The organism is Nocardioides pacificus, from assembly GCF_054775955.1.
Window position 1 is genome coordinate 108,874 of sequence record NZ_BAAHCI010000005.1, and the last position, 111,867, is coordinate 220,740.

General features: G+C 72.8%; 106 protein-coding genes and 1 tRNA gene (1 of these 107 only partly in view). 56 read left to right on the plus strand and 51 right to left on the minus strand.

Features of this window, described 5'->3' with window-relative positions; genetic code table 11:
* On the minus strand, positions 1-503 hold a 503-nt coding region (locus ACYU7L_RS03075; RefSeq protein WP_460793732.1), incomplete at its 3' end, for a MarR family winged helix-turn-helix transcriptional regulator.
* Positions 504-543: 40 nt separating this feature from the next.
* Here ACYU7L_RS03075 and ACYU7L_RS03080 point away from each other — a divergent pair.
* Positions 544-1,440 carry an EamA family transporter gene (locus tag ACYU7L_RS03080; protein WP_460793733.1) on the plus strand — a complete coding sequence of 299 codons (897 nt, stop codon included), beginning with the start codon at positions 544-546 and terminating at the stop codon, positions 1,438-1,440.
* On the opposite strand, the gene ACYU7L_RS03085 is transcribed toward ACYU7L_RS03080, so the two are convergent.
* The 3 genes from ACYU7L_RS03085 to ACYU7L_RS03095 all read right to left on the minus strand — a co-directional run bounded on the left by ACYU7L_RS03085 (position 1,427) and on the right by ACYU7L_RS03095 (position 3,027).
* Positions 1,427-1,990, minus strand: coding sequence for a hypothetical protein (locus tag ACYU7L_RS03085; protein WP_460793734.1), 564 nt, complete (start codon positions 1,988-1,990; stop codon positions 1,427-1,429). The two genes, ACYU7L_RS03080 and ACYU7L_RS03085, sit on opposite strands and share 14 nt — an antisense overlap.
* A gap of 129 nt (positions 1,991-2,119) precedes the next feature.
* Positions 2,120-2,599, minus strand: coding sequence for a nitroreductase family deazaflavin-dependent oxidoreductase (locus tag ACYU7L_RS03090; protein WP_460793735.1), 480 nt, complete (start codon positions 2,597-2,599; stop codon positions 2,120-2,122).
* The gene (locus tag ACYU7L_RS03095; protein ID WP_460793736.1) at positions 2,599-3,027 is read right to left on the minus strand and encodes a nuclear transport factor 2 family protein; all 429 of its coding nucleotides are present in this window, start codon (positions 3,025-3,027) and stop codon (positions 2,599-2,601) included. Before ACYU7L_RS03095 ends, ACYU7L_RS03090 begins: the two co-directional genes overlap by 1 nt.
* 97 nt (positions 3,028-3,124) lie before the next feature.
* Between ACYU7L_RS03095 and ACYU7L_RS03100 the strand changes: the two genes are divergently transcribed.
* The 8 genes from ACYU7L_RS03100 (at position 3,125) to ACYU7L_RS03135 (ending at position 10,038) form a co-directional block, all read left to right on the plus strand.
* A complete protein-coding gene (locus tag ACYU7L_RS03100) occupies positions 3,125-3,997 on the plus strand; it encodes a TIGR03619 family F420-dependent LLM class oxidoreductase (RefSeq protein ID WP_460793737.1) in 873 nt (290 codons plus the stop codon).
* Positions 3,997-5,226 carry a hypothetical protein gene (locus ACYU7L_RS03105; protein WP_460793739.1) on the plus strand — a complete coding sequence of 410 codons (1,230 nt, stop codon included), beginning with the start codon at positions 3,997-3,999 and terminating at the stop codon, positions 5,224-5,226. The genes ACYU7L_RS03100 and ACYU7L_RS03105 overlap by 1 nt, the downstream gene beginning before the upstream one ends.
* Positions 5,223-6,032, plus strand: a complete 810-nt coding sequence (locus ACYU7L_RS03110; protein ID WP_460793740.1) for an SDR family oxidoreductase — start codon at positions 5,223-5,225, stop codon at positions 6,030-6,032. The genes ACYU7L_RS03105 and ACYU7L_RS03110 overlap by 4 nt, the downstream gene beginning before the upstream one ends.
* A gap of 69 nt (positions 6,033-6,101) precedes the next feature.
* Positions 6,102-7,244, plus strand: coding sequence for a sulfotransferase family protein (locus tag ACYU7L_RS03115; protein WP_460793741.1), 1,143 nt, complete (start codon positions 6,102-6,104; stop codon positions 7,242-7,244).
* A 93-nt stretch (positions 7,245-7,337) separates the two neighbouring features.
* Positions 7,338-7,742, plus strand: a complete 405-nt coding sequence (locus ACYU7L_RS03120; RefSeq protein ID WP_460793742.1) for a hypothetical protein — start codon at positions 7,338-7,340, stop codon at positions 7,740-7,742.
* Positions 7,739-8,755: a hypothetical protein gene (locus ACYU7L_RS03125; protein ID WP_460793743.1), complete on the plus strand. Its 1,017-nt coding sequence runs from the start codon at positions 7,739-7,741 to the stop codon at positions 8,753-8,755. Before ACYU7L_RS03120 ends, ACYU7L_RS03125 begins: the two co-directional genes overlap by 4 nt.
* A gap of 148 nt (positions 8,756-8,903) precedes the next feature.
* A complete protein-coding gene (locus ACYU7L_RS03130) occupies positions 8,904-9,233 on the plus strand; it encodes a hypothetical protein (RefSeq protein ID WP_460793744.1) in 330 nt (109 codons plus the stop codon).
* A 70-nt stretch (positions 9,234-9,303) separates the two neighbouring features.
* Positions 9,304-10,038 carry a hypothetical protein gene (locus ACYU7L_RS03135; protein ID WP_460793745.1) on the plus strand — a complete coding sequence of 245 codons (735 nt, stop codon included), beginning with the start codon at positions 9,304-9,306 and terminating at the stop codon, positions 10,036-10,038.
* A gap of 4 nt (positions 10,039-10,042) precedes the next feature.
* On the opposite strand, the gene ACYU7L_RS03140 is transcribed toward ACYU7L_RS03135, so the two are convergent.
* The 18 genes from ACYU7L_RS03140 to ACYU7L_RS03225 form a co-directional block, all read right to left on the minus strand.
* Positions 10,043-11,419 (minus strand): cytochrome P450, encoded by a 1,377-nt coding sequence (locus ACYU7L_RS03140; RefSeq protein ID WP_460793746.1) that lies wholly within the window; start codon positions 11,417-11,419, stop codon positions 10,043-10,045.
* Between the two features lie 95 nt (positions 11,420-11,514).
* Positions 11,515-12,537, minus strand: coding sequence for an NAD(P)/FAD-dependent oxidoreductase (locus ACYU7L_RS03145; RefSeq protein ID WP_460793747.1), 1,023 nt, complete (start codon positions 12,535-12,537; stop codon positions 11,515-11,517).
* A 6-nt stretch (positions 12,538-12,543) separates the two neighbouring features.
* Positions 12,544-13,080 carry an isoprenylcysteine carboxyl methyltransferase family protein gene (locus ACYU7L_RS03150; RefSeq protein ID WP_460793748.1) on the minus strand — a complete coding sequence of 179 codons (537 nt, stop codon included), beginning with the start codon at positions 13,078-13,080 and terminating at the stop codon, positions 12,544-12,546.
* Positions 13,077-14,150, minus strand: coding sequence for a type III polyketide synthase (locus ACYU7L_RS03155; RefSeq protein WP_460793750.1), 1,074 nt, complete (start codon positions 14,148-14,150; stop codon positions 13,077-13,079). The genes ACYU7L_RS03150 and ACYU7L_RS03155 overlap by 4 nt, the downstream gene beginning before the upstream one ends.
* An 11-nt stretch (positions 14,151-14,161) precedes the next feature.
* The gene (locus ACYU7L_RS03160) at positions 14,162-15,343 is read right to left on the minus strand and encodes an NAD(P)/FAD-dependent oxidoreductase (RefSeq protein ID WP_460793751.1); all 1,182 of its coding nucleotides are present in this window, start codon (positions 15,341-15,343) and stop codon (positions 14,162-14,164) included.
* Positions 15,340-16,155, minus strand: a complete 816-nt coding sequence (locus ACYU7L_RS03165) for a UbiA family prenyltransferase (protein ID WP_460793752.1) — start codon at positions 16,153-16,155, stop codon at positions 15,340-15,342. The genes ACYU7L_RS03160 and ACYU7L_RS03165 overlap by 4 nt, the downstream gene beginning before the upstream one ends.
* Positions 16,156-16,162: 7 nt before the next feature.
* Positions 16,163-17,083, minus strand: coding sequence for a sucrase ferredoxin (locus ACYU7L_RS03170; protein ID WP_460793753.1), 921 nt, complete (start codon positions 17,081-17,083; stop codon positions 16,163-16,165).
* Positions 17,080-18,159 (minus strand): cupin domain-containing protein, encoded by a 1,080-nt coding sequence (locus ACYU7L_RS03175; protein WP_460793755.1) that lies wholly within the window; start codon positions 18,157-18,159, stop codon positions 17,080-17,082. The genes ACYU7L_RS03170 and ACYU7L_RS03175 overlap by 4 nt, the downstream gene beginning before the upstream one ends.
* A gap of 62 nt (positions 18,160-18,221) precedes the next feature.
* Positions 18,222-18,536, minus strand: a complete 315-nt coding sequence (locus ACYU7L_RS03180) for a hypothetical protein (RefSeq protein WP_460793756.1) — start codon at positions 18,534-18,536, stop codon at positions 18,222-18,224.
* A gap of 367 nt (positions 18,537-18,903) precedes the next feature.
* Positions 18,904-20,352: an HNH endonuclease signature motif containing protein gene (locus ACYU7L_RS03185; RefSeq protein WP_460793757.1), complete on the minus strand. Its 1,449-nt coding sequence runs from the start codon at positions 20,350-20,352 to the stop codon at positions 18,904-18,906.
* Between the two features lie 230 nt (positions 20,353-20,582).
* Positions 20,583-21,179: a DinB family protein gene (locus tag ACYU7L_RS03190; RefSeq protein WP_460793758.1), complete on the minus strand. Its 597-nt coding sequence runs from the start codon at positions 21,177-21,179 to the stop codon at positions 20,583-20,585.
* A gap of 39 nt (positions 21,180-21,218) precedes the next feature.
* Positions 21,219-22,103, minus strand: coding sequence for a hypothetical protein (locus tag ACYU7L_RS03195; RefSeq protein ID WP_460793760.1), 885 nt, complete (start codon positions 22,101-22,103; stop codon positions 21,219-21,221).
* Positions 22,100-23,080, minus strand: a complete 981-nt coding sequence (locus ACYU7L_RS03200) for a sucrase ferredoxin (RefSeq protein ID WP_460793761.1) — start codon at positions 23,078-23,080, stop codon at positions 22,100-22,102. The genes ACYU7L_RS03195 and ACYU7L_RS03200 overlap by 4 nt, the downstream gene beginning before the upstream one ends.
* A gap of 44 nt (positions 23,081-23,124) precedes the next feature.
* Entirely contained in the window at positions 23,125-26,070 is a 2,946-nt protein-coding gene (locus ACYU7L_RS03205) for a helix-turn-helix transcriptional regulator (RefSeq protein WP_460796559.1), read from the minus strand.
* Between the two features lie 68 nt (positions 26,071-26,138).
* Positions 26,139-26,309 (minus strand): hypothetical protein, encoded by a 171-nt coding sequence (locus tag ACYU7L_RS03210; RefSeq protein ID WP_460793762.1) that lies wholly within the window; start codon positions 26,307-26,309, stop codon positions 26,139-26,141.
* Between the two features lie 91 nt (positions 26,310-26,400).
* Positions 26,401-27,615, minus strand: a complete 1,215-nt coding sequence (gene hutI, locus ACYU7L_RS03215) for an imidazolonepropionase (protein WP_460793763.1) — start codon at positions 27,613-27,615, stop codon at positions 26,401-26,403.
* A complete protein-coding gene (locus ACYU7L_RS03220; RefSeq protein WP_460793764.1) occupies positions 27,612-29,021 on the minus strand; it encodes a formimidoylglutamate deiminase in 1,410 nt (469 codons plus the stop codon). The genes hutI and ACYU7L_RS03220 overlap by 4 nt, the downstream gene beginning before the upstream one ends.
* The gene (locus ACYU7L_RS03225; RefSeq protein ID WP_460793765.1) at positions 29,018-30,268 is read right to left on the minus strand and encodes an allantoate amidohydrolase; all 1,251 of its coding nucleotides are present in this window, start codon (positions 30,266-30,268) and stop codon (positions 29,018-29,020) included. Before ACYU7L_RS03225 ends, ACYU7L_RS03220 begins: the two co-directional genes overlap by 4 nt.
* On the opposite strand from ACYU7L_RS03225, the gene ACYU7L_RS03230 reads away from it, so the two are divergent.
* The 6 genes from ACYU7L_RS03230 to ACYU7L_RS03255 all read left to right on the plus strand — a co-directional run bounded on the left by ACYU7L_RS03230 (position 30,267) and on the right by ACYU7L_RS03255 (position 36,978).
* Positions 30,267-30,893 (plus strand): nitroreductase family protein, encoded by a 627-nt coding sequence (locus ACYU7L_RS03230; RefSeq protein WP_460793767.1) that lies wholly within the window; start codon positions 30,267-30,269, stop codon positions 30,891-30,893. The two genes, ACYU7L_RS03225 and ACYU7L_RS03230, sit on opposite strands and share 2 nt — an antisense overlap.
* Positions 30,894-31,205: 312 nt before the next feature.
* On the plus strand, positions 31,206-32,558 hold the full coding sequence (locus ACYU7L_RS03235) for a M20/M25/M40 family metallo-hydrolase (RefSeq protein ID WP_460793768.1): 1,353 nt from the start codon (positions 31,206-31,208) through the stop codon (positions 32,556-32,558).
* Positions 32,555-34,051, plus strand: a complete 1,497-nt coding sequence (locus ACYU7L_RS03240; protein ID WP_460793769.1) for an MFS transporter — start codon at positions 32,555-32,557, stop codon at positions 34,049-34,051. Before ACYU7L_RS03235 ends, ACYU7L_RS03240 begins: the two co-directional genes overlap by 4 nt.
* Before the next feature lie 162 nt (positions 34,052-34,213).
* On the plus strand, positions 34,214-34,828 hold the full coding sequence (locus tag ACYU7L_RS03245; protein ID WP_460793770.1) for a DnaJ family domain-containing protein: 615 nt from the start codon (positions 34,214-34,216) through the stop codon (positions 34,826-34,828).
* Positions 34,829-35,013: 185 nt separating this feature from the next.
* Complete coding sequence (locus ACYU7L_RS03250) at positions 35,014-36,093, plus strand: HpcH/HpaI aldolase/citrate lyase family protein (protein WP_460793772.1); 1,080 nt, start codon at positions 35,014-35,016, stop codon at positions 36,091-36,093.
* Between the two features lie 3 nt (positions 36,094-36,096).
* Positions 36,097-36,978, plus strand: coding sequence for an HpcH/HpaI aldolase/citrate lyase family protein (locus ACYU7L_RS03255; RefSeq protein WP_460793773.1), 882 nt, complete (start codon positions 36,097-36,099; stop codon positions 36,976-36,978).
* Between the two features lie 45 nt (positions 36,979-37,023).
* Here the strand turns inward: ACYU7L_RS03255 and ACYU7L_RS03260 are convergent, their stop codons facing one another.
* Positions 37,024-37,350 carry a hypothetical protein gene (locus ACYU7L_RS03260; RefSeq protein ID WP_460793774.1) on the minus strand — a complete coding sequence of 109 codons (327 nt, stop codon included), beginning with the start codon at positions 37,348-37,350 and terminating at the stop codon, positions 37,024-37,026.
* 204 nt (positions 37,351-37,554) lie between these two features.
* Here ACYU7L_RS03260 and ACYU7L_RS03265 point away from each other — a divergent pair, with 204 nt between their 5' ends.
* A complete protein-coding gene (locus tag ACYU7L_RS03265) occupies positions 37,555-37,707 on the plus strand; it encodes a hypothetical protein (protein WP_460793775.1) in 153 nt (50 codons plus the stop codon).
* A gap of 125 nt (positions 37,708-37,832) precedes the next feature.
* Here ACYU7L_RS03265 and hutH read toward each other — a convergent pair whose 3' ends face one another.
* Complete coding sequence (hutH, locus tag ACYU7L_RS03270) at positions 37,833-39,410, minus strand: histidine ammonia-lyase (protein WP_460793776.1); 1,578 nt, start codon at positions 39,408-39,410, stop codon at positions 37,833-37,835.
* 137 nt (positions 39,411-39,547) lie between these two features.
* Here hutH and ACYU7L_RS03275 point away from each other — a divergent pair, with 137 nt between their 5' ends.
* Together ACYU7L_RS03275 and ACYU7L_RS03280 are read left to right on the plus strand one after the other, a co-directional pair.
* Positions 39,548-39,976, plus strand: a complete 429-nt coding sequence (locus ACYU7L_RS03275; RefSeq protein ID WP_460793777.1) for an Hsp20/alpha crystallin family protein — start codon at positions 39,548-39,550, stop codon at positions 39,974-39,976.
* Positions 39,977-40,082: 106 nt separating this feature from the next.
* Positions 40,083-41,303, plus strand: coding sequence for an MFS transporter (locus ACYU7L_RS03280; protein ID WP_460793778.1), 1,221 nt, complete (start codon positions 40,083-40,085; stop codon positions 41,301-41,303).
* 18 nt (positions 41,304-41,321) lie between these two features.
* Here ACYU7L_RS03280 and ACYU7L_RS03285 read toward each other — a convergent pair whose 3' ends face one another.
* Positions 41,322-42,161 (minus strand): PhzF family phenazine biosynthesis protein, encoded by an 840-nt coding sequence (locus tag ACYU7L_RS03285; RefSeq protein WP_460793781.1) that lies wholly within the window; start codon positions 42,159-42,161, stop codon positions 41,322-41,324.
* A 9-nt stretch (positions 42,162-42,170) separates the two neighbouring features.
* Positions 42,171-43,262: a GDSL-type esterase/lipase family protein gene (locus ACYU7L_RS03290; RefSeq protein ID WP_460793782.1), complete on the minus strand. Its 1,092-nt coding sequence runs from the start codon at positions 43,260-43,262 to the stop codon at positions 42,171-42,173.
* Between the two features lie 125 nt (positions 43,263-43,387).
* On the opposite strand from ACYU7L_RS03290, the gene ACYU7L_RS03295 reads away from it, so the two are divergent.
* From ACYU7L_RS03295 to ACYU7L_RS03315, 5 genes are all read left to right on the plus strand, one after another.
* Complete coding sequence (locus ACYU7L_RS03295) at positions 43,388-46,018, plus strand: hypothetical protein (protein ID WP_460793783.1); 2,631 nt, start codon at positions 43,388-43,390, stop codon at positions 46,016-46,018.
* Positions 46,019-46,155: 137 nt separating this feature from the next.
* Complete coding sequence (locus ACYU7L_RS03300) at positions 46,156-49,896, plus strand: heterodisulfide reductase-related iron-sulfur binding cluster (protein ID WP_460793784.1); 3,741 nt, start codon at positions 46,156-46,158, stop codon at positions 49,894-49,896.
* 199 nt (positions 49,897-50,095) lie between these two features.
* Entirely contained in the window at positions 50,096-50,638 is a 543-nt protein-coding gene (locus ACYU7L_RS03305; protein ID WP_460793785.1) for a toxin-antitoxin system HicB family antitoxin, read from the plus strand.
* Positions 50,639-50,677: 39 nt separating this feature from the next.
* On the plus strand, positions 50,678-51,532 hold the full coding sequence (locus tag ACYU7L_RS03310; RefSeq protein ID WP_460793786.1) for a DUF4097 family beta strand repeat-containing protein: 855 nt from the start codon (positions 50,678-50,680) through the stop codon (positions 51,530-51,532).
* Positions 51,533-51,593: 61 nt separating this feature from the next.
* The gene (locus ACYU7L_RS03315; protein ID WP_460793788.1) at positions 51,594-53,825 is read left to right on the plus strand and encodes a CocE/NonD family hydrolase; all 2,232 of its coding nucleotides are present in this window, start codon (positions 51,594-51,596) and stop codon (positions 53,823-53,825) included.
* Here the strand turns inward: ACYU7L_RS03315 and ACYU7L_RS03320 are convergent.
* From ACYU7L_RS03320 to dcd, 3 genes are all read right to left on the minus strand, one after another.
* Entirely contained in the window at positions 53,803-54,369 is a 567-nt protein-coding gene (locus tag ACYU7L_RS03320) for a sugar O-acetyltransferase (protein WP_460793789.1), read from the minus strand. The two genes, ACYU7L_RS03315 and ACYU7L_RS03320, sit on opposite strands and share 23 nt — an antisense overlap.
* A gap of 31 nt (positions 54,370-54,400) precedes the next feature.
* Positions 54,401-55,360 (minus strand): siderophore-interacting protein, encoded by a 960-nt coding sequence (locus tag ACYU7L_RS03325; RefSeq protein WP_460793790.1) that lies wholly within the window; start codon positions 55,358-55,360, stop codon positions 54,401-54,403.
* A gap of 99 nt (positions 55,361-55,459) precedes the next feature.
* Positions 55,460-56,035 (minus strand): dCTP deaminase, encoded by a 576-nt coding sequence (dcd, locus tag ACYU7L_RS03330; RefSeq protein ID WP_460793791.1) that lies wholly within the window; start codon positions 56,033-56,035, stop codon positions 55,460-55,462.
* 55 nt (positions 56,036-56,090) lie between these two features.
* On the opposite strand from dcd, the gene ACYU7L_RS03335 reads away from it, so the two are divergent.
* From ACYU7L_RS03335 to ACYU7L_RS03355, 5 genes are all read left to right on the plus strand, one after another.
* A complete protein-coding gene (locus ACYU7L_RS03335; protein ID WP_460793792.1) occupies positions 56,091-56,927 on the plus strand; it encodes an SGNH/GDSL hydrolase family protein in 837 nt (278 codons plus the stop codon).
* A gap of 34 nt (positions 56,928-56,961) precedes the next feature.
* Positions 56,962-57,037: transfer RNA gene (locus tag ACYU7L_RS03340), tRNA-Gly, on the plus strand.
* A 225-nt stretch (positions 57,038-57,262) separates the two neighbouring features.
* On the plus strand, positions 57,263-58,528 hold the full coding sequence (locus ACYU7L_RS03345; protein ID WP_460793793.1) for a C39 family peptidase: 1,266 nt from the start codon (positions 57,263-57,265) through the stop codon (positions 58,526-58,528).
* A complete protein-coding gene (locus tag ACYU7L_RS03350) occupies positions 58,528-59,733 on the plus strand; it encodes a hypothetical protein (protein WP_460793794.1) in 1,206 nt (401 codons plus the stop codon). Before ACYU7L_RS03345 ends, ACYU7L_RS03350 begins: the two co-directional genes overlap by 1 nt.
* 20 nt (positions 59,734-59,753) lie before the next feature.
* Entirely contained in the window at positions 59,754-60,386 is a 633-nt protein-coding gene (locus ACYU7L_RS03355; protein ID WP_460793795.1) for a DUF2461 domain-containing protein, read from the plus strand.
* Between the two features lie 3 nt (positions 60,387-60,389).
* Here ACYU7L_RS03355 and ACYU7L_RS03360 read toward each other — a convergent pair whose 3' ends face one another.
* A complete protein-coding gene (locus ACYU7L_RS03360) occupies positions 60,390-60,839 on the minus strand; it encodes a nuclear transport factor 2 family protein (protein ID WP_460793797.1) in 450 nt (149 codons plus the stop codon).
* A 127-nt stretch (positions 60,840-60,966) separates the two neighbouring features.
* Between ACYU7L_RS03360 and ACYU7L_RS03365 the strand changes: the two genes are divergently transcribed.
* Positions 60,967-62,004, plus strand: coding sequence for a hypothetical protein (locus ACYU7L_RS03365; RefSeq protein ID WP_460793798.1), 1,038 nt, complete (start codon positions 60,967-60,969; stop codon positions 62,002-62,004).
* Positions 62,005-62,016: 12 nt separating this feature from the next.
* On the opposite strand, the gene ACYU7L_RS03370 is transcribed toward ACYU7L_RS03365, so the two are convergent.
* Both ACYU7L_RS03370 and ACYU7L_RS03375 read right to left on the minus strand, forming a co-directional pair.
* Positions 62,017-62,475 (minus strand): RrF2 family transcriptional regulator, encoded by a 459-nt coding sequence (locus ACYU7L_RS03370; RefSeq protein WP_460793799.1) that lies wholly within the window; start codon positions 62,473-62,475, stop codon positions 62,017-62,019.
* 62 nt (positions 62,476-62,537) lie between these two features.
* Entirely contained in the window at positions 62,538-63,434 is an 897-nt protein-coding gene (locus ACYU7L_RS03375; protein WP_460793800.1) for a sulfite exporter TauE/SafE family protein, read from the minus strand.
* 199 nt (positions 63,435-63,633) lie between these two features.
* Between ACYU7L_RS03375 and ACYU7L_RS03380 the strand changes: the two genes are divergently transcribed.
* The 8 genes from ACYU7L_RS03380 (at position 63,634) to ACYU7L_RS03415 (ending at position 72,481) form a co-directional block, all read left to right on the plus strand.
* Positions 63,634-66,534 carry a Na+/H+ antiporter subunit A gene (locus ACYU7L_RS03380; RefSeq protein ID WP_460793801.1) on the plus strand — a complete coding sequence of 967 codons (2,901 nt, stop codon included), beginning with the start codon at positions 63,634-63,636 and terminating at the stop codon, positions 66,532-66,534.
* Positions 66,534-66,968, plus strand: a complete 435-nt coding sequence (locus tag ACYU7L_RS03385; RefSeq protein WP_460793802.1) for a Na(+)/H(+) antiporter subunit C — start codon at positions 66,534-66,536, stop codon at positions 66,966-66,968. Before ACYU7L_RS03380 ends, ACYU7L_RS03385 begins: the two co-directional genes overlap by 1 nt.
* Positions 66,965-68,704, plus strand: a complete 1,740-nt coding sequence (locus ACYU7L_RS03390; protein WP_460793803.1) for a Na+/H+ antiporter subunit D — start codon at positions 66,965-66,967, stop codon at positions 68,702-68,704. The genes ACYU7L_RS03385 and ACYU7L_RS03390 overlap by 4 nt, the downstream gene beginning before the upstream one ends.
* Positions 68,701-69,279 carry a Na+/H+ antiporter subunit E gene (locus ACYU7L_RS03395; protein ID WP_460793804.1) on the plus strand — a complete coding sequence of 193 codons (579 nt, stop codon included), beginning with the start codon at positions 68,701-68,703 and terminating at the stop codon, positions 69,277-69,279. The genes ACYU7L_RS03390 and ACYU7L_RS03395 overlap by 4 nt, the downstream gene beginning before the upstream one ends.
* Positions 69,276-69,569, plus strand: coding sequence for a monovalent cation/H+ antiporter complex subunit F (locus tag ACYU7L_RS03400; RefSeq protein WP_460793805.1), 294 nt, complete (start codon positions 69,276-69,278; stop codon positions 69,567-69,569). Before ACYU7L_RS03395 ends, ACYU7L_RS03400 begins: the two co-directional genes overlap by 4 nt.
* A complete protein-coding gene (gene mnhG, locus ACYU7L_RS03405) occupies positions 69,566-69,940 on the plus strand; it encodes a monovalent cation/H(+) antiporter subunit G (protein ID WP_460793807.1) in 375 nt (124 codons plus the stop codon). The genes ACYU7L_RS03400 and mnhG overlap by 4 nt, the downstream gene beginning before the upstream one ends.
* A 260-nt stretch (positions 69,941-70,200) precedes the next feature.
* The gene (locus ACYU7L_RS03410; protein WP_460793808.1) at positions 70,201-72,075 is read left to right on the plus strand and encodes an acyl-CoA dehydrogenase; all 1,875 of its coding nucleotides are present in this window, start codon (positions 70,201-70,203) and stop codon (positions 72,073-72,075) included.
* A 199-nt stretch (positions 72,076-72,274) separates the two neighbouring features.
* Entirely contained in the window at positions 72,275-72,481 is a 207-nt protein-coding gene (locus ACYU7L_RS03415) for a DUF6458 family protein (protein WP_460793811.1), read from the plus strand.
* A 166-nt stretch (positions 72,482-72,647) separates the two neighbouring features.
* On the opposite strand, the gene ACYU7L_RS03420 is transcribed toward ACYU7L_RS03415, so the two are convergent.
* From ACYU7L_RS03420 to ACYU7L_RS03435, 4 genes are all read right to left on the minus strand, one after another.
* On the minus strand, positions 72,648-74,054 hold the full coding sequence (locus ACYU7L_RS03420; protein WP_460793813.1) for a DEAD/DEAH box helicase: 1,407 nt from the start codon (positions 74,052-74,054) through the stop codon (positions 72,648-72,650).
* A 338-nt stretch (positions 74,055-74,392) separates the two neighbouring features.
* The gene (locus ACYU7L_RS03425) at positions 74,393-76,183 is read right to left on the minus strand and encodes an NHL domain-containing thioredoxin family protein (RefSeq protein WP_460793814.1); all 1,791 of its coding nucleotides are present in this window, start codon (positions 76,181-76,183) and stop codon (positions 74,393-74,395) included.
* A 5-nt stretch (positions 76,184-76,188) separates the two neighbouring features.
* Complete coding sequence (locus ACYU7L_RS03430) at positions 76,189-77,016, minus strand: potassium channel family protein (protein WP_460793816.1); 828 nt, start codon at positions 77,014-77,016, stop codon at positions 76,189-76,191.
* Complete coding sequence (locus ACYU7L_RS03435) at positions 77,013-77,432, minus strand: DUF1622 domain-containing protein (RefSeq protein WP_460793818.1); 420 nt, start codon at positions 77,430-77,432, stop codon at positions 77,013-77,015. Before ACYU7L_RS03435 ends, ACYU7L_RS03430 begins: the two co-directional genes overlap by 4 nt.
* 142 nt (positions 77,433-77,574) lie before the next feature.
* Here ACYU7L_RS03435 and ACYU7L_RS03440 point away from each other — a divergent pair, with 142 nt between their 5' ends.
* From ACYU7L_RS03440 to ACYU7L_RS03450, 3 genes are all read left to right on the plus strand, one after another.
* Complete coding sequence (locus ACYU7L_RS03440) at positions 77,575-78,411, plus strand: maleylpyruvate isomerase family mycothiol-dependent enzyme (RefSeq protein WP_460793820.1); 837 nt, start codon at positions 77,575-77,577, stop codon at positions 78,409-78,411.
* The gene (locus ACYU7L_RS03445; RefSeq protein WP_460793821.1) at positions 78,408-79,343 is read left to right on the plus strand and encodes an oxidoreductase; all 936 of its coding nucleotides are present in this window, start codon (positions 78,408-78,410) and stop codon (positions 79,341-79,343) included. Before ACYU7L_RS03440 ends, ACYU7L_RS03445 begins: the two co-directional genes overlap by 4 nt.
* A gap of 86 nt (positions 79,344-79,429) precedes the next feature.
* Positions 79,430-80,242: a hypothetical protein gene (locus tag ACYU7L_RS03450; protein WP_460793823.1), complete on the plus strand. Its 813-nt coding sequence runs from the start codon at positions 79,430-79,432 to the stop codon at positions 80,240-80,242.
* A gap of 7 nt (positions 80,243-80,249) precedes the next feature.
* Here ACYU7L_RS03450 and ACYU7L_RS03455 read toward each other — a convergent pair whose 3' ends face one another.
* Entirely contained in the window at positions 80,250-80,624 is a 375-nt protein-coding gene (locus ACYU7L_RS03455) for a winged helix-turn-helix transcriptional regulator (RefSeq protein ID WP_460793824.1), read from the minus strand.
* 114 nt (positions 80,625-80,738) lie between these two features.
* Here ACYU7L_RS03455 and ACYU7L_RS03460 point away from each other — a divergent pair, with 114 nt between their 5' ends.
* On the plus strand, positions 80,739-81,605 hold the full coding sequence (locus ACYU7L_RS03460) for an SDR family oxidoreductase (protein ID WP_460793825.1): 867 nt from the start codon (positions 80,739-80,741) through the stop codon (positions 81,603-81,605).
* Positions 81,606-81,687: 82 nt separating this feature from the next.
* On the opposite strand, the gene ACYU7L_RS03465 is transcribed toward ACYU7L_RS03460, so the two are convergent.
* Together ACYU7L_RS03465 and ACYU7L_RS03470 are read right to left on the minus strand one after the other, a co-directional pair.
* Complete coding sequence (locus ACYU7L_RS03465; protein ID WP_460793827.1) at positions 81,688-82,929, minus strand: fatty acid desaturase family protein; 1,242 nt, start codon at positions 82,927-82,929, stop codon at positions 81,688-81,690.
* 43 nt (positions 82,930-82,972) lie between these two features.
* On the minus strand, positions 82,973-84,127 hold the full coding sequence (locus ACYU7L_RS03470; RefSeq protein ID WP_460793828.1) for a ferredoxin reductase: 1,155 nt from the start codon (positions 84,125-84,127) through the stop codon (positions 82,973-82,975).
* A gap of 108 nt (positions 84,128-84,235) precedes the next feature.
* Between ACYU7L_RS03470 and ACYU7L_RS03475 the strand changes: the two genes are divergently transcribed.
* Both ACYU7L_RS03475 and ACYU7L_RS03480 read left to right on the plus strand, forming a co-directional pair.
* A complete protein-coding gene (locus tag ACYU7L_RS03475) occupies positions 84,236-85,432 on the plus strand; it encodes a PucR family transcriptional regulator (RefSeq protein ID WP_460793830.1) in 1,197 nt (398 codons plus the stop codon).
* A gap of 43 nt (positions 85,433-85,475) precedes the next feature.
* A complete protein-coding gene (locus tag ACYU7L_RS03480) occupies positions 85,476-86,378 on the plus strand; it encodes an SGNH/GDSL hydrolase family protein (RefSeq protein ID WP_460793831.1) in 903 nt (300 codons plus the stop codon).
* A 155-nt stretch (positions 86,379-86,533) separates the two neighbouring features.
* Here ACYU7L_RS03480 and ACYU7L_RS03485 read toward each other — a convergent pair whose 3' ends face one another.
* Entirely contained in the window at positions 86,534-88,054 is a 1,521-nt protein-coding gene (locus tag ACYU7L_RS03485; protein WP_460793833.1) for an amidohydrolase, read from the minus strand.
* A gap of 82 nt (positions 88,055-88,136) precedes the next feature.
* On the opposite strand from ACYU7L_RS03485, the gene ACYU7L_RS03490 reads away from it, so the two are divergent.
* Positions 88,137-88,787, plus strand: coding sequence for a hypothetical protein (locus ACYU7L_RS03490; RefSeq protein ID WP_460793834.1), 651 nt, complete (start codon positions 88,137-88,139; stop codon positions 88,785-88,787).
* 21 nt (positions 88,788-88,808) lie between these two features.
* Here ACYU7L_RS03490 and ACYU7L_RS03495 read toward each other — a convergent pair whose 3' ends face one another.
* On the minus strand, positions 88,809-90,296 hold the full coding sequence (locus ACYU7L_RS03495) for a serine/threonine-protein kinase (protein WP_460796561.1): 1,488 nt from the start codon (positions 90,294-90,296) through the stop codon (positions 88,809-88,811).
* A 58-nt stretch (positions 90,297-90,354) separates the two neighbouring features.
* On the opposite strand from ACYU7L_RS03495, the gene ACYU7L_RS03500 reads away from it, so the two are divergent.
* From ACYU7L_RS03500 to ACYU7L_RS03520, 5 genes are all read left to right on the plus strand, one after another.
* A complete protein-coding gene (locus ACYU7L_RS03500) occupies positions 90,355-90,990 on the plus strand; it encodes an RNA polymerase sigma factor (RefSeq protein WP_460793835.1) in 636 nt (211 codons plus the stop codon).
* Complete coding sequence (locus ACYU7L_RS03505; RefSeq protein ID WP_460793836.1) at positions 90,983-91,474, plus strand: GNAT family N-acetyltransferase; 492 nt, start codon at positions 90,983-90,985, stop codon at positions 91,472-91,474. The genes ACYU7L_RS03500 and ACYU7L_RS03505 overlap by 8 nt, the downstream gene beginning before the upstream one ends.
* Positions 91,471-92,958 (plus strand): M1 family metallopeptidase, encoded by a 1,488-nt coding sequence (locus tag ACYU7L_RS03510; RefSeq protein WP_460793837.1) that lies wholly within the window; start codon positions 91,471-91,473, stop codon positions 92,956-92,958. The genes ACYU7L_RS03505 and ACYU7L_RS03510 overlap by 4 nt, the downstream gene beginning before the upstream one ends.
* 75 nt (positions 92,959-93,033) lie before the next feature.
* Positions 93,034-94,035, plus strand: a complete 1,002-nt coding sequence (locus ACYU7L_RS03515; RefSeq protein WP_460793838.1) for a Rossmann-fold NAD(P)-binding domain-containing protein — start codon at positions 93,034-93,036, stop codon at positions 94,033-94,035.
* Between the two features lie 84 nt (positions 94,036-94,119).
* The gene (locus ACYU7L_RS03520; RefSeq protein ID WP_460793839.1) at positions 94,120-95,649 is read left to right on the plus strand and encodes a carboxyl transferase domain-containing protein; all 1,530 of its coding nucleotides are present in this window, start codon (positions 94,120-94,122) and stop codon (positions 95,647-95,649) included.
* A gap of 16 nt (positions 95,650-95,665) precedes the next feature.
* On the opposite strand, the gene ACYU7L_RS03525 is transcribed toward ACYU7L_RS03520, so the two are convergent.
* Genes ACYU7L_RS03525 through pdhA form a run of 4 tightly spaced genes read right to left on the minus strand, consistent with a single transcriptional unit; the run spans position 95,666 to position 100,325 of the window.
* Positions 95,666-96,667 carry a DUF2804 domain-containing protein gene (locus ACYU7L_RS03525; RefSeq protein ID WP_460793840.1) on the minus strand — a complete coding sequence of 334 codons (1,002 nt, stop codon included), beginning with the start codon at positions 96,665-96,667 and terminating at the stop codon, positions 95,666-95,668.
* 44 nt (positions 96,668-96,711) lie between these two features.
* Positions 96,712-98,181: a dihydrolipoamide acetyltransferase family protein gene (locus tag ACYU7L_RS03530; RefSeq protein WP_460793841.1), complete on the minus strand. Its 1,470-nt coding sequence runs from the start codon at positions 98,179-98,181 to the stop codon at positions 96,712-96,714.
* Positions 98,182-98,196: 15 nt separating this feature from the next.
* Positions 98,197-99,186: an alpha-ketoacid dehydrogenase subunit beta gene (locus ACYU7L_RS03535; protein ID WP_460793842.1), complete on the minus strand. Its 990-nt coding sequence runs from the start codon at positions 99,184-99,186 to the stop codon at positions 98,197-98,199.
* The gene (gene pdhA / locus ACYU7L_RS03540; protein ID WP_460796564.1) at positions 99,183-100,325 is read right to left on the minus strand and encodes a pyruvate dehydrogenase (acetyl-transferring) E1 component subunit alpha; all 1,143 of its coding nucleotides are present in this window, start codon (positions 100,323-100,325) and stop codon (positions 99,183-99,185) included. The genes ACYU7L_RS03535 and pdhA overlap by 4 nt, the downstream gene beginning before the upstream one ends.
* 237 nt (positions 100,326-100,562) lie before the next feature.
* Between pdhA and ACYU7L_RS03545 the strand changes: the two genes are divergently transcribed.
* Positions 100,563-101,015 carry an SRPBCC family protein gene (locus ACYU7L_RS03545; protein ID WP_460793843.1) on the plus strand — a complete coding sequence of 151 codons (453 nt, stop codon included), beginning with the start codon at positions 100,563-100,565 and terminating at the stop codon, positions 101,013-101,015.
* A gap of 34 nt (positions 101,016-101,049) precedes the next feature.
* Here ACYU7L_RS03545 and ACYU7L_RS03550 read toward each other — a convergent pair whose 3' ends face one another.
* Both ACYU7L_RS03550 and ACYU7L_RS03555 read right to left on the minus strand, forming a co-directional pair.
* Positions 101,050-101,988 (minus strand): cation diffusion facilitator family transporter, encoded by a 939-nt coding sequence (locus tag ACYU7L_RS03550; protein WP_460793844.1) that lies wholly within the window; start codon positions 101,986-101,988, stop codon positions 101,050-101,052.
* 4 nt (positions 101,989-101,992) lie between these two features.
* Positions 101,993-102,934, minus strand: a complete 942-nt coding sequence (locus ACYU7L_RS03555) for a glutathione S-transferase family protein (protein WP_460793845.1) — start codon at positions 102,932-102,934, stop codon at positions 101,993-101,995.
* 81 nt (positions 102,935-103,015) lie between these two features.
* On the opposite strand from ACYU7L_RS03555, the gene ACYU7L_RS03560 reads away from it, so the two are divergent.
* The gene (locus ACYU7L_RS03560) at positions 103,016-103,624 is read left to right on the plus strand and encodes an ArsR/SmtB family transcription factor (RefSeq protein ID WP_460793846.1); all 609 of its coding nucleotides are present in this window, start codon (positions 103,016-103,018) and stop codon (positions 103,622-103,624) included.
* Positions 103,621-104,910, plus strand: a complete 1,290-nt coding sequence (locus tag ACYU7L_RS03565) for an MFS transporter (protein ID WP_460793847.1) — start codon at positions 103,621-103,623, stop codon at positions 104,908-104,910. Before ACYU7L_RS03560 ends, ACYU7L_RS03565 begins: the two co-directional genes overlap by 4 nt.
* 20 nt (positions 104,911-104,930) lie before the next feature.
* On the opposite strand, the gene hisC is transcribed toward ACYU7L_RS03565, so the two are convergent.
* Genes hisC through ACYU7L_RS03580 form a run of 3 tightly spaced genes read right to left on the minus strand, consistent with a single transcriptional unit; the run spans position 104,931 to position 107,602 of the window.
* Positions 104,931-106,010 carry a histidinol-phosphate transaminase gene (hisC, locus tag ACYU7L_RS03570; protein WP_460793848.1) on the minus strand — a complete coding sequence of 360 codons (1,080 nt, stop codon included), beginning with the start codon at positions 106,008-106,010 and terminating at the stop codon, positions 104,931-104,933.
* A gap of 24 nt (positions 106,011-106,034) precedes the next feature.
* Positions 106,035-106,625: a VanZ family protein gene (locus tag ACYU7L_RS03575; RefSeq protein WP_460793849.1), complete on the minus strand. Its 591-nt coding sequence runs from the start codon at positions 106,623-106,625 to the stop codon at positions 106,035-106,037.
* 47 nt (positions 106,626-106,672) lie between these two features.
* Positions 106,673-107,602 carry a dimethylarginine dimethylaminohydrolase family protein gene (locus ACYU7L_RS03580; RefSeq protein WP_460793850.1) on the minus strand — a complete coding sequence of 310 codons (930 nt, stop codon included), beginning with the start codon at positions 107,600-107,602 and terminating at the stop codon, positions 106,673-106,675.
* 144 nt (positions 107,603-107,746) lie between these two features.
* Here ACYU7L_RS03580 and ACYU7L_RS03585 point away from each other — a divergent pair, with 144 nt between their 5' ends.
* From ACYU7L_RS03585 to ACYU7L_RS03600, 4 genes are read left to right on the plus strand one after another with little or no spacing between them, the layout of a single operon-like run.
* On the plus strand, positions 107,747-108,433 hold the full coding sequence (locus tag ACYU7L_RS03585) for a GntR family transcriptional regulator (protein ID WP_460793851.1): 687 nt from the start codon (positions 107,747-107,749) through the stop codon (positions 108,431-108,433).
* The gene (locus tag ACYU7L_RS03590; RefSeq protein ID WP_460793853.1) at positions 108,430-108,819 is read left to right on the plus strand and encodes a phage holin family protein; all 390 of its coding nucleotides are present in this window, start codon (positions 108,430-108,432) and stop codon (positions 108,817-108,819) included. Before ACYU7L_RS03585 ends, ACYU7L_RS03590 begins: the two co-directional genes overlap by 4 nt.
* A gap of 4 nt (positions 108,820-108,823) precedes the next feature.
* Positions 108,824-109,366 (plus strand): low molecular weight protein-tyrosine-phosphatase, encoded by a 543-nt coding sequence (locus ACYU7L_RS03595; protein ID WP_460793854.1) that lies wholly within the window; start codon positions 108,824-108,826, stop codon positions 109,364-109,366.
* A complete protein-coding gene (locus tag ACYU7L_RS03600) occupies positions 109,363-110,232 on the plus strand; it encodes a fructosamine kinase family protein (RefSeq protein WP_460793855.1) in 870 nt (289 codons plus the stop codon). The genes ACYU7L_RS03595 and ACYU7L_RS03600 overlap by 4 nt, the downstream gene beginning before the upstream one ends.
* A gap of 38 nt (positions 110,233-110,270) precedes the next feature.
* On the opposite strand, the gene ACYU7L_RS03605 is transcribed toward ACYU7L_RS03600, so the two are convergent.
* Positions 110,271-111,867: the 3' portion of a SulP family inorganic anion transporter gene (locus ACYU7L_RS03605; protein WP_460793856.1), read on the minus strand. Its footprint extends 137 nt past the window's final position; only the last 1,597 of its 1,734 coding nucleotides appear in the window; its start codon lies off the right edge, out of view — the gene reads right to left on this strand; the stop codon is at positions 110,271-110,273.

Here is a 111,867-nt window from a genome sequence, read left to right on the forward strand (position 1 = left end):
CCCAGCTCGCGGCCCCACCTCTCCAGGAGGGCCGCGAGCTGGTCGCGTTCTGCGGCAGTGAGGCCGGAGACCAGTCGGCGCTCGTTGGCGAAGTGCGCCTCGGCGAGGCGGTCGACCAGCTCCCTGCCCTCGGGGGTCAGACCGACGGTGCGACCGCGGGCGTCAGCGTCGGAGACCCGCCGATGCACGAGTCCGGCGCCCTCAAGCCGGTCGACGCGCTTGGTGACCGCCCCGGAGGTCACCATCGTGGAGGCGCCGATGGCACCGGCCGTCAGCTCGTACGGCGCGCCGGCGCGGCGCAGCGTGGCGAGCACGTCGAAGTCGCCGTCGCTGAGCCCGGCGCGGGCGAAGACCGGCCGCAGCTCGGCGTGGAGCACGTCGGCGAGGCGGTGGAGACGGCCGATGATCGCCATTGGGCTGACGTCGAGCTCGGGGCGCTCGCGACCCCACTGCTCCATGATCCGTCCGACGTGGTCGGGGTCCGGCGCGCGCTCGTCACTCATGAAGGGGAATATATCTTCCCCGGAAGACTATTTGTCTTCCATGGAAGATAAAACCCTCACTCCCCTGATCACCGCGATCGCGCCGCTCGCCTGGGGCTCGACGTACTTCGTCACCGATACGTTCCTGCCGCCCGACCGCCCTCTCTTCTCCGCGACCGTGCGCGCGCTGCCCGTCGGCCTGCTGCTGCTCGCCGTACGACGCCAGCTGCCGCACGGCGCCTGGTGGTGGCGGGCGGCCGTGCTCGGCACGCTCAACATCGGTGGGTTCTTCGCGCTGCTCTTCGTGGCGGCCTACCGCCTCCCGGGCGGACTGGCGGCCACGCTCACCGCCGCCAGCCCGCTCGTGGTGATGATGCTGGCGTGGGCCCTGGTGGCCGAGCGGCCGCGCGCTCTCTCCCTGCTCGGCGCAGCGGTCGGGGTCGGCGGGGTGTCACTGCTCGTGCTGCGCGCGGAGGTCGTCGTGGACCCCATCGGAGTGCTGGCCGCGGCCGGCGCGGTCCTCAGCTCGGGGGTCGGCTTCGTGCTCATCAAGCGCTGGCAGAGCCCGGTCGACCTGCTGACGCTGACCTCGTGGCAGCTGGTCGCCGGCGGACTGGTGCTGCTGCCCCTCGCGGCGATCGTGGAGGGCGCCCCGCCCACCCTCGACTCCCGGGCCGTCGGCGGCTACCTCTACCTCGGGCTGGTCGGCACCGCCCTGGCGTACGTCGTGTGGTTCCGCGGCCTGCGACTGATGCAGGCCGGCGCGGTGGCGCTGGTCGGGCTGTTGAACCCGGTCGTCGGCACCGGACTGGGCGTCGCCTTCGCCGGCGAGCCGTTCGGGCCGGTGCAGCTGGCCGGAGTGGCGCTCGTGCTCGCCGGGGTCCTGGCCGGTCAGCCGAGCGTCCACGCCTGGCTGCGACGCCGAGTCGCGCCGGCGCGGACCGTCACTGCACCGTGACGCGGACCTCGTTGGAGGCAAGGTCGGTGTCGGTGTCGACCATCCGAAAGCGGTTCTCCCCCACGCGACCGGTCTCCACGTAGGTCGAGAAGATCCCGCCGCTGACCGACGCGGTGACGCCGAAGTCGGACCAGCCGGTCTCCTCGAAGCGCTGCACCTTGAGGATCGCGCCCTCACCCTTGGGATAGACACCCGAGAGGTCGATCTGCGACATCGGGCCCACCGACGTCTGGCCGGACTGGAGGGTGATCTCCTTCTTGGGCGCCTCCGACTTGGAGGGCTCGTCGGAGGGCTCGCCGCCCGACTCGGACTCCTCGTCACCGGGCGCCAGGGTGATCAGCGGCCCCGATGCCTGCTCGGTCGCCCGAGGCTCGGGCAGGTACAGGGTCTCGCCCGCCGTGGTGCCGGTGGACGCGGCGGCGTCGCCGTTGACACCGAGCATCCGGGTGCCGACGAGCACGGCGAGGCCGGCCACGAGACCGACGACCAGGCCGACCGCGACCAGCGCGACCAGGCCGGCCAGGACGGGACGGTCATCATCGGATCGCACGCGCAGGACACCCCCAGGAGGAACACCGACGGCGCCCTGGCCGTCGCTACCCCACCATTGTCGGGCACGGGACAAGGATGGCCAACCGGCGCCTCCACCCGGCGGCCCCTCCAACGCCCGCAGAGCAGCTCAGCGCGGCGAGCAGACCACCACCGGGATCTCCCGCTCGGTCCACGACTGATAGGACTCGAAGTCGGCGTAGAGGTCCACCAGCCGGGGCCACAGCCGCTGGCGCTCCTCGGCGTCGGCGGTCCGGGCCCGGATCTCGCGCACCTGCGGGCCGATCTGGATCCGGGCGTCGGGCGCGGCCATCAGATTGCGATACCACTGCGGGTGCTTGGGCAGCCCGCCCTGCGAGGCGACCACCACGACGTCCGGGCCGTCGAGGAGGTAGAGCAGCGGGCTCGTGTACGTCGTGCCCGACGTCCGTCCGACGTGCTCGAGCAGGCAGATCGGCACGGGACGACGCAGAGCGGACCCGATCCGCCACTTCCCGCCGATCCGCCCCCCGGTGCGCCGGTAGACCGCGACGTGCGCCCTGCCCACGTGCTTCATCACCTTCGGGACCACCGGCGAGTCGAGCCCGCCGGGGCGCTTCTTCAGCGCCATCACATGCCCCGCTTCCAGACGAGCTCCTCGTGGAGGCGGCGACTGCGCCAGCCGTCGGCGGTGCGCACCATCTCGTGGTGGTAGATCCCGCCGAACTCGACCAGCAGGTCGCTCCCGTCAGGCTGCGGCAGCGTCATCGGGTTGTGGAAGTACGCCGCGACCCGGGCCACATCGCCCCCCTCGCCGAAGGTGACCTCGCTCTGTCCGAGCGTGTGCATCCGACGCGGGAAGATCGGCAGGTTCTCCGCCAGCCAGGCCTTCACCACCGGAAAGGCGTCGGCGATCCCGCCGCTCTCGGTGTAGTCGATCGCGGCGTCGGCGGTGAAGACCGTGTCGAGCCGGTCCCACTCGCCGGTGTCGATCGCGCGGGTGTAGCGCACCAGCACCTGCTGGATCTCCAGTCGGTCGCCGATCTCCTGCAGCTCCATGTGGCTCCTCGCCTCGATCGATCCGGGTCTCCGGGGTGCCTCCCGGCCATCGGGAGAACTATGGCAGTGAACTGGAACACGTTCTAGGGTGCGGGGCATGCGATTCACCTACGCCGAGGCGATGACCCGCGTCGAGAACTATGTGCCCCTGGCCCAGGCGGCCGAGGCCGCCGGCTACACGTCGATGACGGTCGCGGACAGCCTGATCTACCCGCGCGAGTCGGACTCGACCTACCCCTACACCGACACCGGCGACCGCGAGTTCCTCGAGGACAAGTCGTTCATCGAGACGATGACGCTGGTGACCCACCTGGCCGCACTGACCAGCACGCTGCGCTACACGCCGTTCGTGCTGAAGCTCCCGGTGCGTCCCCCAGTGCTGGTCGCCAAGCAGGCCTCCTCGATCGCCTGCCTGTCCGGCAACCGCCTCACCCTCGGGGTCGGCCTCTCGCCGTGGCCCGAGGACTTCATCGCGATGGGCGTCGGTTGGGCGCGCCGAGGCAAGCGGATGGACGAGTGCATGGACATCCTGCGCGGCCTGACCAGCGGCGACTACTTCGGCTACGACGGCGAGTTCTTCTCCTTCCCCGAGCTCAAGCAGACCCCGGCCCCCACCGAGCCGATCCCGCTGCTCGTCGGCGGCCACAGCGACGCCGCGCTGCGCCGCGCCGTACTCAAGGGGGACGGCTGGATGCACGCCGGCGGCGACGGCGAGGAGCTGGACCGGCTGCTGGGCCGCCTGGCCGAGATCCGCAGGGCCGAGGGCGACAGCCGCGACGACTTCCAGGTGCACGCGATCTCCTACGACGCCTACACCCTCGACGGCGTCCGCCGCCTCGAGGACAAGGGCGTGACCGACGCGATCGTCGGCTTCCGGGTGCCCTACATCAAGGGCCAGGACGACGAGCCGGTGAGCAAGAAGGTCGCCGACCTGGAGAAGTACGCCGACCAGATCATCCGGAAGCTCTGATGGCTGTCCCCGACCCCGCTGGCGCCCTCCACGGCTTCGACGATCCCGGCATCACCAAGCCCTTCGCCGACGCCGTCGCGCAGGCCGAGGAGCTGATCCGCTCGGCCGACTTCATCCGCACCGAGCAGGACCTGCTGGAGGGCTACGACTACCTCGCGGGCCGGATCCGGATGTCGATCCAGGCTGCGTTCAGCCACGACCCGGGGCGCACGCTCTTCGTCAACGGCACCCACCAGTTCTCCCGCCAGGGCCTCGACAACCCCGACGCGCTCTACTTCCACGCGACGATCAACGACTCCGCGACGTACGTCGTGCGCGGGCGCCGCGGGACGACCGCGGACCTGTCGTTCCAGGTGATGGCCGGCCACTACACCGCCGACGACACCCCGGCCGCGCTGGCGGCGTTCGACGAGCGCGAGATCGAGCTCGACGACGGCGGCACGTTCGAGCTGACCTTCGGCCCCGAGCTGCCCGAGGGGGAGGCGAGGCCGCGCAACTACTTCGTCTCCGGTCCGGGCGCCTCGTCGCTGATCGTGCGCGAGGTCTACAACGACTGGGACACCGAGGAGCGCGGCACGCTCTGGATCGAGCGGACCGACCAGCTCGGGGTGCCGGCGCCGCCGCTGACCCGGGCGCGGCTCGCGAAGAAGTACGAGATCGCCGCGCGCACGCTCACCGGGACCATCCAGACCTGGTTCATGTTCCCGCAGTTCTTCCAGTACAAGGAGCCGGTCAACACCCTCACCCCGCCCCGATCGACGCCGGGAGGGCTGACCTCGCAGCGCTCCTCGATCGGGCACTACGAGCTCGCCGACGACGAGGCGCTGGTGGTGAGCGTGCCGGAGTGCGCGGACTGCACCTATCAGGCGATCCAGATCGGGTCGGACTGGTATGTCTCCACCGACTACGAGACCCACCAGACGTCGCTGACCAAGGCTCAGGCGCAGACCGACCCCGACGGCGTGATGCGCTTCGTGATCAGCGAGCGCGACCCCGGCGTCGCCAACTGGCTCGAGGCGCTGGGCCACCGCACCGGCGCGATCATGCTGCGCTGGCAGCAGCTCTCCCGCGACCTCGGCCCCGAGGACGGGCCGGTCGTCGAGAAGGTCCGCTTCGACGACCTCGCGAGCGTGCTGCCGCACCACGATTCCAACCGGGTGACGGCGCAGGAGTACGCCGCCCGGATCACCGCCCGCCAGCGGGCCGTCGCCCGGAGGATGCTGTCGTGACCGCTCAACCGACCCACGTCGGAGCAGGACTGCTGCAGGACAAGGTCGTCGTGCTGTCCGGGGTCGGCCCCGGGCTCGGCCGCGCGCTGGGCGAGGAGGCCGCCAAGATGGGGGCCGACCTGGTCCTGGTCAGCCGCACCGAGAAGCGACTCGAGAAGATGGCCACCCGGGTGCGCGAGCTGGGCCGCCGGGCGCTCGTCGTACCCACCGACATCACCGACGAGGGCGCCCGCGCCGCGCTAGTCGACGCCGCGCTGAGCGAGTTCGGGCGGGTCGACTGCCTGATCAACAACGCCTTCGCGATCCCGCCGATGGACCCGCTCACCACCCTCGACGTCGAGGCGCTGCGTGCGGCGCAGGAGACCAACGTCTACGCGCCACTGCGGCTCTCCGCGCTCTTCGCGGACGCGCTCGCCGAGACCCGGGGCTCGATCGTGATGGTCAACTCCGCGGTGCTCTACCAGTCGCAGCCGGAGTTCGCGGGCTACAAGCTCTCCAAGGGCCAGCTCGCCCACCTCGCCTCGGCGCTCGCCACCGAGCTCGGCCCGCGCGGGATCCGGGTCAACTCGGTCGCGCCGTCCTACATCTACGAGGACGTCAACAAGGCCTACTTCGACTGGATCGCCTCCGAGACCGGGCGCACCCACGAGGAGGTGTACGCCGAGAAGGCGGCACCCACCGACCTGAAGCGACTGGCCACCCCCGACGAGATCGCGCGGACCGCGCTCTTCTATGCCAGCGACCTCGCCAGCGCCGTCACCGGCACCGTGCTCAACGTCGACTGCGGCGAGTTCCACGACCACTAGGCAGACCCCCGCCCCGACTCGCCCCGCCCCAACTCGCCCAGCCCCACCCCACGCTCACCCGGAGGAGACATGGCACGCGAACGCGCCGACGTCGGCAGCTTCGAGGACATCGCGGCGGCCGCCGTCCGCTCGACCGGACTCGAGGACTTCGGCGGCACCGAGCACGAGGAGGGGCTGCGGATCCTCGTCGACGACCTCAACTCCCCCGTCGCGGGGCTGACCGGGGTCGGCAACTTCATGATGCGCGCGCAGGTGAAGGGCGCGCTGGTGGCCCGGCTGCTGTCGCAGTCCGGCTTCACCGAGCACCGGTCGTACGCCGACGTCGCGATCGAGCGGCCGATCTTCGTGCTCGGCCTTCCCCGCACCGGCACGACCGCGATGCACCGCCTGCTGACCGCGGATCCCTCGCACCAGGGGATCGAGCTGTGGCTCTCGGAGTTCCCCCAGCCGCGCCCGCCGCGCGAGACGTGGGACGACAACCCGGTCTACGCAGCGATCAACGCCGGCTACGCCGCCCACAACGCGGAGAACCCCGAGCTGATGGGCATCCACTACATGGACGCCTCCACGGTCGAGGAGTGCTGGAAGATCCTGCGCCAGAGCGGCAAGTCGATCGGCTACGAGTCGGTCGCGCTGGTGCCGACGTACGCCGGGTGGCTGGCCAAGCAGGACTGGACCGACGCCTACGAGCGGCACAAGGCCAACCTGCAGCTGATCGGGCTCAACGACGCCGACCGCCGCTGGGTGCTGAAGAACCCCTCCCACCTGGTCGCCCTGGACGCGCTGATGGCGGTCTATCCGGACGCGCTCATCGTGCAGATGCACCGCGACCCGGTGACCTCGGTCGCTAGCGCCTGCTCGCTGTCGGCGACGTCCGCGGGCGGCTGGTCCACGACGTTCACCGGCGACGTCATCGGGGCGACCCAGCTCGACCTGCTCACCCGCGAGTTCCACGCCTTCCACGAGGCGCGGCCGGCCTACGGCCCCCAGCAGTTCGTCGACATCGACTACCGCGACTTCGTGGCCGACCCGACAGCGACGGTGCAGGGGATCTACGAGGCGTTCGGTCTGGACTGGACGCCCGGGGTGGCCGACGCCGTCCGGGCCGTCGACGCGGCGTCGCGCGAGGGCGACCGCAAGCCGACGCACGCCTACACGCTGGCCGACTACGGGCTGAGCGAGGAGCAGGTGCGCGCCGCCTTCGCGGGCTGAGCCGTCCGCTCGGCGCACCCGCCGCAGGCGGTTGTCCACAGGCCGACGAAGTGGGGGTTGGCGGCGAGGCCGTTGCTTCCTAGCGTCGTGTCCATGCTGATCGACTACGGACGGATGCAGGGCGCGGCCCGCCGCCTGTCCTCCCACCGGGAGGCGGTGCTCGACGAGCTCCCCCTGCACCACCCCGACACGGGAGCCTCGTCCGCCGAGACCTCCACCGGGCTGGACACCGTCGCCAGGGCCTGTCGCCAGCTCGAGCGAGACCTGGCGCGGATCGCCACCGGCGTGGTCGACACCTGCGACGACTTCTGGCGCACCGACGACGCCCAGATCCGCCCCGGCTTCCAGTGCCTGCCCTGGGAGGACCCTCTGTCCGACGGTGCTGAGTCCGGCGGGGCTGAGTCCGGCGGTGCTGAGTCCGGCGGTGCTGAGTCCGGCGGTGCTGAGTCCGGCGGTGCTGAGTCCGGCGGTGCTGAGTCTGATGGGTCCGGGGGATGAGCATCTCCCTGCGCGTCGACGGCCGGGCGGGCCCCTGCCGCCGTACGGCCCGCCAGCTGACGCGCACCAGCCAGGCCATCGCCGACGCGGCCGACTGTCTCGTCCGGGAGCGACACCGCTCGGTCGACGGCCTCGACGGAGGCGCGGGGCTGGCCTACCGCGAGCGGGTCACGACCTCGGCGAACGACGCCGAGATGCTGTCGCGGTGCGTCGCCAGGCTCGGTCGCGGCCTCGACGAGCTGGCCGGCGCCATCGAGGACGTCAGGGACCGGATGGACCGGGCACGCGACCTCGTCGAGCCCTACGACCTCCTGCGCGGCGACCGGATCCGGGAGCCGGTCGACGAGGACGGCGACGACCCCCACCTCGTCCGTGCGCGCCGACTGGCCTATCGCGACGCCGCGGATCTGGTGCGTCAGGCCCGCAAGGACGAGAAGGAGGCGCAGGACGAGTGGCGCGCGACGCTCGCCTCCTATGCCATCGAGCTGGGCGAGGACATGGTCCCCGGCATCCCGTCGGGGCTGTTCCTTCCGCCGGTCGAGGATGCCCCGACGCAGCCCCAGCCCCAGCCACCGACTCAGCCGCAGCCCCGACCCCGTGTGCCCGACGCCGACGTGCCGGGCAGCACGGACAGCACGGGCGCGCCTCCATCCGGCGACCAGCAGAGAGCCACGCACGCGCAGCCCGCCCCTCCGCCCGAGCCGGACGCCAGGGATCACCGGCCGCCCGCGGGGCCCCCGGGTGGGACCAGCCGCTGGACGCTCGCCGGGGTCACCCTCGGTGGCCCGGCGCTGGGTGGTCACGTGCTGGGTGATCCCGTGCTGGGTGGTCACGTGCTGGGTGGTCACGTGCTGGACGAGGGCCGCCCGAACGCGCAACTCGCTGAGTCCCACCCCCTCGATCCCGCTCCCACCGAACTCGTTGCCCCCGCCGAATCCGCTGACCAGGGCGACGAGCCCGGCTGCCCACCCCACCTGGAGGTCCTCCATGCCCCGCGCCATCCCCCCTTCTGACCAGAACTCCGATCTGCCTCTCGTGCTTCCACCTGGATGGACGCACGGCGCACGACAGGAAGCAGGAATCCTGCTGGCCGCGTCTCCCCGTGAGCCGGGCCCCAGTGGGGTCCGCCCCGGCCTGAACCTGGTCGCCGAGCCCGTCGCGATGTCGCTCGAAGACTGGGTGGAGACGACGCTGCGGGACCTGGCGCCGGGCCTGGCCCACTTCGACCTCGAGGACGAGGACGACTACGACGACGGCCACCCGGTGGCCTACCGCCGGTTCTCCTACTCGCACGGCGGGCACGACCTGGTCTGCGACCTGTGGGCCTGGGTGGTGGAGGGCACGGGCCTGATGCTGACCGGGACAGTCGTGCGTGGGGACTACCTCGACTACTGCGACCTCTTCGAGGAGGTCGCCGCCGGGTTCGACCCCGAGGAGGTCCTGACCGCACTACCACCCGCGGATGCGCATCCCCGGGCCCGCGCCTCCTAGGGCACCGGGTGGCCCCGAGGGCGACCGAGCTGCCCGCCCACCCGTAGGGGAGCAGTGCTACAACCGAGCCGTGAGCAACTCCACCGCAGTCCGACAGGCCCGCGAGGACGAGTTCGAGGACGGGGTGCGACTGGGGTCGCTCGAGTGGCAGCTTGCCTACGACACTCCCTCGCTCCGGACTGCCATGCGGGCTCTCACCCTCGCCGTGCTCGCCAAGGGGATCGCCCTGGTCGCGCCGCTGGGGGGCCTGCTGGCGCCGATAGGCAGCTCCGGGGCCGACGTCTTCTCAGGCACCGACACGATGAGTCCGGACCTGGCTCGAACGGTCACGGTGATCTGCTTCTGGATCGCGGCGATAGGTCAGGCATGGGCGCTCGCGGATTGGTGGCGCCTCGGCCGCCCGAGGGACGGCTACGGGATCGCCGCGGCGTTCTTGGCAGTGACGGCGGCGCCCTTGACGATGTGGGTCTACCTCTCGCTTCCGGAACCGGCGACACTGCCGATGCCCGTGCCTGTCGCCGCCACGGGCCTGCTGGGTGCCGTGGCGCTGGTCGCGCACCTGGTCGGATCGCAGGACGGCACCCTGCGTGGGGCCCGGCATCGTGCGCTCGGCGAGCGCATCCGTTCGCTCCCCGAGGCGGAGCAGCAGGCGCTGCTCGATGAGCGGCGTGAAGTCCTGGACACGCTGTCCGAGCGCCGCCTGGTCGATCGTGGCCTCGCCCAGCGCGCCGCCGCAGCACGGCTCGGTGACTGGTGGCTCCTCGACGAGGCCACGGCCGACGGCCCGGGTGGGCCTCGGTCCTAGCCGCTCAGCGTCGCCGGACCCTGATCGGCGCTCCTCGCCGCGGGACGCTGGTGATGTTGCGGACCTTGGGACGGTCCTCGCCGACGGCCTCCACGTCGTACGTCGTCAGCACCGCACGCAGCACCGCGACGCCCTCCATCAGCGAGAAGCCGGCGCCGATGCAGCGTCGTACACCTCCGCCGAACGGGATCCAGGTGTTGGTGGCCGGGCTCTGGCCGAGAAAGCGCTCGGGCCGGAAGGCCTCCGGGTCCGGGTAGTTGTCCTCGCGGGCGTGGGTCAGCAGGATCGAAGGGCCCACGGTCACCCCCGCGGGCAGGTCCCAGTCACCGACCCGCGCCGGCGCCATCAGGTGACGCACGACCATCGGGATGACCGGGTGCAGCCGCATCGACTCCTTGAGCACGGCGTCCAGGTAGTCGTGCTCGCCCGCGTCGGCCGCGGCCTGGGCGCGCGCCAGCTGACGGGAGTCGCGGCCGAGCTCGTAGAGCGCCCACGACAACGCCGTGGCGGTGGTCTCGTGGCCGGCGAGCAGCAGGGTCACCAGCTGGTCGCGCAACTCGGCGTCGCTGAGCGAGTCGCCCTCGTCCTCGCCGACCTGGATCAGTCGCGAGAGCACGTCCGAGCGGCCCTCGAGATCGTGGAGGCGGCGCTCGCCGATCTCGGCGTACATCAGCCGGTCGAGCTCACGCTGGTTGTCGACCGTCGCCTTCCACGGCCCGATCCCCTGCAGCCGCGGGACCGACCACCCGAAGAGGATCGCCGGGCTGATGTCCACGGTGCGGTTGACGCGGGGGCGCATCTGACGCAGCCGCTCCTCGTCGGTGACGCCGAAGACCACGCGCAGGATCACCTCGAGCGTGAGCGCGTTCATCCGGTCGAGCGAGCGGAACTCCTCCCCCGATGTCCACGACTCGACCTCGGTGCGGGCCAGCTCGGCGATCAGCGACTCGTAGCCGCGCAGCGCCTGGCCGTTGAAGGCCGGCATCAGCAGTTTGCGCGCCCGCTTGTGCTCGGCGCCGTCCTGCAGCAGCAGCGAGTGCTGCCCCATGACCGGGCCGAGCACCGCGTTGCCCTTGCCCGCGTGGAAGACCTCGGGGTCGCCCGCGAATATCTCCTTGGTGTGCTCGGGACGGGTGAACAGCACCAGCGGTTGCCCGCCCGGCAGCAGCCGCACCGTGAACGTGTCGCCGTAGCGGCGGTGCATCGCGGGGACGAACTGGTGACGGAAGCGCAGCAGCCCGACGGTCTGCAGCAGGGACGGCCAGCCCGGCCCCGGGGGCAGCGCGGACCGCGGGATCCTGCCCCGAGCGCCCGACGGCGGCCGGGCGGCGCGGAAGCGCGCGTCGGTGAGCTCGTCCATCTCCTGCTGGGTCATCACCATGGCGCGTCTCCTCCCGGACCCCGAGACGGTGGCCCGCGTCACATACTAGGAGTACGGCGGGCGCGGACGGTAGCGACCCGGGCGGCGGCTCGGCGTCAGACCGGGCGTGCCAGCTGGTCGACCGCCGCGGAGAAGACGCCGGGCCAGGCGGCGGCGAGCGGCACGATCCGCTCGCGGACCATCCGGTGCCGGGTGGCGCCCAGCAGGGACCGGGTCAGCAGGTCGTGCCGGCGACCGAGCCGCCGCCAGGCCTGCTCGTAGTCGCTCGGCCGCCCCGCCGCGATCGCAGCCACGGCCGCCCGGGCCTGCGCCAGCCCCAGCGAGATGCCCTCACCGGTAAGGGCGTCGACATAGCCGGCCGCGTCCCCCACCAACAGCACCCGCCCGGCGACCCGGCTGCGCGCCCGCTGGCGCAGCGGCCCGGCGCCACGGGTGCGGGTCAGCTCCGCGCCGGAGAGTCGCTCGGCCAGCTCGGGGAACTCTCGCAACGACTCCTCCAGCCGCCGCCCACGCCCGCCCAGCACGGCGATCCCCACCAGGCGCTCACCCACCGGCGTCACGTAGGCCTCGGCGGTGTGCGACCAGTGCACCTCGACGAACGAGCTCCACGGCGCCGCGTCGGCGTGGCAGCGCAGGCCGTAGCGGCGCACGCCCGGCACCGGCGCGTCCAGCCCCAGCATCCGTCGTACCGGTGAGTGCAGCCCATCGGCCGCGACCAGGTGGCGAGCCGGGTCCCCGTCCACGACGACGTGGTCCCCCAGCTGGCGGACCTCGCGGACCGCCTCCGACTCGATGGCGACGCCGGCCGCGAGCGCCGCGTCGCGCAGTGCCGCGTGCAGGACGGTACGGCGGACGCCGCGCCCGGGCCCGTGCCGGAACGACGCCTCGGCCCGGCGGGTCCCGTCGAGGTAGCGGATCCCGTCGATCGGACGCCCCGCGGGGTCCACGCCGAGCTCGGCCAGCGCCGCCACCGCTCCCGGCATCAACCCCTCGCCGCAGGCCTTGTCGATCACGCCCTCGCGCGGCTCGCGGACGACGACGTCGAGGCCTGAGCGCGCGGCGTACAGCGCGGTCGCGAGGCCGATGGGTCCCCCGCCGGCGACGATCAGGTCACGCACAGCCACTCACCCGTGAGCGGCAGGCTGGGGCAGCGTGGCCAGCGCGGCGTTCTCCACCCGGATCCGCACGGTCAGCAGCACCGCGTTGAGCACCGTGAACACCAGCGCGGTGATCCAGGCGCCGTGCACGAGCGGCAGCGCGGCGCCCTCGACGACCACGGCGACGTAGTTGGGGTGCGGGATCCGCCGATAGGGCCCGCCGGTCACCGGGGGGAGCCCGGGGACCACGATCACGCGGGTGTTCCAGCGCCGGCCCAGCGTGGTGATGCACCACCAGCGCAGCGCCTGCGACGCGACGACCAGCGCGAGCATCGACCACGCCAGGACCGGCGCGACCTCGGGCCGGCGGATCCAGGCCTCGGCCAGCGCACCGACGAGCAGGCCGGTGTGCAGCACGACCATCACCGGGTAGTGCCCCTGCCCGGTCTCGCGCCCGCCGCGCTCCAGGCTCCAGGCCGCGTTGCGCTTGCTCACCACGAGCTCGGCGACGCGCTCCAGGCCGACGAGCGCGACGATGACCGTGAAGGCGGTGAGGGTGGTCATGCCGGGGCCTCCGGGGCGCGGAGCAGCACCAGCTCGGAGCAGAAGCCGGGGCCCATCGCGAGCAGCACGCCGTACGACCCGGGGGCGGGTGGGCGCTCGCGGAGGGTGTCCTCGAGGACGTGCAGCACCGAGGCCGAGGAGAGGTTGCCGATCCGCGCGAGGGAGTCCCAGGTCAGCTGGACGGCGTCACGGGGCACCTCGAGCGCGCCCTCGAGCGCCTCGATGACCTTCGGGCCGCCGGGGTGGCAGACCCACCAGCCGATGTCGGCGCGGGTCAGGCCGTGCTCGGCGAGGAAGCCGTCGACGTCCTCGCGCAGGTAGTGCCCGACCACGTCCGGCACCGACGAGTCCAGCACGATCCGCAGGCCGCCCGACGTCACGTCGAAGCCCATCGTCCGCTCGGAGTCGGGGTAGAGCCGGCTGCGGCTGGCGAGCACCTGCACGGGACCCCGCGACTCGCGCCCGCGCCCGCCCCGCGCGACGACGGCCGAGGCGCCGTCGCCGAACAGGCCGCTCGCGACCAGGTTGGGCACCGAGACGTCGTCACGCTGCACGGTCAGCGAGCACAGCTCCACCGCGACGAGCACCGCCACCTCGTCGGGATGGCCGACGAGGTAGTCGTGCAGCCGGGCGATGCCGGCGGCCCCCGCGACGCAGCCGAGCCCGACCAGCGGGAGCCGCTTCACGTCGGGACGCAGACCGATGGCGGAGGCGATGCGCGCCTCGAGGCTGGGGACGGCGAGCCCGGTCACGGTCGCCGAGACGACCAGGTCGACGTCGGTGGGCGTGAGCCCGGCGGCCTTGAGGGCGTCGGTGAGCGCGCGGGACCCGAGCTCCACGGCGGTCTCGATGAAGAGGTCGTTGGAGTGCCCGAAGTCGCCGAGCTCGGCATAGCGCTCGAGGGGGAGCGCGAGGCTGCGGTGCTCGACGCCGGCGTTGGCGTGGAAGCGGCGCAGCAGCCGCTCGTCGAGGCCGCCGCCCTGCGCGATGACCCCGGCGAAGGCGTCGGTGATCTCCTGCTGGGGATAGCGGTGCGGGGGCAGGGCCCCGCGGACCGAGAGGATCTCCATGTGCTGCTCCTTCAACCGGTGCGACCCGCGAGCGGCGCCCGCGTGCGAGGGACGAGGCCCGCGAGCAGTCCGCCCGCGAGCCGAGGGGTGATCCGGCCGTCTCCGAGACCGATCTCGACGAGGTCGTCGAAGACGTATTCGTTGCGGGCGGCCGCACGGATGCCTGCGTCGACGACGGCCGGCACCGTCGACAGCCGCGAGGCGACCCAGGTATGGCGCAGGTGGGTGCCGAGCAGCGCCCGGACCCGGCGCCGGTGGTCCGCGCCGGCCTGCTCGGGTGCTCCCGTCCCCCGGGCCCGTGCGGCCGCGCGGCCCGCCGCGATGCCGGTGGCGACGGCGTAGTAGATGCCCTCTCCGGTCATCGGGTTGATCAGGCCCGCAGCGTCGCCGGCGAGCAGCACCCTGCCGTCGGGCTGCGGCCAGCGCCAGCCGGAGAGGGGGAGGTGGTGGCCCCGCCAGCGGGTGCCGCCCGCCACCGTGCCGGGCAGCAGGCGCTCGAGCTCGTCGAGGAGCAGCGCCCGCGAGGGCGGGTCGCCCGCGCCGATCAGCTCGCCGTACCCGACGTTGGAGAGGCCGTCGCCGCGGTCGAACGCCCAGGCGTACGACGGCTGCCGGCGATCGCCGTACCGGATCACCTGGGTGCCGCGTCGCTCCGGCGGCGTGGGCGCATAGCCCCGCAGGGCCAGGGCACGACGCCCGACGGCCGGGACGCCCGCGGCCGCGCGGACCAGCGAGTGCGCGCCGTCGGCGCCGATGACGACGGGGGCGCTGAACTCGTCGACGTCCACGCGGTCGGGCCAGGGGGTCACGTGCGAGACGCGGTGGCGGCGCAGCACGGCGCCCTCGGCCACGGCCCGCTCGACGAGGCGGGCGTCGAAGACCTCGCGCGGGATCACCCAGACCGGTCGCGCGAGCCGGCCGGCGACGTGGGACTCGCCGCGGGCCAGCTCCAGGGTCCGCAGCGGCGTCCAGCCCTCGACCACGTCGCCCGCACCGACCTGGCTCAGCGCGTCGACGACGTGCGGCGCGATGCCGTCGCCGCAGCACTTGTCGCGGGGGAAGTCGGCGCGGTCGAGCAGCAGCACCCGCATCTTCGGGTCCTGGGCCAGGGCGGCCAGGGCGGCCGCGGACCCGGCCGGTCCGGCGCCGACCACGATCAGGTCCCAGGCCTCCTGGGGATGGGGGGCGCTCATCGGGCCCACCCGAACATCACCACGTCCACGAGCGCGATGCCGACCGCCGCCCGGAAGGGGGCCCGGCCGTCGCCCACCAGCGCCAGCACGGCGAGCGCGGCCACGAGGCCCAGGGCCGTGACGGCCACCGGCCAGGAGTCGACCGGCGCGCCGACCACGATCACCACCGAGGCAAGGGCGAGCACGGCGACGGCGACCGGAGCCGTCCAGCGGGCTCCGATCCGGTGCGGCAGCCCGCGGACTCCCGTGGCGGCGTCGTCCTCGAGGTCGGGGAGCACGTTGACCAGATGGGCGCCGACGCCGAGCAGCGCACCGGCCAGCGGCATCCAGCCGGGCGGTACGACGTCGTCGACGGCCAGGGAGACGAAGACCGGCAGCGCGGCGAACGCGACGGCGTAGGGCAGCCACGAGAGGACCGTCGACTTGAGGCCGAGGTTGTAGGCCCACCCGGCGGCGATCGTGACCAGGTGCACCGAGCCCGCCGCCAGACCGCAGGCGAACGAGAGCGGGAGGGCGGCCAGCAGGGACAGCGCACAGGCCGCGCGCACCAGACGCTCGTCGAGCTCGCCGGTGGCGATCGGCTTGTCGGTCCGCCCCACCCGGCGATCGCGCGCGGCGTCGATCAGGTCGTTGGACCAGCCGATGGAGAGCTGGCCGGCGAGGACCGCGGCGACGACGAGAGCCACCCGGCCCGGGGACGCGCCGGCGGCGGCCGCGAGCAGGCCGCCCAGCGCGGTGACCGCTACCGCCGGCCCGGGGTGGGCCGCGCGCAGGAGGGCGACACCGCCGGCCCCGCCCCTGTCCCGACTCATGACCGGCTCATGACCGGCTCGTGACCGTGAGGACGTCGTGGCGCGGCACCGGGTTGTCGCGCGTGGCGCCGCAGGTGAGGCGGCGCGGCTTGTCTCCCGGAGTGGTCCGCACCTCCACGGTCCACTCGCCTCCGGCGAGGGCGAAGTCGGCCGTCGTCACCTGGTCGGTACGACGCGAGCGGAGCCGGCGGACGTCCGCGTCGCGGGTCACGCCGAGCCGACGGCGCAGGGCGATCTCGGCGGCCTGCACCGGCATCGGGAGCCCGGAGCGTCCGCGCAGGTGGTCTAGGTCCAGCTCGCCGGCGAGGTGCCCGCCGGCGATCGCGAGGGCGGAGCGCTCGTCGAGCCGGCCGTAGTAGAGCCCGTGCGGGAGCACCACCATGTTGGCGGCGAACCGGTCGCCCCCGATGTGGGAGACCTCCCAGGTCTCCTCGGGGTGAGCCTGGGCCAGCGCAGCGGCGACCGGCCGCCCCCGCTCGGCACAGCAGACGTCGTGGCGCCCGTGGGTGCACACGGCGAGCACGCTCGCGTCGTACGGCGTGAGGCCGGGCGAGCGGCCGGCGGCGAGGGCGTCGAGGTCGAGGGTCAGCAGCTCCGCCGGATCGCCGACGACGGTCGTCTCGATCCACGGGTCGACCGCGTCGGCGTGGACGGCGAAGACGCGGTGGCCGGACGTCGGGGCGGGCCGTCCCGGTCGCCGGATCAGCAGGACGCGCACCCCGGCCCCGCCGGCCCGGCGCCCGAGTCCGGTGCGCACGTCCTCCGGCAGCCTGCAGTCGCGCAGCGCGTCGACTCCCCACGGGCCGGGGACCTCCACGAGGAGGAAGGCGCGGACCGTCGAGGCGGTGCCCGCCAGGTCCTCGTCGCGCAGCAGACTGGTCGCCGCGCAGCGGAAGGCGGCGTCGCGGAGCGCGGGCTCACGTCTCACCCGACGACCTCGAGCAGCCCCTCCCGGACCAGGCGCCGACACAGCACCGACCGACCGGGCTCGTCGAGATGGGCGGCCAGGTCGACGGGCCGCAGCTCGGTGCGAGCGCGGACCTCCTTGAGCGCCGGACGGATCCGGGCGGGCAGGTCGAGATAGCGGTCGCCCAGCAGCACCCGGACCCTCTCGTCGCGGGTGTCGGGGTCCGCGGGGGCGTCGACGAACACGTAGGGGTGTGCGGCCCGGCGGCGCAGCAGCGTGGTGTCGCTCAGCTCACGCGCGGCGAGCACGTCCTTGAGTCCGCCAGGCACGCGCGGGCTGCGACCGGTGAGGAAGCGCTGCACCTCGCTCTCGACCGCGGCGCCGGCGTCGGCGCGCCGTACCTGCTCGGCGAGCTGCTCAAGGCGCTCGGCCAGCTGGTCGCGCAGCGACTCGGGGTGCTCGAGGTAGCCCGCGGGAAGATGCTCGTCGGGCACCGCGTCCAGCAGCGGCCGCACCGTGCGCCCGACCAGGCCGCGCCAGGTGAGCTGGTTGATGCCGAGCGTGACGTGCAGCGAGACGGTGTCCTGGGCGCGGGCGGCGTGGGGAGTGCCGGTGGGGAGGTACATGCTCAACCCGGGCTCGAGCAGCACGTCCTCGACGCCGTCGTCGGTGTGGACCTCCCAGCGCTTGGCGCCGTGGGTCTGGAACACGAAGACGTCGTGGCTGTCGGAGTGGACGGCGAAGCCCTGGGAGCCGGGCGGGGTGAGATAGGCGTTGGCCTGGCAGGGGTGGCCCAGCTCGTTCTCGAGCTCGGCGACCAGCTCGGTCAGCGGCGCCCAGTAGCGGTGCAGCCCCTGCAGCACGATCGTGGCGCCCTCGTCGAAGAGCCGCAGGACCTTGCGCGGGTCGACCAGCCCGGTCAGCGGCCGCCCGGCGAGCGTGGCGCCACGGGTGAACTCGGACTCGGGCAGCACCTTGCCGTCGCGCGCGAGACGTACGGCGGGCGTGCGGATCGCGGTCTCGGTGAGCAGGTGGTCGACGTCGTCGAACGACAGCAGCCCCACCAGCCGCTCGGGGTCGGTGCGGTGCAGGTGCACGCGGGACGCCCAGACCTTGGTAAGGAAGGTCTGGGCGTCACCGCTCAGCAGGTCGAGCGCGCTCAGGAGTCGGTCCCGTCGGAGTCGGTCGTGTCCCCGTCGGTTGTGTCCTTGGCGTCGCCGTCGGTGCCGTCGGAGTCCGTGCCGTCGGAGTCGCCCCCGTCGGTGCCGTCGGAGTCGGTGGTGTCGCCGTCGGTCGTGTCGGTGGCGTCGCCATCGGTGCCGTCGGAGTCCGTGCCGTCGGAGTCGCCCCCGTCGGTCCCGTCCGCGTCGGCGCGGTCCTGACCGTCCGCGTCGGCCGGGCTCGGCATCGACGTCGCCTGCGGGGTACCGACGGTGCCGGTGGTGATCTCGTCGTCGCTCAGTGAACCTGTCATGCGTCCTCCTCTGCTCGCGGCGGAGGTTCCGCCGTGCTCATGCTTCGTCGTACGGCGAGGGCCCGGGCGGCGACCGGCTTGGTCGCGTCCCCGGGCCGACCTCAGCCATTTACCCAGCCCCAGCAGAATCACGCCAGCCCCAGGGGAGGACCGTGGGTGAAGAATCGCCGCGGCCCCGTCCGAGTCGGGGGTCGAGCAGGTGGCGCACCCCCACCCGCTGGTCGAGCAGGGCGCCCCCCGTCCGCTGGCCGAGCACCCCCGTTCGGTGGTCGAGCAGGTTGCGCAGCAACCGACGTCGAGACCCCACCCGTAGACGCGCCGAAGCCCCCGCCGGATGCTGCCTACGACGGGGTCCGGGGCGGTGCAGCTACTGGTCGGGCGGAGGTACGGCGCGGGCCCGGTCGCGGGTCACGTCGAGCGTCCCGGTGTGATCGCGCAGGTACTGATACCCCTGCGGGCTGGTCCACAGGAACGTGCCGGGGTCGATGACGGTGTAGGACCACGGGCTGTGGGTCTTGTGCCGGTGATGCCGCCGGCATAGCGGGGCGACATTGCACGAACACGTATCTCCGCCGGCCGAGTGTTCTCGAACGTGGTCGCAATCCGCACGATGCCCATCAGGCTTGAGCTTGCGGGCTGGTCGGGTGCACCACGGGAACACACAGTTGTGGTTGATCAACCCGATGCGTTCGACGAGGCGGTCGGGGACCTCGTAGGCGCCGACGTGGACGTGGTCCTCGAGATCGATGACCGGCTTCACGGTGATCTGGGTGTCGGGGTTGGCGCACCAGTCGCGGACCTGATCGACGGACACGAAGGAGCGGGTGTTCTCCACCCGGGCGAGGCGGACGCCGTCGTCATCGAGGCTCCGGGCGCGCAGGGCGTCGTGGGAGAGGTGGACGTAGAGCACCACCTGACGCGGACGGCGAGCCGGGGAGCGCGGTTGATCCGGAGCACTGGGTGAGTCGGGTCCACCGCGATGACCCGGTGTCGCGTCGTCGTCGGCGGTGGTGGGCTCGCGCTGGTTGTCGCTGTCGGTGGATTCGTCGGAGGTGTCGTTGAGGTCGAACGCGAGCTGCCGGCGGGCGAGGTCCGCGACCGCCTTCGCCCGACGCGCATCGAGGGGCTCCTCCGAGCCCAGGGCACGCTGGGCTTCGGCACCTGCGGTGACAGCGGCGTCGAGGTCCATCGCGTCCGCGATATCCAGCTCGCCACGGACCTGCATGGTGCCCTCGTAGGACACCTGGTCGGTGTCCACATCGAAGCACCGGCCGTCAGCCGCGTTGCGGCGGCGTTGCTCGGCGTCCTCGGGCTGAAACTGGACCCGGGCCTCCTCGATCAACCGGTCCAGCGCGGCGATGCCGATCTTGTGAGCCACCGAGGCGACGTGACGGTCCACGAACGCCGCACCCTCGGGGACGAGACTCATGGTGGCGTCGGCGATGCGGCGGGCCTTCCACGCCACCAAGTCACCAGAGCAGACCCGCGCCCACACCTTCGGGAGGCGATACCTGAGCTCCACGGCCTGGCCGACGTACCGGCCACCGGCGTCGGTGGACATGCCCACGGCCAGGGCGAACTCGGTGATCGCGAACTCCGCCACCAACGGGGCACCCTCGCCAGCGATGGGGAGGCCTCGGTCGCCGTAGCCGTCGTGGGCCAGCGCGGCGTCGGCGAGGGAGTCGACCGAGTGCATCGCGGCCCAGTCCACGGCGGCTTGCAGCTGCTCTGCCTCCGCACGGTCAGCCATCGCGCGACGGACGCGCGCGACCTCCAGCACCGCGGCGGCGGTGTCGGGGGTGGCTGTCTGGGTCATGGATCTATTGCAGCAGCGACCACCGACAGTCCCAGGGATAGAAGCGGCGCGACGCGCTAACTGTGGAGAACTTTGTTCACGGGTGGGTCTCGACGTCGGTTGCTACGCAACCTGCTCGACCAACAAACCCGGCGGCGCAACCTGCTCGACCACCGAGGGGCTGCGCAACCTGCTCGACCAACGAGCGGGGCTACGCAACCTGCTCGACCACCGAACCGGCTGCGCGCGCCTCAGGCTCCAGCCTGGTCCGCCTGCTTCGCCGCCTGTTCCAACCGCTCCCGATAGGTCTCCCACGTCTCCCCCTCGGGGATCCCCAGGTTGTCGTTCTCGGGGCGCACCCCCGCGGCGCCGTCGATGAGCTCGCGGACGATGTCGGCGTGCCCGGCGTGACGGTGGGTCTCGGCGATCATGTGCACGAGGACGAGGTGCAGGCTGACCTCGTTGCGCCCCTCTCCCCACCAGGGGACCCGGCCGAGCGAGTCGAGGTCGAGCGCGTCGATGGTCGCGTCCGCGTGCGCCCAGGCGCGGCGATAGAGACCGAGGACGTCCTCGCGGGACTCCTCCGCAGTGGCCCACATGTCGGCGTTGGGCTCGGCGTCGTCCTCCAGCCAGGGCAGCGGCTCGCCGGAGGGCCGGCCGAAGGTCTCCCCGAAGTACCCGAGCTCCACCGATGCCACGTGCTTCACCAGCCCCAGCAGATTGGTCCCCGTGGGTGTGAGCGGCCGGCGCGCGTCGTACTCCGACAGCCCGTCGAGCTTCCACACGAGCGCGTCGCGCGCCTGTTGAAGATAGCGGTGCAGATCGGTCTTGACGTCCACGTCCGGCATGCCCCCAGCCTGACCTCGTGAGGTCGGACGGTCAACCGGCTATCGCGACCGGCGCCGGGTCCGGCCGAAGGTCCGCAGCCGGGCCAGCGCCTGCTCCCCGGCGAGCTCTCCCCGCGCCGCCGGCGTGGCGAGGTAGTACTGAGCGGCCTCGAGCACGACGTGCGGGTCCATCGCCAGGTCCTCCACCGCCACCGAGGGGCTGGGGCTCCCCGACAGCAACGCCAGCTGGTCGCGGCGGGCGTGGGCGGCAGACAGAGGAGTGCGCTCGAAGGTGAGCCAGTTGCGGATCTGGTCGTCCGGCATCGGCGGCCAGACCCGTGCGAGGCGGGTCCAGTGCGCCCGCACCGCGGCGATCTCGTCCCAGCCCAGGAGCTCGGGGTCGGTGCGGGTCCGCAGCAGCACGCCGTCGGGCAGCAGCACCACCCCCTTGTCCGGCGTACGACGCGAGCGCAGGCCGCCGATGGTCCCGGCGGCGAAGAGCAGGCCCACGCCGCCGAGCAGGAGGATCCCGACCAGGAGCACCCACTCCCGTCCCCGGACCAGCTCCGCGGCCATCCACCCGGCCATCGCGAGGGAGACCACGGCGAGGACCCCGATCACCGCCAGCACCGTCGCCTTCATCGGCTGCACCGGCAGCAGCAGCCCGGTGCGGTGCTCACCCTTCCGGGCCACCCCGACGGGCCCCGTCCACAGCCGAGGCTCCAGCGGCCTGCGCCGGTCGGCGTACGGGATGACACCGAAGGCGAACGCCAGCCCGCCCAGCACGACCGCACCCATCACCCGTCCCGCCAGCAGAGCCAGCAGCGCGGCGCTCCCGAACAGCACCGCGGCAACGACCCCGAGCCCACGGAAGACCCTGTCCCGCAACGGCCGCAGGTGCCATCCCTCACCGGCCTGGTTGAAGGCCAGCCGGGTGCGTCTCATCCGAGGTCCGCCGGCTGGCAGGAGACCACGTCGTACGTCGCGGCCGGCTTGGTCTTCAGGTCCGCGCAGGACTGGCGCTGCGCCGCACCTACACCGGTGCGCACGACCACGCGCCACGGCTCGCCGGCCACCTCCACCGTCACGGCCGACTCCGCCTCGCGACCTGTCGCGGCGACGTCCACGACCCGCACCGCCCCCAGCGCGCTCACCCCGAGCTGCTCGCGCACGTGCACCTCGGCCACCTGGGCGGCGCCCGACACTCCAGCCCGCCCTCGCGACCACGCCCCAGGATGCTCACCGTCGGCCAGCTCGGCACACGCCTCCACCGCCGACACCGGATCGAGCCGGCCCAGCGCGACGCCCGAGGGAAGGGCGAGCAGCGTCGCGGCGAACCGGTGTCCGCCCAGGTGCGAGGTCTCCCAGGTCTGCTCCGGCCAGCGCTCGCACAGCACCGCCGTCACCGGCCGGCCGAGGTCGGCGCAGCACAGGTCGCGGCGGCCGTTGGTGCAGACCAGCCACAGCCCCTCGTCGTACGGCGCGAAGCCGGCGGCCGCCCCCGGCAGCCGTCCCGCGGCGAGCCCCGCCACGTCGAGGTCCAGCAGCCGGGACACGTCGTCGAGCAGCGCGGTCTCCACCTGCGCCCCCTCGGGCCCGAGGACCCCAGCGAACACCCGGACCCCGGACGACACGGCGCCCGCGTGCCGGCGGATCAGCTGCACCCGCACGTCCGCGAGCCCGCCCAGGAACGCCCGGACCTCCGCGGGGAGCCGGCTCTCCGCGACCGCCTGGCGCCCCCACGGCCCCGCGTGCTCGACCAGCAGCCAGGCGGTGTCGGTGGGCGCGGTCCCCGCCAGTGGCTCGGCGTCCCCGGCGCTCGCGGCCGAGCACCGGAACGCGGAGGGCGCGGGATCGGCGGAAGCCGGGCCGACAGAAACTGGGCCGCCAGAAGTTGGGCCGGCAGGGGTCAGGTCACTCATCGGCCCCGATTGTGCCCCGGGCGGGAGCGCTCAGGACAGGAGGCTCACCCGAGCAGCCCGGTACGACGCGCGATCGCGGCCGCCTCGGTCCGTCCGGCCGCGCCGAGCTTGCCCAGGATGTTGGACACGTGGACCGACACCGTCTTGGTGCTGATGAAGAGCTGCTTGCCGATCTCGCCGTTGGTGCGGCCCTCGGCAACCAGGGCGAGGATCTCCCCCTCGCGGGCCGTCAGCTCCCCGACCGTCGCGACGGGCCGCGCCGCCGACCCCATCGAGGTCAGCTCGTCGAGCAGCGGTCGCGCCCCCAGGTCGCGCGCGGCCGATCGCGCCAGGTCGGCCGCCTCCCGCGCGGTGACGGCGTCGCCGGTGGCCCGCATGATCTCGGCCAGCCGGGTGCGCACCTTCGCCAGCTCGAGCACGTCGCCGTACTCCGCGAAGTGCCGCTCCACGTCGCGCCAGCCCGCGAGCACCTCCTCGCCCGTCGGCGGGTCGACCTGGGCCACCCACCGCCAGCGCAGCGCCTCGGCGTTGAGCCGGGAGTGCCACGCCCAGGTCTCGGGCCCGAAGGTGATGCCGGACTCCCGCTGATAGGCGAAGACACGCCGTCCGTCCTCCAGCAGCCGCTCCGCGTCGAGGGCCCTCGTCCGGCGCTCCTCAGCACTCAGCCGGGGCGCGGCGGCGGCCAGCACCCCGAGCGCCGTCGCCGACAGCCGCAGCCGGGCCTGGAAGCTCTGGCCCCACATCCCCGCCAGCAGCTCGCACGCCTCGTCATAGACGGCGAGCGCCGCCCCGTGGTCGCCGCGCCGCTCGTGCACCTCGAGCTCGGCGCTGCTGCCGGTGATGGCGACGAGCCCCTCCGCGGACCAGAACGGCCGGGCCGTGCGCGCCAGCTCGAGCGCCGTGTCGTCGCCTCGGGCCGCCAGCACCGTCGCCCGCAGCGCGGCCAGCATCGCCTCGTAGAGCGGCGGCGGGGCCTGGTCGGCGACGCCGGTCAGCTCGAGGACCTCGTCCCACCGCCCGGCGGCGCGCAGCACCGAGCCGAGCATGAAGCGGGACTCGAACGCGTACGGCGCCCACGGCGTCCCCGCGTCGGCTCCCCGCCGGGCCGCGCGCTGGAAGACGAGCCGGGCCTCGTCGAACTCCCCGCGGTCCTGGTGCAGCCGCCCGAGCAGGTAGAGCCCGCGCAGCTCCGCGTTGACGGCACCGGCAGCGTGCGCGCGCCCGATGACCTCCTCGAAGGCGTCGCGCACCTGGTCGACCGGACCGTGCTTGTCGATGCCGATCAGGGTGGTCCGCACGTCCGAGCCGAGCCGGGGCATGGCGAGCTTCTCGGTCAGCGCGAGCGCCTCCAGCGCGACCTGCCGGGCCTCCTCGCGGTGCCGGTATCCCTCGAGGATCCGGGCGTGGTTGCCCAGCACCCGCGCCCGCGACTTGTCGGCGGTGCCGGCCACCAGCTCGACGGCCCGGCGCGAGATCTCGAGCGGATCGTCGTCGTCGCCGTCGGTGATCAGCAGCCCGAACGACAGCGCGGCCATCATCTCCGCACGCGGTCCCGGGCCCGCCTCGGGAGGCAGCCGGTCGAGCTGCTCGCGGATGACGTTGATGGCGCGCGCGACGTGCCCGGCGGCCATCAGCGCGTCCGAGGTCTGGCGCACCAGCCCCGCGACGTCCCGCGCCCCGTCCTCGCCGATCCCGGGATCGGTGAGCAGCACCAGCGCCTGCTGGAAGTGCTGGGCCGCCTCCTCGGGACCGCCGACGCTCATCGCCTCCTCCCCGGCCCGGATGCTCGCCGTGAGCGCCGTACGCACATCCTGGCCGAGCCGGGCGTGCCGGGCCAGCTCGGCGGCGCTGCCGGAGGCCCGCTGCTCGCACAGCGCGGCGGCGTACGCCGCGTGCAGGCGCACCCGCTCCCCCGGCAGCAGGTCGTCATAGACGGCCTCGCCCAGCAGCGCGTGGCGGAACGCGTAGGCGTCGCCGGAGACCGCCACGAGCACGTTCATCTCGACCGCGGCACGCAGCGCCTCCTCGAGCGCGCTCGGCGGCAGCCCGGACGCCTCGGCGAGCAGCTCGTGGGAGACCCGTCGACCGGCGACAGACGCGGTGCGCACCACCGTCCGGGCCCCGTCCTCGAGCCGGTCGAGGCGCACCAGCAGCACGTCGACGAGGTCCTCGGGCAGCCCCCCGCCGCCACTGGCCCAGGTGGCCCCGACGAGCTCCTCGACGAAGAACGCGTTGCCCTCCGAGCGGGCCACGATGTCGGCGACGTCGGCCTCGCGCAGCGGGTCGGGGTGCAGCTCGTGCACCAGCCGGCGTACGTCGCGTGCGGCGAGCGCCTCGAGCTGGATCCGCTCCACGCCCGCCATCCGCGACCACTCGGCGACCTGGCGGCGCAGGGGGTGGCGGCGGTGCAGATCGTCGGAGCGGTACGACGCGACCAGGCCGACCGTGCTCCCCGGCCGCCCCAGCCCGCGAGCGAACAGGAAGCTGAGCAGGTCGCGCGTCGAGCGGTCGGCCCAGTGCGCGTCCTCGACCACCAGCAGGAGCGGCGCCTCGGCCGCGGCCTCCTCGAGCAGGGTGTGCACCGCCGGGAACAGGTCGCCGCGCTCCAGCAGCGCGCCGTCCTCGCCGTCGGAGACGTTGAGCATCCGACGCCCGGGCTGGAGCCGGGCCAGCGCCGGGTGCTCGGCGACCACCCGCTCGACGACGGCGGGCAGCTCGTCGTGGAGCCGGCCGAGGATCTCGGAGAACGGCAGGTAGGGCAGCGCGGAGTCGGCGAAGTCCAGGCAGTGGCCGGCCACGACCTGCCAGCCCTCCCCGACGGCCCGGTCGCGCAGCTCGGTCAGCAGGCGGGTCTTGCCGACGCCGGCGTCCCCACCCAGCAGCACGGCCCCCACCGGGACGCGCCCGACGCGTCCGGACGCACGGATGCCGAGCGTGGAGCTCAACAGCTCCAGCTCGGCATCTCGTCCCACCAGCCTCGAGCTCCGCATCGCCACGGGGCCCATGATGTCGTGCGCGGGCGGGTGCGCGCCTCCTTGTTTACGCGGCATCTGCCGCGTCAGCCGATCGTGTCTCGATCCCGCTCCGGCGCTCGCGGTGCCCGTGGGCCGCCGAGCTGCGGGTCGCGCCCGGCGCGCCGGCGGCGTCGTACCGGCTTCCAGGTCTCGGCGATCCGCTGGGTGCGGTAGTCGATCTCGGCGTTGAGGTAGAGGTCGGATCCGTTGTACATGCGCTGCTCCCGGTGTGCTCACGGCCCCGGGTCGTCGGGGCGTGAGACGAGACTCGCGCGCTGAGGTAGACCCGCACATCGGACGGCTGCCCTATCCCGGGCACCACCCCGGCCGGCCGACTACCTCAGAGGGGCCGGCTACCTCAGTGCGCCCGCGGCTCCACACCCCGGAGACCAGCGGCACGCCCGGTCGGTAGGCCAGGTGCACGTGGCTGGGCGCGTCGAGCAGCACCAGGTCGGCCGGTGCCCCGACCCGCAGCACGCCGACGTCGTCGCGCCCCAGCGCCGCGGCGCCCCCGGCCGTCGCGGCGTGCACCGCCTCGGCGCAGGTCATCCCCATCTCCCGTACGGCGAGCGCGATGCAGAACGGCATCGACGTCGTGTACGACGAGCCCGGGTTGCAGTCGGTCGCCAGCGCGACGCGCACCCCTGCGTCGAGCAGCCGGCGCGCGTCCGGCCAGGGCTGCCGGGTCGAGAACTCCGCCCCCGGCAGCAGCGTCGCGACCGTCTGGGAGTCGCGCAGCGCGTCGACGTCGGCGTCGTCGAGGAACGTGCAGTGGTCGACGGCGGTCAGCCCCAGCTCCGCGGCGAGCCGGACCCCCGGCCCGGGCCCGAGCTGGTTGGCGTGCAGCCGCCCCCGCAGCCCCGCGGCCGCGCCGGCGACGAGCACCGCCCGCGCCTGGCCGGCGTCGAAGGCCCCCTCCTCGCAGAACGCGTCGATCCAGCGGGCGTGCGGCGCGCAGGCCTCGAGCATCGGCCCGGTCACGAGCGCGACGTAGTCGGCGGGATCGGCCCCCTCGGGCACGACGTGGGCGCCGAGGAACGTCGTCTCCTCGGTGAACTGGCGCGCCACCGCCAGGCTGCGGGCCTCGTCGCGCACGGTCAGCCCGTAGCCGCTCTTGGTCTCGAAGGTCGTCGTCCCCTGCCGGCGCATCTCCTGCACCAGCCGGGCGGTGCGCGCGGTCAGCTGCTCGTCACTGGCCGCCCGGGTCGCGGCGACGGTGTCGCGGATCCCGCCCGCGGCGTAGGGCTCGCCGGCCATTCGCGCGGCGAACTCGTCGGCCCGGTCACCGGCGAAGACGAGGTGGCTGTGGCTGTCGACGAAGCCGGGCAGCACGGCGCGCCCGCCCGCGTCGTACGCCGTGTCGACGGGCGGCGCCGCGGCCACGGGGCCCACCCAGGCGACCCGGCCGCCCTCGATGACGAGGGCAGCGTCCTCGACGATGCCGAGAAGCCCGCCCCGCCCGGTGGCGTCGGGGTCGTTGGTGACCAGCTCGCGGATGCCGGTGAGCAGCGTCGCGGTCATGCCCACACCTGACCGACCGCCGCCGCCAGCTCGCGGCCGATCTCCTCCTCGTCGCCGGCACGGAAGACGACGCGACCGTCGGCGACGACGTGGCGCACGTCGGCGGCGGAGGCCGCGAAGACCACGGTCTGCTCGTCGTCCCCGGTCCCGGCGGTGCGGATCGAGGTGGTGTCGACGGTGACCAAGTCGGCCCGCTCACCGGCCTCGATCCGGCCGGCGTCGGAGAAGCCGAGCCCGAAGTGGCCGCGGGCAGCGGCGAACGGCAGCAGGTCCTCGGCGCAGAAGTGGCCGCGCGCGCCGGTGGCGAGCCGCTCGTGCATCTCCAGGGCGCGCATCTCCTCGAAGAGGTCGATCACCGCGTGGCTGTCCGAGCCCAGGGTCAGCGCGCAGCCGCGCTCGTGCAGCCGCAGCGCGGGACCGATGCCATCGCCCAGGTCGCGCTCGGTGGTCGGGCACACGCAGATCCGGGTGGCGGAGTCGCCGAGCAGGTGGACGTCCCCCTCGGTGAGGTGGGTGGCGTGCACCGCGGTCGTGTGCGGGCCGAGCACCCCGGCGTCCGCCAGCAGCGCGGTCGGGGTCCGCCCGTAGGCGGCCAGGCAGGCGGCGTTCTCGGCCGGCTGCTCGGACAGGTGGACGTGCAGCGGTCGGTGCCGCGCGGCGTCGACGACGGTGGCCAGCTGGTCGCGCGGGACGGCGCGCACCGAGTGGATCGCGGCGCCCACCACGTGGTCCTCCCCGTCCGGCAGGTCGGCCACCCGCTGCGCCCAGGTGCCCGCGTGGCCGTCGCTGAACCGGACCTGCACGCCCTCGGCCGGCCGGTGGCCCCGGGGCCCGAACCCGGCCGCCAGATAGCAGGTGTCGAGCAGCGCGATCCGCAGCCCGGCCTCGCGGGCCGCCGCCAGGAGGGCCAGACCCATCGCGTTGGGCTCGTCGTACGGCGTGCCGTCGGGCTGGTGGTGGAGGTAGTGGAACTCGCCCACCGCGGTGATCCCGGAGGCGACCATCTCCCGATAGGTGGCGCGGGCGAGCGCGAAGTAGGTGTCGGGGTCGAGCCGGTGCGCCACGTCGTACATCCGGGCCCGCCAGGTCCAGAACGACCCGTGGCCGCTGCGGCCGCGACCGGCCTCGCTGCGGCCGCGCAGGGCACGGTGGAACGCGTGGGAGTGGCTGTTGGCCAGGCCCGGCACGGTGACCCCGGGCAGCCGGACCACGCCGGGCCACGACGAGACCGCCTCGACGGCCGCCGGCGGGGCGTCCGGCAGCACCCGGCTGAACCGGCCCCCGGCGATCTCGACCAGCACCTCGTCGCGCATCTCGCCGGCGACCCAGCCGCGCTCGAGCAGGTAGGCCGCCTCGACCTCGGCCCCCAGCGGGCCCCCGCTCCCCGGACGGCGCTCCCGACTCATGGCGCGCGCCCGGCGAGCCGCTCGAGGACGTCGGCCAGCACCGAGACCCCGACCAGGCAGTCGGCGACGCTCGCGTGCTCGGCGGGCGAGTGGGAGACGCCGGTGGGGTTGCGCACGAAGAGCATCGAGGTGGGGATGCCGGCGCTCGACAGCACCCCGGCGTCGTGGCCCGCGGCCGTCGCCAGCACCGGCAGGTCGCCCGACTCGTGCTCGGCGCCGACCCGGGCGGCCAGGTCGGGGTCGAAGACGACGGCCCCCGAGACCGACTCGGCGCTCACCGCCAGCGAGGTGCCGTCACGGTCCGCGCGGTCGCTCGCCTGGGTCGAGATCGTGGCGACCAGCTCGGCGAGCGCGGTCTCGTCGGGGCAGCGGGCGTCGAGCCAGGCGGTGACCCGCGAGGGGATCGCGTTGGTGCCGTTGGGCGCCACCTCCACCCGGCCGAAGGTGGCCCGGTGTCCCGTCAGCCGCGCCCGCTTGTTGGCCGCGAGCGCCGTCATCGCATAGGTCAGCATCGGGTCCTGGCGGTCCTCCATCCGCGTCGTCCCGGCGTGGTCGGCGGTGCCGGCGAAGTCGTAGCGCCACCGCCCGTGCGGCCAGATCCCGCTCGCCACGCCCACCGGCGCGAGGAGGTCCACGAGCTCGCGGCCCTGCTCGACGTGCAGCTCGACGAAGGTGCCGACGCGGTCCAGCCAGCCTGCCTGCCCTCCTCCCGGGCCCGTCCCTCCCGGCTCGAGCCCGACGGCGGCCATCGCGTCGGGGAGGCGCACGCCGTCGCGGTCGCTCAGCTCGCGGGCGTCGGCCCACGCCAGCGCCCCGGTGGCGAGCCGCGAGCCCAGGCACGGCACCCCGAAGCGCGAGCCCTCCTCCTCCACGAAGACCGCGACGCCGATCGGACGGGCCGGCACGCAGCCGCGCTCGCGGAGCAGGTCGATCGCGGCGAGCGCGGACACGACGCCGAGGGGTCCGTCGTACGCGCCGCCGTCGAGGACCGAGTCGAGGTGCGAGCCGGTGAGCACCGCGTCTGCGAGCAGGTTGTCGGTCGCACCGGCCGGGCGCCACCACGCGACCGTGTTGCCCCAGCCGTCGACCTCGACCTCGAGTCCCCGGGAGACGGCCTGCTCGACGAACCACGCGTGCAGCTCGCGCTCGGCGGCGAGGAACGGCTGGCGGAAGTAGCCCCCGCTCGGCACCTGTCCGACCGGGGCGAGGTCGCGCCACATCTGCTCGAACGTCAAAATCGCCTCCATGGAGTTCAGTGACGTGGTGCGTCGGCGCCGGATGGTCCGACGGTACGACGAGAGCCGACCGGTCGACCCGCGGATCATCGACCGGATGCTCGATCATGCCCGACGCGCGCCGAGTGCGGGGTTCAGCCAGGGGTGGGCGTTCCTGCGGCTGGACACCCCCGAGGACGTCGGCCGCTTCTGGCGCTCCACCAGCCCCGACCCGGCGGCGAGCAACGCGTGGCTCGACGGGATGCGGACGGCGCCGGTGGTGATCGTGGCGCTGGCCAACCGGGAGGCCTACCTGCGCCGCTACGCCGAGGACGACAAGGGGTGGGCGCCCGGCAGGGGCGACGACACCGACGGCCGCTGGCCGGTGCCCTACTGGGACGTCGACACAGGGATGGCCTCGCTGCTGATCCTGCTCACCGCCGTCGACGAGGGGCTCGGCGCGTGCTTCTTCGGGGTGCCGCCGGAGCGGGTCGACGCCTTCCGCGCGGAGTTCGGCGTGCCCGACGACCACCGCCCGGTCGGCGCGATCACCGTCGGCCACCGGCTGCCCGACACCGGCGCGCCCGGCTCGGCCGCGCGACGTACCCGCAAGCCGGTCGAGGACGTCGTGCACCGCGGGCACTGGCGCACCCCCTAAGCCGAGTCGACGCAACTTCACCGCCGAGTCGGCGCAACTTCACGGGGCGTTCGTCGTACGGCGGTGGGCATGGAGGTCACCGATTGGTCAGAGACGACATGCCCCAGACCGAAATGCACGCCGTTGGGGACCAAACGGCAACCCGCTCTTCGCCTCTCCCAGTCCACGCCCCTCAGCGCCCCGGCAGGCTCACCCCGCCGACGCCGCCCGCGATCCCGGGGACGAAACGGCCCCGCACGCCGTACCGTCCTCCCTGTTCCGGGCCCCGGCGCCCGGACGGTCCGTTCTCGAGAGAGCCCGCAGGAGGAGCCCGTGCCCGAGCACGACGAGCAGGAGAGGCCGGACACCGCAGCGATCGCGAAGCTGCAGGCGCTGGTGCGGATCCCGACCGTGTCGTACGCCGACCCCGAGAAGGTCGACGCGGCCACGTTCGACGCGTTCCTGGCCGAGCTGGCCCGGCAGTTCCCGCTGGTGCACGAGCGGCTCGAGCTGACCCGGATCCACACCCACGCGCTGCTCTTCCGCTGGGCGGGCGCATCGGCCGAGCGGCCCATCGTGCTGATGGCGCACCTCGACGTGGTGCCGGTCGTCGAGAGCGACCCGTGGACGCATCCGCCGTTCGCCGGCGTGATCGAGGACGGGATCCTCTGGGGCCGCGGCACGCTCGACGACAAGGGCAGCGTGGTCGCGATCTGTGAGGCGGTCGAGCGGCTGCTCGCGCGCGACGTCACGCCGGCGCAGGACGTGTGGCTGTCGTTCGGGTGCGACGAGGAGGTCTTCGGCGTCGCGGCACCGATGGCCGTCGACGAGCTCGCGGGCCGGGGCGTCGCGCCGTGGTTCGTGCTCGACGAGGGCGGGGCGGTCGCGGCCGGGGCGTTCCCCGGGATCAAGGCGCCGCTGGCGGTGATCGGGGTGACCGAGAAGGGCACCACCTCCCTGGAGCTGCGCGTCGAGGGCCGCGGCGGGCACGCCTCCACGCCGGCCCGGATGGGGCCGACCTCGCGGCTGGCCCGGGCGATCATGCGCCTGGAGAAGGCGCCGTTCTCCTCCTCCCTGCCGGCCCCCACGCTCGAGCTGCTGCGCCGGCTGGCCCCGCACGCCCCGCTGCCGCTGCGCCCGCTGCTGGCCAACGCCGAGCGGCTGCGCCCGGCCCTGGTCCGCGCGCTCGTCGCCGCCGGCCCCGAGTCGGCCGCGATGACCCGGACCACGCTGGCGGTCACCACGCTGTCCGGCTCCCCCGCGATCAACGTCATCGCCGCCACCGCCAAGGCCGGCGTCAACCTGCGGATCATGGTCGGCGAGTCCGTCGCCTCGGCCGTGGAGCACGTGCGCCGTGCGGTCAACGACGACCGGGTCGAGATCGACGTGCTGGAGTCGGGCGAGCCGAGCCCGCTCTCGCCGTACGACGACGAGGCGTTCGCGCTGCTCGAGTCGACGATCGGCGAGGTCTTCCCCGACGCCGTGCCCACGCCCTACGTGATGATGGCGGCCACCGACTCGCGCCACTTCGTCCGGATCAGCGAGCGGGTCTACCGCTATGCGCCGTTCCGGATGTCGAAGGCGCAGCGCGAGTCGATCCACTCCTACGACGAGCACATCGGCGTCGACGCGTTCGTCGACGGCGTGCGCTGGTACCAGCGACTGATCGAGAGGCTTCCCGCATGAGTGGTGTCGGCCAGGTCCCCCTAGGCAAGGGAGCCCCCGCTGGTAGCGGTCCCGGCTCCACCGCCGTCCCCGGACTCGCGGCGATCGTCGGGCTGCTGGTCTGCGTGGAGATCGCCAGCGGGGTGCTCCAGGGCTACTACACGCCGATCTTCTCCGACATCGCCGACCACCTCTCGATCGCGGACGCCGACGTCAACTGGTTCGAGGCGGCGCAGCTGATCGTGTCCGCGCTCGTCGTACCCCTGCTCGCCCGGATGGGCGACCTGATCGGGCACAAGAAGGTGCTGCTGATCTCGACGGCCGTCACCGCGCTCGGCTCGTGGGTGATCGCGTTCGCGCCGTCGTTCACGACCTTCCTCATCGGCTGGGCGCTGCAGGGCGCGTACGTCGTGTGGCTGCCGCTGGAGGTCGCGATCATCTATCGCCGCACCGCCGGGACCGGCCACCAGGCGCGGCTGACCCGGCGCTCCGCGGCCATCCTGGTCTTCGCGCTCGAGGCGTCGGTGATCGTGGGCGCGCTGACGTCGGGGGCGCTGGTCGAGGCCACCTCGATGACCGTGCTGCTGGCCCTGCCCGCGGTCGTCGTGACGCTGTGCCTGTTCGTCATCTGGATCGGCATCGAGGACGCCCCGGGCACCGCCACCGGCGGCATCGACCTGCCGGGGCTCGGCCTGATCACGCTGGTGCTCGGCCTGGTGATGGGCGGGCTGGTGCTGGTGCGCCTCGAGGGCGTCGCCAGCCTCGCGCCGTGGCTGCTGATCGCGCTCGGCCTCGCGGTGATGGTGCCGTTCGTTCGCTACTCGCTGTCGGTCGCCGACCCGCTCGTCGACATCCGGGTCTTCGCCGCGCCGGGGCAGTGGCCGGTGCAGCTGACGGCGTTCCTGTTCGGCATGTCGGTGCTCGGGGCGCAGATCCCGCTGTCGACCTTCGCCCGGACCGACCCGGCGGAGGTCGGCTACGGGCTCGGGGCGGACGCGGGCTTCGTGTCCACGCTGATCGGGGTCTACGTCCTGTCGCTCGCGATCGGCGCGCTCACGCTGCCGCTCACCACCCGGCTCTTCGGCGCCCGCAACGCCCTCGTCGTCGCGTCGCTGCTGGTGGCGCTCGGCTATGCGCTGTGGCTGCCCTTCCACGACACCAGCGCCCAGGCGCTGCTCAACATGGCGGTCGCCGGCTTCGGCTCAGGTGCCCTGGTGGCCGCACTGCCGGCCGCCGCGGCCGCCGCCGCGCCCGCCGACCGGACCGGCTTCGTCACCGGCATGACCAACGCGACCAAGACCGTCGGCGGCGCCATCGCCTCCTCGATCTTCGCGATCGCGCTGGCCGCCACCGGCTCACTGGAAGGGCCCGAGGCGGGCCACGCCCCCCTGAGCGGCTACCTCACCGTGTGGTCGGTGTGCGCCGGCGCCGCCCTGCTAGCGGCGGCCTCGCTGCTCGTCGTACCCCGCGGCGCGTTCTCCGACGCCGCGGAGGAGCCGGTCGCGCCCCTCTGACGCCGCGGCCCCACCGCCGCCCCCACCGCATGTAACGCGGGGTTATGTCGTCCACCACAGCGCTACAACGCTGTGGTAGTTCGGATAACCCCGCGTTACATGGGGGTGGGACGAGCGGACGCGGGCGGCCGGTGGAACGTGGTCGGTACCGTGGACGCCCTGATGGAGGGGCACCCCGACGAGCGCGACGACCGGCCCGCCGACGAGGCGACCGGCCCGCATGAGCATGCGCGCCCTTCCTCGACGGAGCGGGCTCGCGACCAGCGGACCGGCGGCGACGCGGCCGCAGCCCGGATCCAGCACCAGTCGCGCTGGGTGGAGCTGCAGATCCAGCAGGCGATGGAGCGCGGCGACTTCGACGACCTGCCCGGCTACGGCAAGCCGATCAAGGGACTGGGCGCCCAGCACGACCCCGACTGGTGGCTCAAGCGCCTGGTCGAGCGCGAGCAGATCAGCGTGCTGCCGCCCGCGCTGCAGATCCGCAAGGACGACGCCGAGCTCGACGCCCGCCTCGACCGGATCACCACCGCGGCCGAGGTACGCCGCGAGGTCGAGGACTTCAACGCCCGCGTCCGCTCGGCGCGCATCCAGCCCCTGGGCGGGCCGCCGATGATCACCAAGGAGCGCGAGGTCGAGGCCGAGGTCGACGCCTGGGCGACGCGCCGCGAGGCTCGTCGTACGGCGCAGCGCGAGGCCCTGGCCCGTGCCGAGCAGGAGACACGCGACGAGCGCGCCGCACGCCGCCGTCGGCCGACGTGGCGCCGCCGCACCGACTGACCCCGCGGTGACGAGGTCCGCGGCGCCGAGCTGCGCCGTACCCCCGCCGATTGGGCAGAAACGACATGCCCCAGCCCGAAATCGATGCCGTTGGGGACCAAACGGCAGGCCCGCCGGCGTCCCACCACCCCGCCGAGACCTGCGTCATACCCGCAGGTAACCCCACGCTGCTAGCGTCCGGACCCATGCGTAGCGCCAAGGACTTCTTCGCCCCTCTCGCCGTCGGAGCCCCGGCCCCGGTCCGCGAGATTCCCGCCCGCCCGTCGAGGGCCATCCACTTCTTCGACCCGAGCAACGCCAAGATGGCGGCCAAGATCCCGGCCATGGTCGGGACCGTCGACGTGCTGCTCGGCAACCTCGAGGACGCCATCAAGGCCGACAACAAGGTCGCCGCCCGCGAGGGCCTGGTGAAGATCGCCCAGGAGACGGATTTCGGGCCCACCCAGCTGTGGACCCGGATCAACGCCCTCGACTCCCCCTGGGTCCTCGACGACCTGACCACGCTCGTGCCCGCCATCGGCGAGAAGCTCGACGTGATCATGGTCCCGAAGGTGCAGGGCGCCGAGGACATCCACTACATCGACCGGATCCTCGCCCAGCTCGAAGCCAAGGCCGGCATCACCAAGCCGATCCTGGTCCACGCGATCCTCGAGACCGCGCGCGGTGTGGCCAACATCGAGGAGATCTGCGGCGCCTCGCCGCGCATGCAGGGCCTCTCCCTCGGCCCGGCCGACCTCGCCGCCGACCGCCGGATGAAGACCACCCGTGTGGGCGGCGGCCACCCCGGCTACCTCGTCCGTCAGGACCCGCCCCGCGGCGCCGACGGCACCGCCCAGATCGACGCCGAGCGCACGACATACCAGCAGGACCTGTGGCACTACACGATCGCCCGGATGGTCGACGCCTGCGCGATGCACGGCATCTACCCCTACTACGGCCCGTTCGGCGACATCGCCGACGTGGTGGCGTGCGAGGACCAGTTCCGCAACGCGTTCCTGCTCGGCTGCGTCGGCACCTGGTCGCTGCACCCCAAGCAGATCGCGATCGCCAACCGCGTCTTCAGCCCCAGCGTCGAGGACATCCAGCACGCCCGCCGCGTGGTCGCCGCGATGGGCGACGGCACCGGCGCGGTGATGATCGACGGCAAGATGGAGGACGACGCCTCCCTCAAGCAGTGCCTGGTGATGGTCAGGCTGGCCGAGGAGCTGGCCGCGATCGACCCCGAGCTGAAGAAGCAGTACGACGCGATCGAGCAGGAGGCCTGAGCCATGACCGACACGACCTTCCGCCCCCGCCGCTCCGTGCTCTACATGCCCTCGTCCAACGAGCGCGCCCTGGAGAAGGCAAAGACGCTCCCCGTCGATGCGCTGATCCTCGACCTCGAGGACGCCGTCGCGCCCGACGCCAAGCCCGCCGCGCGCGAGGCGGCCTGCGCGGCCGTCCGCTCCGGTGAGTACGGCCGGCGCGAGCTCACCATCCGGATCAACGGCATGGACACCGAGTGGCACGCCGACGACATCGCCGCCGCGTCCGCCGCCGGTCCCGACGCGATCGTCGTCCCCAAGGTCAACTCCGCCGACGAGGTCCGCACGCTCGTCGCCTCGATGGAGGCGGCCGGGGCGCCCGAGCACACGAAGCTCTGGGCGATGGTCGAGACGCCCGTCGCGATGCTGCACGCCGAGGAGATCGCCGGTGCCTCCGACCGGCTCACCGTGCTGGTGATGGGCACCAACGACCTCGCCAAGGAGCTGTACGCCGAGCACGTCCCCGGCCGCCACCCGCTCCTCACCGGCCTCTCGCTGGCGCTGCTCGCGGCGCGGGCGACCGGCAAGGCGATCGTCGACGGCGTCTACAACGACGTGAAGAACACCGAGGGCTTCCTGGCCGAGTGCCAGCAGGGCCGCGAGATGGGCTTCGACGGCAAGACCCTGATCCACCCGGGTCAGGTCGCCGGCGCCAACGAGGCCTTCGCGCCCTCGGAGAAGGCCGTCGAGGACGCCCGCGGGATCCTGCAGGCCTGGGAGGACGGCAAGGGCTCCGGCGTCGTCACCTACAACGGCAAGATGGTGGAGAACCTGCACGTCGAGTCCGCCCAGCGCACGCTGTCGATCCACGAGGCGATCACCGCCCTGGAGTCTGACAACGGCTGAGTCCGACAGCGGCTGAGTCCACCGCCGAGTCCTCCCTCCGGCCCGTCACCCTCCCCGGGTGGCGGGCCGGTGGCGTTCCCCCGACTCGCCCGCCGGCTCGCCCGCCGCCCCACCCGCCGGCTCCACGACCAGCCCCCGCAGGAACCGCACCACCTTGTCGGCCGGCATCTCGCACGGCCGGAAGAGCTCACGCCCCTCCACGCGGTAGAGGTTCGCGCTCACGAAGTCCGTGCCGCCCAGCTCCTCGGCGTACACCTTCAGGCTGCGCCCACCCAGATGGATCGTCGTGGTGACGCCCCACCGGCGTCCGTCGTACTCCCCGGTGCAGTAGCCCTCGGGGAGCCGTTCGAGCAGCTCGGCGACGTCGTCCATGGCTCGATCGTGGCCCAGGCCGGGGGCGCCCGACCAGCCCGGGGGGCGTCCGCTATGCGGCGGTTCTCGTGCCCGATTCGCAATTAATCAGGGCGGTAAGGGTTTGTCCCTCGAGGGACAGGGGCACAGGAGGTGTCCCCGAGGGCGCTTCCCCCCGGGCCCTGCCTCCCGGCAGGGTCATGGAGCGCTCCGCACGAAAGGAACGTGGTCACCGTGGTCGTACTCGGCCTGATCCTGCTCATCATCGGCCTCGTCGCCAGCATCAGCATCCTCACGACGATCGGCGCGATCCTCCTGGTCGTCGGCCTGATCCTCAACTTCGTCCCGATCGGTGGCTCCAGCCGCCGGGTCTTCTGATCCCGCCAGGTCGCCGAACCGTTCAGGACAGCGACCTGGCCCAGCACAGACAAGACCAGCACGACCCGCAGCATCTCGGCGGCCCGGCTCACGCAGCCGGGCCGCCGCGGCACGTCCGGCGCGACTCACTCCAGGTCACCCACCGCCTCTCGCGCAGCGGCGAGCACGGCACCGGACCCGACCAGTCCGACGCAGGCCTCGATCTCGGGCGAGAGCCACCGGTCGGGACCGGGGCCGGCCACGCCGCCAGCCCGCAGCAGACCCACCACTGCCTCGGTCCCCGCCGCCGGCTCCAGCGGCCGCCGCAGGTCCAGCGCCCGCGCCGCGGTCATCACCTCGACGGCCACCACCCGGGTCAGCCCGTCCACGGAACGGCGCAGCTTGCGAGCCGCGGACCAGCCCATCGAGACGTGGTCCTCCTGCATCGCACTCGAGGGGATCGAGTCGACCGACGCCGGGGCCGCGAGCCGCTTGAGCTCCGAGACGATCGCGGCCTGCGTGTACTGCGCGATCATCAGCCCGCTGTCCACCCCCGGGTCGTCGGCCAGGAACGGCGGCAGCCCGTGGTTGCGGGCCTTGTCGAGGAACCGGTCGGTACGACGCTCGCTGATCGACGCGACGTCCGCGGCCACGATCGCCAGGAAGTCCAGCGCATGCGCGATAGGCGCCCCGTGGAAGTTGCCGTTGGACTCCACCCGCTCGTCCACGACGACGGGGTTGTCGATCGCGCTGGCGAGCTCGCGCCCGGCCACGCTCGCGGCGTACTCCACCGCGTCGCGCGCAGCCCCGTGCACCTGCGGCGAGCAGCGCAGCGAGTAGGCGTCCTGCACCCGGTGGCAGTCGGGTCCGCGGTGTGACGCGACGACGCCGGAGCCGGCCAGCAGCCGGGTCAGGTTGGCCGCCGACGCGGCCTGGCCGGGGTGCGGACGCAGCGCCTGCAGCTCGGCGGCGAAGACCCGGTCGGTGCCCAGCTGGGCCTCCACGGACATCGCCGCGGCGACGTCTGCTGTGCGAAGCAGCATCCTCAGGTCGTGCAGGGCCAGCACCAGCATGCCGAGCATCCCGTCGGTGCCGTTGACCAGCGCCAGCCCCTCCTTGGCCACCAGCTCCACCGGCGCCAGCCCCGCCTTCGCCAGCGCCTCCCCGGCCGGCATCAGGGTCCCCGCGGCGTCACGGACCTCGCCCTCCCCCATCAGCGCGAGCGCGCAGTGCGCCAGCGGCGCGAGGTCGCCGGAGCACCCCAGCGATCCGTGCTCGCGCACGACCGGCGTGACGCCGTGGCTCAGCAGCGCGGCGAGAAGCTGCGCGGTCTCGACGCGCACGCCGGTGTGCCCGGTGGCCAGCGTCGAGAGTCGCAGCAGCATCATCGCCCGGACGACCTCGCGCTCGACCTCCGGACCGGAGCCCGCGGCGTGCGAGCGGACGAGCGAGCGCTGCAGCTGGGCGCGGCTCTCCACCGGGATGTGACGGGTCGCGAGGGCACCGAACCCGGTCGAGACGCCGTACGCGGGGGTGGGCGCGGCCGCCAGCCGGTCCACGACCGCGCGGACGTCCGCGATCGCCCTGACCGCCTCGTCCGAGAGCACCACCCCGGCGCCGTGGCGGGCCACCGCCACCACGTCCTCAGGCCGGACCGGTCCCACCCCCACCTCGACACGGACGGGTACGACGGGTGCGGGCGGCGTGGAGGCAGGTGTGGTCACCGAGCCATCCAACTGCGCCTGGACCGTCCGGGCCAGCCTCGGGACCAGAGCCTCTGGTGGCCGCTGAGTCCGAGGAGCACGCTTGAGGGTGGAGGAGTCCGCAAGGGACCCACCGGAGACGAGAGGAGAGCAAGGCCATGAGCACCGTGGCAACGCGTGCCGGCAGTCGGTTCGCCGACATGCTCGATTGGCTGGAGAGCGGCAGCAGCCTGGCCGTCCCGTTCGGCGTGAAGGACGCGGGGTTCGTCCGCGTGGAGGATTTCCGCGACGGCGACACCTACGTCGTCCGCGCCGAGCTGCCGGGCGTCGACCCCGACAAGGACATCGACATCCATGTCGAGGGCGACCTGCTGACCATCCACGGCGAACGCCGCGAGGAGAAGCGGGAGAAGGGCCACAGCGAGTTCCACTACGGCTCGTTCTCACGCAGCATCACGATGCCGCACGGCACCGACCCCGAGGCGATCACCGCGACCTACACCGACGGCCTGCTCGAGGTGCGGATGCCAGTCGCGCCGGCGGAGACCAGCCCGACGAAGATCAGCGTCACCCGTCCCGAGAGCTGATCTCGCTCGTCCGATGAGGCCGCCCCGCCCCTGACGGCGCGCCACTCACAGGGTCGGTCCGCAAGACGGTGCCCGGCCCGGGTCGGGCACCGCGTTGACTGTCCTGGTGACAGACAGCGCGACCGCCCACCGAGTGGCGGCCAGGCAGGCGGCGGTGGCCGCCTCACCGGCCCGTCGCTGGCTGATGCTGCTGGCCAGCACCTTGGCGCAGGCTGCTGCGGCGGTGATGATCCACGGCCCGGCCTTCCTGATCCCCGTGCTCCACGACACCCGCGGCATGAGCCTGGCCCAGGCCGGGCTCGTCGCCGCCGCGCCGACGGTCGGCGTGATGCTGACGCTCGTCCTGTGGGGCCTGGTCACCGACCGCCGCGGCGAGCGCTTCGTGCTGCTCACCGGTCTGGTCGCGACGGCCGTCGCCGGCGTGTTCGCCACGCTCTCCGAGAGCACCTGGCTGCTCGGTGCCACCCTCCTCCTGGCGGGCGCCGCCGCCGCGAGCACCGGGTCGGCCAGCGGCCGCGTGGTGGTGGGCTGGTTCCCCCCGCACCGGCGCGGCCTCGCGATGGGCGTGCGGCAGATGGCGCAGCCCGTCGGTGTGGCGATCGGTGCGGTGAGCATCGCCGTGCTCGCCGAGCGGTACGGCGTGGGGACGGCGCTGTGGGTGCCCGTCGCCGCCGCCGCGCTCGCCGCGGTGATCGTGGCCGCCGTGGTCGTCGACCCCCCTCGACCCGACCGCAGCGCCGTCCAGGCACCCAACCCCTACCGCCAGGACTCCTACCTCGCCCGCATCCACGGCGTCTCGGTGCTGCTGGTGGTGCCGCAGTTCCTGGTGTGGACCTTCGCCCTCGTCTGGCTGGTGCAGGACCGTGGCTGGTCGGCGGCCGCCGCCGGCTCCCTCGTCGCCGCCAACCAGGTGCTCGGGGCCCTGGGGCGGATCGCAGCCGGCCAGCTCTCCGACATGGTGTCGAGCAGGCTGCGGCCGCTGCGCTGGGTCGCGATGGCCGCCGCCGCCTCGATGGCGCTGCTCGGTCTCACGGCCGGGCTGGAGTGGGGGCTGGCCGTCGCGCTGATGGTGCTGGCCACGGTCATCACGGTGGCCGACAACGGCCTGGCCTTCACCGCGGTCGCCGAGCGCTCGGGGCCGTTCTGGTCCGGCCGAGCCTTGGGCGTGCAGAACACCGCGCAGTACCTCACCGCCTCCGCCGTCCCCCCGATCGCCGGCCTGGCCGTCACCTACTGGGGCTATCCGGCGGCCTTCGCGCTCGGCGCGCTGTTCCCGCTCATCGCGATCCCGCTCGTCCCCGTCCGCGAGGAGCGTCCGCTCTCCTGATCGCCGAGGCGACCGCCCTCAGAGCGTGAGCGTCCCCGAGACCAGCGTCCGGCTCTCCCCGCCGACCCAGATCCGGCCGTCCTCGTCGCTGCTGACCACCACCCGCCCGTCACGACCCAGTGCGGTGCCCTGCCGCACGACGTACGACGGGGGCAGCAGGCCGGCGCGGATCAGCCAGACCGCGAATCCGGCGTTCAGGGAGCCGGTGACCGGGTCCTCCGGGACGCCGATGCCCGGCACGAACGCGCGCACCTCGTGGTCGGCCGGCCCGCCGGGGGCGTGGGCCCCGATCACGCCGACGTCGAGGTCGCCCATCGCGGCCATGTCCGGGCGCAGCGCGAGCACGTCGTCGGCCGAGGCGAGCACCAGGCCCAGCCAGCCCGGCCCGTTGTCCACCCAGGCCGAGGCGACCACCGTCGCCGGGTCCACGCCGAGCGCGCCGACCGCCTGCTCCAGCGTCACCGCGTCCAGCGGCCCCGAGCGCAGCAGCTCGGGTGCCGCGAAGGCCAGCCCGGCGTCACCGCGGCGCAGCTCGACCAGCCCGATCCCGCACTCCTGCACGACCTTGCCCGGCTCGTGCGGGACGCCACCGGCCTCCAGCCAGGCGTGCGCACTGCCCAGCGTCGGGTGGCCGGCGAACGGCAGCTCGCCGCCGGGCGTGAAGATGCGCAGCCGATAGTCGGCGTCCGCCACCGTCGGCGGCAGCAGGAAGGTCGTCTCGGAGAGGTTCGTCCAGCGCGCGAACGCCGCCATCTGCTCGTCGCTCAAGCCCTCGGCCGCGTGCACGACCGCCACCGGGTTGCCCGTCAGCGGGGCGGGAGCGAACACATCGACCTGGGAGAACTCGTACGTCGTCACCCGGGCAGGCTAGCGAGGTCCGCCGACACCGGCTCCCACCCGGACGACGACAGGCCGCGTGGGCACGCCCGTCATCCGGTCGCGACGCGGCACCAGCTCCACGGCGTACCGCCCGCGCGGGAGCAGCACGCGGTAGTGCGTCCGCACCAGCCAGCGCGAGCGGACCCGCAGCGGGCCGTCGAGGCGGCGCACCCGCACCTGGGCGCTGCTCAGCCCCGCACGCTCGGCATCGCTGGGCCACCTCACGACCAGGGATCGCCCGTCGATGCGCAGCCGGGGGCGCACCTGCGGCTCCCACTGCTCGCGGTGGTAGGCCAGGACCGGCTGGCGCAGCACCCCCAGCGCAGCCAAGGCGTCGCCGAAGTGCTGGGCCATCAGCGTCTCGCCGGTGGCGTTGGGATGGGTGCCGTCGTAGGTGTGCTGGGCCGGGTCCCAGGAGCGGTAGGGCGCGGTCCGCAGACGGGCGATCGCAACCCGGGGCTCGTCGGCCAGCCGCTCGGCGACCAGGGCGTTGCCCGTCAGCGTGGTGGCGTTGGCCGCAGCCGAACGGCTCCTCGAGTCGGACCCCGGGATCTCGCCCACCACGAACCGGACCTCGGGGTCGACCGCCCAGGTCCGCGCGAGGTAGTCCTCGGTCTGATCGGCGATGAGCGAAGGCGTGCCCTGGTTGGCACCGTTGAAGCCGAGCAGCATGACGACGACGTCCGGCTCGTGGGTCGCCACCAGTCGCTCCACGACGGCCAGGTGGAAGGGGAACTTGCTGCCCGCCTGGGCCGCGTGGCGCTTCTCGAAGCCGTGGTCGGAGTGCTCGTACCAGTCGGCCCCACCCGCCAGGTCGTCGTCGGGTCCGACGAACGTGACCGGCACGTCCTGGCGCTCGAACTCCCGCCACAGCCAGTAGCGATAGCTGGCCGAGCCGGTGTGGCCGTGCGTCAGCGAGTCGCCGACCAGCATCACGCGCAGCGGCTCCGCGTCCTGGCCGGCGCTGCGAGCCGGCGTCATCACCCCGGTCGCGGTGCCGCCGGCCACCACGGCGGCGAGCAGCAGCCCGACCAGCACGAGCGTGCGTCGGGGAGCGGGGAGAGCGGGCAGACGGCTCACGTCAGTGGAACACGTTCCTTCTCGGGCGGTGCGTCGTTGATGCCTCGAGAGAGTCGCCGAGGCAGCAGCACCGTATCCGCAGCAGGTCCTTCAGGACCGGTTCCGCCACACGAAAGAGGTCACCCATGACCGAGCCCCGCCCCCGCTACCGGATGCGTCTGCTGTGGTCGAGCGTCACGGCGGTCGCCGTCGTCGCGACAGCCCTGACGCTGCCGTCGTACGGCGAGGAGCGGGAGGGCTCGCTCGTGGACCGCTACGAGGCCGCCCAGGAGAAGGCCCAGGAGGTCGCCGCCGAGGAGAGGGAGGCGCGTCCCCACCGACACGGGGACGGGGAGGTCGACGCGCCCGACGACGGCCACGGGCACGACCACAACGACCCCGCGACCAAGAACTCCGTCTCCCGCGCCGGCGAGGCGACCAAGGAGACCGCCGACCCGACCACCGCCGACGAGGCCCGCCGCAACGCCGGTTCGGTGGCCGCCGGCCGACGCACCCCCGAGCCGCCGCTCACCACCGCCGCGCTGCGCGGCCCCCGCCGCGCGGTCCCGGAGAGCCGCTACGCGATGGCCGGCGGGTGCTACACGCTGCGCGCCCCCGACGGTCGCTACGTCGCCCGCTCCGATGACGGCCTCGCCGCCACCGCGGCCCGTCCCGCGGGCGCCGAGCGGTTCACCTTCCAGGCCGTCGACCTCGGGATCTACCTCCTCTACGGCACCCGGCGTGACTTCGTCTCCCAGCCCGCGCGATCCCTGCGCGGCTCCTCCGCCGCCGTGCTCGCCGCCACGCCGTCCCCCGCCACCGAGTGGACCGTGCAGGGACGCAACGGGCGCTTCACCTTCGCGGGCGACCGCGGCGGGCTCGCGCACGGCGCCGACGGGACCATCGCCCTCGGCACGGCGACGCCGTTCCGGCTCGCGAAGGCCTCCGGCTGCGCGGCGTACCCCGAGGTCCAGGTCAACGTGAAGGGCGCGCCCCACGCCGGCGCCTCGACCTTCCAGGAGGTGCGCGGCTACGTCGACGCGCACACCCACGGCATGGCCTACGAGTTCCTCGGCGGGCGGCTGCACTGCGGCAAGCCCTGGGACCGCTACGGCGCGGCCTACGCGCTCGTCGACTGCGCCGACCACAAGCTCACCAACGGCTACGGCACGCTCACCGAGACGATCCTGTCGGGCAAGCCGGCGCACGACCCGGTCGGCTGGCCGACGTTCAAGGACTGGCCGGCGCCGGAGTCGCTGACCCACGAGGGCACCTACTACAAGTGGATGGAGCGCTCCTGGCGCGGCGGGCTGCGCATCTTCGTCAACCTGCTGACCGAGAACGGCCAGCTGTGCAAGATCTACCCGCTCAAGAAGAACTCGTGCGACGACATGGACTCCGTGCGCCTGCAGGCCAAGCGGATGCACGAGTTCCAGCGCTACATCGACGCGCAGTACGGCGGTCCTGGCAAGGGCTGGTACCGCATCGTCTACACGCCGGCGCAGGCCCGCCGCGTCGCCAACCAGGGCAAGCTCGCCGTGGTGATGGGCATCGAGACCAGCGTGCCGTTCGGGTGCAGCTTCAAGAACATCCCGGTGGCCGGTGACGTGGCGCAGTGCGACGTCGCCTCCATCGACCGGCAGCTCGACGAGATGTGGCAGCTCGGTGTGCGGCAGATGGAGCTGGTCAACAAGTTCGACAACGCCCTCTCGGGGGTGGCCGGGGACGCCGGCGCCACCGGGGTCGCGGTCAACCTCGCCAACTTCCTGGAGACCGGGACCTTCTGGAACATGAAGCACTGCGAGCCCGCCGACGGCGAGACCGCCGACAAGCCCCAGCTGGCCCTGCCCGACATCAGCGCCGGGCAGCAGGACGCCCTCTTCGGCGCGATCGTCGACGTGTCGGGGGTGCTCAACCTCCCCGCGCTGCCGGTCTACGGCACCGCCGCGCACTGCAACCAGCGCGGCCTCACCGACCTCGGCAGCCACCTGATCGACAAGATGGCCGACAGGGGGATGCTCATCGACCCCGACCACATGAGCGTGAAGGCGCGCAAGTCGCTGCTCACCCAGCTCGAGAAGCGCAAGTACCCCGGCGTGCTGTCGAGCCACTCCTGGTCGACCCCGGACGCCTACCCGCGCATCTACAGGCTCGGCGGCTTCGTCGCGCCGTACGCCGGTGACGCGCAGGGTTTCTACGACAAGTGGAAGCGTCACCTCGGCTGGGCCGACAAGCGCTTCTACTTCGGCTTCGGCTTCGGCGCCGACATCAACGGTCTCGGCGCGCAGGGCAACCCGCGCGGCACGGACGTGAAGAACCCGGTGACCTACCCCTTCCGCGGCCTCGGCGGCATCACCGTCGACAAGCAGCGCTCGGGCAGCCGGGTCTACGACATCAACGCCGACGGCGTCGCGCACTACGGGCTCTACCCCGACTGGATCGAGGACCTGCGCCGGATCGGCGGCACCCGGGACGGTGCGGCGATCAGCGAGGACATGGCCCGCGGGGCCGAGGCCTACCTGCAGACGTGGGAGCGCGCCCAGGGCGCCCGCCCCGACTCGTGCCGCAACCCCGGCCTGCGGCGTACGACGCGCGCGTTCTCCCGCGCCGTACGCCCCGGCATGTCGACCGAGCGGGTCATCGCCAAGGTCGGCCAGCCCTACCTGCGGCTCGGGACGTCGTACACCTACTGTGTGCGCAAGCCGTCCGCCCGCACCGCCAAGGTGCGGGTGGTGTTCACGCAGGCCGGCAGGGTGAGGACGGTCACTCGACGGTAGGCCGCAAGTTACCTGCCGGTAGGATCTGCTTCACACAGCTCAGGCACTGACGTGCCGCCACAGGAGACATAGGCTCGGGCCCGCTCGCGCCGCCGGTGGCGCGAGCCTACGCACAGCCCGACGAGGAGCCGTAGCACATGCAGATCTTCGCCATCGTGGTCTCGCTGGCCATCGCAGCCGTGGGAATCGCCCTCCTGGTGAGGGCGGTCCGCGAGATCATCGGAGTGATCAAGGTCGGTCAGCCGACGAGTCGCACCGACAACCCGGTCGCCCGGACCGTGACCCTGGTCAAGGAGACGCTGGGGCACACCCGGATGCTCCAGTGGAAGATCGTGGGCATCGCCCACTGGTTCATCTTCGTGGGCTTCGGGCTGCTCTTCTTCACGCTGATCACGGCGTTCGGACAGCTCTTCGACGCGCACTTCGTGCTGCCGCTGATCGGGAGCTTCTTCCTGTTCGAGTGGGCCACGGAGCTGTTCTCCGTCGTGATGGTCGCCGCGATCATCGGCTTCATCATCTACCGCCTCACCCGGCCCAAGGACCGGGTGCGCGGCAAGAGCGGTCGGTTCTACGGCTCGACCATGTGGTGGGGCTACTTCGTCGAGAGCGTGATCCTCGGCGTCGGCCTGTGCATCCTGTTCCTGCGCGGCTTCGAGTACGCGCTGATCGACAACAGCTCGCACCCCGAGCACGCCTCCGCGTTCCACTTCCCGTTCTCGTTCTGGATGGGTGAGCTGTTCTCCGGTCTCTCCACCAGCACGCTCGAGAACCTCATCTACCTCGTCGCGATGCTCAAGATCGTCATCTCGTTCGCCTGGATGATCACGATCTCGCTCAACACCGACATGGGTGTCGCCTGGCACCGCTTCACGGTGTTCTTCAACATCTGGTTCAAGCGCGAGTCCGACGGCAGCACGGCGCTGGGCGCGATGAAGCCGCTCACCTCCGACGGCAAGGCCGTCACGCTCGACGACATCGAGGACCTCGACGAGGACTCGAAGCTCGGCGTCGGCGCGATCGAGGACTTCTCCTGGAAGGGCATCCTCGACTTCGCCACCTGCACCGAGTGCGGCCGCTGCCAGTCGCAGTGCCCCGCGTGGAACACCGACAAGCCGCTGTCGCCCAAGCTGCTGATCACCGCCCTGCGCAGCCACGCTTACGAGAAGGCGCCGTACCTCCAGGCCGCCGAGGGCGACCGCGCGGCGCTGCTCGAGGGCAACGACACGCTCACCAAGGAGGTCGAGCGTCCCCTGGTCGGCGAGACCGAGGGCTGGGCGTGGATGCCCGACGGCGGCGCGGTCATCGACAACGACGTCCTGTGGTCCTGCACCTCGTGCGGCGCCTGCGTCCAGCAGTGCCCCGTCGACATCGAGCACGTCGACCACATCATGGACATGCGGCGCTACCAGGTCCTGGTGGAGTCGAACTTCCCGGCCGAGCTCAACGGCCTCTTCAAGGGCCTCGAGAACAAGGGCAACCCCTGGAACATGTCGCCCAACGCGCGACTGGACTGGGCCAAGGACCTGCCCTTCGACGTCAAGGTCGTCGGTGACGACATCGAGGACCTCGAGTCCGTCGACTGGCTGTTCTGGGTCGGCTGCGCCGGCGCCTACGAGGACCGCGCCAAGAAGACCACCCGCGCGGTCGCCGAGCTGCTCGACATGGCCGGCGTCTCCTTCGGCGTGCTCGGCAACGGCGAGACCTGCACCGGCGACCCGGCTCGTCGCGCCGGCAACGAGTTCGTCTTCCAGGGCCTGGCCCAGCAGAACGTCGAGACGTTCAAGGAGTACAAGGTCAAGAAGGTCGTCTCGACCTGCGCCCACTGCTTCAACACGCTCAAGAACGAGTACAAGGACTTCGGCATCGAGCTCGAGGTCGTCCACCACACGCAGCTGCTCAACCGTCTCGTGCGCGAGGGCAAGCTGACGCCGGTCAAGACCGGGGAGGGCGCCGCCAAGCGCTCGATCACCTACCACGACCCGTGCTACATCGGTCGCCACAACGGCGTCTACACGCCGCCGCGCGAACTGCTCCAGGTGCTCCCGGGCGCCGAGTACGTCGAGATGGAGCGCAACTCCGAGAAGTCCTTCTGCTGCGGCGCTGGTGGCGCTCGCATGTGGATGGAGGAGAACATCGGCGAGCGGATCAACGTCAACCGCACCGTCGAGGCGGTCGGCACCGGTGCCGACCAGATCGCCGTCGGCTGCCCGTTCTGCCGGGTGATGCTCTCCGACGGGCTCACCGCCCAGCAGGCCAAGGGCGAGGCCCGCGAGGAGGTCGAGGTCCTCGACGTCGCGCAGATGCTGCTCGCGTCGGTGAAGGGCGAGGTCGCCACCAAGGCCAAGCCCGGCGCGGCGAAGGCTGCTCCGGCCGCCAAGAAGGCTGCCCAGAAGTCTGTCCAGCAGGGTGACGACGAGGCCACCAAGGCCGAGCCCGAGGCCGGCGACGCCACCCAGACCGAGAACACGGTCACCGCCACCGAGGACACCGGCCCGGCCGCCAAGGCCTCCGGCGGCTCGTCGCTCTTCGACACCCCGGCGAACGACGCGTCCGGCGACGACGCCCCGGAGAAGAAGCCGGTCAGCTCGGTCGAGAAGTCGGGCGGGTCGCTGTTCGACACCCCGGCTCCTGAGGCCGCGGCGCCTGCCGAGGCCAAGACCGAGGAGAAGGCCGCCCCGGCTGCCTCGGGCGGGTCGCTCTTCGACGTCGCTCCGGCTGAGGACAAGGCCGAGCCCAAGGCCGACGAGAAGACCGAGGCCAAGGCCCAGCCGCAGACCCAGCCCGAGACCCAGCCCGCGCCGAGCGCGGACCTGGGCTCCGGGGGGTCGCTCTTCGACCTCGCCGGCCCGGCCGCGGACGCACCGAAGGCGGAGGCACCCAAGGCCGAGGCTCCGAAGGCAGAGGCTCCCCAGGCCGAGGCTCCGGCGGCTTCCGAGCCTGCCAAGGAGATTCCGTCCGGTGGGTCGCTCTTCGATCTCGCTGCTCCGGAGCCCGCCGCTGCCGCCCCCCAGGCGGCGCCTGCCGCCGAGCCTGCGGAGACGAAGGCTCCCCCGACGGAGACCCCGCAGGCCGAGGCTCCCCAGGCAGAGGTTCCTGAGGCGAAGGCTCCGGCAACCCCGGCCGCCTCCACCACGGCTGCCTCCACCACGGCTGCCTCCACCCCGGCCCAGGAGATCCCCGAGGGCGGTTCGCTGTTCGACCTGGCCGCCCCCGAGCCGGTCGCTGCTCCGGCTCCCCAGGCTGCTGCCCCCGAGGCGGCTGCTCCCGAGGCGGCTGCCCCCGAGGCCGAGGCTCAGGACGTCGCGAAGACCGAGGCTCCGCAGGCCGAGGCCCCCCAGGCAGAGGCTCCGGCCCCCGCCGCCGCGGCTCCGCTCCAGGGGATCCCGGAGGGCGGGTCGCTCTTCGACATTGCCGCGCCCGAGCCGGTCGCAGCAGCCCCCGCCCCGGCGGCCGCCCAGCCCGAGGTGACCGAGGACGTCGCAGCACCGTCAGTCGACGAGTCGGCCCAGGAAGAGTCGGCCCAGGAAGAGTCGGCCCCGGAAGAGTCGGCCCAGCAGGAGTCGGCCCAGGCCGAGACTCCCGACGGCGCAGCGGTCAGCGAGGCGGCCACCCAGGCCGCCGAGTCCGCAGCCGGGACCGACACGAGCGAGGCCGAGCCGGCCGGCGACACGGAGGCCGCGGTCGAGACCGCTGCCGCCGAGGAGCCCCCGGCCACCGAGGAGCCCGCCCCCGCGGCAGGCGACGAGCAGGCTGGCAACGAGAAGGCGGTCGACGAGACGTCCGAGGAGCCGAAGCCCGCTGCCCCCAGCAGCGGCGCGGCCCACCAGCCGAAGACCGACGTGGACATCAACGAGACCGGTTCGCTCTTCGATCTCTGATCCGCACCGCACCACGCGACGGGCCGCCTCCCACCAGGGAGGCGGCCCGTCGCACGTCCCGACCCGTCACATACTTCGCGTGACCCGTCAGAAGCTATCCACAGGTCTGCGAACTTGTGACGGGTCACGGGGATCTTCTGACGGGTGACGTGCTGAGGTGGTGTTGACGTGACGTCATAATGGTGTCAATGTGATGCACATGGACATCACGCCGTACGTCGAGAGTCTCCGTCGCGACCTCGTCGCGGCAGCCGGGACCGGGAGCCAGGAGACGCGGGCGGCCGCGGAACGGCTCGCGCTCGCCCTCGACCCGGCGGCCCGGCTCGCTCTGATGGAGGCGATCTCGCAGGCCGCTGCGGAGATCACCACGGAGATGCCGGCCGGGAGCGTCGACGTACGCCTCACCGGACGCGAGCTCGACTTCGTCGTCCAGGCCGACTCGCCCACTGAACGGGCCGCACATCCGGCGCCCACGACCGCCGACGCTCGCGCGGACGCACCGGAGGACGAGGCCGTTGCACGGATCACCCTGCGCATCCCAGAGTCAGTGAAGACCCGCGCCGAGGAGCTGGCCGCCCGGTCAGGTCACTCCCTCAACACCTGGCTGGTCAACGTCGTGCGCAGCGCCACCCATGAGAGCGCTGTCAACGTCGAGATCGACCTGTCGAGCATCCCCTTCTTCGGCTCCGACCCGTTCAAGCAGGGCGGCCGTGGCCCCCGCCGGATGTCCGGCTGGGTCTGAGCACCTTCACCAGCGCCCCCCTTTCGCCTGGGAGACACCATGACCAAGCACCAGTTCGCCACGCCACAGCCCGTCGCGCTGCATGTCGAGCTCGACGCCGGGACGGTCCACGTCACCGCTACCGAGGCTGCCGCGACCGACACCCGGAGCATCGTCACGGTGGCCGGCCGCGACGCCTACAGCGTCGTCGTGACCCTGGTCGAGGACCGCCTCGAGGTCCTCGCCCCCCGCTCCCGGGTCGGGTTCCTCGGTCGCGACGTCAAGTTCGACATCCGCATCTCCGTGCCCGCCGGCAGTCGCCTCACGACACGGACCGGGAGTGCCGACCTGGCGTCAGTGGGCGAGCTCGGCACGGCCCACCTGCGCGCCGGCTCGGGCACCATCCGGTGCGAGGTCCTCACCGACGCCGCGCTCATCGAGACCGGCTCGGGAAGCGTCGCGCTTGACGAAGTGCACGGCGAGCTGCGCGTCAAGAGCGGCTCGGGCGACGTCCAGGTGCGGTACGCCGCGGCACCCGTGGCCGTCTCGACCGGATCCGGGGACGTCCACATCGAGACCAGCACCGGGCCGACCGCGGTGAAGACGGGGTCAGGCAGCCTCCGCGTCGACGACGCGGGCACCGACGTCGCCCTGCGCACCGGGAGTGGCGACCTCGACGTCCGCACCCTGCGCGGTGGCCGGCTCACCGCCAAGGCCGCCTCCGGCGACGTCCGCGTGGGTGTGCCTGCCGGCCTGCCCGTGTGGACCGACATCTCGACCGTCAGCGGCGCCATCCGCTCCGACCTGGTCGGTGGTGGTGCGCCGGCAGTCGGCGCCGACCACGTGGAGCTGCGTGCGACCACGGTCAGTGGCAACGTCGTGCTCACCCAGGTCCCCCTCCCGCCGGCCGGCTGACCGTCCACTGACCGTCACCGCAGGCCGCCTGCGTCGTTGAGCCGACGACCTGGGAGGGAACTTGATCCGACGCACCGGCCGGCTGACCGCCACCGGCACCTTGACACTCGCTCTGCTCACCGCAGCGGTGGGCCTGCCCGGTACGACGGGGACGGCGGCCGCTGCCCCAATGCGGGCGGCGGTGTCCGCGCCCACCGGTACGGCCGCACCCTCAGCACCCACTGCGACCACGCCGGCAAGCGGCTGGACCGCCCGCGGCGAGGACTACAGCGCGGTCGCGACGCAGACCGACCTGAAGATCCCGATGTCCGACGGCACGGTCCTGCGCGGCGACCTCACCCTGCCGGCCACAGCCGACGGGACCGCCGCCGCGGGTCGCTTCCCGGTCGTCGTGACGATCACCGCCTACAACAAGACCGTCCTGGGCTCGAGCGACCTCGGCGGCGGGGACCCTGCCTACCTGGTCAAGCGCGGCTACGCCCAGCTCACCGTCGACGCCCGCGGCACCGGCTCGTCCGAGGGCATCTGGCGCGCCTTCAGCGCCCGCGAGAACAAGGACGCCGGCGAGATCGTCGAGTGGGCCGCCGACACCGCGCGCCCGTGGAGCGCCGGGCGGGTCGCGATGACCGGCCCCTCCTACATGGGCATCAGCCAGATCTTCGCGGCCGGCCACCAGCCGAAGGGCCTCAAGGCGATCTTCCCGCAGGTCCCGGCCGCGGACGTCTACCGCGACGTCGTCGCCTCCGGCGGCCAGGTCGACGTCGGCTTCATCCCGCTGTGGATGGGCCTGGTCACTGGCACCGGCGTCATCCCGCCGGCGTACGGCGCGAGCGAGCCGGCCCAGGGCTTCAAGGCCCTGACCGACCACCTGATCGGCGCCGCGACCTTCACCGTGCCGCTGCTCCTCGACGCCCTGCTCGGAGGAGACGCCGCGCACGACGGCCCGTTCTATGCCGAGCGCTCGCCGATCAATGTGATCGACAAGGTCACGGTCCCGACCTTCCTGGTCGCCGGCCACTACGACCTCTTCCAGCGCGGCACCCCGCTGCTCTTCGAGAGCCTGCGCAAGCGTGGGGTGCCGACCAAGCTGGTCGTCGGCCCCTGGGACCACCTGCAGGGCTCCTCGGGCGAGGACATCGACCAGGCCGGGTACGGCGAGCTCGCCGAGCTGCAGCTGCGCTGGTTCGACCGCCACGTGCGCGGCATCCCCGACCCGGCGCTCGACTCCGACATCGCCCCGTTGACCTACTTCGAGCAGGGCAGCGGCACCTGGCGGCGCACCCGGGACTGGGTCGGCTCCAACCTCCGCGCGCGCAGCTTCCGCCTCTCCGGCGGCGCCACCACCGCCGTACGCCACGGCGCGCTCACCGAGGGCGCGGCGCAGCCCGGGACCGCCGACGTGCTGCCGATCCCCGTCGCCGGACTGTGCAGCCGCTCGGCCAGCCAGTGGACCGCCGGCCTGCCGTCGGCCGTCGCCGCGGACCTGCCGTGCTTCAGCGACAACCAGCACAACGACCGCACCGGCGTGGTCTTCGAGACCGACCCGGTCGACGCCCCCGTCCGCCTGCAGGGCCCCATCAACGCCCGCCTCTACACCTCCAGCCCGAGCGGCGACGGGATGCTGTCGGTCTCGGTCTCCGACGTCGCGCCCGACGGCACGGTCAGCCGGCTCACCGGGGGCTGGCAGGTGCTCTCCCACCGGGCCCTCGACGAGGCGCGCACCCGGCGCCTGGACGGCAAGGTCATCCAGGCGCACCACCCGTTCACCGCGGCCGCCCAGACCCCGCTGCCCCGCGGCGCCGTCGAGCCGATCGACGTGGAGGTCTTCCCGACCGGGGCCGTCATCGAGAAGGGCCACCGGCTCCGGCTCGCGGTCCAGGCCTTCGACGTGCCGCACCTGCTGCCGTCGGCGCCCGATCTACCCGGGACGCTGACCGTGATGAAGATCCACACCTCGGAGGCCTACCCCTCCGAGCTCACCATCCCCGGCGTCGACCGGTTCGCCTCGAGCACCCGGGTCACCGGGCCGCGGAGCACCCGCCCCGGCCGCGCCGCGACGTACGTCGTGCGGGTGAGCGGCGGCTTCGACGCACCGACCGGCCGGGTCGCCGTGCGCGTGCCCGGCATCGGGAGGAGGGTCGTGACGCTCACCGCCGGCCGGGCCGCCGTCCGGCTCCAGGCTCCGCGCAGGCCGGGCGTCCGGAAGGTGACCGTGCGCTACCTCGGCTCCGAGACCGTCGCGCCGTCCACCGGCCGGGCGACGTGGAAGGTCAGGCGTCCAGCGCGCGGATGACCCGGGCCGGGCTGCCCGCCGCGACGACGTCGGCGGGCAGGTCGCGCAGCACGACCGAGCCGGCTCCGACGACGGTGTTGGCCCCGATGGTGACACCGGGGCAGACGATCACGCCGCCGCCGAGCCAGACGTTGTCGCCGATGGAGATCGGCTGGGCCGCCTCCCACTTGTCGCGCCGGGGTCCTGGCTCGAGCGGGTGGGTGGCGGTGAGCAGCTGGACGTTCGGACCGATCTGCACGTCCTCGCCGACGGTGATCGCCGCGCAGTCGAGGGCGACGAGCCCGAAGTTGGCGAACGTGCGGGCCCCGATGCTCAGCTGGGTGCCGTAGTCGACGCGCAGCGGCGGGCGGATCTCCACGTCGGCGCCGACCGAGCCGAGCAGCTCCTCGAGCAGGCGCCGCCGCTCGTCGCCCTGGCGGACGCCCGTGGCGTTGTAGGCGTCGGTCAGGTCCTGGGCCCGGCAGATCGCCTCGCCGAGCTCCGCGTCGTCGGCCTGGTAGAGGGCACCGGACAGCATCCGCTCACGCATCGACAGCTCAGTCATGGGGCGAGCGTATGCCCCTCGGGAGCCCCCCTCAGGAGCGCATGGCGACGCCGCGGCGCCAGTAGCCCATGAACGCCACCTGCCGGCGGTCCATCCCGAGCTCCTTGACCAGGTGACGGCGCAGCCCGGTGACGACGCCGGACTCGCCGGCGATCCACGCGTAGAGCCCGTCGTACGGCGAGCAGGGCACGTCCGCGGCCTCCACCCCGGCCGCGACAGCGTCGCCCGAAGAGGAGTAGGTCGGCGTCTCCCAGAGGTCCGGGTCGGCGTCGGCGGGGATCTCGACGGGCCCGTCGACCGGCACGCCCAGGTGGTCGAGGACGGCCTGGTGCAGACGCTCACCCAGGGGGGCGCCGTCGCGCGGCAGCCAGACGACGTTCATCCCCTCGGGGCAGCGGACCTCGCCCACGTCGCCGGAGAGGGGGACCTCCAGGAACGCCGTCCCCAGGGTTCCGTCCGGCAGGTCGTCGAGGATGCTGGACACGGCCGGGACCCCGGTCTCGTCGGCGACGAGAAGCACGGAGGACGCACCACCCGGGGCGAACTCGATGCCCCCGAAGGCCTGCCCGCGGCGCGGCGCCATCAGCACCAGCCGGTCACCGACCTGTGCGCCGGCCGCCCACAGCGAGCCAGGGCCGGTGGCACCTTCCGCGAGGTGCAGGACGAAGTCCACGACCAGCCGGGTGTCGACGCCACTGCCACGCACCGCCCGCACCGTGTAGGTCCGCATGTGGCCGCGCTCCTCGGCCGGGATCGCCTGCCAGGTGCCGAACCACGACTCGTCCGCACCCGCGAACGACGCCAGCTCACCGCGCGCGTTGGGGAAGACCAGCTTCACCCGCTGGTCGTAGAGGGGGCCCTCGACGCCGAAGTCGGCCAGCGAGGCGCCCCCCAGCTCGACGCGCACGAAGGACGGCGACAGGCGCTCGACCGCGACCACCTCGACCTCGTCGAGGATCATCGGCAGGCGGTGCAGGGTGCTCGTGGTCATGGGACGCCTCTCGGGTGACTAAGGCGAGCCTAACCTCACCCCCCGGGCATCCGTCAACGCCCGTCCCACCGAGACGTCGGAAATGGCCCGGCCCAGCGCTCAGATCGGGGTGCGGTGGAACGACTGCGCCGAGCGCGACGGCGTCGGCCCGCGCTGACCCTGGTAGCGAGACCCGTACTTCTCCGAGCCGTAGGGGTGCTGCGCCGGCGACGAGAGGCGGAAGAAGCAGAGCTGCCCGATCTTCATCCCGGGCCACAGCTTGATCGGCAGGTTGGCGACGTTGGCGAGCTCGAGCGTCACGTGGCCGGAGAACCCCGGGTCGATGAAGCCGGCCGTCGAGTGCGTCAGCAGCCCCAGCCGACCCAGCGACGACTTGCCCTCGAGTCGAGCGGCGACGTCGTCGGGCAGGCTGACCCTCTCGTAGGTCGAGCCGAGCACGAACTCGCCGGGGTGCAGGATGAAGGGGTCGTCCCCCTCCGGCTCGACCTCACGGGTGAGGTCCGGCTGGTCCTCGGCCGGGTCGATGTGGGGGTACTTGTGGTTCTCGAACACCCGGAAGAAGCGGTCGAGTCGCACGTCGATCGACGAGGGCTGCACCATCCCAGCCTCGAAGGGGTCGAGCGCGACCCGGCCGGATTCGATCTCGATGAGGATGTCGCGGTCGGAGAGCAGCACGAGGCGCACCCTACCGGCGTTCGCAGAAGTTGGACCGACCAAGGAAACTGGTGTCATGACGTTCCACCGCTACGTCGCCCTGGGCGACTCGTTCACCGAGGGCGTCGGCGACCCCGACCCCGCCCGCCCCAACGGCCTGCGCGGCTGGGCCGACCGCGTCGCGGAGGTCCTCGCGAGCCGCACCGAGGACTTCGGCTACGCCAACCTCGCGATCCGCGGGCGCAAGCTCGACGGCATCATCGCCGAGCAGATCGAGCCCGCGATCGCCCTGCGTCCGGACCTGATCACGATCTATGCCGGCGCCAACGACATCCTGCGCCCCAAGGTCGACCTCGACGCCCTGGTGGAGCGGTACGACGCGGCACTGGGCCGCCTCGCCGCCACCGGCGCGCACCTCGTCGTCTGGACCGCCACCGACCCCGGCGGGTCCGCGATCTATCGCCCGGTGCGGGGCCGGTTCGCGATCTACAACGAGCTGGTGCGCGAGGCCGCCGACCGGCACGGGGCGACGATCCTCGACTACTGGCGCCTGCGGGAGTACCGCGACTGGCGCCTCTGGGACACCGACCGGATGCACATGGGGCCCGCCGGCCACCAGCGGATGGCGATCGCGGTCCTCGACGCGCTCGGCGTCTCGCACGACCTGGAACCCCTGCCGCTCGTCGACGTGGTCGCACCCGTCGGTCGGGCAAAGGTCCGCGAGGACGTCACCTGGGCGCGCGAGTTCGCCGCACCCTGGGTCCACCGGCGGATCACCGGCCGCTCCTCCGGCGACACGGTGAGCGCTCGTCATCCACGCCTGGCGCGGCTCGAGCACCTGCTGGGCGAACGGCTGGGCGAACGGCTGGGCGAGCACCTGGGTGACCCCGGGGTTCCCCAGGGCACCGAGTGATCCGTTAGCATGTGCGCGGCCGGTCTCCGGTCGTGCGGACGTAGCTCAGTTGGTAGAGCGCGACCTTCCCAAGGTCGATGTCGCGAGTTCGAATCTCGTCGTCCGCTCCAGCAGAAATACGATGCGAGCCGCTGGTCGGGTCCGGACTCCGGACCCAGCCAGCGGCTCGCATCATTTCGGGCCTCGGCCGGCTCTCCGCCGAGAATTACACGCTTGTCATTCTCCCGGCGTGTCGCTCCCGTGTTTCAGATGTGACGGGTGGGAGACTTGACGCCTTTTGGGGTCATTGGGGACAGTGGGACCGTTCCACCCTTCCCCAGCGTTAGGCCTTCCCCATGCCCCGCCCCCGCTCGTTCGTCATCGGCGCCTCCGCGCTGGTCCTCTCGCTCGCTCTCGTCCCGTTCCTGCCGGACGGCGACGGTGACCGCGACCGCGGCGCGATCACGCCGGCCGGCCGGCCGTCAGCGACCCCGGAGTCCGGTGCTCTCGTCGCCGGGACCGGTGCGCTCACGCCTGCCATGCGGGCCGAGATCGACCGCGTCGTCTCCACCGGTACGACGAGCGCCCGGCGCAGCGGGAAGGTCGCCCCCGAGCAGCTCGCCGCGGACGCCGTACGGTGCGCGACCTTCGAGGGGGAGCGCTACTGCCTGAACACCGGGTGGACCACCGAGTCCGAGGACGCCGTCCAGGCGCGCGTGGCGGCCTCCGCCCGGACGGTCGCCTCCCGCTCGGCACGCGGCAGCGCCCCCGAGAGCACCGGCGACCTCGACGCGCTCGCCCTGGCCCAGCGCGTCGCGCGGATGGCTCCCGCCGCCCGGGCCCGCGCCGAGCGCCGCGAGCTGGTCGAGGCGGCCCGCTCGGTCGCCAAGGTCGTGCTGCTGCGCCACCAGGTGCAGGGCACGCCGCTCCCCGCCGGTTTCCTCGACCGCCACCCGGAGGTGCGCCCGAGCACGGCCGGCATCTCCGCCCGCGCCGCGGCTCCCCTCGCCACCAGCGCCCGCTCCGGCGGCGCCAGCACCAAGATGGCCCGTGACTACCCGAGCCGCGCCACCGTGCTGCGTCCCGGCCGCACCGCCGAGCAGACCACGACCTACTGGTGCGGTCCGGCCACCATGCAGATGATCGCCTGGGGCTGGGGCAACAACCACCGCAGCCAGGACTACTGGGCCCGCCGGCTGGGGACCACGCGCAGCGGCAGCGCGATCACCGAGATGGTCCGCGTCACCAACCAGGCGACCGGCTGGGACCGCCCCGACCGAGCCGGCCGCTACGTCGCGCTGAGCATCGCCGACTGGTCCTACGCGGACTGGATCGTGCTGCAGATGCGCCACGTCGTGGACTACCGGTCGCCGGTGATCCTGCACCCGGTCCTGCTCAAGCGGTTCTACCCCTACCTCGACGACGACGCCTCGGGGCACTTCCAGGTCGGCCGCGGCTACCGGAAGGGCGGCAAGGCCCCGATCAAGCTGAGCTACTTCGAGCCGTGGAACCAGCAGCGCTTCGACCCCTCCGAGCCCTACATCGGCCGGGTCCAGTGGCGCAACGCCTACCGCAGCTACCGCGCCAACCAGGCCCACTTCCAGCAGAACATCGGCGTCTGATGCGCGTACGTCGCACCGCTGCGCTGGCGGCACTGCTGCTCGCCGTCACCGCCTGCTCCAGCGACTCCGACGAGGGGCCCCAGGGGGACCCGACGACCGGCTCCGCCGCCGCCTCGTCGACGTCCGACCCGAGCCCCACACCGACGGACCCGACCACCCCGGCCCAGTCCTCCAGCCAGTCCTCCAGCCAGTCCTCCAGCCAGTCCTCCGGCCAGTCCTCCGGCCCGTCCGGTGGCACCGCCGCCGACCCCGCCGTCCTGGAGCCCGAGGTCGACCTGCTCGGCTGGGAGCCGGTCGCCGGCTCCGTCGACGACCTCGTCACCACCGGTGGCGACTGGACGCTCACCGTGCCCCGCAACCGCTCGCAGGCGCGCCTCCAGGGCCCCGAGCCGGTCACCGTCACGGCCGGCAAGGGCCGCGTGATCAACGAGACCCTGCTCGACGGCGAGTACGCCGTCGTGGTCGCGCAGGACAAGGCCGAGGAGCGGGCGGCCATCGCGACGGTGGTCGAGCTCGCCACCGGTCGCCGTACCGTCCTGGACGAGCGGTCGGCCCACCCGACCGTCAACGGCGGCACCTGGGCGCTGGGTGAGGACGCCTCCGGAGCCACCTCGCTGATGCACGCGACGCGCGGTGCGGACGGCACCTACTGCCTGGCCCGCGTCGACCTCGCGTCCGGAGAGTCGGAGACGGCCTGGTGCTCGCCGCAGCGCCACGGCTTCACCGACGCGCGGGTGACCCCCGCCGGCACCAGCCTGCTGACCTTCGACGACTCCCGGCCCGCCTGCTTCACGGTCGTGGAGCTGGCCGACCAGGAGGTCACCCCCTTCGCCGACGCGCCCGCCTGCACGGGCTGGGACGGACTGCTGCTCACGGAGGGCCGGATGTGGTCGGTGGTCCCGAAGGCCAACCAGGTCGAGACCGCGCAGTTCTTCGCCCAGAGCCCCGCCGGCCACTTCGACCTCGGCCAGGGCATGTCCGGCAGCCTGACCTGGTGCGGGGAGGCGGCGTACTTCGCCCAGGACCCGCTGCGCGACGGCGACCCGGCCCGACTGCTGCGCTGGGACGGCACCGACCTGAGCGTCGTCTACGAGACCCCCGGCCAGCCCGGCATCATCAGCGAGCCGCGATGCGGCGGCGACCGGATCACGCTCACCGCGCTGAGCGAGGGCGGCGACGAGCAGGTGAGCGCAGCGGTGGGTTGAGCCCCTCGTAGGCTCGTCGGGTGGAGTTCACCGGTTTCCCCGTCGCCGCCCTCGACTTCTACGACGACCTCGAGATGGACAACACCCGGTCGTTCTGGGAGAAGCACAAGCAGGTCTACCTCGACGACGTGCGCGGGCCGATGACCGCCCTGACCGCGGCACTGGCCCCGGAGTTCGGCGACGCGAAGGTGTTCCGGCCGCACCGCGACGTGCGCTTCGCCAAGGACAAGACGCCCTTCAAGGAGCATCAGGGCGCGTTCGTCGCCGTGGGGGAGGCCACGGGCTACTACGTGCAGGTCTCGGCCCGCGGCGTGCGCACCGCGGCGGGCTTCTACCAGGCCTCGTCCCAGCGACTCGGGTGGATCCGCGCCGCGATGGCCGACGAGCGCACCGGCACCGAGCTCGAGCGGCTGCTCGACGACCTGCGCGGGCGAGGCTTCGAGATCGAGGGCGACCGGCTCAAGACCTCACCCCGCGGGTACGACGCGACGCACCCGCGCATCGACCTGCTGCGCCACCGCAGCCTGTCCGCGGTGCACCCCTATGGCTTCGACGACGTCATCCACTCCCCCGACCTCGTCGAGGCGGTCCGCGCCGACTGGCAGGCACTGCGCCCCGTGGTGGAGTGGATCTCGGCCGCCGCCGGAGACTGACTGCTAGTCCTCCTTGCGGGCGGTGGCCATCGCCCGCTCGGGCTCCCAGAACGCCCGCATCGACGCCACCTGACCGGCCTCGTCCACCGTGTAGACCATCACCAGGTCGGTGTCCACGACCGTGCCGTCACCGAACCGCGTCGAGATGGTGCCGACGTTGGCACAGGTGACGCCGTTGGCGTGGGAGTCGTGGATCGTGAACGTGAACTGCTCGACCGGTGCGATCGCCTTCTCCCAGAACGCCCGCATCGCTTCGTGCCCGCGATGGCCCACCCCCTCAGGGTCGAACCACGACGGGCCGACCGGGTCCTCGACCACCGCGTCCTCGCGATAGACGCTCAACCACTCCTCCAGGTCGCCACGACAGGCCGCGGAGTAGGAGCGCTGCGACGCGCGCCGCGCGGGGTGGTCGCCGTCGGGCGCGTTCCAGATGACGTGGTCGGAGGTGATCATGGAGAGATCGTAGGGCCAAACTGAAACACGTTCTAGACACCGGTCCCGGATGCGGCGAGTTGGCCAGGATGCGACGAGTTGTCTGGGCCGTCATCCACCGTTCACGCACGCCTGACACGGTCGCGCCATGGCACGACGCAACGTCTTCCTGCACGTCGGACTCGCCCACGCCGGCACCCGCTTCCTCGCCCCGACGCTGGCGACCCACGCCGATGCGCTGCGCGAGCGTGGCCTCGTCCTGCCCGCCTCGGAGCGCGACGCCTTCCGCGCCGCCGTCGAGATGCGGCGCGACCACCATGCACACGGCCTGCGCCGTCGCGACGTCGAGGGCGCCTGGGCCGACGTCTGCCGACGGATCTTCAAGAGGAAGGCCACCGCGCTGGTCAGTCACGAGCACCTCGCCGGGGCCGCGCCGCACCAGGTCTCCCTGCTGCTCGACGGGCTCGCGGGCGCCCGGACGCATGTCGTCGTGGTCGTCCGCGACCCGCTCACCGCGCTGCACGAGGCGTGGGGCGAGGCCGTCGCGGCCGGGGAGAGCCTCTCGTTCGGACGCTTCGCCCGACGCCTGCTCGACGGCGCCGGAGCCGACCCCGGTGGCGCCGACGCCGCCCAGACCTGGCGCGCCGAGCAGGAGCTGGTCGACGTGCTGCACCGCTGGGGCCAGGCGGTGAGCCGGGAGCGGGTGCACGTCCTCGTCGCCCCGCCCGTCGGCGCCGACGCCCGCCGTGCCCTCTGGCAGGCCCTCGGTGAGGTGGTCGGCTTCGCCACCGACGACCTCCCTCCCACCGCGGAGCCCGAGGAGGGCCCCGCGGGAGCGCCTCCCCCGCTGCCGCGCGACCTGCACGACGCCCTCGAGGCGCGCGCCCGCCACTGGGCCGACGTCCTGCTCCACGACGGGTACGACGTGCGCGGCGAGGTCGCCGACCTGCTGCTCGAACCCGCCGGCTCGCAGCTTGCCGGCGAGCCGGCCGAGGAGGGGACCGAGAACGAGCTCGCCGTGGAGGAGCGCCTCGAGATCACCAGCGACGCCCTGGCCCGCGCCCGCTCGGAGGCGGCCCGCCTGCGCGAGGAGAACGAGCGCCTCGCCCGCCGTACGGCCAAGCTCGAGCGCAAGCGGCGCACACTCAAGCGGAGGAACCGGGAGCTCGTCGACGCGGGCCAGTGATCCAGGAGCCGGTCAGTGCGGCTTCCACGCCTCGTCGTCGGAGGTGCGCGTGGTGACGGCGTCGGGGAGTGAGCGGTCGGCGAGCTGTTGGATGCTGACCTGCTCGAACACGTCGCGCAGCGAGTGCCGCGCGGCGATCCACACGTGCTGGAGCACCTCGGCCGACTCGTTGTAGCTGACGGCCTCGGGGCGCAGGCCGTAGACCGACACCAGCGGACCGTCGACCGCCCGGATCACGTCGGCGACCGAGACGCTGTCAGCCGTCCGGGCCAGGCGCCACCCGCCGGACTGGCCGCGCTGGGAGACGACGATGCCTGCGCGCCGCATGTCCGCGAGGATCGCCTGCAGGAAGCCGTGCGGGATGTCCTGCAGGCGTCCGATCTCCTCGGCACTGACGGGCAACCCGTCGGTGCGGCCGGCCATCTCAATGAGGGCGCGCAAGGCGTAGTCGGACTTGGCGGAGACGCGCATGGCGCCCAGTCTGTCAGAGTTGTCGATCTGGTCAGTCGATCTAGTGGGACTGGGGCCGATGCTCACGCGGCGACCAGCGCCTCTTCGAGCGACTCGACCTCGCGGGCGACGCGCTCCTGACGCACGGCCCACACGATGCCGGCGATCCAGGCGACGAACAGGGTCGCGGCCAGGAGGGCCACCTGCTGGCCCGAGGCGCCCAGGGTCTCGGCGATGGTCTTGGAGTTGGTCAGGATGATCAGGCCCCCGGCGGCCACACCGAGCACGCGCGCCGCGAGCTTGCGGACCAGCCAGGCCGCGATCGGGGCGGCCACCACGCCGCCGGCGAGCAGGGCGCCCGCGATCGCCCAGTCGATGCCGGCCGAGCCCAGCGCCAGGATGAAGCCGAGCGAGCCACCCACCGCGACGACGAACTCGGAGGTGTCGATCGAGCCGACCACCTTGCGGGGCTCCAGACGGCCCGAGGAGAGCAGCGATGTCGTGCCCACCGGACCCCAGCCACCACCCCCGATCGCGTCGAGCGCACCGCCGACCAGGCCCATCGGGGCCAGGAAGCGGGCCGAGGGGCGGCTCTTGAACTGCGGACGGCGTCCGCCGAGCGCCAGGAAGCGCCAGATGACGTAGGCGCCGAGCACCAGCAGGATGCCGGCGACCCAGGGCTTGGCCGTGCCGCCGTCGATGTTGGACAGGAACGTCGCACCGGCGAAGGCGCCCACGAAGCCGGGGACGGCGAGGATCGACACGGTGCGCCAGTCGACGTTGCCGAGCTTGTGGTGGGAGAAGCCCGAGACCAGCGAGGTCCCGATCTCCGAGAAGTGCACGGCGGCCGACGCGGCCGCCGGGGCGACACCCGCGGCGAGCAGCAGTGTCGACGAGGTGACGCCGTAGGCCATCCCGAGGGAGCCGTCGATCAGCTGGGCGAGCAGGCCCACACAGGCCAGCACGATGAGTTTGCGCATCTGCGATCCATCCGGTCGGGCGATGCCGCGGCATCGTGGACAAAGTCGATCAAGTTCATTTCCTTACTGTCTTAGTAGACTTACAAGACGGGCGGTCTGTCAAGCCCGGGTCGGCCACCAGCGGTCGGATAGGCTGGCGCCGGAATCCCGCACCCCTGCGACGCCCCTGACAGCCCACCGGACCGCGAAGGCCCACCGCTTGCTCACGATCATCGGCGCCCACTTCATCGCTGCCGCTCTGGCGCCGACCCTGATCGCCACCGTCGGCCGACGCGCCTTCTGGGCGCTGGCACTCGTGCCGCTCGCGGCGACCGGCTGGGCCCTGTCCCACACCGGCACCGTGCGCGAGGGGGGCTCGGTGGACCAGGTGGTCCGCTGGGTGCCGAGTCTCGACCTCGAGCTGGCCTTCCGGCTGGGGACTCTGCAGTGGGTGCTGACCCTCGTCGTGGTCGCCATCGGCGCGTTGGTGCTGTTCTACTGCCGGTGGTACTTCGCCGACGACGAGGCCGGCCTCGGGCGCTTCGCCGGCGTCCTCACGGCGTTCATCGGCGCGATGCTGGGCCTGGTCCTCGCCGACGACCTGCTGCTGGTCTACGTCTTCTGGGAGCTGACCACGGTCTTCTCCTACCTGCTCATCGGCCACTCCCCCGAGAAGCGGGCCAGCCGGCAGGCGGCCACCGAGGCGCTGATCGTGACCACGCTCGGCGGGCTGGCGATGCTCGTCGGGATGCTCCTGGTCGGCGCCGAGGCCGGCACCTACCGGATCAGCGAGCTCCTCGCCGACCCGCCGAGCGGCACGGCTGTCACGGTCGGTGTCCTGCTCGTCCTGGTCGGAGCGCTGAGCAAGTCCGCGCTGCTGCCCTTCCACTTCTGGCTGCCCGCCGCGATGGCGGCCCCCACCCCGGTGAGCGCCTACCTGCACGCCGCGTCGATGGTGAAGGCCGGCGTCTACCTCGTGGCGCTGCTCGCTCCCGCGTTCGCCGGCACGCCGGGCTGGCGGCCGGTCGTGCTGACCCTCGGGGTCGCGACGATGCTGCTGGGCGGCTGGCGGGCGCTGCGCCAGATCGACGTCAAGCTGCTCCTGGCCTACGGCACCGTCAGCCAGCTCGGCTTCCTGCTCGTCGTGCTCAGCGTGGGCACGCGCAGCGCCGCCCTGGCCGGCCTCTCCCTGCTGCTGGCCCACGCCCTCTTCAAGGCGACCCTCTTCCTCGTGGTCGGGATCGTCGACCACAGCACCGGCACCCGCGACCTGCGCGAGCTCTCCGGGGTCGGCCGCTCCATGCCGGTCGTCGCCGCGGCGGCCTTCGTGGCGGCCGCCTCGATGGCCGGCGTCCCGCCGGTGCTCGGCTGGGTGGCCAAGGAGAGCGTGCTGACCGCGCTCCTCGACGTCGCCCGGGCCGACGGCGACGGCAGTGGCGTCGGCGCGCTCGGCGGCTGGCTCGTGGTGATCGGGGTCGTCGTCGGCTCCGCGCTCACCGTCGCCTACTCCGCCCGGTTCCTCTGGGGCACCTTCGCCACCAAGTCCAGCGCCGCCAACCCCGACGCGGCACCGACCCCGACCCACCCCGTCCCTGTCGGCTTCGCCGCGGCGCCCGTCGTTCTCGCCGCCCTCTCGCTCGCGCTCGGCTTCGCCGGCCACCCGCTCACCGAGCAGCTCGCGCCGTACGCCGCCGCGTTCCCCGAGGGCGTCCACGAGACCGAGCTGGCGCTGTGGCACGGCATCGGACTGCCGCTGGCGCTGTCGCTGCTCGCGCTCGCGCTGGGCCTCGCCGCGTTCGCCGTACGCGTGCCCGTCGCGCAGTTCCAGGCCGCCCTGACCCACGGCTGGAGCGCCGAGCGCGGCTATCGCTGGACCATGCGCAGCGTCGACCGGCTCGCCGTCGAGGTGACGGGTACGACGCAGCGCGGCTCGGTCGCGGCCTACCTCGCGATCATCCTGGTCGCAGTGCTCCTCGTGCCCGGCTCGACGCTGGTCGCGGGGATGTCCGGCGAGATCGACGTCGTCGCCTGGGACACCCCCGCCCAGGCGTTCGTGGGCGTCGTGATGGCGGCGGCCGCGCTGATGGCGACCCGCTCGCGACGCCGACTGCGCGCGGTCCTCCTGGTGGGCGTGACCGGCTATGGCACGGCCATGCTCTTCGCCCTGCACGGCGCCCCCGACCTGGCGCTGACCCAGGTGCTCGTCGAGACCGTCTCCGTGGTGGTCTTCGTGCTGGTGCTGCGGCGCCTGCCGGAGTACTTCACCGACCGTCCGCTCAGCCGCAACCGCTTCTGGCGGATGGCGCTGGGGGCGGCGACCGGCATCGCCGTAGCCGGGTTCATGCTGGTCGCCACCGGCGCCCGCACGGCGGTCCCCGTCTCGGCCGCCTTCCCCGAGGAGGCGGTCGACTACGGCGGCGGCAACAACATCGTCAACGTGATCCTCGTCGACGTCCGCGCCTGGGACACCCTCGGTGAGCTGTCCGTGCTGCTGGCGGCGGCGACCGGGGTCGCGAGCCTGATCTTCCTCGACAGCCGGACGTCGGGCATCCGCCGCGTGCACGAGATCCCCCAACCACCGAGCGTCGAGAAGCTCTCCACGACCGTCGGGCGCCGGGTCTGGCTGCCGGGCCCCCGCACGATGCGACCCGACCGCCGCTCGATCATCTTCGAGGTCGTCACCCGGCTGGCCTTCCACACAATCGTGGTCTTCTCGATCTACCTGCTGCTGGTGGGGCACAACCTGCCGGGCGGCGGCTTCGCGGCGGGCATGGTCACCGGCCTGGCGCTGATCGTCCGCTACCTCGCCGGGGGCCGCTACGAGCTCGACGAGGCAGCCCCGATCGACGCGGGCCGGCTGATGGGCGTCGGCCTGGCGGTCGCCGCGCTCGCCGGCCTGGCCCCCCTCGCGTTCGGTGGCGCGGTCCTGCAGAGCGCGATCGTCGACCTGCACATCCCCCTGCTCGGCGACCTGCACCTGGTCACGTCGGTCTTCTTCGACGTCGGCGTCTATCTCATCGTGGTCGGCCTGATCCTCGATCTGCTGCGGGCCCTCGGCTCTCGCATCGACCGCCAGATCCTGCGCGAGGAGCGCGCCGCCACCCAGGAGGTGAGCAACTGATGGAGGCCAACCTGACCCTCGTGATCACCGCGGCAGCGTTGATCGGCTGCGGGGTCTACCTGCTCCTGGAGCGCAGCCTCAGCCGGGTGCTCATGGGGCTGATCCTGATGAGCAACGGCGTCAGCCTCGCGTTCCTCGTCTCCGCCGGCCCGGCCGGCGACGCCCCGATCGTCGGCGCGGGAGACCCGGGAGAGCTGGCCGACCCGCTCCCCCAGGCGATGGTGCTGACCGCCATCGTGATCACCCTGGCCACCACCGCGTTCCTGCTGGCGATGGCCTACCGCAGCTGGCAGCTCAACGGCCACGACGACGTGCAGGACGACGTCGAGGACGCCGCGATCCGCCGCCTCGCGCTCACCGACGACGCCTCCGACAGCTATGACCTCAGCTCCGCCGGCGAGAACGACGAGCAGCCACTGGAGGAGGGCGCATGAACGAGATGGTCCCGCTCCCGGTGATCCTGCCCCTGCTGGGGGCCGGAGCCACGCTGGTGCTCTCCCGGCACCCCACGGCCCAGCGCGCCGTCAGCTTCACGACCCTGGTCGCCGTCGCGGCGATCGCCGCGGTGCTCCTGGTCCAGGCGGACCGGCACGGACCCCAGGTGATCTGGGTGGGTGGATGGCCGGAGCCGCTGGGCATCTCGCTGGTCGCCGACCGGCTCTCGGCGCTGATGCTGCTGGTCTCGGCGGTCGTGACCCTGGCCGTCCTCGCCTACTCCCTCGGTCAGGGCATGACCGGGGACGAGCGCGAGGCGCCGCTCTCGGTCTACCACCCCACGTTCCTCGTGCTGGTGGCCGGCGTCTCCAACGCCTTCCTGGCCGGGGACCTGTTCAACCTCTTCGTCAGCTTCGAGATGCTGCTCTTCGCCAGCTATGTGCTGCTGACGCTCGGCGGCACCGGCACCCGGATCCGCGCCGGCACCATCTACGTCGTCGTCAACCTGCTCTCGTCCACGCTGTTCCTCATCTCGCTGGCCGCGATCTATGCCGCGACCGGCAGCATGAACCTCGCCCAGCTGGCCACCCGCACCGACGACCTGCCCGACCACGTCAGCCTGATGCTGCAGCTGCTGCTGCTGGTCACCTTCGCCATCAAGGCCGCGATCTTCCCGCTGTCGTTCTGGCTGCCCGACAGCTACCCCACGGCGCCGGCACCGGTCACGGCGGTGTTCGCCGGGCTGCTCACCAAGGTCGGCGTCTACGCGATCCTGCGCGTCCAGACGCTGCTGTTCCCCGACAGCCCGCTCACCGACCTGCTGCTGTGGGCGGCACTACTGACCATGGTCGTGGGCATCCTCGGTGCGGTCGCCCAGTCCGACATCAAGCGGATGCTCTCCTTCACGCTGGTCAGCCACATCGGCTACATGATCTTCGGCGTCGGCCTGGCCACCGAGGCGGGCATCTCGGGAGCGATCTTCTACGTCGCGCACCACATCACCATCCAGACGTCGCTGTTCCTGGTCGTCGGCCTGGTCGAGCGTCGCGCCGGCAGCACCTCGCTGGTCCGCCTCGGCGGGCTGGCCGCGCTGTCACCGGTGCTCGGGCTGCTGTTCTTCGTCCCGGCGATGAACCTGGCCGGCATCCCGCCGCTGTCCGGCTTCCTGGGCAAGGTCGGGCTGCTCCAGGCGGGCCTCGACACCGGGACGCCCCTCGCGATCGTCCTCGTCGCCGCCGGCGTCGTCACCAGCCTGCTCACCCTCTATGCCATCGCCAAGACCTGGGGACTCGCCTTCTGGCGCACCCCGGAGCAGGCGCACGAGATGGCGCAGGCGCTGCCCGACCCGGGCTTCGACACCGGCTCCGCAACGCGACCCACCAACTTCCTCGAGGAGGCGGCAGCCGCGGTGCTCGACCAGAGCAGCGGGCCGATGGTCCGTCATCGCGGTCACATCCACACCGGCGGCGGCACCTTCGATCGGGCCGACCTCGAGGCCGCCCGGCGTCTGCGTGACGACGACGAGCCGGACCGCGACCTCTACCAGTTGATCCGCGACGGAGACCTGCCCGCCCGCCTCCCCCTGGCGATGGTCCTGCCGACGGCCGGGCTGGTCGCCTTCAGCCTCCTGCTCACCGTGGTCGCGGGACCACTCTTCGGGCTGACCGACCGCGCCGCCGAGGACCTGCTGGAGCGCGACCCCTACATCAGTGCCGTGCTGGGAGACGACCGATGAGCCCCGTGACGCGGACCCGCCGCGACGGCAGCGTGCGCCCGGCCCGCTATCGGGCGGTCCAGCCCTCGGTGATCGTGTGGCTGACGGTCGTCTGGCTGATCCTGTGGGGGGCGGTCACGCCGCTGCTGGTTGTCGGCGGCGTGCTGGTCGCGGTCGTGGTGTGCGTGGTCTTCCCGCTCCCCCCCATCCGGATGGAGATGCGCCCTCGCCCGCTGGCGCTGGTCGCCCTGCTGGTGCGCTTCCTCAAGGACGTGGTCGTGGCGAGCGTCGAGGTCGCCCGGGTGGCCCTGCGCCGCGACTGCACGCTGCGCAACGCCGTCATCGCGGTCACCCTGCGCACCCCCTCGGACTTCGTGCTCACGGTCGTGGCCGAGATGGTCTCGCTGGTCCCCGGCAGCATCGTCGTCGAGGCCCGCCGCTCGACCCACACCCTCTTCCTGCACGTGCTCGACGTCCGCGACCTCGAAGGCGTGGAGCGCTTCCGGGCGAGCGTGCTCGACCTCGAGGCGCGCGTCGTACACGCATTCGGGGCGGCGACCGAGCCCACCGACACCGCCCGGGAGGGGAGCCGATGAGCATCGTCCTGCTGATCTGCGCGACGCTGCTGGCGGTCGCCGGCTTCCTGCTGGTGATCCGGACCACGATGGGACCGACGCTGCTCGACCGCACGATCGCGCTCGACGTCCTCGTGGCCGTCCTCATCAGTGCCCTCGCGCTCGAGGCCGCCGCCAACCGGCACACCCACACGCTGCCCATCCTCCTGGTCCTCACGCTGCTGGGCTTCGTCAGCTCGGTGAGCATCGCGCGGTTCACCAAGGGCAGTGACGACATCGAGGCCGAGCAGCAGGACCGGAGGGACGCATGAGCATCGACTGGACGGCCGTCGCCGACGTCGCCGCCGCCGCGTGCCTGATCACCGGCGCACTCCTGGCGCTGATCGCCGCGATCGGAGTGCTCCGCCTCCCGGACCTCCTCAGCCGGATGCACGCCGCCACCAAGCCCCAGGTGCTGGGCCTGCTGCTGGTGCTGGTCGGGCTGGCGCTGCGACTGCGCGAGCCGGAAGTGCTCGGCGTCCTGGCGCTCGTCGCCCTCTTCCAGATGATCACCTCCCCGGTCGCGAGCCACATGGTGGGGCGGGCGTCGTTCCGCGCCGGCCAGGTGCGCCGTGACCTGCTCGTGGTCGACGAGCTCAGCGAGGCGCTCGACGGGCCCGAGGAGCCGCGCGGCGCTCCCTGAGTTCGGATCCGCAGGCCGGGTCCGCGCGCCAGGTCCGCGCGCCAGTTCCGCGCCGGGCCGGTGGAGCAGAGCTTCAAGGGGCTTTCGTCACGTTCCGCCGGTTCTTCTTGCGCGAATCCGGCAACCGAGGCACCATTTGGTTACTGGCGAGTAGCAGACCTGCGCTGCGCCGCCCTCGGACACGGCCCCACGGCCGGGCGAGACACCCCCAGGACCGGCTTCTTCGTGACCGGTACCCCGATGCGAGAAAAGGTGGGTCAGTGAGCCACTACAAGAGCAACCTGCGCGACATCGAGTTCAACCTCTTCGAGGTGCTCGGCCGCGACGCGATCCTCGGTCAGGGCCCCTTCGCCGAGGTCGACGCCGACACCGCCCGCGAGGTCCTCGCCGAGGTGGAGCGGCTCTCCCGCGAGGACCTGGCCGCGTCCTACGAGGACAGCGACCGCAACCCGCCGGTCTTCGACCCCCAGACCCACACCGCTCCGCTCCCGGAGTCGTTCAAGAAGAGCTACCGCGCCTGGATGGACGCGGAGTTCTGGCGCCTGCAGATCCGCGAGGAGCTCGGCGGCACCCCCGCCCCCTCGTCGCTGAACTGGGCGATGGGCGAGATGATCCTGGGCGCCAACGCCCCCGTGTGGATGTACGCCGCGGGCGCGCCGTTCGCGGGCGTGATGTACAACAACGGCAACGAGCGCGACCAGCGCGTCGCCCAGTTCATGGTCGACCGCCAGTGGGGCTGCACGATGGTCCTCACCGAGCCGGACGCGGGCTCCGACGTCGGCGCCGGTCGCGCGAAGGCCGTCCCCAACGAGGACGGCACCTGGAACATCACCGGCGTGAAGCGCTTCATCACCTCCGCCACCCACGACATGAGCGAGAACATCATGCACCTGGTGCTCGCCCGCCCGGAGGGCGTCGAGGGCGCCGGCGGTCCCGGCACCAAGGGGCTGTCGCTCTTCTGGATGCCCGAGCACCACTTCGACCTCGAGACCGGCGAGCTGACCGGCGAGCGCAACGGCGTCTACGTCACGAACGTCGAGCACAAGATGGGCATCAAGGTCTCCAACACGTGCGAGGTCACCTTCGGCGACCCGCAGGTCGGCGGCGGCGAGCCGGCCAAGGGCTGGCTGCTGGGCGAGGTGCACAACGGCATCGCGCAGATGTTCGACGTGATCGAGAACGCCCGGATGATGGTGGGCACGAAGGCCATCGCCACCCTGTCGACCGGCTACCTCAACGCGCTGGACTACGCCAAGGAGCGCATCCAGGGCGCCGACCTCACCCAGTCGGCCGACAAGACCGCCCCGCGCGTCACGATCACCCACCACCCCGACGTGCGTCGTTCGCTGATGACGCAGAAGTCCTTCGCCGAGGCGATGCGGGCGCTGGTGCTCTACACCGCCACCTGGCAGGACGACGTCCAGATCGCCGAGCACAACGGCGAGCGCAACGAGCTCGCCGAGGCGATCAACGACCTGCTCCTCCCGATCGTCAAGGGCTACGGCTCGGAGCGCTCGTGGGTGCTGCTGGGCACGGAGTCGCTGCAGACCTTCGGCGGCTCGGGGTTCCTGCAGGAGTACCCGATCGAGCAGTACGTCCGCGACGCCAAGATCGACACCCTCTACGAGGGCACCACGGCGATCCAGGGCCAGGACCTGTTCTTCCGCAAGATCGTCAAGGACCAGGGCAAGGCGCTGGGCCACATCGCGGGCGAGATCGAGAAGTTCATCGCCTCCGAGGCCGGCAACGGCCGCCTCAAGGCCGAGCGCGAGCTGCTCGCCACCGCGCTGGCCGACACCAACGCCATCGTCGGCTCGATGATCAACGACCTGATGGCCTCCGACGCCCGCTCCGAGGGCGGCGACATCCGCAACATCTACAAGGTCGGCCTCAACACCAGCCGTCTGCTGATGGCGCTGGGCGACGTCGTCTGCGCGTGGCTGCTGCTGCGCCAGGCCGAGGTGGCCCTGGAGAAGCTCGGTGGCGACCCGGGCAAGGACAAGGCGTTCTACGAGGGCAAGGTGGCCGCCGCGCAGTTCTTCGCGCAGAGCCTGCTCCCGAAGATCACCGCCGAGCGCGCGATCGCCGCGGCGACCGACCTGTCGATCATGGACCTCGACGAGGCCGCGTTCTGATCGGCTGACCCACCCGCTGGGCGCGCGAGCCCCAGCGACAGCCCGCGTGACGAGGGCCCTCCCGGACTGATCGGGAGGGCCCTCGTGGCGTTCCGCCTCGTGTGCGGCACTGTTTGGTGGGAGGCGCCAGGGGTACGGCGGTTGTCGGGGGGCGGTGGCGACGACGTCACCGACCAGGACCGAACAAGGGAGAATCGCCATGGGAATCGGATTGGGAATCATCCTGCTCGTCCTCGGCTTGGTGCTGTCGCTGGGCGTCATCAACAGCGGCACGTCGTTCGTCGACGAGGGACCGCTCGGCTGGATCCTCATCGGAGCCGGCATCCTGTCCATCGTGCTGACGCTGATCATGAACCAGCAGCGCACGCGCTCCACGCACGTGGAGGAGCGCCGCTACGAGGCGTGACCCGTGCCTGCTCGACTGCGCCTGAGCGCCTGAGCGTGAACGACGAACGAGCCCCCGCCCGGTGAAGGGCGGGGGCTCGTCAGGTGTCAACGCGTGCCCGGAGCGTGTCCGGGCTGCCCCGCGAGGACGCCCGTGAGGGCGTCGCTCGAGAGCAGAGGGTCGCGGCTCAGAAGGAGCGGCGACGCTCGTGTCCGCGCGAGTCATTGCGGCCCGAGTCACTGCGGCCTGAACGTCCCTCGGGGCGTCGCGAGCCGCCGGCGTACGACGAGCGGCCGCCCTGGGGACGACGCGACCCCGACGACGAGGACGACGGCCGCGGGGCGGTCGTGTCGCCGGAGGTGGACAGCGCCTCGGCGGTCATCGGCTGCGGGGCGGTGCGGATGTCGTGGTGACGCACCTCCACGCCGGCGTTGCGCTGCAGGCGGACCAGCTGGTCGACGAACTTCGGGGTCGAGATCGTGATGACGCAGCCGGACGTGCCGGCGCGGGCCGTACGGCCCGAGCGGTGCAGGTAGGCCTTGGGGTCGTTGGCCTGGTCGAAGTGGATGACCAGGTCGATGCCGTCGACGTGGATGCCGCGGGCGGCGACGTCGGTGGCCACGACGGCCTGCACCTTGCCGGAGGAGAACTTGTGCAGGTTGCGCTCGCGCACGCGCTGCGACAGGTTGCCGTGCAGGTCGACGGCCTCGACGCCGGCGGCGGTGAGCGCCTCGGCCAGCTCGACGGCGCCGTCGCGGGTCCGGGTGAAGAGGATGGTGCGGCCGTTGGCCGTGACCAGCTTGACCGCGGCGTCGACCTTGTCGCGGAAGCCGCCGACGACCATCGTGTGGTGGGTCATCGTGGTGACCGCACCGGCGTTGGGGTCGAGCTGGTGGACCTTCGGGTCGCGCAGGTGCTTGCGGACCAGGCGGTCGACGTCACCGTCGAGCGTCGCGGAGAGCAGCATCCGCTGGCTCCCGGCCGGCGTCATCCCGACCAGCTTGTCGATGGCGGGGTAGAAGCCCAGGTCGCACAGGTGGTCGGCCTCGTCGAGCACCGTGATCTGGATGTCGTCGAGCTTGCAGTGACCCTGCTTGATCAGGTCGTCGAGACGGCCCGGAGTCGCGACGACGATGTCGGCGCGGTTGCGCAGCGCGCGCACCTGGCGGTCGTACGGCGTGCCGCCGTAGACGGTCGTCATCTTGAGGTTCAGCGAGTTGGCCAGCGGGTGCAGCGCGCGGCTGACCTGCTGGGCGAGCTCGCGGGTCGGGACCACGATGATCGAGCGCGGGAAGTTGGGCCGGCTGCGCTCACCCGCGAGGCGGGCGAGGACGGGGAGGCCGAAGGCGAGGGTCTTGCCCGAGCCGGTCTGCGCGCGACCCAGGAGGTCGTGGCCCGCGCGGGCGTCGGGGATGACCGCGGCCTGGACCGAGGTCGGGGCGGTGATGCCCTGCACGGCGAGCGCGGCGATCAGCGCGTCGGGCAGGTCGGAGAAGGCGGTGCTGCCCGCGTCGATCGCGGGGCCGTCGGTGGGGCCGTCCGTGCTGGGGACGTCGGAGCTGGAGGCGGGTGCAGCGAATGCAGGCGCAGACATGCGTAGGAGAACTTTCGCGTGGAGAAGCGTCTGCGCGACGAGCCACGGCGTGGTCCGGTGAGCCTTGCGAGACGCGTTGTCTCTGGGCACCCGACTCGACTGGTCTTCGCGCGATCGAGAGCTGCGCACCACACCGGGAACAAAGAGAATGAGCGGCCATCTCCTCGATCGAGGGGCCACTGGCTGAGGCCTACCTTACGGACAGTGCGGCTGATCCGACGAATCGTCAACACCGCCGCCCGCCGTACCCCCGCCCCCATGTAACGCGGGGTTATCCGAACTCCCACAGCGCTATTTCGCTGTGGTGGACCAGATAACCCCGCGTTACATGAGGGGCGTCAGTCGGCGGGGCGGCCCCCCAGCGGCAGGGTCAGCGTCGGCTCGCCCGTCGTCGCGATGCGGATCGGGACGCCCCAGTCCTGCTGGTGCATGTGGCAGGCGGCGCCCTCGCCGTCCTCGCCCTCGGCGACCTGGTCGCAGGAGGCGGCGCGGGCCGCGATGTGGAGTACGCCGTCGCCGACGGCCGCGTCGAGGACGAGCGTGCGGGTCAAGTCGGTGCCGCGGCCCTCCCCCTCGCGGATCAGCGCCGGCGGGGTCGAGGTGACCATCAGCTGCGAGGGCGGCCCGAAGCGGTCGTCGACCTTCTGGCCGGGCGGCGGCTCGAAGACCACGACCAGCTCCATGCTCGCCGCCACCTCGGTGACCGGCCGCTGCGTGGTGTGCGCGAACCCGTCGACCACGGCGGCGGACCCGAGGGGGACCCGGGTGAGCGCGTGGGCGCCCGACTCGACGACCACGAGGTGCTCGCCGTCCACGAAGGCGCCGCTCGGCTCGACCAGGCCGGTCGCCAGCGTGGTCATCTCGCCCGCCCCGCCCGCCCCTCCGGAAGCCGGCTCGAAGCGACGCACCGCACCGTTGTAGGTGTCGCACACCGCGACGCTGCCGTCGGGGAGCACGGTGACGCCGAGCGGGTGCTGCAGCAGCGCCTCGCCGGCCGGTCCGTCACGGAAGCCAAAGTCGAAGAGCCCCGACCCGACCGCGGTCCTCACCTGCAGCGCACCGTCGACCGCCTCGACCCACCGCAGCGACGACGTCTCGCTGTCGGCCAGCCAGAGCCGGTCGCCGTCGGCGGCCAGCCCGGAGGTCTGGGCGAACCACGCCTGCACCGGCGCCCCGTCGAGCAGTCCCTCGTTGGCCGTGCCGGCCGCGACCTCGACCGAGCCGGTCCGCGGGTCGAAGGTCCACAGCTGGTGGATCCCGGCCATCGCGACCCAGACCCGGTCCTGCCACCACGCGACGTCCCACGGGCTGGAGAGCCGCGTCGTCCCGTCGCCCTCGAACCACTGTCTGCCGTCGCCGGCGAGCACGCGCACGTCGCCGGTCGCGAGCGTGATCCCGCGCAGCTGGTGGTGCACGGTGTCGGCGACCACCACGTCGTACCCCACCTCGGCGGCGAGGTCCGCGGGCAGCAGGCACAGGCCGTTGGGCTCCGCGAAGCCGCCGATGCGGCGTACGACGTGGTCCTCGGCGTCGAGCTCGACGACCTCGTCGTGGCCCGCGTCGGCGACGAGCGTGTGCCCGCTGGCGAGCCGGACCGCCTTGGCCGGGAAGCGCAGGTCGGTGGGCTCCACGACGGGGGCGACGTACGGCGAGTCGCCCGGCTGCAGCGTCCCGCGCTCGCGGTGCTCCTCGACGAGCTCGCCGAGCAGCCGGTCGATCGCGTGGACGTGGCCCTCGCCGGCGTAGTGCGCGACGACGTAGCCCGTCGGGTCGACCAGCACGAGCGTCGGCCAGGCGCGCGCGGTGTAGGCCTGCCAGGTGATGAGCTCGGGGTCGTCGAGCACGGGGTGGTGCACGCCGTACCGCTCGACGGCCTGGGTCAGCGCCACCGGGTCCGCCTCGTGGACGAACTTCGGCGAGTGCACGCCGACGACGACGAGCTCCTCGGCGTACTTCTCCTCCAGCGGCCGCAGCTCGTCGATCACGTGCAGGCAGTTGACGCAGCAGAAGGTCCAGAAGTCGAGCAGCACGAAGCGGCCGCGCAGGTCGCTCAGCGAGAGGGGGCCGTCGGTGTTCAGCCAGCCGCGACCGGCGAGCTCGGGGGCGCGGACACGGGGACGGGTGGTCATGAGGATCATTCTCCCCGTTCGGTGCCGGGCAGGCGCCAGGTGGTCCCCTCCTCCAGAGCGTCCAGACGTGCCCGGATCGCACGCAGCTCGGCGAGCACGTCGTCGAGCGTGGCCTCCACCCGCTCCTCGGCGGCCTGCTCCTCGTCCCGGTCCTCGTCGCGCAGCCGGTCGACGAACCACGTGGCGATCGCCCCGGTGACCACGCCGATCAGCGCGATCCCGACCAGCATCAGCGCGACCGCGACGATCCGGCCGCCCAGCGTCACCGGGTGCTCGTCGCCGTAGCCGACGGTCGTCACGGTCACGACCGCCCACCAGATGCCGTCGGCGACGGAGTCGATGGTGGCGTCCGGCGAGCGCCGCTCGGCCTCGTGCACGGCGACCCCGCCGACCAGGAGCGCGACCACCACGGCGGACAGGACGTAGGCGGTGACCCGCGCGTGCAGGGAGTGGGTGGCCCGCTGGTGGGCGAGCACGGCGGCCGAGCCGAGGGGTACGGCGCGCAGCAGCGTGAACGCCCGCAGCGGGCGCAGCATCGGGAGCAGCACCACGAGGAGGTCCACCAGGTGGGTGCGGACGTAACGCCCGCGGTCGGGCGCCAGGTAGAGCCGGATCACGTAGTCGAGGGCGAACGCCAGCCAGATCAGCGCGCTCACGGCGGTCAGCAGCACGTCGTACGGGCTGGGGACGGTGACCGCCAGCGGCACGACGAGGACCACCACGAAGGCCAGCGCGAGCAGCAGCAGCGGTGGATCGGCGCGGCCTGCCCAGCGCTCGTAGCCGTTGTCGGCGCGCAGCCGGCGCAGCCACGACGCTGCTCCCGCCTCCGTCACTGTGTCCGCTCTTGGGCCTGGTCAGGAGCCCGTTCGGGAGCCCGCTCAGGCGTCCGCTCGGCGTCGAGGAGCTCCTGCTCCTCGCGGATCTCGCGGGCGAGGAAGAAGTTGAGCGCAGTCCGGATCGCCGCGACCGCCGCCAGCTTGCCGAGCTCCTCGAACGACGGGGCGATGGCCGTGCTGAGGATGTCGGAGGCCAGCTGCAGCTCCAGGCCGAGCGCGAGGAAGCGCCCCAACGAGAGACGGACCGGCACGAAGAGGCGCGGATCGCGTCGTGGCAGCACCCGCACGAACCCGACGATCGCGATCAGTGCGCCGATGACGATGACGGCTGCCCCCGCCGCCTCCACGAGCCGGACGAAGAGGTCGACCGCGTCGCGCAGGTGCTCCTCGGGGAGTACGTCGTCGAGATCCATGGCGGGTCAGTACCCAGCCGACCCGTCGACCAGCCGCCCGACAGGCAGCACGGCGGCGATCGGCCGTCCCGGAGCACCCCGGCGACCGATCCGCGGATCGGGGTCTCCCGGGACGTCCCCGCCCGCCACTAGGGTGTCGCGCATGAGCGAGCCCACGCAGTCCCAGCGCCTGGCCGGCCTCGTCGACGTGTGGTGGGACGCCGTCGACGACTTCACCGATCTGCTCGAGGCCCTGTCGCCCGAGCAGTGGCGGGCCCCCACCGACCTGGCCGGGTGGGACGTGCACGCCGTCGCCGCCCACATCGCCCACCTCGAGGCGCTGCTCAACGGCGTCGTCGACGAGCCTGTCGACATCGGCCAGCCCGCCCACGTGACGAGCATGATGGCCACCTTCACCGAGCAGGGCGTGGTCGCCCGGCGGGATCGTTCGCCCGACGAGCTGATCAACGAGATCCGCGAGATGGCGACCCGGCGGCGCACCCTGCTGCTCGCCGACCCGCCCACGGACGGCTCGGTGCCCGCGCAGTCCCCGTTCGGCGACCTGGGCTGGAGCGTCGACACGCTGCTGCGCAACCGTCCCCTCGACATCTGGATGCACGAGCAGGACATCCGCCGCGCGGTCGGGATCCCTGGCAACCTCGACACGGTGGCGGCCAAGCACACGGCCGACTACCTCGCCGAGAGCATCGGCTACGTGCTGGCCAAGAAGGTCGAGGCTCCGGCCGGTACGACGATCGTGCTCGCGGTCGCGGGCAGCGACCCGGTGGCGGCGACGGTCAACGAGCACGGTCGCGGCGAGCGGCTCCCCGCCGCCCCGGCCGAGCCGACCGTGCGACTGGCGATGGATCGCGAGACCTTCATCGTGCTGGCCGGGGGCCGACGCACGCCCGAGCAGGCGCACGCCGACGAGCACGTCACCGTCGACGGCGACCAGGAGCTCGGTCGTCGCATCCTCGCCGCGCTGACGGTGACGCCATGAGCGTGCGTCCACTGCCCTGGGAGCTGACGGACATGCCCGACCAGGCCGACCGCACCATCCTCGTCACCGGCGTCACCAGCGGGCTGGGCTACTACACGGCCCTCGAGCTGGCTCGCCGCGGGGCTCGCGTCGTGCTCGGTGCCAGGGACGAGAAGCGCCTGGCGGCGACGGCCCGACAGCTCGAGGCCGAGCACCCCGGCGCCCGTCTGGAGCAGCTCGTCGTAGACCTCGCCGACCTGTCGTCGGTCCGTCTCGCGGCCGGCCACGCGGCGGCGTTCGGCCCGATCGACGTGCTCGTCAACAACGCCGGCGTGATGGGCACCGACCACCAGCGCACCCGCGACGGGTTCGAGCTCCAGATGGGCACCAACCACTTCGGACCGTTCCTGCTCACCGGACTGCTGCTTCCCCAGCTGGTCGCCAGCGGCGCGGGCCGGGTCGTTTCGGTGTCCTCGCAGATGCACCGCCTCGCCCGCAAGGCACCGCTCGACGAGCCTCGGACGCCGCGTCCGCACTACCACCGGTGGGTCTCCTACGCCGAGAGCAAGCTGGCCAACCTGCTGTTCACCGCCGAGCTCGACCGGCGGGCCCGTGAGGCCGCGATCCCTGTGAAGGCGCTCGCCTCCCACCCCGGCTTCGCCGCCACGCACCTGGCCTCCAACGGTCGCTACGGCCGGCCGGCCGGCGGACGCGCGTCGATCCTCAACGCGACGATCGGCGCGGTCGCGCAGCCGGCGGCCGACGGGGCGCTGCCGAGCCTGATGGCGGCGACCGCCGACCTGCCGGGCGGCACCTACTGCGGCCCGGACGGCTTCCAGCAGGGGCGGGGCAAGCCGCGCGTCGTCGAGGGCAACCGGCTCTCGCGCGACCCCGAGGCTGCGCGCCGGCTGTGGGAGATCAGCGAGCAGGCGGTCGGGCTGACCTGGCCCTGAGCAGCCGCGAGCCCCGACCAAAGTAGGTCCCGACCGCTCCCTGCGCCCGATGTGCGCTGTTCCTGCGAGGCCCTAGCGTCGGGGTCGTGGGTGAGACGACGGGACCGCAGAAGAAGGGCCCCCAGCGCTGGGAGCTGACCGTCGAGGGGCGCGAGCACCGCGTCGACATCCGCGTCGCCGGGCTGTCCCGCGAGCTCACCTGGTACGTCGACGGGGTCGAGGTCGTGCGCCGCAAGTCCAGCGACGACAAGGTCCGGCTGGTCCCGCCGGAGGACGCCGCCCCACCCGGCCTTCCGGACCTGGCCGTCGCAGTGCGCTGCTCGACGTTCGGTGGGCCGCGCCGGGTCACGCTGTTCAGCGCAGACGAGGGTGACGGCGGCGCGGCGGAGGGCACCGCGGCGGCACAGGCGGCGCTGGGTCTCGGCGGCCTGGACCTGCTCCCCGAGCCCGGCTCACGGGCCGCTCGGCGGGAGGAGATGATCCGCCTCCACCCGCAGCGCTACCTGCTCCTGCGCACGGCGGGCGGCGTCGCGACGGTCGTCGTGCCGCTGGTGCTGGGGCTGCTCGCCGTACGCTTCGCGGTCTCGCTGCCCTGGCCCTCGATCCCCTGGCCCGACATTCCCTTGCCGTCCATCCCGTGGCCGTCGATCCCCTGGCCCGAGATCCCCTGGCCCGAGATCCCGTGGCCCGACTGGAGCCTTCCGAGCTGGCAGCTGCCCGGCTGGCTGCGCTGGATCCTGGATCACGCGAAGTACGTCTGGCCCGTGGTCCTCGCCGCCGTGCTGGCCCGTGGAGAGGTCAACCGCCGCCGCAAGCAGGACGCGCTGCGCACCGCCGCGGCCACCCCCACAGCCGGGCCCCGCACGACCGAGGAGCCCCGCACGACCAACGAGCTGTAACGCCGGGTCAGCGCTCGGCGACGATCTCCTCGGCGTGCTGGACGACCCAGGCCAGCAGCGGGGCGAGGACCGCCGAGAGCTCGTGTCCGAGCGGCGTCAGGCTGTAGTCGACGCGAGGCGGGATCACCGGCTGGGCGGCCCGGTCGACGAGCCCGTCACGCTCCAGTGTCTTGAGCGTCTGGGCGAGCATCTTCTCGCTGACGCCCTCGGCGCGGCGGCGCAGCTCGCTCCAGCGCAGCGGCCCCTCGGCCAGCGAGACGAGGATCAGCACACCCCACTTGCTGGTCACGTGGTCGAGCAGGACCCGGCTGGGACAGCCGGCCGGGAAGACGCCGTCGACCAGGCCGTCACGGAGGTACTCGAGGGGGTCACTTACCGTCACGCGGGTACCTTACTTCAAAGTGCGTACTCTCCACAGGGAAGTCACCGACCTCGCTGCTGGTTCCCCCTCCACGAGCGCGGCGCCCGAGCCGCGTGCCAGCGAAGGGAACCATCCATGACCTACGTCGTCACCGGCGCCACCGGACACCTCGGACGCCTCGTCGTCGAGGCTCTGCTCGACCGGGGCGTCCCGGCCGAGCAGATCGTCGCCACCGGTCGCGACACCACGCGGCTGGCCGACGTCGCCGACCGGGGCGTCCAGGTTCGGCGCGCCGACTATGACGACGCCTCCTCCCTGCAGGCGGCCTTCGCAGGGGCGACGCGCGTGCTGCTGGTCTCCGCCAGCGAGGTAGGCAAGCGCGTTTCCCAGCACGCCAACGCGATCGACGCCGCCCGCGAGGCGGGCGTCGACCTGCTCGTCTACACCAGCATCGCCAACGCCGGCAGCACCGGCATGCGACTGGCCGAGGAGCACCAGACGACGGAGCGGACGCTGGCCGCGTCCGGCGTGCCCTTCGCGCTGCTGCGCAACGGCTGGTACGTCGAGAACTACACCGACCAGCTCGCGACCACCCTCGAGCACGGCGCCGTCCTCGGCAGCGCCGGCGAGGGCCGCGTCAGCGGGGCCACCCGTGCGGACCTCGCCGAGGCCGCGGCCGCGGTCCTGGTCGAGGGCGAGGCCGGTCAGGCGCTCGAGCTCGGCGGGGACGAGGCGTTCACGCTCGCCGAGCTCGCAGCCGAGATCGGCCGGGCGGCCGGGCGCGAGGTGATCTACCAGGACCTCCCCGCCGAGCAGTTCGCCGGAGCCTTGGCCGGTGCCGGCGTCCCGCAGCCCTTCGCCGAGATCCTGGCCGACTCCGACCTCGGCATCGCCCGCGGTGACCTCCTGGTCACCAGCGGCGACCTGAGCCGCCTGCTGGGGCGTCCCACCACGTCGATGAGCGACGCCGTCCGGGCCGCGGTCGCCGCCCACCAGAGCTGACCCGTCCCCAAAATCGACTGACCCGGCAGAAACTCCTGAAGCTGCGGAAGTTTCTGCCGGGGCAGCGGGATCTGGCGCCGGGTCAGGCGGCGGTGGTGTGCCCCGCGCGGCGGGCCTCCTGGCGCGAGCGCGCCTCGATGGCGCGACGGACCTTGGGCCCACCGGTCGTCATCTTGTAGAGCTTGGCCAGCTGCTTGGGGGCGTTGGACGGCTTGGTCTCCGCGAGCCAGCCGTTGGGCAGCGACAGGCGGACGACCTTGTGCCAGGCCGACGCGACCTGGTTGACCAGGGGCGCCTCGTGGTAGTTCAGGCCGTACTCGTCGAAGATCGCGCGGACCTTCGGCGCCACCTCGGCATAGCGGTTGCTCGGCAGGTCCGGGAACAGGTGGTGCTCGATCTGGTGCGACAGGTTGCCGCTCATGATGTGCATCGCCTTGGAGCCGGAGATGTTGGCCGAGCCGAGCATCTGGCGCAGGTACCACTGACCGCGCGTCTCGTTCTCGGGGATCGACTTCTTCTCGAAGGTCTCGACGCCCTCGGGGAAGTGGCCGCACATGATCACGGAGTGCGACCACACGTTGCGCACCAGGTTGGCGGTGAAGTTCGCGGCCAGCGTGGGCAGGAACGAGCCGGTCGGGATCGACAGCGCCGGGTGGACGACGTAGTCCTTGGTGGCCTGCTGACGGATCTTGCGCAGCGTCTTGCGAGCGTTGTTCTTGAACGTCTCGCTGCGCTTCTCCTTCGGGATGCTCAGGTTCTTGCCGAGCTCGAGGTCGTAGGCCGCGATGCCGTACTCGAAGAAGCAGGCGTTGATGAAGTTCCACAGCGGCTGGCCGAGGTACATCGGGTGCCAGCGCTGGTCCTCGTCGACGCGCATGATGCCGTAGCCGAGGTCGTTGTCCTTGCCGACGATGTTCGTGTAGGTGTGGTGGATCTCGTTGTGCGAGTGCTTCCACCCGTCAGCGGTCGACGCGTTGTCCCACTCCCAGGTGGTCGAGTGGATCTTGGGGTCGCGCATCCAGTCCCACTGGCCGTGCATGACGTTGTGCCCGATCTCCATGTTCTCGAGGATCTTGGCGATGCTCAGGCCGATCGTGCCGGCCACGAAGGCGGGCGGGAACGACGACGCGAGCAGGACGGCGCGGCTGCCGAGCTCGAGCTTGCGCTGCACGTCGACGACCTTGCGGATGTAGGCCGAGTCGCGCTCGCCGCGGGCGTCGAGGACCTCCTGGCGGATCGCGTCGAGCCGGCGTCCGATGTCCTCGATGTCCGCCTCGGTGAGGTGGGCGGTGGGGTTCTCGGGCTTCTTGGTCATCACGGTCATGGAGATGTCCTTCCGTTCGCGGGGGCGGGCGGGGAGAAGAGGGTCAGTGGTTGATCTGGCAGTCGCCGGCGGCGGCGCTGATGCAGGTCTGGATGGGGACGCCGCCCGGGTCGGTCTCTCCGGGGACGGCGACGGTGAGCGCGCCGTTGCGGAGGTCGCGCACGGCGCCCTCCTTCATCGGCAGCACGCAGCCCATGCAGATGCCCATCCGGCAGCCGCTGGGCATCAGGACGCCGGCGCTCTCGGCGGCGTCGAGGATCGGGGTGGTGGCGTCGGCCTCGAGCGAGGTGCCGTCGGTGAAGGTGACGATGCCGCCGCCCTCGCCGTCGACGGGCGCGACGACCACCGGGCGGAAGCGCTCCAGGTGCAGCGGCAGGCCGCGCTCGCCGTGGTGCTCCTCGAGGGCGTCGAGCAGGCCGACCGGCCCGCAGGCGTACGTCGTGCGCTCGGCGAGGTCGGGAACGATCTGCTCCAGGTCGGCGACGTCGAGCATGCCGTCGATGTCGGTGTGCAGCTCGATGAGGCGCAGGCGGCCCTCCGCGGCGTACCGGCGCAGCTCGTCGCCGAAGATCACCTCGGCGCGGCTGAGGGCGGAGTGCAGCAGCACGATCTGGTCGGGGTGCGCCGCACCGCCGGCGGCGGGGACCGCGCGGGAGAACAGGTTGCGCAGCATCCCGATGACCGGCGTGATGCCGGAGCCGGCGGTCACCAGCAGCAGCTTGGCCGGCAGCGGGTCGGAGAGCACGAAGTCGCCCTGCGGCTGGTCGAGCTGGAGCATCTGCCCGGCGCGCGAGCGGTGCACGAGGTAGTTGGAGACGACGCCGTCCGGGATCGCCTTCACGGTGATGGAGATGCAGCCGTCGGGGCGCGGCCCGTGGGTCAGCGAGTAGGTGCGCCACAGCCGGACGCCGTCGACCTCGGCGCCGACGCGGACGTACTGACCCGGCACGTGACCGGTCCACGCCTTGCCGGGCTTGATCACCAGGGTCGCGGACGAGGAGGTCTCGGAGCGGACCTCCACGATCCGGCCGCGCAGGGGGGCGCCGGCGCGCAGCGGGTGGAAGACATCGAGGACGTCGTCGAGCTCGAGCGGCGTGACCGCGGCATCGGCGACGCGGCGCAGGCCGTCACGCAGGCTGCGCGTGACACCCAGCGGGTTGCGCCCCGAGGGTCGACGGAAGGAGACAGCACTGCTCATAGGTTCACTCTCCTGCATCGCCGGGTGTAAAGTCCTGACCACTTCGCGTGAAGTGAAGGACCTGAGTTGTTCGGTCCGCATAGTTTATCGCCTCGGGGAGGCCCAAAGATGACGGAGAACCGGCCCCACCGCGTCGCCGGCGCCACCGTGGGCCGCACCCTGCGGCTGAGCCCCGAGGCCATCGAGGAGATGCGCGCGAGCCTCCCGACCGTCGCCGACAGCGCCGTCGACGCCATCATCTCGGAGGTGCCCAGCTATGCCGGGGCCCTCTCCGGCGCGATGGGAGCCACGATCCGCAACGCCGTCCAGCTGGCGCTCGGCGGCTTCATCTCGCTGGCCTCGGGCCGGCGCGGCGCCGACCCGCGCACTCCGGCCGCCCCCGCGGTCGAGGGCGCCTACCAGCTCGGCCGCGGTGAGGCCCGCTCCGGCCGCTCGATGGAGGCCCTGCTGGCGGCCTACCGGATCGGGGCGCGGGTGTCGTGGCGCGAGATGTCGGGCACCGCCGTGCGCGCCGGGATCGACGCGGGCACGCTGGCCGGCTTCGCCGAGCTGGTCTTCGCCTACATCGACGAGCTCTCCGCCGCGAGCGCCGCTGGGCACACCGATGAGCTGGCCTCCAGCGGCCGGGTCCGTCAGCGGATGGTCGACCGCCTGGTCCGCCTCCTCCTCGACGAGGCGCCCGCCGACGCCCTGCACGCGGCGGCCGAGCGCGCGGAGTGGACGCCGCCCGAGACGCTGACCGCCGTACTCGTCCCCGACCTGCAGGTCCGCACCACCCTGCCCTCGCTCGACCCCGCGACGCTGCAGACCGGCGAGGACCTGCCCGGCCTCGCCGACCGCATCCTGCTGCTCGTGCCCGACGCCCACGGCCGACGGCGCACGACGCTGCTGCGCGCGCTCGCCGGTCACGGCGCCGTGGTCGGCCCAGCCCGCCCGTGGACCGCTGCCCGCGCGTCGTACACCCGGGCCGTGCGGGCCGCCGAGCTCGGCCTCACCAGCCCGGACGCCGTCGACACCGACGACCACCTGCCCGAGCTGCTGCTCGCCGCCGACCCCGAGCTGCGCGCCGACCTGCGCGCCCGCGCGCTCGCTCCGCTGGCGGAGCTGCGGCCCGCCACCGCGGAGAAGCTCGCGGACACCCTGCGCTCCTGGCTGCTGCACCAGGGTCGGCGCGAGGAGATCGCGAGCGAGCTCTTCGTGCACCCCCAGACCGTGCGGTATCGGATGGGCCAGCTGCGCGAGCTGTACGGCGAGCGGCTCGAGGACCCGCGGACGGTGCTGGAGCTGACGCTGGCGCTGGCCTGAGTCCGAGAGCACGGGTCAGGGCGCGCGTCGTACCGTCTCAGGCATGAACCGCACCCTGCGCCACCTCGGCGCCTTGGCGCTGCTCGGCGCGCTCGCCGCGTGCGGTCAGGGTGCCGGCGGCGGGTCCGAGCGGGTCGACCACGTCGCTCCCCCGGCCGATCTCGAGGCACCCGACTACGAGCAGTACGTCGCGCTCGGGGACTCCTACACCGCCGCGCCGTTCGTGCCGGAGACCGCGGCCAACGGGTGCCTGCGCTCGTCGGGCAACTATCCGAGCCTGGTCGCGGCCGAGCTCGAGGGCGTCGAGCTGGAGGACCGCAGCTGCAGCGGGGCCGACACCACCCACCTGCGCCAGCCCCAGCCCATCCTCGGCGGAACGGTCCCGCCTCAGCTCCAGCCGCTGAGCGCCGAGACCGATCTCGTGACGCTCGGCATGGGCGGCAACGACTTCGCGCTCTTCAGCACGCTGGTCGGCGAGTGCGTGCGGCTGCGCGATGTCGATCCCGCAGGGACACCCTGCGCCGACGGGCTCGCCGCGGGCATGGTGGCGGACCCGCTGGAGACGGCGGTGGCCAAGATCCGTCCCCGCCTCGTCGCGGCGGTGGAGGAGATCGAGCGCCGGGCGCCCGAGGCGAGGATCCTGCTGGTCGGCTATCCGCAGATCATCCCGGAGTCGGGCACCTGCCCGACGCTGCTGCCGCTCGCCGCGGGCGACTACGACTACGCCCGGGGCATCAACGAGGCGCTCGCCGACGCGGTCGAGCAGGCCGCCGAGGACGCCGGGGTCGACCACGTGGACGCGTGGGAGGCCAGCGAGGACCGCGACATCTGCGCCGACGAGCCGTGGATCGCCGGTGCCCAGACCGACCCGGCCCGGGCCCTGGCCTTCCACCCCTACGCCGAGCACCAGCGGGCCGTCGCCGACCTCATCCTCGACCAGCTCTAGCCCCACCCACCCCAGCCGAGTCGGCGCATCTTCACCCTCGAGTCGGCGCATCTTCACGACAGGTTGTCGTGAAACTGCGCCGACTCGGCAGTTAACTTGCGCCGACTGGGCTGTGAAATTGCGCCGACTCGGGTGGTGGGGTGCCGGGGTGCGCGCTAGAGGGTGGTGTGGGCGTTGAGGCCGGCGATCCAGGTGGCGGCGACGGGCATGTGGCGCAGGCGGGCAGCGGCGAGCTCCGCGCCCTCCGGGCCGGGGACGTGGGTGGTCTCCAGCGGGTCGGCGTCTAGCAGCACCAGGTCGCCGCGCGAGCCGCGCTGCACGGTGGGCTGGTCGTCGACGGAGGCGGCGAGGGCCTCGGCGGGGGTGAGCGCCTGCTCGGGGTGCCAGGCGTCGCGCTCGTCGGCGCTGCGGTGCACGGCGGCGGCCATGGCGAGCCACGGGTCGAGCGGCGAGACCGGCGCGTCGGAGCCCATCGCGAGCTGGACCCCGTCGTCGAGCATCCAGCGGAACGCGAAGCACCGCTCGGAGCGCTCCTGCCAGATCTTCTCGGTGAGGTCGCGGTCGTCGAGCAGGTGGGCGGGCTGGATGCTGGCGCGGATGCCGAGCTCGGCCATCCGGCGTACGTCGGCGCGCCCGACCAGCTGGGCGTGCTCGATCGAGCCGCGCGCCCCCGTGTCGGCGTACGACGCGAGCGCCTCGGCCACGGCCGCGTCGCCGATCGCGTGCGTCGCCACGTCGATGCCGACCGCGTGCGCCTTCGCGAGCAGGCCGCGCAGCTCCTCGGGGGAGACGTTGGGCTGGCCGCAGGGGTACTCCAGGCGGTGCGCGTCGGCGTACGGCTCGCAGCACCACGCCGTCCGGGTGTTGAGCGAGCCGTCGGAGATGATCTTCAGCGACCCCATCGTGGCCCGGTCGTCGCAGCCGGGCAGGGCGTCACCGGTCCGCAGACCGGCACCGATCACCGCGTCGAGGTCGGAGGCGTAGGCCGCGACCCGGATCCGCAGCTGGTCGCAGCCCTGACCCCAGCGCTCGGCCCACTCCAGCGGCCCACCGCTGAACTCGAAGTCCACCAGCCCGGTGACCCCGATCGCCGCGGCCGCGTCGAGGGTACGGCGGTAGGCCTCCGGCGAGGTGCCGTCGTTGCCCACGAGCGTCGCCAGGCGGGGATAGACCGCGAACCACTCCGCCTCGCGGACCACCGAGTCGCGCACCGGCAGTGCCAGGTGCATCAGCGCGACCGTGTTGAGCCAGGCGTGGTGGCCGTCCCCGCTGATCAGCACGACGGCGGTGTCACCCGAGACCGCGTCGAGCTCGGAGACCGTGACCTCACGGTCCCAGCCGCCGGAGCGGTGGCCCCAGCCGATGACGGGATGGCCGGGGTACTCCGCGATCCGCTCGGCCACCATCCGGGTGGCCTCCTCCGGCGAGTGCGTGTGGGCGAGGTCGAGACGCTGGGAGGCCAGCGTCCACTGGCCGAGGTGGACGTGGGCGTCCCACAGCCCCGGGATCAGCCAGCGCCCGCCGGCGTCGACCTCCTCGAGACCGGCGGGACGCTGCAGGCTCGGTCCGACCTCGACGACGGTGCCGTGCTCGACCAGCACGTCCACGGGGGCGTCCGGGACCGTCACGGCGCCGATGGGCACCAGCCGGGCGCGGCGCAGCAGGAAGCTCGTCATGGGCTCACGCTATGCGGCCGGGCCAGTTCCGACGTCTCCGGGCGGCTCCTCAGCGAGGCGGACCAGCCGCTACGGTGGCGCCATGACGGGGAGGGCACGCACTCGCGCGCTCAGCCGCCTGCTCGCGATCGCGGTCGCCGCACTCGTCATCAGCGGCGCGGGCGGCTTCGCGGCCGGGGAGCTGCTGCGCCCTGAGCCGAAGCGGATCGCCGGCGCCTCCCCGCTCCCGGCGACGTCGCCGTCGGCCCCGATCGACCCGCCCGTGGACGTGCTCCCCGACCCCGGGATCGCGCCGCTGGCGACTGCCCTGCCGCTGAGCGAGGAGCAGCTCGGCTACGGGCTGCGCACGATGCGGGTGCCGGCCCCCGAGGGCTGGACCCGCACGGAGATCGAGCTCGGCGAGTGGACCTGGGAGGCGCCCCACCAGCTGGAGAACACCTACCTGATGCGGGTCAAGATCGTCAGCAGCCAGCGGTTGAGCGTCGCCACGGCACTGGCGCAGCGGCTGGAGGCCCTGGAGTCGGTCACCGACGAGTTCGACCTCGAGTCGCGCACCGCCGACACCTTCGTCGCGACCTACGTCAGCCGGGGCTACCGCCGCCTCACCATGGACCGCTTCCTGTCCCTGGGCTCCGACACCGCCTATGCGCAGATCGCGCTCACCGGCCGGGTCGTCGACCGCGCCGGGATGGCCGACCTGCTCGACCGGGTGACCCAGGGCGCCTCGCACTGATCGTCGCCCGCCGGGGCGCGCTCACATCCCGTGCGTGCGCACCGCGTCGAGGACCCGGTTGGCGGTGGCCCGGTCCTGGCTGCGGACCTGGACCCACAGCAGCTGGCTGCCGGTCACCTGGACCACCCGCTCGACGGTCACCCCGCTCGGACACCCGGTGTGGAAGACCGTCAGCGCCTCGTCGCCGTCCGACTGGTCCGAGACCGGCTCGGACGCCGCCGCGCACTCCTCGTGCTGGGGCAGCATGCTGGGCAGGTCGTCGCCCGGGAGCAGCCCCACGAAGACGCCCTGCCCCCCGGACTCCGGGTCGGCCCACGTGACCGAGGTGCCGACCGAGAGCGCCGGGAAGCGCTCGCTCTGCTGTGGGGGCACCCAGCCGTCGACGGCCTGCGCCCGGTGCCAGGACCCCGGCACGGTCACCGAGAGGTCGCCCTGTTCGTCGGTCACGGTCTGCTCGGGCTCGCGCCCGGAGCCGCCGAGGTAGCCCACCGTCCCTCCGACCGCGGCCGGCACCAGGAGCGCCGCGAGGGTGAGGGCCACGGCGGTACGACGACGCCGGGTCGGCGGAGGCTCGGGGGCAGCCGTCGCGGGGCCGGAGGACGACGACGGGCGGGCGCCGGGCCGGGTCAGCTCCGGGTCGGCGGCGATGATCCGCTCGGTCGCCTCCGGGTCGGTGTGCGCGACGACGCGCCCGGGCACGCCGCTCAGCGCCTCCTCGAGCGCCACGAGGTAGGCCCCGATGTCGGGCCAGCGCTCCTCGCGGTCCACCGCCAGCCCGCGCCGGACCACCGCGTCGACGGCGGGCGGCAGATCGGTGAGCTCGTGCAGCGGCGGAGGTGCGGTCGGGGCGGCCGCGGCGCTCAGCGTGGTGTGGGAGTACGGCGCGCGGCCGGCGAGCAGCAGGTAGGTGATCGCGGCCAGCGAGTAGAGGTCCGCGCGCGCGTCGAGCCGCTCACCGACGGCCTGCTCGGGCGCGACGTACGACGGGGAGCCGGCGATCATCGTCAGCCGCGACGACATGTCCAGCGCCTTGCCGAGCCCGAGGTCGCCCACCATCGCCCGCGCCGCCGAGCCGCTCCCCTCCACCGTCCGGAACAGCACGTTGGCCGGCTTCACGTCGCGGTGCAGCACGTCGCGCGCGTGCAGCGCCTGCAGGCCGCGCCCGACCTGGGTCACGATCTCCAGCGCCTCGGAGACGGGGACCGGGCCGCGCTCGACGCGGTCGGCGAGCGTGCCCTGGTCGGCGTAGGTCATCACGAGGTAGGGCCGGCCGTCGGCGAGCTCGCCCGCGTCGTACACCGTCACCACGTGCGGCGACTCGACCCGGCGCAGGAAGCGGCCCTCCTCGAGGAAGCGGCCGCGCACGTGGTGGTCCTCGGTCCAGTTGTCGGCGAGCACCTTCACCGCGACCGGCGAGTCGAGCTGCTCGTCGTAGGCGAGCCAGACCGTCGCGAAGCCACCGGCCCCGATTCGTCGTCGGACGGCGTAGCGACCGAGGCTGCTGGGCATGGACACGGGTGCATTATCTTGCAGACGTCCCCACCAGCGGATCCACCGAAAGGATGAGATGTCCTCGAGCTCCGGATCCTCGCACGCTGGGACCCCGCCCACGCCGGACGAGATCGACGCGCTCGCGCTGCGCGCCCAGGCCGGCGACCGCGACGCGATGGAGGATCTGCTGGGCGTGATCCGGCCCCGCGCCCTGAGCGTGTGCCGCGGCGTGCTGCCCTACGGGCCCGACGCGGAGGACGCCTGCCAGGAGGCGCTGCTCAGCATCGCGACGAAGCTGTCGAGCTTCTCGGGGCGCAGCCGCTTCACCACGTGGGCGCACGTGATCGCGCTCAACGCCGCCCGCTCGACCTACCGCCGGATGCGCACCCAGGCGGTCAGCACCGACGACGCCCAGCTCGAGCGTCGCCAGGACCCGCGCACGACCAGCGTCATCGCCGGCACCCGGCTCGACCTGCTCGAGGCCGTCGCCACCGTGGAGCGCGACCACCCGCAGCTCGTGGAGCCGCTGCTGCTGCGCGACGTCTACGGCCTGACCTACGCCGAGATCGCGGCGCACACGCAGTCGCCGGTGGGGACCGTGAAGTCGCGGGTGCACGACGCCCGGCAGCTGGTCCGGCCCCTGCTGCGGCCCCAGGACCCGCAGGAGCAGCACCCCCAGAAACAGGACCCTCAGGAGAACGACCGTGGCTGACCCCCGCCTGCGCCCGATCGCGGAGGCCGACGTGGCCGCCGTGCTGGAGCTCAACGAGCGCAACGTCGAGCTGCTGGCGCCGATGGACGAGGCGCGGCTCGTCGAGCTGCGTGCCCTGGCCGACCGCGCCGACGTGGTCGACGTCGGCGGGGAGGTCGCCGGCTTCGTGCTCACCTTCGCGCCGGGCTCGTCGTACGACTCGGCCAACTACCGCTGGTTCGGCGAGCGCTACGGCGACGGCTTCTACTACCTCGACCGGATCGTCTTCGCGGACCGCTTCCGCCGGCAGGGTCTGGGCGGGCTGGTGTACGACGAGGTGGAGCGGGTCGCGGCGACCTTCGGACGGCTGGCGCTCGAGGTCAACAGCCGGCCGGCCAACGAGCCGTCGCTGACCTTCCACGCGCGCCGTGGCTTCGTCGAGGTCGGCGAGCTCGTCGAGGGCGCCAAGGCGGTGGCGATGATGACCAAGGAGCTGCCCGGGTGACGGGTCGGGCGCGGACCGCCCTCGCGGGCTCCGCGCTCGTCGTACTCCTGGGCGCCGGAGGCGTCGCGTGGGTGCTCGCCGACGGGCCCTCAGGGGAGCCCGATCCCGGCTCACCCGGCCAGGGGGCAGCAGCGCTCACCCCGGCCCCCCAGAGCGTCGGCGCGCCCGACCTGGCGCTGGCCGAGGACGAGCCGCGCGAGGACAGCCTCTATCCCGAGGTCGGCGACCCGGGGGTGGACGCTCTGCACTACGACCTCACGCTCGACTGGTCCCCCGACACGCTCGTCCTCGACGCCGAGGCGCAGGTCACCTTCCGGGCCACCGCGGACGCCGCGTCGTTCCGGCTCGACCTGGCCGGCGCCCTGGACGTGGCCTCGGTCGAGGTCGACGGGGAGGTCGTGGAGCACCGCCACGACGGCAAGGACCTCGTGGTGCTGACCCCGGTCAGCGCCGATCGGCGCCACGTCGCGGTCGTCAGCTACTCCGGCACGCCCGTGCCCGCTCGCCCGCCGACGCGGCGCGCCGACACCGCCGAGACCGGCTGGACGATCACGGAGTCCGGCGAGGTGTGGACGATGCAGGAGCCCTACGGCGCCTTCACCTGGTATCCCGTCAACGACCACCCCTCCGACGAGGCGTTCTACGACATCGAGGTGAGGGTGGACGCGCCGTGGGTCGGCGTCGCCAACGGGGTGCTCACCACTCACCAGGAGGAGTCGGGCCGCACCACCACCGACTGGCACCTCGACGAGCCGGCGGCGTCGTACGTCGTGACCGTGGCGATCGGCGACCTCGAGGCCACCGAGGCGACCTCGACCAGCGGGGTGCCCCTGACCTACTGGACGCCGCGCGGGGACGCCGCCGCCCGTACGGCCGTGCAGGAGACGGGGCCGGCGCTGGACTGGGCCGAGGAGCTGCTGGGGCCCTACCCGTTCTCCTCGCTCGGGGTGGTGGTCGTCCCCTCCGACAGCGCGATGGAGACCCAGACGATGCTCACCCTGGGCGACACCGACTATGCGATGTCCCCCGCGGTGCTGGTCCACGAGGTCGTGCACCAGTGGTACGGCAACCAGGTGACGCCCAGCGACTGGCGCGACCTGTGGATGAACGAGGGCATGGCGATGTACCTCCAGGGCGTGTGGGAGGCGCAGGACGAGGGCCGCAGCGTGGACGCGCTGATGGACGACTGGGCACGCTTCGAGCCCACGCTGCGCGCCGACGCCGGCCCGCCGGGTGACTTCGACCGCGACGCGTTCGGGTCGAGCAACGTCTACTACTCGCCGGCGCTGATGTGGCACGAGGTGCGCGGCCGGGTCGGGCACGAGGCGTTCTGGTCGATGGTGCGGGCGTGGCCGCGTGAGCACGACAACGAGCACGCCACCCGGGAGGACTACCTCGCCTGGATCGAGGAGGAGACCGGCACGGAGCTCACCGACCTCTTCGACGCCTGGCTGCTGGGAGAGCAGTCGCCGGCTCGTGAGTGAGCCGCGCGGCTGAGGCGCGTTCGCCGTCCGCGAAGTCGCTGGCGGTGACCGGGGCGCCGGGCGTTCACTGGGTCGATGCGGATCCTGGTGCTCGGTGGCACGGTCTTCCTCTCTCGCGAGGTCGCCCTCGAGGCGGTACGACGCGGGCACGACGTCGTGGCGGCCTGCCGGGGCGCGTCGGGGGCGCTGCCGGACGGGGTGCGCCACGTGCCGCTGGACCGGGTGCGCGGCGACGCGGGCGTGCTGGCCGGGGCCGGCCCCTTCGACGCCGTCGTCGACGTCGCGCGCAACCCCGCGTGGGTGCGCGCCGCGGTGGGCGTCGTACCGGACGCGCACTGGGTGTTCGTCTCCTCGATCAGCGCCTACGCCGACCACGCGACGCCCGGCGGGGGTCCGGGCGTCACGCCGCTGCTCGACCCGGTCGCCCTCGCCGCCGACGAGGACGCGATGGCCACCCCCGAGCTCTACGGCGCCGCCAAGGTCGCCTGCGAGCGGGCGGTCCTCGACGGTGCTGCCTCGGCGTTCGTGGTCCGGCCGGGGCTGGTCAGCGGCCCCGGCGACCCGTCGGGACGCTTCGCCTACTGGCCGGCGCGGCTGGCGGACGTTGGCGACCACCCCGAGGTGCTCGCGCCCGGCTCGCCGGACGACGTCGTCCAGATCATCGACGTCCGCGACCTCGCCTCGTGGATCGTCGACGCCGCGGGGTGTCGTACGACCGGGGTGGTCGACGGGGTCGGACCGCAGCTCACCCGCGGCGAGCTGATCGCGCAGGTGGCTGCCGGCGTCGGGGTGCAGGTCGCGCCCACGTGGGTGCCGCAGGAGTTCCTGCTCGAGCAGCGGGTCGAGCCCTGGGCCGGGCCCCGCTCGGTGCCGCTGTGGCTGCCGCTGCCGGACTACGCCGGCATGCTCGCCCACGATCCGGCCCCGGCGGCGGCGGCGGGGCTGGTGTCGCGCCCGCTCGCCGAGGTCGCCCGGGACACGCTGGCCTGGCTGCGCCGTACCCCCGACGCGGCCGTCGCCGGGCTGACCCGCGCCGAGGAGGCGGAGGTCCTGGCCGCCTGGCGGTCGCGCTCTTGAGCGCAGGTCTGCCAATCACAGGCTCCCCATTTCACCTGTTGTCGCCAGCGCCGCCACCCGTCACGGTGACCTAGCCTGCGAGACATGACCGACCAGGCCCAGCCCGAAGAGACGCAGCCCGAGAAGACGCAGCCCGTCAAGCCGCAGCGACTCAGCGCCCAAGGTCTCATCGACCTCGTCCTCGACGACGGGTCGTGGACCTCCTGGGACCAGACGCCCGTGCGCGGCGAGCTGTCCGAGGAGTACGCCGCGGAGCTGGCGCGCGCGGAGGAGAAGAGCGGCGTCGACGAGTCGGTGCTGACCGGGGAGGGCCTGCTGCGCGGGCGCCGGGTGGCCGTCGTGCTGGGCGAGTTCGGCTTCCTGGCCGGGTCGATCGGACGGGCCGCGGCGGACCGGCTGGTCGCCTCGATCGAGCGCGCGACCGCCGAGGGGCTGCCGCTGCTGGCGGCTCCGGTGAGCGGCGGCACCCGGATGCAGGAGGGGACGCCGGCCTTCGTGCAGATGGTGCGGATCACCGCCGCCGTGGCGGCGCACAAGGAGGCCGGGCTGCCCTACCTCGTCTACCTGCGCCACCCCACGACCGGCGGGGTGATGGCCTCGTGGGGCTCGCTGGGGCACGTGACGGTGGCCGAGCCGGGGGCACTCGTGGGCTTCCTGGGGCCGCGCGTCTACGAGGCGCTCTACGGCAAGCCGTTCCCCGCGGGCGTGCAGACCTCGGAGAACCTCTACGCCCACGGCATCATCGACGCGGTCGTCCCGCCGGACGAGATCGGCGACATCCTCGACCGGGCACTGCGGATCCTGATGGCCCCGCGCACCGGCATCGCCTCCGTGCCCGCGCCGGAGGATCTCCCGATCCCCGACGTGGAGACCTGGGACGCGGTCACCCGCTCGCGGCGGCCCGAGCGACCCGGCGTACGCCGTCTGCTGCGCTACGCCGCCACCGACGTGGTCCCCCTCAACGGCACCGGCCAGGGCGAGGCCGACCCCGGTCTGATGATCGCGCTGGTCCGCTTCGGCGACGCACCCTGCGTCTTCCTCGGCCAGGACCGGCGCGGACAGACCAAGGACCGTCCGATGGGGCCCGAGGCCCTGCGGGAGGCGCGGCGCGGGATGCGGCTGGCCTCGGAGCTCAAGCTGCCGCTGGTCACGGTCATCGACACCCAGGGCGCGGCGCTCTCGGTGGACGCGGAGAACGGCGGCCTGGCGGGCGAGATCGCGCGCTGCCTCTCCGACCTGGTCACGCTGGACGCACCGACGCTGTGCCTGATGCTCGGCGAGGGCAACGGCGGCGGGGCGCTGGCGTTCCTGCCGGCCGACCGCGTGGTCGCCGCGCAGCACGCCTGGCTCTCGCCGCTGCCGCCGGAGGGCGCGAGCGCGATCGTGCACCGCGACCTCGACCACGCCCCCGACATGGCGCGGGCGCAGAAGGTGCGCGCCATCGACCTGCACGAGCGTGGGATCGTCGACCGGATCGTGGCCGAGCAGCCCGACGCGGCCGACGAGCCGGAGGCGTTCTGCCAGCGGCTGGGCAGCGTCCTGGAGCACGAGCTGGCCGGTCTGCTCGCGCGCGGGCCGGGGACCGCGGAGCAGCGGAGCCTGCGCTACACCTGAGCTCGCACCTGGGGTCTCACCAGCGGTTGCGGGCCTCCTCGGCCCAGCCGACCAGGCCGTCGAGGGCCACCGTCGCGCCGTCGTCAGTCGAGGCCCACCCGCTGAAGTGCCCGAAGAGCTGGTGGGTCTCGGCGCCGACGATGCCGAGGTTGCTGCGGGCCACCCGCTCGTGGAACGGCGTGAGGGTGGCCTCGACCCGACGGCCGCGGATGTGCCAGGGCCGCATCCAGTCGTCGCGGTCGTAGTCCCACATCAGGTCGTCGCCGATCTTGTGCAGCCGGCCGTTGACGAGCAGGGCGTTCTCGGTCGACCCGGTGCCGTCGGTCCACTTGCCGCCGAGCTGGATGCCCAGGCGGCGCCCGCCGACCACGCCGCTGCCTGCCGCCCAGTTCCAGGTGATCGAGTAGGGCCAGCGACCCCGCCCATGGTCGAGGACCGCGAAGGAGCGGGCCGGGTCGACCTCGTGGGCCTTCCCGGCCACGACGATCCGTCCGCTCACCGGGCGGGCGATGTCCTTCACGGTGTACTGGAAGAGCCGGTCGCTCCACGGCACCACCACGCCCAGCGACTCCTGGCCGGGGACCACGGGCGCCATCAGGTCGATGTCGATCCCGACCGCGACGGCCCGGATCCGGGTGCCGGACGGCGTCTGGTCGAACACGATCTCCAGCCCGACGTCCGCGCCCCGCGCCGTACCCTCCCCGCTGCGGTCGGGCAGCGTCACGTCGCGGGCCAGCGGCACGGTCGCGTCGACGGTGCGCTCCTGCCCGGTCGCGCGGTCGAGGAGGTAGATGCCGTGCACCCCCGCGTAGTCCAGCGACGAGACCACCAGCCCCACCACGTGGGTCGGGGTGATGATGCCCCAGTACTCCCAGCGCTTCGTGCGCCCCCACCCCTGCAGGTTGGCCCGGTGCAGCGGCGTGCGCGTCCAGCCGATCGCCTTCCGGTTGAGCCGCCCGTTGGGCAGGCACAGGTCGACGGGCTCGGTGATCTCACGCTCAGACGTGGTGGAGGGCATCTGACTGATCTACCAGACGGGTGGGCGCAGGGCGACCCCTCCGCTCAGAAGAGCAGCGCGCTGCCGGGGTCCTCCATGATCCCGGCGACGTCGGCCAGGAACCGCGAGCCCTTCTCCCCGTCGATGTGGCGGTGGTCGAAGGAGAGCGCCAGCGTCGTGACCTGGCGGACGGCGATCTCGTCGACGCCGTCCCGCTCGACCACCCACGGCTGCTTGCGGACCGCACCGAAGCACAGGATCGCCGACTCACCCGGGTTGATGATCGGCGTGCCCGCGTCGACGCCGAAGACGCCGACGTTGGTGATCGTGAACGTGCCGCCGCTCATCTCGGCCGGCTGGGTGCGGCCCTCGCGGGCGGTCGCGGTCAGCTCGCCGAGCGCTGTGGCCAGCTCGGGCAGGGAGAGGTCCTGCGCGTCCTTGACGTTGGGTACGACGAGCCCGCGCGGTGTGGCGGCGGCGATGCCGAGGTTGACGTAGCGCTTGTAGACGACCTCCTGGGCCGCCTCGTCCCACCACGAGTTGATCTCGGGCGTGCGTCGCATCGCGAGGATCGCGGCGCGCGCCAGCACCAGCAGCGGCGACACCTTGAGGTCACGGAGCTCGCGCCGACCCTTGAGCCGCTCGAGGAGCTCCATCGTCGCGGTGACGTCGACGGTGACCCACTCGGTGACGTGCGGCGCGCTGAACGCGGAGCCGACCATCGCGTTGGCCATCATCTTGCGCACGCCCTTGACTGGCTCGCGGCGCTCGCGCTCGGCGCTGCTCGCTGCCGCCCGCGGCGCGTCGTACGACGTCTGCGCGGCGCCGCTCGCCGCCTGCTCAACGTCCGCTCGACTCACGGTGCCGTGCGGGCCCGTGGGGGTCAGCGAGGAGAGGTCGACGCCGAGGTCCTTGGCCAGCTTGCGGACCGGCGGCTTGGCCAGCATCCGCGCCGACCCGTCACTGGCGCCGCCAGACCCCGGCGTGTCGGTCGAGGGAGTGACGGGTCGCGGGGTGGTGGGTGGGGCTGGGGTGGCGGGGACGGCGGGCTCGTCGGACTCCACGACGGCGTCGGACTGGGCGCCGCCGGCGGAGAAGGCGCCCTGGACCTGCATCTGGGTGGCGGCGGCCGCCTCGGTGGACGGGGAGGCGGAGCCCTTGCGGGCGCGGCGGCGGGCGACCACCTCGCGGGGGCCGTAGCCGACGAGGGTGGGGTTGCCCTCCGGGGGGACGTTGGTGTCGATGGGGTCCGAGCTGCTGGGCGAAGGCTGCGCGACCTGCTCGACCGCCGGCTGTGAGGCGGGCTCGCCGATGGCGATGATCGGGGTGCCGACGTCGACGGTCTGGCCCTCCTCGACGAGCAGGGCGGTGACCTCTCCGGCGTACGGCGAGGGGAGCTCGACCAGCGACTTGGCGGTCTCGATCTCGACGACGACGTCGTTGATCTCGACGACGTCGCCGACCTTGACCTTCCAGGAGACGATCTCGGCCTCGATGAGGCCCTCGCCGACGTCGGGCAGCAGGTATTCAGGCATGGACGGCTCTCCTGCTCAGAACTCGAGGGAACGGTCGACGGCGTCGAGCACCCGGTCGACGTCAGGGAGGAAGGACTCCTCGATCCGCGACGGCGGGTAGGGGGTGTCGAAGCCGCCCACGCGCAGCACCGGCGACTCCAGGGAGTAGAAGCACTGCTCGGTGATCCGCGCGGACAGCTCCGCGCCCATGCCGAGGTTGACGTGCGCCTCGTGGGCGACCACAGCGCGGCCGGTGCGCGACACCGACTCCAGCACCGGGCCCATGTCGAGCGGCGAGAGCGTGCGCAGGTCGATGACCTCCACCGACTTGCCCTCGCCCGCGGCGACCTCGGCCGCCTTGAGGCAGGTCTTCACCATCGGCCCGTAGGCCATCAGCGTGAGGTCGGACCCGCGGCGTACGACGCGCGAGGCGAACAGCGGGGCGGCACTGCTGAGGGACTGCGTCTCGTCGAGCTCGGCCTTGTCGGCGTGGTACTGCCGCTTGGGCTCGAGGAAGATCACCGGGTCGTCGCAGGCGATGGCCTGCTGGATCATCCAGTAGCCGTCGACCGGGTTGGAGCACGCGACGACCTTGAGGCCGGGCGTGTGCGCGAACTGCGCCTCCGGCGACTCGGAGTGGTGCTCGACCGCGCCGATGCCGCCGCCGAACGGGATCCGGATCACGATCGGCATCGGGACCTTGCCCTGGCTGCGGAAGTTGAGCTTCGCGACCTGGCAGACGATCTGGTCGTAGGCGGGATAGACGAACCCGTCGAACTGGATCTCCACCACCGGGCGGTAGCCGCGCATCGCGAGCCCGACCGCGGTGCCGACGATCCCGGACTCGGCGAGCGGCGAGTCGATGACGCGGTCCTCGCCGAAGTCCTTCTGCAGGCCGTCGGTGATCCGGAAGACGCCGCCGAGCTTGCCGACGTCCTCGCCCATCAGCAGGACCTTGGGGTCGTCCTCCATCGCGCGGCGCAGACCCATGTTGAGACCCTTTGCCAGGGTGATCCTGGTGCTCATTTGTGGGCCCCCTCGGTCTCGAAGCTCTCGAGGTACGCCGCGTAGCCGGCCTTCTGCTCGGCGAGCTCGGCGGTCTGCTCGGCGAAGACGTGGTCGAAGATGCTCAGCGGGTCCGGGTCGGGCAGTGCCCGGCACCCGTCGCGCAGTCGCGCCCCCAGGTCGTCGGCCTCGGCCTTGACGGCGTCGAAGAACGCGTCGTCGGCCAGCCCGTTGCGGGTCAGGTAGACCTGCACCCGCGCGATCGGGTCCTTGAGCTTCCAGCGCTCGACGTCGTCGCTCACGCGATAGCGCGTGGGGTCGTCGGTCGTGGTGTGGGCGCCCATCCGGTAGGTGTAGGCCTCGACCAGCGTGGGGCCCTGGCCGTCGCGGGCCCGCTGCAGCGCCGCCTGCGTGACGGCGTACGTCGCGAGCACGTCGTTGCCGTCGACGCGCACGCCGGGGAAGCCGAAGCCGAGCGCGCGCTGGTAGAGCGGGATCCGGCTCTGTCGCTCGATCGGCTCGGAGATCGCCCACTGGTTGTTCTGGCAGAAGAACACGACCGGGGCGTTGTAGGACGCGGCGAAGATGAAGGCCTCGTTGACGTCGCCCTGCGAGGACGCGCCGTCGCCGAAGTGGGCGACGACCGCGGTGTCGCGGTCGGGGTCGCCGGTGCCGACGGCGCCGTCGCGCTGGACGCCCATGGCGTAGCCGGTGGCGTGCAGGGTCTGGGCGCCGATCACGATCGTGTAGAGCCCGAAGTTCTTCTCCGCCGGGTCCCAGCGGCCCTGGTCGACACCGCGGAAGAGGCCGAGCAGGTCGAGCGGGTCGACCCCGCGGCACCAGGCGACGCCGTGCTCGCGGTAGGTCGGGAAGACGTAGTCCTGCGGGCGCAGGGCGCGGCCGGCGCCGATCTGGGCGGCCTCCTGGCCGAGCAGCTGGGCCCAGATGCCGAGCTCGCCGTGGCGCTGCAGCGCGGTGGCCTCGGTGTCGATGCGCCGGGTGAGCACCATGTCGCGATAGAAGCCGCGGACCATCTCCGCGTCCTCGTCGGCGGACAGGCCGGCGCCGAAGGCGAAGTCCGCGTGCTCGACGCGCTCACCCTCGGGGGTCAGCAGCTGGATCAGCTCCGGTCCGCCATCGTGCTGCGAGGGGCCGAACACCTCGACGAGGTCGGGCCCGAACGGCTGCGTGTGGCTCACGATCCACTCCTTCGTGTCACCGCCGACGGGGTTCCCGTCGCCGGAGGGGAAGCGGGTGACGCCGACACGGGGGTGGTGTGCCGTCGAACCCGGCCTAACAGTGTGAGCGGCACCACATTCGTGCACTCAGGGAGAACGTATCGCTCTCGTCCCCCGCGCGCGAATCACCCCTCGGGGAGCGCCCCCTAGAGTCGAAGCATGACCTCACGCATCGTGTCGTCGACGGCCACCGTCGCCGCGCCGCCGTCCACCATCTTCGAGATCCTCGCCGACCCTCGCCAGCACTCCCGCATCGATGGCTCGGGCACCGTCCGCGACGCCCGCAGCGGCGGTCCCGAGCGGCTCAGCCAGGGCGCGCGCTTCGGGATGGACATGAAGATGGGCGCGCCCTACCGGATCACCAGCAAGGTGGTGGAGTTCGAGGAGGGTCGCCGGATCGCGTGGCGCCACCCCGGTGGCCACGTGTGGCGCTACGTGCTCGAGCCCGCCGGTGAGGACACCTTGGTCACCGAGAGCTTCGACTACGCGAGCGTGCCGGGGGTGCAGGCCAAGGTCTACGAGCTGCTCGGCATCCCGAAGCGCAACCTGCGCGGCATCGAGGGGACGCTCAAGCGCCTGGGCGAGGAGGCCGCGAAGGACGCCCGCGGCTGAGCCTGCCGGTTGGTGGGCCCCGCCGATGGGCCGGTCAGTGGGCCTCGCCGAGGTCCTCGTGCTCGAGGTGACTCTCCGGCTCGACCTGGAACGTCGCGTGGCGCACGTCGAAGTCGGCGGCCAGGCAGCTGCACAGCCGGTCCAGGATCCCGCCGAGGCCGTGCTCGGCGAGCGCCTCGTCGGTGACGGTGACGTGCGCCGAGAGGCTGGGCAGCCCACTGGTGATCGTCCAGGCGTGCAGGTCGTGGACGTCGGTGACGCCGGGCATCGCCAGCAGGTGTCGCCGTACGTCGTCGAGCTCCAGGTCGGCGGGGGCGATCTCGAGGAGCACCGCGACCGACTCCTTGGCCAGCGCATAGGCCCGCGGCAGGATCAGCACGGCGATCAGCAGCGAGGCGATCGCGTCCGCGCGCAGGAAGCCGGTGGTCAGGATGACGACGCCGGCCGCCACCGCCAGCACCGATCCCCACAGGTCGGCGAGCACCTCCGCCGCCGCGCCGCGCAGGTTGAGCGAGCCCGTGTCCGACCGGCTGAGCACCAGCAACGACACCGCGTTGGCCACCAGACCGACCGCCGCGAAGGCGATCATCGGTGCGGCGTCGACCTCCTGAGGGTCGGCCAGCCGGGAGATGCCGGCGTAGGTCACGTAGCCGCAGACCCCGAGCAGCACCAGCGCGTTGAGCAGCGCCGCGAGGATCTCGGCGCGGTGGTAGCCGAACGTCGAGCGCGGCCCGGGCGCCATCCCCGCGACGTACGACGCACCGAGGGCCAGCACGACCGCGCCGGCGTCGGTGGCCATGTGGCCCGCGTCGGCCAGCAGGGCCAGCGACCCGGTGACCCAGGCGCCGACCAGCTCGACGACGAGGACGACGCCGGTGACGAGCAGGACCACCTTCAGCCGGGTGCGGTCGGCTGCGCGCCCCCGCGCGTGTCCTCCCCCGTGACCAGCCCCGTGCCCGTGCCCTGCACCCATGGGTTCAGCCTAGGGACGCCCGCCCGTGCTCGCTGGTCCAGTCCGTCACGTCGGGACCCTTCGGGATGATCCCGGACGGGTTGATGTCGGTGTGCACGACGTAGTAGTGCGCCTTGATCTGCTCGAAGTCGATCGTCTCGCCGAACCCCGGGGTCTGGAACAGGTCGCGGGCATAGCCCCACAGCGCCGGCATCTCGCTCAGCCTGTTGCGGTTGCACTTGAAGTGGCCGTGATAGACGGGGTCGAAGCGCACCAGCGTCGTGAACAGCCGCACGTCGGCCTCGGTGATCGCGTCGCCCATCAGGAACCGGCGCGTCGTGAGGCGCTCCTCGAGCCAGTCCATCGCCGTCCACAGCCGGTCGTAGGCCGCCTCGTAGGCGTCCTGGGAGCCGGCGAACCCGCAGCGGTAGACGCCGTTGTTGACCTCGGTGAAGATCCGCTGCATCACCTCCTCCATCTCCTCGCGGCACTCGTCGGGCCAGAGGTCGGGCGCGTCGGGCTTGTGGAACTCGCTCCACTCGAAGAAGAGGTCGTGGGTGATCCACGGGAAGTCGTTGGTGACCACCTTGCCGCTGCTCACCTCGACCATCGCCGGCACGGTGATCCCGCGCGGGTAGTCGGGGAAGCGCGCGAAGTAGGCCTGCTGCAGCCGCTCGATGCCCAGCACCGGGTCGACGCCGCCGGGGTCGAGGTCGAAGGTCCAGCTGCGGGAGTCGTGGGTCGGGCCGGGGGTGCCGAGCGAGATCACGTCCTCGAGTCCGAGCAGGTGGCGCACGATGATGGACCGGTTGGCCCAGGGGCAGGCCCGGGCCGCGATCAGGCGGTAGCGGCCCGGCTCGACCGGCCAGCCGTCGCGCCCGTCGCGCGTGATCCGGTCCGGGATGTAGTTCATGTCCCGGTCGAAGGGCTTGCCCTTCTCGACGTACGTCGGGGTGTGGTCGCTCATGCGCCCATGGTGCCAGCGGACACCTACATCGGATCACAAAGACCTCTTTGCAAACACTCCTGTGCGATCTAGTCTGGGCCGATGCAGCTCTCCTCGATCACCCCCGACGCCACCGCCCTCAAAGCGCTGAGCCACCCCGTCCGCCTGCGGATCCTGGGGCTGCTGCGCTCGGACGGGCCGGCCACCGCCACCACGCTCGCGGCCCGGCTCGGGATGAACTCGGGCGCGACGTCCTACCACCTGCGCCAGCTCGCGCAGCACGGCTTCGTGGTCGACGACGCCGAGCGCGGCAACGGCCGAGACCGCTGGTGGAAGGCCGCCCACCAGTCCACGCGGACCAACCCGCCCGCCGCGCCGGAGGAGCGCGAGGCCCACGACGCCTTCGCCCAGGCGGTCGCGGTCGTGCACACCGAGATGCTGCAGCGTGCGGTCGAGGAGCGTCCGCTGGTGCCGGCCGCGTGGCAGGGGGCCTCGACGCTGAGCGACTGGAGCGTCCGGCTCACCCCGGCCCGGGCGCAGGCGCTGCTGGAGGCGCTCGTGGCCGTGGTCGAGGACGTGGAGGAGGAGCCGGGCGAGGACGGCGCCGCCGACTACACCGTCGTGCTGCACGCCTTCCCGCGGCCCGGGCGGATCGCGACCGAGGGTCCGGCCGAGGCCGCAGCTGAGGGCCCCGCCGAGGAGGAGCGTTGAGCGTCGCTCGCCACCACGTCCCGCTCTACGGGTGGCTGACCTCGGAGGCGATCTCGCTCACCGGCACCCGGGTGTCGATGATCGCGATCCCCTGGTTCGTGCTCACCACCACCGGCAGCGCGACCCAGACCGGACTCGTCGCCTTCGCCGAGATGGCCCCGCTGGTGCTTCTCAAGGCACTCGGCGGCCCGATCATCGACCGGCTCGGTCCGCGCCGGGTGAGCATCGGCTGCGACCTGGCGAGCGTGCTCTTCGTGGGCTCCATCCCGCTGCTGCACGGCCTCGACCTGCTCAGCTTCCCGCTGCTGCTCGTGCTGGTCGCCCTCGCCGGCGCCTTCCGCGGCCCCGGCGACGCGGCCAAGCACGCCTACGTCCCGGTCCTGGTGGAGCATGCACGGATCCCCCTGGAGCGGGCCACCGGACTCTCCTCGACCGTGGAGCGGACGGCCGGGATGCTCGGCGCCGCCCTCGCCGGCGGGCTGGTGGCACTGGTCGGCGCCGCCAACGCGCTCATCGTCGACGCCCTGTCGTTCGGGGTGGCGGCGCTGGTGCTCGCCTGGTCGACCCGGCGCGTGGGCCCACCGCGTCGTACGACGCAGCAGGGGACGGCTGACGGGTCCCACGGCTACTGGAGCGACCTCCGCGTCGGCTGGGACTTCCTGCGCCGCGACCGGGTGCTGGTCGCGATCTCGGCGATGGTGGCGGTGACGAACCTGCTGGACATGGCCTACTCCGGGCTGCTGGTGCCGGTGTGGGCGAAGGAGTCGGGGGCCGGCGCGGGCGTGGTCGGCCTGGTCTTCGCGGTGTTCAGCGGCGCCTCGATCGCGGGGTCGCTGGCCGCGGCCGCCTGGGGGGCCCGACTCCCGCGGTTCCGCACCTACCTGTTCGCGTTCCTGCTCTGCGGGGCGCCACGCTTCGTCGTCCTGGCGCTGGAGTCGCCGCTGTGGGCGGTGCTGGCGGTCAGCGTCGTCGGCGGCGCCGCGGCGGGCTTCATCAACCCGGTCCTCGGCGCGGTGATCTTCGAGCGCATCCCCTCGCACCTCGTCGGCCGGGTCACCTCGCTGACCACCGCGCTGTGCTACCTGGGGATCCCCTTCGGGGCCCTGATGGCGGGCGTCCTGGTGAGCTGGCTGGGGCTGGGCTGGGCGCTGGTCGCGTGCGGTGCCGCCTACCTCGTCGCGACGATGGCGCCCGCGGTCGACCCGGCCTTCCAGGGCATGGACCGCCGGCCCGCGCAGCCCCGGACCGAGACGCCGGCCGAGGCGGAGGACTCGGCCCGGCGCTGACGCCTCCCCACGGGCCGGCCTCAGCCGGCGAAGCCGCGGGCGACCTCGACCAGCCGGTCGTTGGCCTCGGTCTCGCCGATCGTCACGCGGACCCCCTCGCCGGCGAACGGGCGGACCGTGACGCCGGCCTCCTCGGCGGCCGCGGCGAACTCCGCGGTCCGCTCTCCCAGCGCGAGCCAGACGAAGTTCCCCTGCGCCTCGGGCACGTCCCAGCCGGCGCCGGCCAGGGCGTCGACCACGCGGGCCCGCTCCGCCACCAGCGCCTCGACCCGCTCGAGCAGCTCCGGCTCCGCCTCGAGGGAGGCGATCGCCGCCGCCTGGGCGACGCCCGACACCCCGAACGGCAGCGAGACGGCGCGCAGCGCGGCCGCCAGCGGCGCCTGCGCCACGGCGTACCCGACCCGGAAGCCGGCCAGGCCGTAGGCCTTGGAGAACGTGCGCGTCACGACGACGTTGGGGTGGGCGCGGTAGGTCGCGATCGCGTCAATCGGGTCGGCCATCCGGACGAACTCGGTGTAGGCCTCGTCGACCACGACCAGCACCCGCGACGGCACCCGGGACAGGAACGCGTCGAGCTCGGCCTGCGCGACCGAGGGGCCGGTGGGGTTGTTGGGCGTGCAGACCAGCACCACCTTGGTGCGCTCGGTGACCGCGTCCGCCATCGCGTCGAGGTCGTGGCGCCCGTCGGCCGTCACGGGCACCTGCACGGACGTGGCCGCCGCGGCCGCCACCGCGATCGGGTAGGCCTCGAAGGAGCGCCAGGCATAGACGACCTCGTCGCCGGGCTCGCAGAAGGCGTTGAGCAGCTGATAGATCAGCGCGACCGAGCCCGTGGCCGCCGACAGGTCCTCGGCCGGCACGCCGAGCCGCTCGGCGAGCGCGGCGTAGAGCGCCGCGTTGCCCATGTCGGGATAGCGGTTCATCTCCGCCACCGCGCGGTGCGCCGCCTCGACCACGCCCGGCAGCGGCGGGTAGGGGTTCTCGTTGGAGGAGAGCTTGTACGTCGTGATCCCCGGGCGCGCTGTCGGCGGCCGGCCGGGCACGTAGGCCGGGATCCGCCCGACGTTGGGGCGGGGCTGGGGGGTCTGCTGCTCGGGCATGCGGGTCAGGCTAGTCCCCCCGCCTCAGCGCCGGGGCCGCCAGTCGCGGCGGAACTGCCACGGTCGGAGCACCACCGCGAGAGCCAGCCCGATCCCCACGCCGAGGATGGCTCCGGTGACGTTGTCGACGACGTCGGTGACGTCGCAGGCGCGGTCGATGCGGGCCAGCTCGAGCTGGGTGTACTCGATGCCGGCCGAGTAGGCCGCGAGCAGGCCGAGCCCGAGGGGCACCAGCAGCCAGCCCGCGCGCCAGCGCGCGGCGGTCAGCACGAGCAGCACGCCGGACGGGACGAACAGCGCGGTGTTGAGGGTGCGCTGACCACCGTCGAAGATCCAGAAGCCCTCGGGGGCGGGCCCGCCGATGTCCCACGAGCAGCCCGGCAGGCGGCCGTCCGCCGACACCACGTCGGTGGCCGCCTGGGCCGGGATCAGCGTGACCAGCGCGATGACCACCAGCGACCAGAGCAGTCCGGGCAGCGCCCAGCCGGTGACCCAGCCGACCCAGCGCCGCAGCAGCAGCGCGACGAGCGCGAAGAAGACCCCGGAGACGGCGGCGCCGAGCACCATGAACTCGACCCCGCCCACCGGGACCCCGCTCGCCGCCATGACTGTCATGGCGGCGAGGCTAGCGCCGTCCCCCTGGTGCGTCGCACTCCTCGGGGTCAGGCAGCGACCTCGGCGTCGCCGGCCGGGATGACGACCTCGCCGCCGGGGACCAGCGGCAGGTCGCGCCCGAGGGTGACGTCGAGCGGGTTGGTCAGGCAGCGGATCGAGCCGCCGCCCTTGTGGAACTCCGACAGGTCGAGCAGCACGATCTCGAAGCCCCACTCCTCGAGCTGGGCGCGGACCCGGTCGGGGCAGGCCGGCATCACGACGGTGCGGCCGATCACGACGGAGTTGGCGCAGAACGTCAGCGCCTCCTCCTCGGTGAGCACGAGCGGCTCGGGCACCAGGTCGAGCAGCGCCTGCGCACTGGCCTCGTCGAAGGCAGACGGGCAGACCATCGCCCGGCGCGCGTCGAGCGGGTGGAAGGCGAGGTCGAGGTGGTACATCCCCGGGTGCGTGATCCGCACACCGCGGACCCGGACGTCGAGCTCGGCGGCGAGGTGCTTGAGGCCGAGCTCCTCGGTGCGCGGGCCGTAGCCGACGACCAGGGCGTCACCGAACGCGAAGGCGTCGCCGGCCTCGAAGTGCGCGCCGACGCCGTCGCGACCCACGTACGACGTGGTCCAGCCGCGCTCGGCGAACCACGGCTGGGCGCTGGCGCCCTCCATCCGGCGCTCGGGGAAGCGCATGTGCGACATCACCACGTGGCGGCCACCGTCGGGGCGGACGACGCCGAGGCCGAGGTTCATCGCATAGACCATGTCCGGCGCGTCGGCGCGCTGCTCGATGACGTCGACCTCGGCGCCGAGGGTGCGCAGCGTCTCGACGAGCGTGGCCCACTGCTGCTGGGTGCGCTCGGGGTCGGGCTGGTCGCGCACGTCCATGAAGGGGTTGATCACGTAGTCGACCCGGAAGTGGTCGGGGCGGACCATCGCGTAGTGGCGGCCCCAGGCCAGTGCGGTCGTGTCGGGTGCGCGGTCGGTCATGTTCATCCCCTTCAGGGTCATCTCGTGGCGGCAGGTCGTCCGATTGTCTGACAATCAGACGACCCAGTGTGCGGGACCGGGGTGCGCGTGGCAAATTGTTGTCGGACAATGTGACGGAACCCCCTCAGCGAGCAGAAGAGAGCCATGACCGACCAGTTCGGCACGCTGCGCCTGGACCACTCCTCGACCGTCGACCGGGCGGTCGGCGAGCTGCGCCGAGCGGTCTTCGACGGCGAGCTCGCCTCCGGTACGCCGCTGCGCGAGGTCGCCCTGGCCGAGTCGCTCGGGGTGGCCCGCTCCACGGTCCGCGAGGCGCTGGCGATCCTGGTCGCCGAGGGCATCGCCACCCGGGAGCCGCACCGGGGCGTCTCCGTCGCGACCACCCACCCGGACTCGGTCCGGGACGTGATCCGCGCCCGCGCCGTGCTCGAGGGAGCCGGTGTCCGCCACTGGCGTGAGGCCGCGCCGGAGGACCGTCGCGCCGTACGCACAACGCTCGAGGCCTACACCCACGCCGTGCGCGAGGGGGCGTCCTACCAGGAGCTCAACGAGCGGCACCTGACCTTCCACGTCTCCCTCGTCGGGCTGCTGGGCTCGCCCCGGCTGATCCACCTGGCCGACAACCTCGTCACCGAGCTCAAGCTGGCGCTCGCCCAGATCGACCGGATCCGCCGCAACGCCCACGACCAGGCCGACTCGCACACCCAGCTGGTGCTGCTGCTCGAGGCCGACGAGGTGGACGCGGCCGCGGACTACCTCGACCAGCACCTCGCCGACGCCGAGCGCGACATCATCTGGGCATTGGGGCTGAGCCTAGGATCGCCCACGTGACGAAGTTCCTGCTCTGGCTGCTGACCAACGCGGCCGCCGTGGCCGTGGCCGCTCTGCTCTTCGACGGGATCTGGTTCGACGGTCCCACCTCGGGTCAGGACGAGCTCACCGACAAGATCGGGCCGCTGCTGCTCGTGGCGCTGATCCTCGGCATCGTGACGGTCTTCGTCGAGCCGGTCGTGAAGTTCTTCTCGCTGCCCTTCATCGTGCTCACCGTGGGGCTGTTCCTGCTGGTCATCAACGCCTTCATGCTCAAGCTGACGGCATGGGTCGCCGAGCAGGTCGACGTGGGCTTCCACGTCGAGGGCTTCTGGACCGCGCTGCTGGCGGCCCTGGTGATCACGCTCGTGACCGGCTTCATCGACGTCGCCGTCGACGATGACTGACCCGATGCCTGACCCGACGCGTGGGCCGAAGCTGCCCGCTCCCCTGGGGGACGGCACGCCGTACCGCATCGTGCTCGTCTGCCTCGGCAACATCTGCCGCTCGCCGATGGCCGACGTGGTGCTGAGCCAGCGCGTCGCGGACGCCGGGCTCGCCGACCGGGTCGAGGTGCTCAGCGCCGGCACCGCCGACTGGCACGTCGGCAAGCCGATGGACCGGCGGGCGGCGGCCAGCCTGACCGCCGCCGGGTACGACGCGACGCGGCACCGCGCAAGGCAGTTCGCGTCGGTCTGGCTCGAGGAGCACGACCTCGTGCTGGCGATGGACGCCCAGAATCTGGCCGACATCCTCGATCTGGCGGTGTCCAGCGACATCGACCGGGTCCGGCTGTTCCGTGACTTCGACCCGCGCGAGCCCGGCGGGGAGGTCCCGGACCCGTACTACGGTGGGGACGAGGGTTTCGAGGAGGTGCTGGGGATGGTCGAGCGGACGAGCGCCGCCCTGGTCGCAGCGCTGTCCACCATGCTGGAGCGGGACGCGTCAGGGTGACCCGCCAGCCGCTGGTCGCCCGTCGCGCCGAGGAGCTCCTCGGCTGCGCCGTCGCGGCCACGGCCCCCGTCGCCGGCGGTGACGTCGCGACGGCCACCCGACTGCGGCTCAGTGACGGTCGGGTCGCGCTGATGAAGACCCACCCCCACCCTCCGGACGGGATGTTCGCCGCCGAGGCGCGGGGCCTGCGCTGGCTCGCGGCGGCCGGCGGGGTCGCGGTCCCCGAGCTCCTCGCGGCCGCGGACGACTGCCTGATCCTGCGCTGGATCGAGCCCGGCAAGGCCACCACCGACGCCGCCACGTCGCTCGGCCGGGCCCTGGCCGCCACCCACCTCGCCGGGAACCCGACGTACGGCGCGGAGCACGACGGCTTCATCGGCCTGCTCCCGCTGCCCAACCGGCCGGCGCCCACGTGGGCGGAGTTCTTCGCGACCAGGCGGGTGCTGCCCTACCTCAAGCTCGCGCACGGGCGCGGCGCCGTCACCGACGAGCAGGCCGCGAAGATCGACCGGCTGGTGCGGCGACTGCCCGCCCTGGTCCCCGAGGAGCCCCCGGCCCGCCTGCACGGCGACCTGTGGAGCGGCAACGTGCTCTGGGGCGGCGACGGCACGACGTACCTCATCGATCCGGCCGCCCACGGCGGACACCGCGAGAGCGACCTCGCGATGCTGGCGCTCTTCGGGCTGCCGAACCTGCAGCGCGTGCTCGAGGCCTACGTCGACGAGTCCGCCGCCCGCGGCCGGCCGCTCGAGCCCGACTGGCCCGACCGGCAGGGGCTGCACCAGCTGCATCCGCTTCTCGTGCACGCGTGCATGTTCGGCGGCGGGTACGGCGCGCGGGCCGCGGCGGTGGCCGACCGGTTCTGATCGGGGGCTTCAGGGCCGGCGGCTCAAGGGCGGGGGCTTCAGGGCGGGGGCTTCAGGGCGGGCGGGAAGCCGTGGCGCTCGGCGTACCACTCCTCGTAGGCCGCCACGGCCGTCGGCAGCGTCATGAAGATGCGGCCCGGCCCCACCTTCTCGACGAAGTCGGCGGCCTGAAGTGCATCGCGCAGGTCCTGCTTGACGCGCGCCATCGCGAACTCCACGCCCTGCTGCGCGAGCGTTCGTCGTACGTCGTCGAGGGCGTCCACGGCCGTCAGGTCGACCTCGACGATCGCCTCGGCGTTGAGCAGGAGCCACTCGGTGGGCGTGTCCGCGTCGGCGACCGCGGCCAGGCACCGGCGACGGAAGTTCTCGGCGTTGGCGAAGAAGAGCGGCGCGTCATAGCGGTAGACGACCAGCCCGGGCACCCGCCTGCTCTCGGGGTAGTCGTCGATGTCGTGCATGCCGGCGAGGCCGGGCACATAGCCGAGGACACCGTCGTGCGGCTTCGCGATCCGGCGGAGCAGGTCGAGCAGCGACAGGGCGACGGCGACGCCGATGCCGGGGAGCACGCCGAGCAGCAGCACGGCGGTCGTGGTCGAGAGTGCCAGCACCAGCTCCGAGCCCCGGAAGCGCGCGATCCGGCGCAGCTCGGCGAGGTCGATCAGGCGGAGCGCGGCGTAGACGACGACCGCCCCCAGGGCCGCGGTCGGGAAGGCCGCGAGCACCGGGCTGAAGAGCAGCATCGTGGTGACGACCGTGACCAGCGCGACCAGGGAGTAGAGCTGGGTGCGGCTCCCCATCGCGTCGCCGATCACGGTGCGGCTGCCGCTGCTGCTCACAGGGAAGCCCTGGAAGAGGCCGGCCGCGACGTTGGCCACACCGAGGGCCAGGAACTCCTGGTCGCTGTCGATGCTCTCGTGCCGCTTGGTCGCGAACGCGCGACCGGTGAGCACGTTGTCGGAGTAGGCCACCACCATCACGCCCGCGGCGGCCGGGACCAGCGAGGCGAAGGCCAGCCCGCTGAAGTCGGGGATCTGCGGGCCGGGCAGGCCGCGAGGGATGTCGCCGACGACCGCGATCCCGTCGGACTCGAGGCCGAGGACCGCCACCGCCGCCGCTCCGAGCAGCATCGCGATGAGTGGGCCGGGCGCGCGCGGGAAGGCCCAGTGGGCGATGACGAGGAGCGCGAGCACCAGGACCGCCAGGATCAGCGTGGGCAGGTGCGTCTCGTTGACGCGCTCGGCCACGAAGCGGACCTTCGCCAGGCTCGAGTCGCCCTCCACGTCGATCCCGGTCAGCGTGCCGAGCTGGCTGACGATCATGAGGACGGCGATCCCGGCCATGTAGCCGATCAGCACGGGGCGCGACAGCAGGTCCGCGAGGAACCCCAGCCGGCCCAGCCACCCGAGCAGGCACAGCGCTCCCACGACGACGGCCAACGCGGCCGCGGCCTCGGCATAGCGGACCCCCGCTCCGCCGACCAGAGCCCCCACTGCGGCCGCCGTCATCAGTGACGTCGTGGACTCCGGCCCCACCGAGAGCTGCCGCGACGACCCCAGGAGGGCATAGACGACGAGGGGCGCGAGGATCGCCCAGAGTCCGGCCACTGCGGGGAGTCCGGCCACCTCGGCGTAGGCC

Excerpts from the sequence above, each read along its gene's own strand:
- ACYU7L_RS03435 (WP_460793818.1), bottom strand. The coding sequence starts at position 77,432 with ATGGATCTCGACGACGTACTCCCCGAGGAGCACCTGCGCGACGCGGTC.
- ACYU7L_RS03160 (WP_460793751.1), bottom strand. The coding sequence starts at position 15,343 with ATGAGCGCCCCCCATCCCCAGGAGGCCTGGGACCTGATCGTGGTCGGC.
- ACYU7L_RS03275 (WP_460793777.1), top strand. The coding sequence starts at position 39,548 with ATGAGCACCGTGGCAACGCGTGCCGGCAGTCGGTTCGCCGACATGCTC.
- ACYU7L_RS03200 (WP_460793761.1), bottom strand. The coding sequence starts at position 23,080 with ATGAGTGACCTGACCCCTGCCGGCCCAACTTCTGGCGGCCCAGTTTCT.
- ACYU7L_RS03125 (WP_460793743.1), top strand. The coding sequence starts at position 7,739 with ATGAGCATCTCCCTGCGCGTCGACGGCCGGGCGGGCCCCTGCCGCCGT.
- ACYU7L_RS03190 (WP_460793758.1), bottom strand. The coding sequence starts at position 21,179 with ATGCCGGACGTGGACGTCAAGACCGATCTGCACCGCTATCTTCAACAG.
- ACYU7L_RS03545 (WP_460793843.1), top strand. The coding sequence starts at position 100,563 with ATGACCTCACGCATCGTGTCGTCGACGGCCACCGTCGCCGCGCCGCCG.
- ACYU7L_RS03555 (WP_460793845.1), bottom strand. The coding sequence starts at position 102,934 with ATGAGCGACCACACCCCGACGTACGTCGAGAAGGGCAAGCCCTTCGAC.
- ACYU7L_RS03525 (WP_460793840.1), bottom strand. The coding sequence starts at position 96,667 with ATGCCCTCCACCACGTCTGAGCGTGAGATCACCGAGCCCGTCGACCTG.
- ACYU7L_RS03470 (WP_460793828.1), bottom strand. The coding sequence starts at position 84,127 with ATGAGCAGTGCTGTCTCCTTCCGTCGACCCTCGGGGCGCAACCCGCTG.
- ACYU7L_RS03260 (WP_460793774.1), bottom strand. The coding sequence starts at position 37,350 with ATGGACGACGTCGCCGAGCTGCTCGAACGGCTCCCCGAGGGCTACTGC.
- ACYU7L_RS03090 (WP_460793735.1), bottom strand. The coding sequence starts at position 2,599 with ATGGCGCTGAAGAAGCGCCCCGGCGGGCTCGACTCGCCGGTGGTCCCG.
- ACYU7L_RS03575 (WP_460793849.1), bottom strand. The coding sequence starts at position 106,625 with ATGACAGTCATGGCGGCGAGCGGGGTCCCGGTGGGCGGGGTCGAGTTC.
- ACYU7L_RS03195 (WP_460793760.1), bottom strand. The coding sequence starts at position 22,103 with ATGAGACGCACCCGGCTGGCCTTCAACCAGGCCGGTGAGGGATGGCAC.
- ACYU7L_RS03365 (WP_460793798.1), top strand. The coding sequence starts at position 60,967 with ATGGCACGACGCAACGTCTTCCTGCACGTCGGACTCGCCCACGCCGGC.
- ACYU7L_RS03460 (WP_460793825.1), top strand. The coding sequence starts at position 80,739 with ATGACCTACGTCGTCACCGGCGCCACCGGACACCTCGGACGCCTCGTC.
- ACYU7L_RS03425 (WP_460793814.1), bottom strand. The coding sequence starts at position 76,183 with ATGACCACCCGTCCCCGTGTCCGCGCCCCCGAGCTCGCCGGTCGCGGC.
- ACYU7L_RS03295 (WP_460793783.1), top strand. The coding sequence starts at position 43,388 with ATGACCGAGCCCCGCCCCCGCTACCGGATGCGTCTGCTGTGGTCGAGC.
- ACYU7L_RS03320 (WP_460793789.1), bottom strand. The coding sequence starts at position 54,369 with ATGACTGAGCTGTCGATGCGTGAGCGGATGCTGTCCGGTGCCCTCTAC.
- ACYU7L_RS03100 (WP_460793737.1), top strand. The coding sequence starts at position 3,125 with ATGCGATTCACCTACGCCGAGGCGATGACCCGCGTCGAGAACTATGTG.
- ACYU7L_RS03180 (WP_460793756.1), bottom strand. The coding sequence starts at position 18,536 with ATGACAGGTTCACTGAGCGACGACGAGATCACCACCGGCACCGTCGGT.
- ACYU7L_RS03325 (WP_460793790.1), bottom strand. The coding sequence starts at position 55,360 with ATGACCACGAGCACCCTGCACCGCCTGCCGATGATCCTCGACGAGGTC.
- ACYU7L_RS03465 (WP_460793827.1), bottom strand. The coding sequence starts at position 82,929 with ATGACCGTGATGACCAAGAAGCCCGAGAACCCCACCGCCCACCTCACC.
- ACYU7L_RS03345 (WP_460793793.1), top strand. The coding sequence starts at position 57,263 with ATGCCCCGCCCCCGCTCGTTCGTCATCGGCGCCTCCGCGCTGGTCCTC.
- ACYU7L_RS03205 (WP_460796559.1), bottom strand. The coding sequence starts at position 26,070 with ATGCGGAGCTCGAGGCTGGTGGGACGAGATGCCGAGCTGGAGCTGTTG.
- ACYU7L_RS03400 (WP_460793805.1), top strand. The coding sequence starts at position 69,276 with ATGAGCATCGTCCTGCTGATCTGCGCGACGCTGCTGGCGGTCGCCGGC.
- mnhG (WP_460793807.1), top strand. The coding sequence starts at position 69,566 with ATGAGCATCGACTGGACGGCCGTCGCCGACGTCGCCGCCGCCGCGTGC.
- ACYU7L_RS03415 (WP_460793811.1), top strand. The coding sequence starts at position 72,275 with ATGGGAATCGGATTGGGAATCATCCTGCTCGTCCTCGGCTTGGTGCTG.
- ACYU7L_RS03255 (WP_460793773.1), top strand. The coding sequence starts at position 36,097 with ATGACCGACACGACCTTCCGCCCCCGCCGCTCCGTGCTCTACATGCCC.
- ACYU7L_RS03155 (WP_460793750.1), bottom strand. The coding sequence starts at position 14,150 with ATGGAGATCCTCTCGGTCCGCGGGGCCCTGCCCCCGCACCGCTATCCC.
- ACYU7L_RS03185 (WP_460793757.1), bottom strand. The coding sequence starts at position 20,352 with ATGACCCAGACAGCCACCCCCGACACCGCCGCCGCGGTGCTGGAGGTC.
- ACYU7L_RS03230 (WP_460793767.1), top strand. The coding sequence starts at position 30,267 with ATGGAGTTCAGTGACGTGGTGCGTCGGCGCCGGATGGTCCGACGGTAC.
- ACYU7L_RS03480 (WP_460793831.1), top strand. The coding sequence starts at position 85,476 with ATGAACCGCACCCTGCGCCACCTCGGCGCCTTGGCGCTGCTCGGCGCG.
- ACYU7L_RS03515 (WP_460793838.1), top strand. The coding sequence starts at position 93,034 with ATGCGGATCCTGGTGCTCGGTGGCACGGTCTTCCTCTCTCGCGAGGTC.
- ACYU7L_RS03300 (WP_460793784.1), top strand. The coding sequence starts at position 46,156 with ATGCAGATCTTCGCCATCGTGGTCTCGCTGGCCATCGCAGCCGTGGGA.
- ACYU7L_RS03120 (WP_460793742.1), top strand. The coding sequence starts at position 7,338 with ATGCTGATCGACTACGGACGGATGCAGGGCGCGGCCCGCCGCCTGTCC.
- ACYU7L_RS03530 (WP_460793841.1), bottom strand. The coding sequence starts at position 98,181 with ATGCCTGAATACCTGCTGCCCGACGTCGGCGAGGGCCTCATCGAGGCC.
- ACYU7L_RS03585 (WP_460793851.1), top strand. The coding sequence starts at position 107,747 with ATGACCGACCAGTTCGGCACGCTGCGCCTGGACCACTCCTCGACCGTC.
- ACYU7L_RS03520 (WP_460793839.1), top strand. The coding sequence starts at position 94,120 with ATGACCGACCAGGCCCAGCCCGAAGAGACGCAGCCCGAGAAGACGCAG.
- ACYU7L_RS03165 (WP_460793752.1), bottom strand. The coding sequence starts at position 16,155 with ATGAGTCGGGACAGGGGCGGGGCCGGCGGTGTCGCCCTCCTGCGCGCG.
- ACYU7L_RS03475 (WP_460793830.1), top strand. The coding sequence starts at position 84,236 with ATGACGGAGAACCGGCCCCACCGCGTCGCCGGCGCCACCGTGGGCCGC.
- ACYU7L_RS03550 (WP_460793844.1), bottom strand. The coding sequence starts at position 101,988 with ATGGGTGCAGGGCACGGGCACGGGGCTGGTCACGGGGGAGGACACGCG.
- ACYU7L_RS03440 (WP_460793820.1), top strand. The coding sequence starts at position 77,575 with ATGAGCGAGCCCACGCAGTCCCAGCGCCTGGCCGGCCTCGTCGACGTG.
- ACYU7L_RS03385 (WP_460793802.1), top strand. The coding sequence starts at position 66,534 with ATGGAGGCCAACCTGACCCTCGTGATCACCGCGGCAGCGTTGATCGGC.
- ACYU7L_RS03210 (WP_460793762.1), bottom strand. The coding sequence starts at position 26,309 with ATGTACAACGGATCCGACCTCTACCTCAACGCCGAGATCGACTACCGC.
- ACYU7L_RS03560 (WP_460793846.1), top strand. The coding sequence starts at position 103,016 with ATGCAGCTCTCCTCGATCACCCCCGACGCCACCGCCCTCAAAGCGCTG.
- ACYU7L_RS03140 (WP_460793746.1), bottom strand. The coding sequence starts at position 11,419 with ATGGTGATGACCCAGCAGGAGATGGACGAGCTCACCGACGCGCGCTTC.
- ACYU7L_RS03220 (WP_460793764.1), bottom strand. The coding sequence starts at position 29,021 with ATGAGTCGGGAGCGCCGTCCGGGGAGCGGGGGCCCGCTGGGGGCCGAG.
- ACYU7L_RS03150 (WP_460793748.1), bottom strand. The coding sequence starts at position 13,080 with ATGACCACCCTCACCGCCTTCACGGTCATCGTCGCGCTCGTCGGCCTG.
- ACYU7L_RS03240 (WP_460793769.1), top strand. The coding sequence starts at position 32,555 with ATGAGTGGTGTCGGCCAGGTCCCCCTAGGCAAGGGAGCCCCCGCTGGT.
- ACYU7L_RS03250 (WP_460793772.1), top strand. The coding sequence starts at position 35,014 with ATGCGTAGCGCCAAGGACTTCTTCGCCCCTCTCGCCGTCGGAGCCCCG.
- ACYU7L_RS03490 (WP_460793834.1), top strand. The coding sequence starts at position 88,137 with ATGACGGGGAGGGCACGCACTCGCGCGCTCAGCCGCCTGCTCGCGATC.
- ACYU7L_RS03360 (WP_460793797.1), bottom strand. The coding sequence starts at position 60,839 with ATGATCACCTCCGACCACGTCATCTGGAACGCGCCCGACGGCGACCAC.
- ACYU7L_RS03495 (WP_460796561.1), bottom strand. The coding sequence starts at position 90,296 with ATGCCCAGCAGCCTCGGTCGCTACGCCGTCCGACGACGAATCGGGGCC.
- ACYU7L_RS03350 (WP_460793794.1), top strand. The coding sequence starts at position 58,528 with ATGCGCGTACGTCGCACCGCTGCGCTGGCGGCACTGCTGCTCGCCGTC.
- ACYU7L_RS03105 (WP_460793739.1), top strand. The coding sequence starts at position 3,997 with ATGGCTGTCCCCGACCCCGCTGGCGCCCTCCACGGCTTCGACGATCCC.
- ACYU7L_RS03485 (WP_460793833.1), bottom strand. The coding sequence starts at position 88,054 with ATGACGAGCTTCCTGCTGCGCCGCGCCCGGCTGGTGCCCATCGGCGCC.
- ACYU7L_RS03595 (WP_460793854.1), top strand. The coding sequence starts at position 108,824 with ATGCCTGACCCGACGCGTGGGCCGAAGCTGCCCGCTCCCCTGGGGGAC.
- ACYU7L_RS03095 (WP_460793736.1), bottom strand. The coding sequence starts at position 3,027 with ATGGAGCTGCAGGAGATCGGCGACCGACTGGAGATCCAGCAGGTGCTG.
- ACYU7L_RS03375 (WP_460793800.1), bottom strand. The coding sequence starts at position 63,434 with ATGCGCAAACTCATCGTGCTGGCCTGTGTGGGCCTGCTCGCCCAGCTG.
- ACYU7L_RS03535 (WP_460793842.1), bottom strand. The coding sequence starts at position 99,186 with ATGAGCACCAGGATCACCCTGGCAAAGGGTCTCAACATGGGTCTGCGC.
- ACYU7L_RS03420 (WP_460793813.1), bottom strand. The coding sequence starts at position 74,054 with ATGTCTGCGCCTGCATTCGCTGCACCCGCCTCCAGCTCCGACGTCCCC.
- ACYU7L_RS03445 (WP_460793821.1), top strand. The coding sequence starts at position 78,408 with ATGAGCGTGCGTCCACTGCCCTGGGAGCTGACGGACATGCCCGACCAG.
- hisC (WP_460793848.1), bottom strand. The coding sequence starts at position 106,010 with ATGCCCGAGCAGCAGACCCCCCAGCCCCGCCCCAACGTCGGGCGGATC.
- ACYU7L_RS03115 (WP_460793741.1), top strand. The coding sequence starts at position 6,102 with ATGGCACGCGAACGCGCCGACGTCGGCAGCTTCGAGGACATCGCGGCG.
- ACYU7L_RS03080 (WP_460793733.1), top strand. The coding sequence starts at position 544 with ATGGAAGATAAAACCCTCACTCCCCTGATCACCGCGATCGCGCCGCTC.
- ACYU7L_RS03500 (WP_460793835.1), top strand. The coding sequence starts at position 90,355 with ATGTCCTCGAGCTCCGGATCCTCGCACGCTGGGACCCCGCCCACGCCG.
- ACYU7L_RS03310 (WP_460793786.1), top strand. The coding sequence starts at position 50,678 with ATGACCAAGCACCAGTTCGCCACGCCACAGCCCGTCGCGCTGCATGTC.
- ACYU7L_RS03395 (WP_460793804.1), top strand. The coding sequence starts at position 68,701 with ATGAGCCCCGTGACGCGGACCCGCCGCGACGGCAGCGTGCGCCCGGCC.
- ACYU7L_RS03305 (WP_460793785.1), top strand. The coding sequence starts at position 50,096 with ATGGACATCACGCCGTACGTCGAGAGTCTCCGTCGCGACCTCGTCGCG.
- ACYU7L_RS03225 (WP_460793765.1), bottom strand. The coding sequence starts at position 30,268 with ATGGAGGCGATTTTGACGTTCGAGCAGATGTGGCGCGACCTCGCCCCG.
- ACYU7L_RS03580 (WP_460793850.1), bottom strand. The coding sequence starts at position 107,602 with ATGACCGACCGCGCACCCGACACGACCGCACTGGCCTGGGGCCGCCAC.
- ACYU7L_RS03245 (WP_460793770.1), top strand. The coding sequence starts at position 34,214 with ATGGAGGGGCACCCCGACGAGCGCGACGACCGGCCCGCCGACGAGGCG.
- hutI (WP_460793763.1), bottom strand. The coding sequence starts at position 27,615 with ATGACCGCGACGCTGCTCACCGGCATCCGCGAGCTGGTCACCAACGAC.
- ACYU7L_RS03335 (WP_460793792.1), top strand. The coding sequence starts at position 56,091 with ATGACGTTCCACCGCTACGTCGCCCTGGGCGACTCGTTCACCGAGGGC.
- ACYU7L_RS03370 (WP_460793799.1), bottom strand. The coding sequence starts at position 62,475 with ATGCGCGTCTCCGCCAAGTCCGACTACGCCTTGCGCGCCCTCATTGAG.
- ACYU7L_RS03130 (WP_460793744.1), top strand. The coding sequence starts at position 8,904 with ATGTCGCTCGAAGACTGGGTGGAGACGACGCTGCGGGACCTGGCGCCG.
- ACYU7L_RS03390 (WP_460793803.1), top strand. The coding sequence starts at position 66,965 with ATGAACGAGATGGTCCCGCTCCCGGTGATCCTGCCCCTGCTGGGGGCC.